This is a genomic window from Halovulum dunhuangense, from assembly GCF_013093415.1.
Classification (GTDB): domain Bacteria; phylum Pseudomonadota; class Alphaproteobacteria; order Rhodobacterales; family Rhodobacteraceae; genus Halovulum; species Halovulum dunhuangense.
The window spans coordinates 385,857-498,649 of record NZ_JABFBC010000002.1 but is presented as its reverse complement, the minus strand read 5'-3'; the positions used below and the strand labels follow the sequence as shown (position 1 = coordinate 498,649).

At 67.7% G+C, this 112,793-nt stretch carries 99 protein-coding genes and 2 tRNA genes (1 of these 101 only partly in view); 66 read left to right on the top strand and 35 right to left on the bottom strand.

The features are described from left to right. Positions 1 to 427: 427 nt before the first annotated feature. The 7 genes from HMH01_RS13070 to HMH01_RS13040 all read left to right on the top strand — a co-directional run bounded on the left by HMH01_RS13070 (position 428) and on the right by HMH01_RS13040 (position 11,522). Positions 428 to 1,915 (top strand): ABC transporter ATP-binding protein, encoded by a 1,488-nt coding sequence (locus HMH01_RS13070; RefSeq protein ID WP_343035286.1) that lies wholly within the window; start codon positions 428 to 430, stop codon positions 1,913 to 1,915. Positions 1,916 to 1,940: 25 nt separating this feature from the next. Continuing rightward, positions 1,941 to 2,984 carry an ABC transporter permease gene (locus HMH01_RS13065; RefSeq protein ID WP_216366853.1) on the top strand — a complete coding sequence of 348 codons (1,044 nt, stop codon included), beginning with the start codon at positions 1,941 to 1,943 and terminating at the stop codon, positions 2,982 to 2,984. Continuing rightward, positions 2,984 to 3,898: an ABC transporter permease gene (locus HMH01_RS13060; protein WP_171326213.1), complete on the top strand. Its 915-nt coding sequence runs from the start codon at positions 2,984 to 2,986 to the stop codon at positions 3,896 to 3,898. Before HMH01_RS13065 ends, HMH01_RS13060 begins: the two co-directional genes overlap by 1 nt. Before the next feature lie 42 nt (positions 3,899 to 3,940). Then, a complete protein-coding gene (locus HMH01_RS13055) occupies positions 3,941 to 5,038 on the top strand; it encodes a BMP family ABC transporter substrate-binding protein (protein WP_171326212.1) in 1,098 nt (365 codons plus the stop codon). Positions 5,039 to 5,106: 68 nt separating this feature from the next. Beyond that, a complete protein-coding gene (locus HMH01_RS13050; RefSeq protein ID WP_171326211.1) occupies positions 5,107 to 6,333 on the top strand; it encodes an amidohydrolase family protein in 1,227 nt (408 codons plus the stop codon). 2,024 nt (positions 6,334 to 8,357) lie between these two features. After that, positions 8,358 to 9,464: a hypothetical protein gene (locus tag HMH01_RS13045; RefSeq protein ID WP_171326210.1), complete on the top strand. Its 1,107-nt coding sequence runs from the start codon at positions 8,358 to 8,360 to the stop codon at positions 9,462 to 9,464. 21 nt (positions 9,465 to 9,485) lie between these two features. Next, on the top strand, positions 9,486 to 11,522 hold the full coding sequence (locus tag HMH01_RS13040; protein ID WP_171326209.1) for a hypothetical protein: 2,037 nt from the start codon (positions 9,486 to 9,488) through the stop codon (positions 11,520 to 11,522). 385 nt (positions 11,523 to 11,907) lie between these two features. On the opposite strand, the gene HMH01_RS13035 is transcribed toward HMH01_RS13040, so the two are convergent. Then, on the bottom strand, positions 11,908 to 12,240 hold the full coding sequence (locus HMH01_RS13035; protein WP_171326208.1) for a type II toxin-antitoxin system HicB family antitoxin: 333 nt from the start codon (positions 12,238 to 12,240) through the stop codon (positions 11,908 to 11,910). Next, the gene (locus HMH01_RS13030; protein WP_171326207.1) at positions 12,237 to 12,491 is read right to left on the bottom strand and encodes a type II toxin-antitoxin system HicA family toxin; all 255 of its coding nucleotides are present in this window, start codon (positions 12,489 to 12,491) and stop codon (positions 12,237 to 12,239) included. Before HMH01_RS13030 ends, HMH01_RS13035 begins: the two co-directional genes overlap by 4 nt. A 309-nt stretch (positions 12,492 to 12,800) precedes the next feature. Between HMH01_RS13030 and HMH01_RS13025 the strand changes: the two genes are divergently transcribed. Further along, complete coding sequence (locus HMH01_RS13025) at positions 12,801 to 13,394, top strand: hypothetical protein (RefSeq protein WP_171326206.1); 594 nt, start codon at positions 12,801 to 12,803, stop codon at positions 13,392 to 13,394. A gap of 177 nt (positions 13,395 to 13,571) precedes the next feature. Then, positions 13,572 to 14,615: a tyrosine-type recombinase/integrase gene (locus HMH01_RS13020; RefSeq protein WP_343035283.1), complete on the top strand. Its 1,044-nt coding sequence runs from the start codon at positions 13,572 to 13,574 to the stop codon at positions 14,613 to 14,615. A gap of 74 nt (positions 14,616 to 14,689) precedes the next feature. Here the strand turns inward: HMH01_RS13020 and HMH01_RS13015 are convergent. Then, positions 14,690 to 14,763 (bottom strand) — tRNA-Cys (locus tag HMH01_RS13015). Positions 14,764 to 14,892: 129 nt separating this feature from the next. Here HMH01_RS13015 and HMH01_RS13010 point away from each other — a divergent pair. The 4 genes from HMH01_RS13010 to HMH01_RS12995 all read left to right on the top strand — a co-directional run bounded on the left by HMH01_RS13010 (position 14,893) and on the right by HMH01_RS12995 (position 18,039). Then, positions 14,893 to 15,546: a protein-L-isoaspartate O-methyltransferase family protein gene (locus HMH01_RS13010; RefSeq protein WP_171326205.1), complete on the top strand. Its 654-nt coding sequence runs from the start codon at positions 14,893 to 14,895 to the stop codon at positions 15,544 to 15,546. Between the two features lie 66 nt (positions 15,547 to 15,612). Further along, a complete protein-coding gene (locus HMH01_RS13005) occupies positions 15,613 to 17,007 on the top strand; it encodes a TolC family outer membrane protein (RefSeq protein WP_171326204.1) in 1,395 nt (464 codons plus the stop codon). Between the two features lie 33 nt (positions 17,008 to 17,040). After that, a complete protein-coding gene (locus HMH01_RS13000; RefSeq protein ID WP_171326203.1) occupies positions 17,041 to 17,457 on the top strand; it encodes a hypothetical protein in 417 nt (138 codons plus the stop codon). Between the two features lie 15 nt (positions 17,458 to 17,472). Continuing rightward, a complete protein-coding gene (locus HMH01_RS12995; protein ID WP_171326202.1) occupies positions 17,473 to 18,039 on the top strand; it encodes a cobalamin biosynthesis protein CobQ in 567 nt (188 codons plus the stop codon). On the opposite strand, the gene HMH01_RS17965 is transcribed toward HMH01_RS12995, so the two are convergent. The 3 genes from HMH01_RS17965 to HMH01_RS12980 form a co-directional block, all read right to left on the bottom strand. Beyond that, complete coding sequence (locus HMH01_RS17965) at positions 18,036 to 18,500, bottom strand: GNAT family N-acetyltransferase (protein ID WP_171326201.1); 465 nt, start codon at positions 18,498 to 18,500, stop codon at positions 18,036 to 18,038. The genes HMH01_RS12995 and HMH01_RS17965 overlap by 4 nt on opposite strands. Further along, a complete protein-coding gene (locus tag HMH01_RS12985; protein ID WP_171326200.1) occupies positions 18,497 to 20,797 on the bottom strand; it encodes a xanthine dehydrogenase family protein molybdopterin-binding subunit in 2,301 nt (766 codons plus the stop codon). Before HMH01_RS12985 ends, HMH01_RS17965 begins: the two co-directional genes overlap by 4 nt. Before the next feature lie 78 nt (positions 20,798 to 20,875). Next, positions 20,876 to 21,631, bottom strand: coding sequence for a DUF3592 domain-containing protein (locus tag HMH01_RS12980; protein WP_171326199.1), 756 nt, complete (start codon positions 21,629 to 21,631; stop codon positions 20,876 to 20,878). A gap of 98 nt (positions 21,632 to 21,729) precedes the next feature. On the opposite strand from HMH01_RS12980, the gene HMH01_RS12975 reads away from it, so the two are divergent. Continuing rightward, a complete protein-coding gene (locus tag HMH01_RS12975; protein ID WP_171326198.1) occupies positions 21,730 to 24,519 on the top strand; it encodes a valine--tRNA ligase in 2,790 nt (929 codons plus the stop codon). A gap of 25 nt (positions 24,520 to 24,544) precedes the next feature. Continuing rightward, positions 24,545 to 25,645, top strand: coding sequence for a pyridoxal phosphate-dependent aminotransferase (locus HMH01_RS12970; protein ID WP_171326197.1), 1,101 nt, complete (start codon positions 24,545 to 24,547; stop codon positions 25,643 to 25,645). On the opposite strand, the gene HMH01_RS12965 is transcribed toward HMH01_RS12970, so the two are convergent. Then, the gene (locus HMH01_RS12965; RefSeq protein WP_171326196.1) at positions 25,637 to 26,845 is read right to left on the bottom strand and encodes a pyridoxal-phosphate-dependent aminotransferase family protein; all 1,209 of its coding nucleotides are present in this window, start codon (positions 26,843 to 26,845) and stop codon (positions 25,637 to 25,639) included. The two genes, HMH01_RS12970 and HMH01_RS12965, sit on opposite strands and share 9 nt — an antisense overlap. A 132-nt stretch (positions 26,846 to 26,977) precedes the next feature. Between HMH01_RS12965 and ygfZ the strand changes: the two genes are divergently transcribed. Continuing rightward, the gene (ygfZ, locus tag HMH01_RS12960; protein ID WP_171326195.1) at positions 26,978 to 27,772 is read left to right on the top strand and encodes a CAF17-like 4Fe-4S cluster assembly/insertion protein YgfZ; all 795 of its coding nucleotides are present in this window, start codon (positions 26,978 to 26,980) and stop codon (positions 27,770 to 27,772) included. On the opposite strand, the gene HMH01_RS12955 is transcribed toward ygfZ, so the two are convergent. Further along, the gene (locus HMH01_RS12955; protein WP_171326194.1) at positions 27,769 to 28,560 is read right to left on the bottom strand and encodes an inositol monophosphatase family protein; all 792 of its coding nucleotides are present in this window, start codon (positions 28,558 to 28,560) and stop codon (positions 27,769 to 27,771) included. The genes ygfZ and HMH01_RS12955 overlap by 4 nt on opposite strands. Before the next feature lie 94 nt (positions 28,561 to 28,654). Here HMH01_RS12955 and HMH01_RS12950 point away from each other — a divergent pair, with 94 nt between their 5' ends. From HMH01_RS12950 to HMH01_RS12940, 3 genes are all read left to right on the top strand, one after another. After that, complete coding sequence (locus tag HMH01_RS12950; RefSeq protein WP_171326193.1) at positions 28,655 to 30,532, top strand: bifunctional 2',3'-cyclic-nucleotide 2'-phosphodiesterase/3'-nucleotidase; 1,878 nt, start codon at positions 28,655 to 28,657, stop codon at positions 30,530 to 30,532. Between the two features lie 167 nt (positions 30,533 to 30,699). Continuing rightward, positions 30,700 to 32,673, top strand: coding sequence for a bifunctional 2',3'-cyclic-nucleotide 2'-phosphodiesterase/3'-nucleotidase (locus tag HMH01_RS12945; protein WP_171326192.1), 1,974 nt, complete (start codon positions 30,700 to 30,702; stop codon positions 32,671 to 32,673). Between the two features lie 69 nt (positions 32,674 to 32,742). Next, positions 32,743 to 33,825, top strand: coding sequence for a WD40/YVTN/BNR-like repeat-containing protein (locus HMH01_RS12940; protein WP_171326191.1), 1,083 nt, complete (start codon positions 32,743 to 32,745; stop codon positions 33,823 to 33,825). A gap of 53 nt (positions 33,826 to 33,878) precedes the next feature. Here HMH01_RS12940 and efp read toward each other — a convergent pair whose 3' ends face one another. The 3 genes from efp to HMH01_RS12925 are packed head-to-tail and all read right to left on the bottom strand — an operon-like array spanning position 33,879 to position 36,992. Continuing rightward, a complete protein-coding gene (gene efp, locus HMH01_RS12935; protein ID WP_171326190.1) occupies positions 33,879 to 34,442 on the bottom strand; it encodes an elongation factor P in 564 nt (187 codons plus the stop codon). Beyond that, positions 34,420 to 35,712, bottom strand: a complete 1,293-nt coding sequence (locus tag HMH01_RS12930) for an O-antigen ligase family protein (protein WP_171326189.1) — start codon at positions 35,710 to 35,712, stop codon at positions 34,420 to 34,422. The genes efp and HMH01_RS12930 overlap by 23 nt, the downstream gene beginning before the upstream one ends. Further along, entirely contained in the window at positions 35,709 to 36,992 is a 1,284-nt protein-coding gene (locus HMH01_RS12925; RefSeq protein WP_171326188.1) for an O-antigen ligase family protein, read from the bottom strand. The genes HMH01_RS12930 and HMH01_RS12925 overlap by 4 nt, the downstream gene beginning before the upstream one ends. A gap of 640 nt (positions 36,993 to 37,632) precedes the next feature. Here HMH01_RS12925 and HMH01_RS12920 point away from each other — a divergent pair. Beyond that, a complete protein-coding gene (locus tag HMH01_RS12920) occupies positions 37,633 to 38,025 on the top strand; it encodes a hypothetical protein (RefSeq protein ID WP_171326187.1) in 393 nt (130 codons plus the stop codon). 19 nt (positions 38,026 to 38,044) lie between these two features. Here HMH01_RS12920 and HMH01_RS12915 read toward each other — a convergent pair. Continuing rightward, a tRNA-His gene (locus tag HMH01_RS12915) sits at positions 38,045 to 38,121 on the bottom strand. 121 nt (positions 38,122 to 38,242) lie between these two features. Between HMH01_RS12915 and HMH01_RS12910 the strand changes: the two genes are divergently transcribed. Further along, positions 38,243 to 38,443, top strand: a complete 201-nt coding sequence (locus tag HMH01_RS12910; protein ID WP_171326186.1) for a DUF6324 family protein — start codon at positions 38,243 to 38,245, stop codon at positions 38,441 to 38,443. Here HMH01_RS12910 and HMH01_RS12905 read toward each other — a convergent pair. Then, entirely contained in the window at positions 38,421 to 38,870 is a 450-nt protein-coding gene (locus HMH01_RS12905) for an MmcB family DNA repair protein (protein WP_171326185.1), read from the bottom strand. The two genes, HMH01_RS12910 and HMH01_RS12905, sit on opposite strands and share 23 nt — an antisense overlap. A gap of 32 nt (positions 38,871 to 38,902) precedes the next feature. Further along, positions 38,903 to 41,179 (bottom strand): glycosyltransferase, encoded by a 2,277-nt coding sequence (locus HMH01_RS12900; RefSeq protein ID WP_171326184.1) that lies wholly within the window; start codon positions 41,177 to 41,179, stop codon positions 38,903 to 38,905. Between the two features lie 366 nt (positions 41,180 to 41,545). On the opposite strand from HMH01_RS12900, the gene HMH01_RS12895 reads away from it, so the two are divergent. From HMH01_RS12895 to HMH01_RS12885, 3 genes are all read left to right on the top strand, one after another. Further along, positions 41,546 to 42,364: a TIGR00282 family metallophosphoesterase gene (locus HMH01_RS12895; RefSeq protein WP_171326183.1), complete on the top strand. Its 819-nt coding sequence runs from the start codon at positions 41,546 to 41,548 to the stop codon at positions 42,362 to 42,364. A 5-nt stretch (positions 42,365 to 42,369) separates the two neighbouring features. Further along, complete coding sequence (locus HMH01_RS12890; RefSeq protein ID WP_171326182.1) at positions 42,370 to 43,263, top strand: DMT family transporter; 894 nt, start codon at positions 42,370 to 42,372, stop codon at positions 43,261 to 43,263. 68 nt (positions 43,264 to 43,331) lie between these two features. Then, positions 43,332 to 44,072, top strand: a complete 741-nt coding sequence (locus HMH01_RS12885) for a YebC/PmpR family DNA-binding transcriptional regulator (RefSeq protein WP_171326180.1) — start codon at positions 43,332 to 43,334, stop codon at positions 44,070 to 44,072. A 155-nt stretch (positions 44,073 to 44,227) separates the two neighbouring features. On the opposite strand, the gene HMH01_RS12880 is transcribed toward HMH01_RS12885, so the two are convergent. Next, entirely contained in the window at positions 44,228 to 44,554 is a 327-nt protein-coding gene (locus tag HMH01_RS12880) for a hypothetical protein (RefSeq protein WP_171326178.1), read from the bottom strand. On the opposite strand from HMH01_RS12880, the gene HMH01_RS12875 reads away from it, so the two are divergent. Together HMH01_RS12875 and HMH01_RS12870 are read left to right on the top strand one after the other, a co-directional pair. Further along, complete coding sequence (locus HMH01_RS12875) at positions 44,553 to 45,356, top strand: DUF4198 domain-containing protein (protein ID WP_171326177.1); 804 nt, start codon at positions 44,553 to 44,555, stop codon at positions 45,354 to 45,356. The genes HMH01_RS12880 and HMH01_RS12875 overlap by 2 nt on opposite strands. Before the next feature lie 47 nt (positions 45,357 to 45,403). Continuing rightward, positions 45,404 to 46,534 carry a carboxylate-amine ligase gene (locus tag HMH01_RS12870; protein ID WP_171326175.1) on the top strand — a complete coding sequence of 377 codons (1,131 nt, stop codon included), beginning with the start codon at positions 45,404 to 45,406 and terminating at the stop codon, positions 46,532 to 46,534. Between the two features lie 4 nt (positions 46,535 to 46,538). Here the strand turns inward: HMH01_RS12870 and HMH01_RS12865 are convergent, their stop codons facing one another. After that, the gene (locus tag HMH01_RS12865; protein ID WP_171326173.1) at positions 46,539 to 47,936 is read right to left on the bottom strand and encodes a helix-turn-helix domain-containing protein; all 1,398 of its coding nucleotides are present in this window, start codon (positions 47,934 to 47,936) and stop codon (positions 46,539 to 46,541) included. 153 nt (positions 47,937 to 48,089) lie between these two features. On the opposite strand from HMH01_RS12865, the gene HMH01_RS12860 reads away from it, so the two are divergent. The 6 genes from HMH01_RS12860 to HMH01_RS12840 all read left to right on the top strand — a co-directional run bounded on the left by HMH01_RS12860 (position 48,090) and on the right by HMH01_RS12840 (position 53,633). After that, entirely contained in the window at positions 48,090 to 49,622 is a 1,533-nt protein-coding gene (locus tag HMH01_RS12860; protein WP_171326171.1) for an acyl-CoA carboxylase subunit beta, read from the top strand. 154 nt (positions 49,623 to 49,776) lie between these two features. Then, the gene (locus HMH01_RS17960) at positions 49,777 to 49,905 is read left to right on the top strand and encodes a hypothetical protein (protein ID WP_281365973.1); all 129 of its coding nucleotides are present in this window, start codon (positions 49,777 to 49,779) and stop codon (positions 49,903 to 49,905) included. A gap of 33 nt (positions 49,906 to 49,938) precedes the next feature. Next, the gene (locus HMH01_RS12855; RefSeq protein WP_171326169.1) at positions 49,939 to 50,280 is read left to right on the top strand and encodes a hypothetical protein; all 342 of its coding nucleotides are present in this window, start codon (positions 49,939 to 49,941) and stop codon (positions 50,278 to 50,280) included. A gap of 151 nt (positions 50,281 to 50,431) precedes the next feature. Further along, positions 50,432 to 50,635 (top strand): hypothetical protein, encoded by a 204-nt coding sequence (locus HMH01_RS12850; RefSeq protein ID WP_171326167.1) that lies wholly within the window; start codon positions 50,432 to 50,434, stop codon positions 50,633 to 50,635. A gap of 129 nt (positions 50,636 to 50,764) precedes the next feature. Continuing rightward, on the top strand, positions 50,765 to 52,711 hold the full coding sequence (locus HMH01_RS12845) for an acetyl-CoA carboxylase biotin carboxylase subunit (RefSeq protein WP_171326165.1): 1,947 nt from the start codon (positions 50,765 to 50,767) through the stop codon (positions 52,709 to 52,711). Positions 52,712 to 52,715: 4 nt separating this feature from the next. After that, positions 52,716 to 53,633 carry a hypothetical protein gene (locus tag HMH01_RS12840; protein WP_171326163.1) on the top strand — a complete coding sequence of 306 codons (918 nt, stop codon included), beginning with the start codon at positions 52,716 to 52,718 and terminating at the stop codon, positions 53,631 to 53,633. A 27-nt stretch (positions 53,634 to 53,660) separates the two neighbouring features. Here HMH01_RS12840 and HMH01_RS12835 read toward each other — a convergent pair whose 3' ends face one another. Continuing rightward, on the bottom strand, positions 53,661 to 54,077 hold the full coding sequence (locus HMH01_RS12835) for a DUF4174 domain-containing protein (protein WP_171326161.1): 417 nt from the start codon (positions 54,075 to 54,077) through the stop codon (positions 53,661 to 53,663). Positions 54,078 to 54,155: 78 nt separating this feature from the next. Between HMH01_RS12835 and HMH01_RS12830 the strand changes: the two genes are divergently transcribed. From HMH01_RS12830 to upp, 12 genes are all read left to right on the top strand, one after another. After that, complete coding sequence (locus HMH01_RS12830; protein ID WP_171326159.1) at positions 54,156 to 55,718, top strand: hypothetical protein; 1,563 nt, start codon at positions 54,156 to 54,158, stop codon at positions 55,716 to 55,718. Continuing rightward, entirely contained in the window at positions 55,711 to 57,855 is a 2,145-nt protein-coding gene (scpA, locus tag HMH01_RS12825; RefSeq protein WP_171326157.1) for a methylmalonyl-CoA mutase, read from the top strand. Before HMH01_RS12830 ends, scpA begins: the two co-directional genes overlap by 8 nt. 165 nt (positions 57,856 to 58,020) lie before the next feature. Next, on the top strand, positions 58,021 to 60,300 hold the full coding sequence (locus HMH01_RS12820; protein WP_171326155.1) for an NADP-dependent malic enzyme: 2,280 nt from the start codon (positions 58,021 to 58,023) through the stop codon (positions 60,298 to 60,300). A gap of 7 nt (positions 60,301 to 60,307) precedes the next feature. Next, the gene (locus tag HMH01_RS12815) at positions 60,308 to 61,114 is read left to right on the top strand and encodes a hypothetical protein (RefSeq protein ID WP_171326153.1); all 807 of its coding nucleotides are present in this window, start codon (positions 60,308 to 60,310) and stop codon (positions 61,112 to 61,114) included. Positions 61,115 to 61,197: 83 nt separating this feature from the next. Next, positions 61,198 to 63,084 (top strand): propionyl-CoA synthetase, encoded by a 1,887-nt coding sequence (locus tag HMH01_RS12810; protein WP_171326151.1) that lies wholly within the window; start codon positions 61,198 to 61,200, stop codon positions 63,082 to 63,084. Positions 63,085 to 63,146: 62 nt separating this feature from the next. Next, positions 63,147 to 64,793: an alpha-glucosidase gene (locus HMH01_RS12805; RefSeq protein WP_171326149.1), complete on the top strand. Its 1,647-nt coding sequence runs from the start codon at positions 63,147 to 63,149 to the stop codon at positions 64,791 to 64,793. Between the two features lie 86 nt (positions 64,794 to 64,879). Beyond that, positions 64,880 to 65,266, top strand: coding sequence for a cytidine deaminase (locus HMH01_RS12800; protein WP_171326147.1), 387 nt, complete (start codon positions 64,880 to 64,882; stop codon positions 65,264 to 65,266). Next, a complete protein-coding gene (gene deoC, locus HMH01_RS12795; protein ID WP_171326145.1) occupies positions 65,263 to 66,039 on the top strand; it encodes a deoxyribose-phosphate aldolase in 777 nt (258 codons plus the stop codon). Before HMH01_RS12800 ends, deoC begins: the two co-directional genes overlap by 4 nt. Next, positions 66,039 to 67,346, top strand: coding sequence for a thymidine phosphorylase (gene deoA, locus HMH01_RS12790; protein ID WP_171326143.1), 1,308 nt, complete (start codon positions 66,039 to 66,041; stop codon positions 67,344 to 67,346). Before deoC ends, deoA begins: the two co-directional genes overlap by 1 nt. Next, on the top strand, positions 67,346 to 68,551 hold the full coding sequence (locus HMH01_RS12785; RefSeq protein ID WP_171326141.1) for a phosphopentomutase: 1,206 nt from the start codon (positions 67,346 to 67,348) through the stop codon (positions 68,549 to 68,551). The genes deoA and HMH01_RS12785 overlap by 1 nt, the downstream gene beginning before the upstream one ends. After that, entirely contained in the window at positions 68,548 to 69,549 is a 1,002-nt protein-coding gene (locus HMH01_RS12780; RefSeq protein WP_171326140.1) for an adenosine deaminase, read from the top strand. The genes HMH01_RS12785 and HMH01_RS12780 overlap by 4 nt, the downstream gene beginning before the upstream one ends. Continuing rightward, on the top strand, positions 69,546 to 70,178 hold the full coding sequence (gene upp / locus HMH01_RS12775; RefSeq protein ID WP_171326138.1) for a uracil phosphoribosyltransferase: 633 nt from the start codon (positions 69,546 to 69,548) through the stop codon (positions 70,176 to 70,178). Before HMH01_RS12780 ends, upp begins: the two co-directional genes overlap by 4 nt. A gap of 28 nt (positions 70,179 to 70,206) precedes the next feature. Here upp and HMH01_RS12770 read toward each other — a convergent pair whose 3' ends face one another. Continuing rightward, positions 70,207 to 70,320: an entericidin A/B family lipoprotein gene (locus HMH01_RS12770; protein WP_171326136.1), complete on the bottom strand. Its 114-nt coding sequence runs from the start codon at positions 70,318 to 70,320 to the stop codon at positions 70,207 to 70,209. Positions 70,321 to 70,444: 124 nt separating this feature from the next. Between HMH01_RS12770 and HMH01_RS12765 the strand changes: the two genes are divergently transcribed. Both HMH01_RS12765 and HMH01_RS12760 read left to right on the top strand, forming a co-directional pair. After that, on the top strand, positions 70,445 to 71,650 hold the full coding sequence (locus HMH01_RS12765; RefSeq protein WP_171326134.1) for a TCR/Tet family MFS transporter: 1,206 nt from the start codon (positions 70,445 to 70,447) through the stop codon (positions 71,648 to 71,650). An 80-nt stretch (positions 71,651 to 71,730) separates the two neighbouring features. Next, positions 71,731 to 72,228, top strand: a complete 498-nt coding sequence (locus HMH01_RS12760; protein WP_246237402.1) for a helix-hairpin-helix domain-containing protein — start codon at positions 71,731 to 71,733, stop codon at positions 72,226 to 72,228. Between the two features lie 4 nt (positions 72,229 to 72,232). On the opposite strand, the gene HMH01_RS12755 is transcribed toward HMH01_RS12760, so the two are convergent. From HMH01_RS12755 to xdhA, 9 genes are all read right to left on the bottom strand, one after another. Next, the gene (locus tag HMH01_RS12755; RefSeq protein WP_171326132.1) at positions 72,233 to 73,093 is read right to left on the bottom strand and encodes a DUF2189 domain-containing protein; all 861 of its coding nucleotides are present in this window, start codon (positions 73,091 to 73,093) and stop codon (positions 72,233 to 72,235) included. Positions 73,094 to 73,300: 207 nt separating this feature from the next. Next, complete coding sequence (locus tag HMH01_RS12750) at positions 73,301 to 74,380, bottom strand: BMP family ABC transporter substrate-binding protein (RefSeq protein ID WP_171326130.1); 1,080 nt, start codon at positions 74,378 to 74,380, stop codon at positions 73,301 to 73,303. Further along, positions 74,377 to 75,102, bottom strand: a complete 726-nt coding sequence (locus tag HMH01_RS12745; protein WP_171326128.1) for an ion transporter — start codon at positions 75,100 to 75,102, stop codon at positions 74,377 to 74,379. The genes HMH01_RS12750 and HMH01_RS12745 overlap by 4 nt, the downstream gene beginning before the upstream one ends. Positions 75,103 to 75,117: 15 nt before the next feature. Further along, a complete protein-coding gene (locus HMH01_RS12740; RefSeq protein ID WP_171326126.1) occupies positions 75,118 to 76,254 on the bottom strand; it encodes an ABC transporter permease in 1,137 nt (378 codons plus the stop codon). Then, positions 76,254 to 77,318: an ABC transporter permease gene (locus tag HMH01_RS12735; RefSeq protein ID WP_171326124.1), complete on the bottom strand. Its 1,065-nt coding sequence runs from the start codon at positions 77,316 to 77,318 to the stop codon at positions 76,254 to 76,256. The genes HMH01_RS12740 and HMH01_RS12735 overlap by 1 nt, the downstream gene beginning before the upstream one ends. Next, positions 77,305 to 78,840 (bottom strand): ATP-binding cassette domain-containing protein, encoded by a 1,536-nt coding sequence (locus HMH01_RS12730; protein ID WP_171326122.1) that lies wholly within the window; start codon positions 78,838 to 78,840, stop codon positions 77,305 to 77,307. The genes HMH01_RS12735 and HMH01_RS12730 overlap by 14 nt, the downstream gene beginning before the upstream one ends. After that, positions 78,837 to 79,805, bottom strand: a complete 969-nt coding sequence (gene xdhC / locus HMH01_RS12725; RefSeq protein WP_171326120.1) for a xanthine dehydrogenase accessory protein XdhC — start codon at positions 79,803 to 79,805, stop codon at positions 78,837 to 78,839. The genes HMH01_RS12730 and xdhC overlap by 4 nt, the downstream gene beginning before the upstream one ends. Then, complete coding sequence (gene xdhB / locus HMH01_RS12720; RefSeq protein ID WP_171326118.1) at positions 79,802 to 82,144, bottom strand: xanthine dehydrogenase molybdopterin binding subunit; 2,343 nt, start codon at positions 82,142 to 82,144, stop codon at positions 79,802 to 79,804. The genes xdhC and xdhB overlap by 4 nt, the downstream gene beginning before the upstream one ends. Then, positions 82,141 to 83,544: a xanthine dehydrogenase small subunit gene (gene xdhA, locus HMH01_RS12715; protein WP_171326117.1), complete on the bottom strand. Its 1,404-nt coding sequence runs from the start codon at positions 83,542 to 83,544 to the stop codon at positions 82,141 to 82,143. The genes xdhB and xdhA overlap by 4 nt, the downstream gene beginning before the upstream one ends. Positions 83,545 to 83,800: 256 nt before the next feature. On the opposite strand from xdhA, the gene dnaE reads away from it, so the two are divergent. Both dnaE and arfB read left to right on the top strand, forming a co-directional pair. After that, a complete protein-coding gene (gene dnaE / locus HMH01_RS12710) occupies positions 83,801 to 87,253 on the top strand; it encodes a DNA polymerase III subunit alpha (protein WP_171326115.1) in 3,453 nt (1,150 codons plus the stop codon). A gap of 26 nt (positions 87,254 to 87,279) precedes the next feature. Further along, a complete protein-coding gene (gene arfB, locus HMH01_RS12705) occupies positions 87,280 to 87,699 on the top strand; it encodes an alternative ribosome rescue aminoacyl-tRNA hydrolase ArfB (protein WP_171326113.1) in 420 nt (139 codons plus the stop codon). Between the two features lie 56 nt (positions 87,700 to 87,755). On the opposite strand, the gene HMH01_RS12700 is transcribed toward arfB, so the two are convergent. Further along, positions 87,756 to 88,259, bottom strand: coding sequence for an EF-hand domain-containing protein (locus HMH01_RS12700; RefSeq protein WP_171326111.1), 504 nt, complete (start codon positions 88,257 to 88,259; stop codon positions 87,756 to 87,758). Between the two features lie 142 nt (positions 88,260 to 88,401). Here HMH01_RS12700 and HMH01_RS12695 point away from each other — a divergent pair, with 142 nt between their 5' ends. From HMH01_RS12695 to HMH01_RS12670, 6 genes are all read left to right on the top strand, one after another. After that, positions 88,402 to 89,514 (top strand): S-(hydroxymethyl)glutathione dehydrogenase/class III alcohol dehydrogenase, encoded by a 1,113-nt coding sequence (locus HMH01_RS12695; protein WP_171326110.1) that lies wholly within the window; start codon positions 88,402 to 88,404, stop codon positions 89,512 to 89,514. A gap of 261 nt (positions 89,515 to 89,775) precedes the next feature. Beyond that, positions 89,776 to 90,504 (top strand): NYN domain-containing protein, encoded by a 729-nt coding sequence (locus tag HMH01_RS12690; RefSeq protein WP_171326108.1) that lies wholly within the window; start codon positions 89,776 to 89,778, stop codon positions 90,502 to 90,504. Continuing rightward, entirely contained in the window at positions 90,501 to 90,986 is a 486-nt protein-coding gene (locus HMH01_RS12685) for a GNAT family N-acetyltransferase (RefSeq protein WP_171326107.1), read from the top strand. Before HMH01_RS12690 ends, HMH01_RS12685 begins: the two co-directional genes overlap by 4 nt. Positions 90,987 to 90,993: 7 nt before the next feature. Further along, positions 90,994 to 91,917 (top strand): AEC family transporter, encoded by a 924-nt coding sequence (locus HMH01_RS12680; RefSeq protein ID WP_171326105.1) that lies wholly within the window; start codon positions 90,994 to 90,996, stop codon positions 91,915 to 91,917. 11 nt (positions 91,918 to 91,928) lie between these two features. Continuing rightward, entirely contained in the window at positions 91,929 to 92,759 is an 831-nt protein-coding gene (fghA, locus tag HMH01_RS12675; RefSeq protein WP_171326103.1) for an S-formylglutathione hydrolase, read from the top strand. Then, on the top strand, positions 92,756 to 93,202 hold the full coding sequence (locus HMH01_RS12670; protein WP_171326102.1) for a YaiI/YqxD family protein: 447 nt from the start codon (positions 92,756 to 92,758) through the stop codon (positions 93,200 to 93,202). The genes fghA and HMH01_RS12670 overlap by 4 nt, the downstream gene beginning before the upstream one ends. On the opposite strand, the gene HMH01_RS12665 is transcribed toward HMH01_RS12670, so the two are convergent. Further along, the gene (locus tag HMH01_RS12665; RefSeq protein ID WP_171326100.1) at positions 93,199 to 93,633 is read right to left on the bottom strand and encodes an NUDIX domain-containing protein; all 435 of its coding nucleotides are present in this window, start codon (positions 93,631 to 93,633) and stop codon (positions 93,199 to 93,201) included. The genes HMH01_RS12670 and HMH01_RS12665 overlap by 4 nt on opposite strands. 45 nt (positions 93,634 to 93,678) lie before the next feature. Then, positions 93,679 to 93,888, bottom strand: a complete 210-nt coding sequence (locus HMH01_RS12660) for a SlyX family protein (protein ID WP_171326098.1) — start codon at positions 93,886 to 93,888, stop codon at positions 93,679 to 93,681. A 143-nt stretch (positions 93,889 to 94,031) separates the two neighbouring features. Between HMH01_RS12660 and HMH01_RS12655 the strand changes: the two genes are divergently transcribed. Then, positions 94,032 to 94,514, top strand: coding sequence for a flavin reductase family protein (locus tag HMH01_RS12655; RefSeq protein WP_171326097.1), 483 nt, complete (start codon positions 94,032 to 94,034; stop codon positions 94,512 to 94,514). Here the strand turns inward: HMH01_RS12655 and HMH01_RS12650 are convergent. Continuing rightward, entirely contained in the window at positions 94,505 to 95,014 is a 510-nt protein-coding gene (locus tag HMH01_RS12650; protein WP_171326095.1) for a cell wall hydrolase, read from the bottom strand. The two genes, HMH01_RS12655 and HMH01_RS12650, sit on opposite strands and share 10 nt — an antisense overlap. 179 nt (positions 95,015 to 95,193) lie before the next feature. Here HMH01_RS12650 and hisS point away from each other — a divergent pair, with 179 nt between their 5' ends. Genes hisS through hisG form a run of 3 tightly spaced genes read left to right on the top strand, consistent with a single transcriptional unit; the run spans position 95,194 to position 98,529 of the window. Beyond that, positions 95,194 to 96,699: a histidine--tRNA ligase gene (hisS, locus tag HMH01_RS12645; RefSeq protein WP_171326093.1), complete on the top strand. Its 1,506-nt coding sequence runs from the start codon at positions 95,194 to 95,196 to the stop codon at positions 96,697 to 96,699. 1 nt (position 96,700) lies between these two features. After that, positions 96,701 to 97,822, top strand: coding sequence for an ATP phosphoribosyltransferase regulatory subunit (locus HMH01_RS12640; RefSeq protein WP_171326092.1), 1,122 nt, complete (start codon positions 96,701 to 96,703; stop codon positions 97,820 to 97,822). Next, a complete protein-coding gene (hisG, locus tag HMH01_RS12635; protein WP_171326090.1) occupies positions 97,819 to 98,529 on the top strand; it encodes an ATP phosphoribosyltransferase in 711 nt (236 codons plus the stop codon). The genes HMH01_RS12640 and hisG overlap by 4 nt, the downstream gene beginning before the upstream one ends. A 33-nt stretch (positions 98,530 to 98,562) precedes the next feature. Here hisG and yghX read toward each other — a convergent pair whose 3' ends face one another. Further along, positions 98,563 to 99,465, bottom strand: a complete 903-nt coding sequence (yghX, locus tag HMH01_RS12630; RefSeq protein ID WP_171326089.1) for a YghX family hydrolase — start codon at positions 99,463 to 99,465, stop codon at positions 98,563 to 98,565. Between the two features lie 46 nt (positions 99,466 to 99,511). Continuing rightward, entirely contained in the window at positions 99,512 to 99,955 is a 444-nt protein-coding gene (locus HMH01_RS12625; RefSeq protein WP_171326087.1) for a DUF1489 family protein, read from the bottom strand. A gap of 144 nt (positions 99,956 to 100,099) precedes the next feature. Here HMH01_RS12625 and HMH01_RS12620 point away from each other — a divergent pair, with 144 nt between their 5' ends. Then, entirely contained in the window at positions 100,100 to 102,349 is a 2,250-nt protein-coding gene (locus tag HMH01_RS12620) for an adenosylcobalamin-dependent ribonucleoside-diphosphate reductase (RefSeq protein WP_171326085.1), read from the top strand. 13 nt (positions 102,350 to 102,362) lie between these two features. On the opposite strand, the gene HMH01_RS12615 is transcribed toward HMH01_RS12620, so the two are convergent. Next, positions 102,363 to 103,274: a LysR substrate-binding domain-containing protein gene (locus HMH01_RS12615; RefSeq protein WP_171326084.1), complete on the bottom strand. Its 912-nt coding sequence runs from the start codon at positions 103,272 to 103,274 to the stop codon at positions 102,363 to 102,365. 163 nt (positions 103,275 to 103,437) lie between these two features. Here HMH01_RS12615 and katG point away from each other — a divergent pair, with 163 nt between their 5' ends. Continuing rightward, complete coding sequence (gene katG, locus HMH01_RS12610) at positions 103,438 to 105,606, top strand: catalase/peroxidase HPI (RefSeq protein WP_171326082.1); 2,169 nt, start codon at positions 103,438 to 103,440, stop codon at positions 105,604 to 105,606. 130 nt (positions 105,607 to 105,736) lie between these two features. Here katG and HMH01_RS12605 read toward each other — a convergent pair whose 3' ends face one another. Further along, complete coding sequence (locus tag HMH01_RS12605; RefSeq protein ID WP_171326080.1) at positions 105,737 to 107,950, bottom strand: NADP-dependent isocitrate dehydrogenase; 2,214 nt, start codon at positions 107,948 to 107,950, stop codon at positions 105,737 to 105,739. A gap of 224 nt (positions 107,951 to 108,174) precedes the next feature. Here HMH01_RS12605 and HMH01_RS12600 point away from each other — a divergent pair, with 224 nt between their 5' ends. The 6 genes from HMH01_RS12600 to HMH01_RS12575 all read left to right on the top strand — a co-directional run. After that, positions 108,175 to 109,056: a lipid A-modifier LpxR family protein gene (locus tag HMH01_RS12600; protein ID WP_171326079.1), complete on the top strand. Its 882-nt coding sequence runs from the start codon at positions 108,175 to 108,177 to the stop codon at positions 109,054 to 109,056. A gap of 168 nt (positions 109,057 to 109,224) precedes the next feature. Next, a complete protein-coding gene (gene rpsD / locus HMH01_RS12595; RefSeq protein WP_171326077.1) occupies positions 109,225 to 109,845 on the top strand; it encodes a 30S ribosomal protein S4 in 621 nt (206 codons plus the stop codon). A gap of 130 nt (positions 109,846 to 109,975) precedes the next feature. Further along, positions 109,976 to 111,223, top strand: a complete 1,248-nt coding sequence (locus HMH01_RS12590) for an MFS transporter (RefSeq protein ID WP_246237401.1) — start codon at positions 109,976 to 109,978, stop codon at positions 111,221 to 111,223. Positions 111,224 to 111,289: 66 nt separating this feature from the next. Then, complete coding sequence (gene msrA / locus HMH01_RS12585; RefSeq protein WP_171326076.1) at positions 111,290 to 111,940, top strand: peptide-methionine (S)-S-oxide reductase MsrA; 651 nt, start codon at positions 111,290 to 111,292, stop codon at positions 111,938 to 111,940. A gap of 2 nt (positions 111,941 to 111,942) precedes the next feature. Then, positions 111,943 to 112,539, top strand: a complete 597-nt coding sequence (locus HMH01_RS12580; protein ID WP_171326074.1) for a P-loop NTPase family protein — start codon at positions 111,943 to 111,945, stop codon at positions 112,537 to 112,539. 31 nt (positions 112,540 to 112,570) lie between these two features. Beyond that, a protein-coding gene (locus HMH01_RS12575; protein ID WP_171326072.1) for a 50S ribosomal protein L11 methyltransferase crosses the window boundary here: on the top strand, positions 112,571 to 112,793 show its 5' end (the start). The gene runs 647 nt beyond the window's last position; 223 of the gene's 870 nt are visible here — the first part of the coding sequence; its start codon is at positions 112,571 to 112,573; the stop codon falls past the right edge of the window.

The following is a 112,793-nucleotide window of genomic DNA, read 5'->3' as shown; positions in this document are numbered from 1 at the left end:
CTATAGGCCGCATAGCTGGAGTTTCCCTGCTCTTCAGTCACTATCCGGATGACAGGCTGGGAGGACTTTCCTGGCTGCGATCCGCGGTCGGCAATTATTGGGCGCGATCCTGATCTTGCCAAAGAACATGAACATTGCCTCGCGTTCGTAGGCCGCCTCAGTTCTGCACATCTCGGTGGTTCTTTGGTGAACCCGGTTAACGGAATGTCGAAATAACGGTCAATCAAAGGGGTGGTGTTCAAGAAACGCTCATTTCAGGAGATTCAGCCAGCGATCAAACGTCATCCTCGAGACAAGCCGCCACTCTGCATGCCTAATTCACCAAGCACTGAATTACGTGAAGCAGGGGATGCGAGTCGAAATGGGTACACCTGCAGGGCCCCGCTGGCGACTGGAACTCATCGGAGTTTCAAAATCTTACCCTCTCGTGAAAGCAAATGAAGCCGTAGACCTGAGGGTCGCGCCCGGAGAGATCCACGCGATCGTCGGGGAGAACGGTGCCGGCAAATCAACACTGATGAAGATCATCTACGGCTTGGTTCAGCCAGACAGCGGCGCGATCGTCTGGGAGGGGCGCGAGGTCGAAATCCGCAGCCCGAATGAGGCGCAGAAGCTGGGCATAGGCATGGTGTTTCAGCATTTTGCGCTCTTCGACACGCTGACCGTCGCCGAGAACATCGCGCTGGCACTACCGTCAAGGCCTTCGCTCGAGGCGTTGTCGTTGGAAATCCGAAAGGTCGCGGTGCGCTACGGATTACCTGTCGATCCGAACCGACATATATACACGATGTCTGTTGGAGAACGGCAGCGCGTCGAGATTATCCGCGCATTGCTGCAGTCGCCAGGTCTCCTCATCCTGGATGAGCCGACGTCCGTTCTTACGCCACAGGCGGTCAAGAAGCTCTTCGTAACCCTTCGTCAACTGGCCGACGAGGGATGTTCCATCCTCTACATAAGTCACAAACTGGACGAGGTTCGCACCCTTTGCTCGGGTGCGACCATCATGCGTGGTGGGAAGGTCGTCGGGAAATGTGACCCCCGACGGGAGTCGGCTTCCAGCATCGCGCGAATGATGATCGGCGGAGACCTTCACAGCTTGCGCCCGGCTGCAAAGCCCTGCGGCGAGGGCCCGAATGTGTTAGCGTTGCGCGACATTTCCGTGGTCTCGAAGGATCCGTTCGGTACCGATCTGAACAATATTTCTCTCGATCTCAAGGCAGGCGAGATCGTTGGGATCGCCGGTGTTTCGGGAAATGGCCAGAAGGAACTGATGGAGATCCTCTCGGGGGAAAAATCTGCCCCCAAGGGATGCCTCTTCCTGCACGGACAGGACATAAGCATGATCGGCCCGCGCGAGAGGCGCCGGATAGGTTTGTGTTCCGTCCCCGAAGACAGGCTTGGACGGGGCGCCGTGCCCTCCTTGTCACTTGCGGAAAACGCACTCCTGACAGCCACCGCCGACGTGGTCGGATGGGGCGGTCTGGTCAGGTCCGAAGCGGTGCACGAATTTGCCCGGCGCATAATCGGCGACTTTGGCGTCAAGACGTCCGGAGTGAATGATACGGCCGGCGCCTTATCGGGTGGAAACCTGCAAAAATTCATCATCGGGCGCGAGATCCTAAACAAGCCAAAGGTTCTCGTGGTCGCGCAGCCGACCTGGGGCGTGGATGTTGCCGCTGCAATCACCATCAGAAAGGCGCTTCTGAATCTTCGCGACCAGGGAGTAGGCCTGCTCATCATATCGGAAGAGATAGACGAGCTTCTGGAGATTTCTGATCGGATTGCCGTCATCTCAAACGGCAGTATGACCCCGGCCCGGCCGCGCAGGGAGTTCTCGCGAGAGGCGATCGGGATGGCGATGACGAGCGCGCCTCTGGAAATGCAGGTGAGGGACGCTGATGTCGCTACGGCTTGAACGGCGGGCCGCACCCGCATCCCACATGGTCTGGCTATCGCCAGTCATTGCAACCGTGCTTACCTGCTTGGTCGCAGTCATCGTGTTTCTCGTTTCAGGTGTTGATCCGATCACGGCGCTCAAGACCTTGTTCGTCGCACCTGTTGCAGACCTTTACGGGGTAGGGGAGCTTCTCATCAAGGCGGCGCCGCTTGTTCTGATCGGTATCGGACTTTCGGTCGGCTTTCGTGCGGGGGTCTGGAATATTGGCGGCGAAGGCCAGTTGATCCTCGGCGTGATATTTGGCGGCTGGCTGGCGCTCAATTTCGGCAGCGTTGGCGGGTACTGGCTCATGCCCCTGATGATGATTGCCGGTGCACTGGGCGGTGCATTCTGGGCGGCCATTCCGGCCCTGCTTCGCACAAGGTTCAACGCCAACGAGATCCTTGTCAGCCTGATGTTGAACTACGTCGCAGCACTCTGGCTCAGCTATCTTGTCTTCGGACCCTGGCGCGACCCGGCCGGTTTCAATTTTCCGCAATCCGAACCTCTGGCACAAGCGGCCTTGCTGCCGATCATCATCGAAGGCACGCGGGCCCACGCTGGCATATTCATCGCGCTCGTGGCCGTGCTCCTGGGCCTCTTCGTGCTCGAGCGCGGCTTTGCAGGCTTCCAGCTCCGCGTCACGGGGCTTTCGGCCAATTCCGCGCGTTACGCTGGCTTTCCGGTCAACAAGGCCGTCTGGATCGGTCTTCTTGCCGGCGGAACGGCAGCCGGAATTGCCGGAGTTGGCGAGATTTCCGGGCCTTTGGGCCAGATATTTCCAACCGCATCGCCGGGCTATGGCTATGCAGCCATCGTGGCGGCTTTTCTCGGGCGGCTGCATCCGGTCGGCATATTGTTCGCAGGGCTCCTGATGGCGCTGCTCTACCTGGGCGGAGACTACGCCCAGATTCTGGGGCTGCCGTCCTCGATCGGCGGGCTGTTCCAGGGGCTTCTGCTCTTCTTCCTGCTCACCGTCGATGTCCTGATCAAGTTCCGACTTCGTATCGAGGGGCCGCGCGTCCCCGTCGCCGGGGAGGCTTCCTGATGCCTGATCTGATGGCTGTCCTGCTGGCAACATTGGTCGCCGGAACGCCACTTGTTTACGCGGCCCTCGGTGAGCTTGTCACCGAACGCGCCGGTGTTCTGAACCTCGGCGTCGAAGGGATGATGGTCGTAGGCGCGGTCATCGGGTTCATCGTGATGCTGAATACCAACAGTCTCATGCTGGCGATGGGCGCCGCCGCCGCCTCCGGGGCAGTTCTGGGTTTCGGCTTTTCGGTGCTGGCGGTCAGCTTGATGGCCAACCAGATTGCCGTTGGACTGGCACTGACGATCTTTGCGACCAGCCTGGGGTCCTATCTCGGCCGGCCATATGTCGGCATGGCTCTGGTATTGGAGCCGTCTGCCATTATGCAGCTTGCAGGGGAAATTCCCCTGCTCGGGCTTGTTCTTGGCGGCCTGCACCCCCTGGTCTGGCTCTCCTGGGTCCTGTTCGGGGGGGTATGGTTCTTTCTTTACCGCACCCGGGCGGGGCTGATCCTGCGCGCCATTGGCGAGGCGCCGGAGTCGGCCCACGCCATCGGCTATCCCGTCATCCGCATCCGCTATCTTGCAACGATGTTCGGCGCCGCGATGGCCGGGATCGCAGGTGCCTTTGTCTCCGTCATCTACACATCCCTCTGGACGGAGGGGCTGATTGCCGGGCGCGGCTGGATCGCTGTGGCTCTCGTCGTCTTTGCCACCTGGCGACCGGGCAGGTGCGTTGCAGGCGCATACCTGTTCGGTGGCGTGACGATCGCCCAGCTTTTCGCACAGGGTGCCTGGGCCGCCGTGCCGTCAGAGCTGATGTCGGCCCTGCCTTACCTCGCCACGATCGTCGTTCTGGTGCTCATCTCGCGCGATGCCGCGCGGATGCGCCTCAGCGTTCCGGCGTCCTTGGGGAAACCCTTCTCCACGTGAATTTCACTGCCCAGCAACCACAAACCTCTGAAAGGATACGAGATGACCAAGATCAGCCGTCGAACCTTCGTCCAGGGCACCGCCGCCGGTTCCATTCTTGCCGCGACAGGCATGCCCGTTCTCGCCGCAACCGAGAAGCTCAAGGTGGGCGTCATTCACATGGGTGCAATCTCAGACACCGGATGGGAATACTTCCAGGCCGAGGCGTGGCGCGCGCTCCAGAACGAGTTTCCCGACAGGGTCGAGGTCACCGTGCTCGAAAACATTACCCAGATCCAGGATAGCGAACGCCTGTTCCGCCAGCTGTCCACCCAAGGCCACCAGCTTCTGTTCGGGACCACGTTCTCGCACTACGCGTCGCTCCGCAAGATCGCGCCGACGCTGCCGAATTCGCACTTCGAGTGTTGCGCCGGGATCGAAGCCGGGCCGAACCTTGGCGTGTTCGAGGCCAAGCATTACGAGGGCACCTATCTGACGGGCATCGCGGCCGGGCGGATGACCAAGTCGAACGTGCTGGGCTGGGTCGGAGCCTTCCCGGTGCCGCAGGTCATCTATTCGCTGAACGCCTTCATGCTGGGCGCAAGGAGAGTGAACCCGGACGTGCAGCTCAAGATCGTCTGGGTGAACGACTGGGTAAACCCCGGCAAGGAAAAGGACGCCGTGGCGGCGCTGGTCGCGCAGGGCGCCGATGTCATCTCGGGCAGCCCGAACACGCCTGTGCAGGGGCTTGCAGCCGAAGAGAAGGGCGTCTGGTCGATCGGTTCGACCGGCGATTTCTCGGCCTACGTGAAGAACGCACAGCTGGTGTCCTTCGAACTGGACTGGAGTGCTGCCCATATCGAGGCGGCAAGAAACGTGATGGCCGGAACCTGGGAGCCGACTGCCCGCTGGCGCGGTCTTGGACCTGACGGCTTCGTCAAGATGACGAGTTCTAGCCCCGACCTGCCTTCGGAAGTCGCTGCAGAGATCGCCGCGGCAGAAGCCGCCATCGTCGATGGATCGCTGGAGATTTTCGCAGGCCCGCTCACGGACAACACCGGGGTGGAGCGGGTTGCTGCCGGGCAGGTGATGGCAGAGGACGAGGTGAAGGGTATGTCCTGGCTGGTCGAGGGTGTCCAGGGCACGCTCCCGAGTTCCTGATCGGTGCAAATCCTATGGGGAACGGGGCTCGCGCTCCGTTCCTTTTTGACTTGGCGGAGATACAACGAATGACTGACATCCTTTTCAACAATGCCCTTCTCGATACCGGGGAGACGGTATCGATCGCCACAAGCTCGGGACGGATCACCGCGATTGGCCCCGGTATCGTTGCTGGGGTAGCGGAAACGGTGGATCTGGGCGGCGCGCTCGTGGTGCCCGGCTTCGTCGAGGGCCATATCCATCTCGATACCAGTTTTTACGGGGACAGTTGGAAGCCTCACAAACCCTGCCTCAATGGCTTTGATGTCCATGAACGCGTGCGTTTTCAGAACGAGAACCTTGCCGAGGCTGGACCCATCGTCGAGCGTGCACGAAATCAGCTCGAACTCTGCATCGCGAACGGCGCGACTGCCATGCGCAGCCACGCCATGATCGACAACGTGGTTGGGCTCACACATGTCGAGGCGCTGTTGCAGGTTCGGTCCGAATATTCGGACCTGATCGATCTGCAGCTCGTGGCCTTCCCGCAGAGCGGTATCATTACGAACCCTGGCACAGCCGAGCTGATGGATGAGGCGATCGCCATGGGATGCGACCTTGTTGGCGGCCTGGACCCGGCAACCTTTGACCGGACTGTGGATGGACATCTCGACGTGGTGTTCGACATTGCCGAGCGGCGGGGTGTCGATATGGACATCCATCTGCATGATTTCGGCACCGTCGGAGCCTTCGAGATCGAGGTCATCTGCGCTCGGACCGAGGCGCTCGGAATGCAGGGTCATGTCGCGGTCAGCCATGCCTATGGTCTGGGTGACCTGGACGAACCCGCTCAGCGCAAGATTGCCGATCTCATCGCGAAAAGCGGTGTGTCCATCATGACCAATGCGCCTGGTCACCACAGTTTTCCCCCTGTCAGGATACTCGCGGAAGCTGGTGCCAACGTCTTTTCCGGCAGCGACAATATTCAGGACAGCTGGTGGCCCTATGGCGACGGCGACATGCTGACCCGCGCGATGCTGATCGGCTACCGCTGTGGCTTCTTCACGGACGAGCTTCTGCGCCTCGCCTTCGATGTCACGACGAGGAACGGAGCCAAGGCGATGCGTCTGGACGGCTACGGCCTCGAAGTGGGTGATAAGGCCGACCTCGTAGCCCTCGCAGCGCGCCATGTGCCGGAAGCTGTGGCGTCGGTCCCAAAGCCGCGCAAGGTTTTCAAGGGCGGCAAACTGATCGCCGAAAATGGCGTGCTGCTCGCCAGCCGATCGGCGACCTCACCGGTTCGTCCCGCTGCCTGAAGTTCCTTGAGAAGCACCTGGCGCATTGACCTGCCACTGAACTTTCATCCAGCCGCGACCGGAGCCCGGTTGGTATTTACGCCGATCGGCTCAGGTTGAGCAATCGCCCTACGCGCGGAGCTATCATCTCGCGCATCGGTGTGACGATGATCTACGCCAGCGTTAGAGGATGACACAGGCTGGATGGAGATCCGGGTCCATTTTGATTGGGTGCCAGGTAAACCCTCTCTTCAGATGCCATCAGCAGAACGGTCGGTTCGGGGCAGCGCATTTAGGCGTTGCCGGGAACCAGGAAGGGAACATCTGGCCCGCCTCCCCCTCGACTGGCCATCCCGGTTTCCGGGGCCACAAGTGACGCGGCGCAGCCGCGGAGCGCAGTGAGTCCCGGAAAGCGGGATGTATCCGGAAAGTCCAGATCATCAGGTTCTTTCCCTGGTTCCGACCACTCGTGGCGGATGTGCGGGGTTCGGCACCTGCGTCAGCGGATGACCGGGTTCCTGATGCCCAAAGTTGCGCAGCGGTTCCCGAGCCGCTCGGCGGTTGTCCGCTGGGAATGTCCGATAGGTTTATACATCCTGTTCCAGATAAAGCGCGTCTCAGAAGGTCTGGAACCAGAGGGTAACAGATTTTGCGCGGCCTCTGGTTACCTGCGGACTGACTCTGCGAGCCGGTAATGATGTTCAGCGGTGCGGTACCCGGTTGAACCGTGACATTCCGGAACTTACCGCAGCTGGAGTTGCGCGATGTGCCGGTACTGCGCCGTTGTACCGAACTCTAGCATCTCTCTAATGAACTCTATCGGCTGTTAGCCCCGTTAGAGGCGTCAGAAGGCGCTAGTGCTGGTCCTCTGCGCATCAAACCAGGGTTTGGTTGCGGGATTGCTTGGCGGGCTAGGAGAAGGGACCGGATCAGGAACTCATCAGGGCCTTTTACCCACATCTCGACCCCCGAAAGATCATGAACCAGGGGCGGAAGACAGGGTCGCGCGCGTGATACTGTAGGAGTCTAGGTTACCTATTATTCTATATAATAATTATACCCCTCTCCAGGCTGCGCGGCAGCGCAGCCTGGAGAGGGGTATATATTGTTACTTTATATATGGAGTATAATGTTTTTAGATAACCACAAGATATATGTCAATCATCATAATAAATACCCCACTCCAACAGGAGCCTCATTCAGAAACGCTACGCGTTTCCTCATGGCTCCTGTTGGAGTGGGGGTACCTAATATTATGGATATGAGTCCTCTCTCCACGCGCGCGCGAGGCATTTTCCAAGGCTTGCAGGTGAGCTTGTCCGTTCCTGGTTCCGGGGGTCCCGAGAGGTGTTCCGGCAGCAAAGCACAGCCTGAGCCATGGTCGTCGATTGTGACCCCGGGATCCTCGGCCGTCATCTCTCGTCCCGGTCGATGGCGGCCCCGAATTGATCAACAGGCGAGGGAGGTGGTGGTCAGCGTCCGGGAAGCCTGTCGGATCAGGGCTTGGATCAGCGCGGTTCGTTCGATGAGCCATCGAGGGTAACAAGGACGCGCATGGAATGGGCCCCCTGGTTCTCGGTAAGGGGCGTTCGATGCCAAGGCGCCGGTCGATCTGTATTCGCCATCGGAGGACCATGCCGATCCAGGAAGCCCATCCCGCAGCCAGCCGCTGAGAGCGCAGTGGACGGGCGATACTGATTTTGGCTACGCGACTGTCTCCATGGACCGGAAGGCCGCTCAGCGGGCCGCTCCGAGTCTCTGAGCTGCGTCATGGGCCGAGGTCTGGGCCTTGGGCCGGAGATGCAGTCGTTCTAGGCCCCACGGCATGGACAGTTCTCGACCGGCCTGCTTGGTGGGCAACACATCGACTGAACAGCTCGGCAGGTCCGTGCTTTTGAATAGGCGCGCTGGTCGGTACCGCCTACGAGCACAGACACTTTCTATCCCTAAAACATGGGAGTAGCGCGAGAGTGAAACGCGGTGCGCACTCCCAGCACAAGGCCCTGATACGGGTCAGGGTTTAGGGGAGACACTTCTCGGGGAAAATGTTCCGGAGTTTTAGGCGGGGCAAGAACCCGAGCCTGGACATGGGGGACATCACCTGGATCCAGAAGCGCCTGGAGGAGCTGGGGGACCAGGCCGAGGCCCGGAAGATCGCCATGGCGAAGATGGCGACGCAGACCGACCACATGGCCAGCGCCGAGGCACCCTATGCCCATGGCGAGGAGACGACCGAGAGCAACGATCCCCTGGCCTACCAGGAGATTGCCGACCGGCTGAACGCTCTCGCGCGGGAAGCCTACCTCGAGATCCGGAAGGGCAAGGAGGCGAAGGCAGCTCAGCCGGCAGTGCAGAAGCCCACCAAGGCGCTGGAGGCGTTCATCTCGAAGCGCGGTGAAGACGTGGAAGGGCATCCGGGAGTGAAGAAGCTCCAGGGCACGGCGCTCCTGAACCATCTGCGCAACGACCCCGATGCGAGCAAGGATCAGATCTCCCTGGTTCGCCGTCTGGTGGACCGGCAGATCCTCGATGGGGCGACCTACTATTTCGGGACCGAGGAAGCCATGGCGGGACTGCGCCGGGAGCTGACGCCGGGGACTGCCAGCCAGCCCCTGGGCCTGGGCGCCTACTCGACCAATGCCGGGGGCGTGGTCTTCATCGCCAACACCGCGCCCGAGACCGTGCTGCACGAGATGCTGCACTCCCACACCTGGCGGATCCTGCGGGACTTCTACGACGATCCTCGCACGGTGGAGCCCTATGCCCGGGATGCGATCCGGCGGCTCGAGAGCCTGATGGAGAAGACCCGGGGCCTGAACATCGCGGGCAGCGATGCGCTGCGCACGATCCAGGGAGAGCTGACCAGGCTCGAGGACAAGCCCGCCCAGCAGATGAGCGAGTTCCTCAGCTGGATGCTTGCGAACCAGGAGCTGATCGAGATCGGGCGGAAGAAGCGGGCCTACCTGCCGCTGACTGATCTGATCCGCAAGGGCCTCGAGGCGCTCAAGCAGCTCCTGGGGATCAAGCGGGGACCGGGCGACAGCCTGTTCACCAACATCCGGTTCAACACCGAGATCCTGCTCGCCACACCACAGCGAAGCGAAGCATCCCGGCAGAATGCCCAGACCGAGACGCTGCTCCAGCAGGTCTAACCGCATGACCAGAGGCTCGAGGTGATCGAGAAGAAGTTCGGGGCCCGGATCATCGCGCATCTGAACGCGCTTCGGATCGAGGGCAGCAGGGCCAATGAGCGCAAGGCCGACATGGTCGTGAAGCTGCGCGAGAACGCCCGTCGTTCCGTGGAGCTGGCCAAGGCTGCGGGCTACAAGCTCGATGCCCGTCAGGCCGCAGCCTTCGAGGCGGTCCATGTGGCGATGATGTCGGGCATGAAGCTCGATGCAGCGCTGATGCGGCGTGCGAACGATGTCTACGGCCAGGTGGTGCGGGATCTGCGGGCGGAGAACTTCCTGCCCGAGAACCACGGACCGAACGCCTATGACGAGGCGGTGGAGAAGGTCCGCTTCCTGTTCGACGCCGACGGGTTCCGCAAGGATGCAGATCGCTCGGATCTGCTGGCGACCTTCGTGGCGCTGGCCCAGACCGAGGACAGCCTGCGCGATGTGCTGACCGACATGCCCGCCCCCGAGGTGGTGAGCCTCGAGCGGGAGAACGTCGACGGGGTGGTCCGCAGCCTGCTCAACTCCCTGGTTCAGCTGATCACGCATTTCTCGTTCAGCCCCAAGCGCCGTGCGGCAAGTGCGCGCCAGGAGCTGGATGCGCTCTCGGATGCACTCTCCGAGATCCAGGGCGAGCGGCGCTTCATCGCGTCCACCAAGATCCTGGCAGGCGTGGAGCAGGCCAACGAGTTCCTGGCCGACCAGCTCAAGTCGGGATCCGAGAAGCTGGCCGGGAAGGCGTCCCAGCGGCGCGAGAGGGCCCAGAGAGCCGGCAGGCGGCGGCAGGAGGGTGCATGGGGCATCGCGCAGATGGTGGCAGGCCTGGGATCCAGGGAGGCCACTGAGGGCGCCGGAGACTGGCTCACGACGGGGCTGAACAAGCAGGAGGGCTGGAACAGCCTGATGGCAGCCGTGCGGGATCTGCGGGGCATGACGGCCTCGAACAGGGATCTGCTGCGGATGATCAACCCGGTGAAGGCCCAGATCGACGCCATGCGGCAGCGGTTCCGTGAGGATGTACCGGCCGAGCTGGCCAAGCGGTTCAGCCGGGAGCTCTCTTCGGAGGAGTGGAGCGAGATGTACCAGGCGATTGCCAAGGCCGATCTGCTGGCCATTGGCCGGCGCCGGGCGATGGACCTGATGAAGGATCCTTCGAAGCTCGACCAGGAGATCTCGACGGCCGAGGAGAAGGTCTCGAAGCTGGGAGGCAAGTTCGCCAACCGCTACCAGGAGAAGGCCAAGGCTCTCGCGCGCTTCATGGTGCAGGGCGAGATCATCTCCGAGAACCTGCTACGCAACGCCCATGCCATCGCCCATCTCTATGGCGAGGAGAAAGGATTGAAGCCGGACCAGGCCACGATCAAGGCGATCGACGAGCTGACCAGCCTTTATGCCTACGAGCTGCTCGAGGAGGGCACCCGCTCGATGATGAGCGAGCTGGCGAGCCAGGAAGAGGCAGGCATGGCAGCCGTGGCCGGGATGGTGTTCGAGACCCGGGCATCCGAGACCAAGCGCCGGGACCGGCACGGTATGGTCAACGAGGTCGCCCAGAACAACGGCTGGAAGGGTTACATCCCGTCGGTGGTGACCGAGGGCGCCGAGGTGATCGTGGCCGATGACCGGGATTACGACGACCTGGTGCGTCGTGGATACGAGCGGATCGGGGACTTCAAGGGCGACCGGAACGAGGGCTACCGCGGCAAGCGGGGCTACTACCAGACCAGCGTGGGCGGGAAGAACGCCTTCCGCCAGGGGATTGCCCAGACGGTGCATGAGACCTGGCAGGGGGTGGATGCCCGGACGGGACAGAGCCAGACCCGGAACACCGGGGGCATGATCGAGCAGGCCCAGGCGGAAGCCGTTGCCGATGCGGTGCGGAAGGCAGGATCCAGGATCAAGAACGCCCTGCCGCCGGCCGGAAATGGGGATCGATTGGTCGTTGATGGGGGGCAGTTTGCGCTACCACGCAGGCGTCTGATCACCTCTGGCATCGCATGTATGGATCTGAGATTTCGGGGGCTGACCGGCCTTTAGGCTGTCTCAGGTGCGTTTCGGGGTCTGAACATCACCATCGCCTTTAGGGATAGAAAATGCGCATCCCACTCCGATGCTGTCCCCAGCGGACCAATCCACCCCGTTTGGGGATAGTTGAGGCGTCCCTCAGCGCCAAAGAACTCCCTAAAAGGTCGGGAGTGAGAGAGTAGCGAACTCGTAGTGAACTCTGTTCGCACTCAGGTCTGGTTTTTGTCAGCACGTTTCCAGCCAAGGTTAGCTTCTCATGGGGATCCATGCCGAGACGGCCGCGACAAGGCACGGCGTGACAGTGGCCAGAAATGGGACCGTATACTTCACACCCGGAACCGGGGGCGCCCTTCCCGGAAAGACGGGTAAAATCCAAGCGCCCCGAGGTTTCTGCGGGTTAGCTTGCAGCCCGGTCAAGCACTTCTTCTGCCCACTGGTTCAGGCTCTTGCCCGAGAGCTCGGCGGCCAGCGCGGCCTTGCGGTGAACCTCGGGGCTGACCCGGAACATGACTTGCCCCGAATAGGTCTTCTGCGGTTCCTTGCCGATCCTGACGCAGGTGTCGATATAGTCATCGACAGCCTCATGGAAGGCTTCGCGCAGCCCTTCCACGGTATCGGCATGAAAGCCCACCCCGTCACGGATACCGGCAATCCGGCCAGTGAAAATCCCGTCTTCGTCGTCATACTCGATGCGGGCAGCATAGCCCTTGTAGGTCATGGTGTTGGTCATGGTCTAACCTCGATCCGTTCCAGAAATTCGCGGGCATCGCGCACCTGGTATCGCTTCGCTTCCTTCGCGGGGTGCGGGCGGTGGAACGTCGCTACCTCGCCATCCTTTTCGAACCGCACCCGTGACCCCCGCCCTTCGATCAGCCGTGCACCGGCCGCCAGCAGCAGGCTCTCGACTGCCGCCCATTCGATGGTGCCTGACACTGGGTCGGTGAAAACGGCGGCAAGGGTCTTGCGGTGCTTGCTATTCATCTGGGCAGGGTAGGGTTTGATAGCGAAAATTGCAAGCATTACGGCGGGTGCTCGCACATGAGCGCCAGGCAATTTCAGGTCACCCCAGGCTCCGCGCATGCTGGGCAACGGTTATCGTGCCGAAATTGATATGCTCGGTGAGACAACTTGGTGGTGGGGGGCTGGCGACATCGGTGTGCGCACGAGACCTGAAGTCCGGAGATGACCGATCCCCCTCAAGTAAATGATTTGGGGCAAAACGTTTTCATCCCATTGACTTCGGATAAATTATATTCATGCTAAGGTGACTTTGAAGAAAGAGTGGATCAGATGACCCCGACGGAATTTGTTGCTGGCCTCGCTGAAGTCATGGGTGTCGAGAAGACCGAGCTCGCGACGGTCGATCGTGCGCTCGCGAAGCGGGGCTTCCGGACACTTGCGAGAGGCCGGTCCCGTCCTGACATCACCTTGCAGGAGGGTTTGCAGATTGCATTTGCATGGGCCGGAGCGAAGCACGTCACCACGGCCGCTGATGAAGTGGAAAGATTGCAGCGCTTTTTCCTCGTGACTGTCGTGCAGGGCGGGCTCTTTGAAGGTGGGGAAGAAACCGTAAAAGCTGACAAGTATTTTCGAGAAGTTTTCGGAGCCGATCCGCGTGATCTGAACGGCATGGGGTTCCTCGATGTGCTTGCCATTGCTGCGCGTAGCCTAGGGACCGGAAAAGTTCCGGAGAAGAGCATGCAGGTTATCATCACGAAAGGCGGGATGGTCGGACTGTCGTACCAGCGGGATCAGAAACGTCCGCAGCTGAGATTTGCCGAGGGGGGTAAATTCGAGTTCCGGCAGCAGCCGAATGTCCGGGTGACCTTTGAGATCTCGGGCGCTGTTCTGAAGTGGATCTTCGATGTCACGGAAGGTGCTTGATGCCACGCCCGTCATTGCCCAAGGCGACTGAAATCGCCGAGATCGCAAAGGTTCTGCGCGCAGAGGGTTTCACCTCCATATGCATCGAGACGGCCACTGACGGTCGTGTCTCGATCACTGCGGGAGAGACCGACCTCGGATCAGAGATGACGCCGCTTGAGACCTGGCAGGCAAAGCGTGGCCCTGCCTAAAGGCGTTCACCGCGTCAGGCGGCGTCTCGCCAGCGGAAAGAGCCGGTTCCACTTCTATGCCTGGCGCGGAGGGCCGAAGTTCTGGGTCGACGACTTCAAGACACCAAGGGATCCGGATTTTCATCTTGCTTTCGCGGACGCGATCAAGCGCCCGAAGCCCAAGGCGCTCATGACGCCAGCGCTCGTGGACCTGTTCCTCTCAAGCGCTGCCCGCGCAAAGGCTGCGCGTTCCTTCGAGGATCAGCAGAAATGGCTTCTCCGTTTTGCCGCTCACTTCAAGGACGCTCCCGCCGTCATCTTTGAGGAGCGCGGCTCGCGCAGCGAAGTGAACCAGTGGAGAGCGCAATGGAAGCATTCGCCCAAGCAGCATGACATGGCCGGCACCCACGCAGCGCGGGTTCTGAACTGGGCTGTAGAGGAGGGGCACCTGTCGGAGCACCACTGCCACAGGTTGCCAAAGCTCTACGGCGTCGATCGTTCCGAGGTCGTCTGGACACCTTCGGATCGGGAGGCGATCGATGCGATTGCTCCTGATTGGATCAAGCGGCTGCTCTGCGTGGCTTGCGAGACCGGCCTGCGCCCGGGTGATCTGGTCAAGCTGACGATGGCCTCGGTCGAGCGGACCCCTCAAGGCCGACGGCTCAGGGTCCGAACCAGCAAGCGTGGCCGGATCGCACATATCCCGATCACACCGGCCCTTGCCGAAGTGATCGACGCCACGCCCTCGGGGCGACTGCTGATCCTGACGAATGCGAGCGGCGGGCAGCTTACCGAACACCGCGCCTCCGAAGGTTTGCGGCAATGGCGAGACAAGGCGGGGCTGAGCCAGGAGTTGCGGTTGCAGGATTGTCGAGGGACGGCAGCAACACGCCTGCTGAATGCCGGGCTGAGCCTGTCAGAAATCGCCAGTCACATGGGCTGGTCGCTACGGCATGCCGCCAACGTCATCGAGCATTACGCGCGCGTCTCGCCCGGTGAATCGGACGCTGTCCTGGTCAAGCTCGCACAGGCAAAAGGGGCCGGAACGTGAACAGGGTTGTAAACGCACCTGTAAACGGCGCGGTTTCGCGCAACCCTGATCTTTCGCAAGTGCTTGAAAGGAAATGGAGGCGACGACCGGAATCGAACCGGTGTACACGGATTTGCAATCCGCTGCGTAACCACTCCGCCACGTCGCCTTCGGGCAAGCGTTTATGCCCAAGGCGGACGCAGGTCAATGCGAAAGCAGGGCCGCCGCGGCCCGGCGTTGCCCAGCCCGGCCGAATGTGGCAAGACGACGCCGACCCAAGCCGTGCAGGAAATGCCCGATGACCGATTTCGCCAAAGCCCGCACCATGATGGTGGACTGCCAGGTTCGTCCCTCCGACGTCACGCGCTACCCCATCATCGACGCCATGCTGCATGTCCGGCGTGAAGAGTTCGTGCCCCCCGCGCTCCGGCCCGTCGCCTATGCGGGCGAGCATGTGCCGCTGGCGCCGGGGCGGGTTCTGCTGGATGCGCGCGTCTTCGCCAAGATGCTGGACGCGCTGGAGGTGGGGCCCTCTGACCTGGTGCTCGACGTGGGCTGCGGCCTGGGCTACTCGGCCGCGGTGCTGGCGCATATGGCCGAGGCGGTGATCGCCATCGAATCCGACCCCGCCATGGCGGCAGAGGCGGCAGAGATCCTTGCCCGTGAGGGCGCCGACAACGCCGTCGTAACCGAGGCGCCGCTTGCCGGCGGCGACGCCCCGCACGGGCCGTTCGATGTCATCATCATCGAGGGTGGCGTGGAACAGCTGCCCGAAACCCTGACCGCCCAGTTGAAGGAGGGCGGCCGGATCGCCGCGATCTTCGTGTCGGGCACGGCCGGCCAGGTGCGCATCGGCGTGAAATCCGCCACCGGCATTGCGTGGCGTCATGCTTTCGATGCAACAGCGCCGGTATTAGAGGGGTTCGAGAAGGCACCGAGCTTCCAGTTCTGAGCCTCCGTTGTTGATCCGCCGGGGCGAGACACCTACGATCGCGGCGGGCAGGAGAGGTTTGCAAAAATGAATACGATCCGCGATTTCAGAGTGCTGGCCTCCGGCGCGGCCCTCTGGCTGCTGGCCGGCCTTGCCGGGCCTGTCGCCGCCCAGAGCCTGACAGAGACGCTGGTGACCACCTACCAGTCGAGCCCGGTGCTCGAAAGCCAGCGCGCCGCGCTGCGCGGCACCGACGAAGGCGTCGCCCAGGCGCGGGCCCTCAGGCGGCCGTCGATCGACCTCGAGGCTTCCGTCGGCCTCGACGCTTCGCGCGACAACGACTGGGATCTGGCCGACAGCTATACCGCCGGGCTGTCCGCGTCGCTCAGGCTTTACGATCACGGCCAGAGCGCTGCCGCGATCGAATCGGCAAAGGCGAATGTCGCCTCGACCCGGGCCGTCTTGCGCAACGTCGAACAGCAGGTGCTTCTGGCCGCGGTCGCGGCCTTCATGGATATCCGCCGCGACCAGCAGCAGGTGACGACCGCACGCAACAACGTGAGCGTGCTTGAAAGCCAGGTGCAGGCGACGCGCGACCGTTTCGACCTGGGCGAGGTGACGCGCACCGACGTAAGCCTGGCCGAGGCGCGCCTCGCCCTCGCGCAGGCAAATCTTGCCGCCGTGCAGGGCAACCTGCAATCCGCGCTCGAGCGATATCAGGCCGTGGTGGGCAGCCCTGCCACCAGCCTGCAATCCCCGCCGCCGCTGCCCAGCCTGCCGGCCAGCCTGGCCGAGGCGGAGTCCATCGCGATGCGCTCGCACCCATCGCTCGAAGCCGCGCGCTTCGCACAGACCGCGGCCGAGTTCGACCTGGTGCGCGCGCGCGCGTCCCGGGGGCCCAGCGTGAACCTGACTGGCGGGCTTGGGATTTCAAACACCGACAATCAGCTTGGCCAGAACGAGGACATCGATCTGCGCCTCGGGCTTGGCGCCAACGTGCCGCTCTATCGCGGCGGACAGCTCAGCTCGGTGGTGCGGCAGGCCGAGGCGGCGGTGGACCGCGCCAAGTTCGACGTGCAGGACACCGCGCGCACGATCCGCCAGAACGCCGCCATCGCCTGGTCGAACATTGCTGTCGCCCGCGCCACCATCGTTGCCAACCGCGAGGAAGTGCGCGCCGCGCGGATCGCCTTCGAGGGGGTCAGCGAAGAGGCCAGCCTCGGCGCGCGCACCACGCTCGACGTGCTCGACCTCGAACAGGATCTTCGCAACGCCGAGTTCCGGCTCGCGGCCAGCCAGCGTGACGAGTATGTGGCCGTGTATCAGCTTCTGTCCGCCATGGGGCTTCTGAGTGTCGATTACCTGAACCTGGGTATTCCGACCTATGAGCCGGACATCAATTACAACCGCGTCCAGAACGCGCCCTACAGCACTGTGGAAGGCTCTATCCTGGACAAGCTGCGCGACCGCTACGGCCGCTGAGGCGCCGTCGTCGCGCCCTCGCGAGGCAACTGGATGAACGACACTCCCAACGCGCCCGACACGGACGACGATGAACTGCTGAACACCATCCGCATGATGGTGCAGGAGGAAGCTGCGCGCGAGCCGCCGGTCCGGCCCGCCTATTTCCCGGCCCAGGAGGCAGCGTCCGAGACGCCTGCGCCCCCTCCTCAGACGGCGCAGCCGCAGGGTTCGGGCCCGCTTGTGCTGGGCGCGATGGCCCGCGTCGACGGCCCGACCAGGGCAGCGGAACCGCCGCGTGGTCCCGCCGCCCCCATCTATGACGAAGAGGCGCTGCGCCGGATCGTGTCCGAGCTGGTCCGCGACGAGTTCGACCAGATCATGGGAGAGGCGCTCGATCATCGCATCCGCCAACTGGCCCGGCGGGAACTGTCCACGCTGCTTGCCCGCGCGCGCGGCGAGAACGGCTGAGTCCCGCGACAAAGGATGAACACGCCCGCGCATCTGATCTTCGGCGCGGCGCTGTTCGCGCGCCCCGGCCAGCCGCGGGTGAACATCGCGGCGCTGGCGGGGTCATTGACGCCGGACCTGTCGCTCTACCTGCTCGTCGCCTGGGAGATGCTGAAGCGAACGCCCACGCAGGTCATCTTCGGGCAACTCTACTTCTCGCCGGAATGGCAGGCGATCTTTGCCGTGGACAATTCCTTCTTCGTCTGGGGCGGGTTTCTGATCCTCGGCGCGCTTTTGCGCTCGCCGGCGGCCATCGCCTTCGCGGGTGCGGGGCTGCTGCATCTGGCCTTCGACTTCCCGCTGCACCATGACGACGGGCGGCCGCATTTCTGGCCGCTGACCATGTGGGTGTTCGAAAGCCCGCTCAGCTACTGGGACAGCCGCGCCCATGGCGACATCGTCGGCGCCATCGAGATCCTGGCCTGCCTTGCCCTTCTGGTGCTGCTCTGGCGCCGGTTCCAGGCCTGGCCCGCAAGGCTCGCCATCGCCGGGACGGGGACAGGGCTTGCCGGCCCGACGGTGCTGTTCGGGATGATGTTCTAGGAAAGCGTCCGGGTCATGTAGGCGCTGTTCGGATCCTCGGGGTAGTCGCCGAAGCGCGCGCAGGGCACGAACCCTTCCGAGGCGTAGAGCGCGCGGGCAGGGGCATACGCCGCCATCGATCCCGTTTCCAGCCAGAGCCGCGCGATCCCCATGGCCCGCGCCTCGGCCACCAGATGCCGCAGCATGACCCGCGCAAGCCCGCGCCCGCGGGCGGTTTCCGTCACATGCATCGACTTCACTTCCGCCTCGCGCCCACCGATACGGCGCAACGCACCCATGCCGAGAATATGGCCGCCGTCTTCGATCACGAAGAAATCGACCTCCGGTGCCGACAGGCCGCCCGCATCCAGCGCGAACACGCTGTCGGTCGGCGTATGCGCATGGGCATGGGCGTGGTGCGCCGCGATCAGCGCGGCGGCGCCCGGCTCGTCCGGGCGCCCGCGCCTGACCCCCGGGCTCACTCGGCGGCCATCTTCGGGGCCGCGTCCTGCAACCAGCCCCACATCCGCAGCGGCGTCAGCGGCATGTCCACCCGGTGCACGCCTTCCGCCCATACCGCGTCCAGCGCGGCATTGGTCACTGCGGCCATGGCGCCGACGGTCCCGGCCTCCCCGCAGCCCTTCATGCCGATCTCGTTGGTGGTGGTGGGGATCAACTCGGTATGAAAGGCGATGCCGGGCATGTCATAGGCGCGCGGCATGGCATAATCCATGAAGGTGCCGGTCAGCAGCTGGCCGCTTTCGTCATAGACGACATGCTCGCACATCGCCTGGCCCAGCCCCTGCGCCACGCCGCCATGCACCTGGCCCTCGACGATCATCGGGTTCATCAGCACCCCGAAATCGTCGACCACGGTATATTTCACGCATTGCGTGATGCCGGTGTCGGGGTCCACCTCCACTTCCGCGAAATGCGCGCCGTAGGGAAAGGCGCCCGCTCGGATCCGATGCTCGTGATCGGTCACCAGCAGGTCGGTCTTGCCCTTGGCCCGCGCGATGTCCGCCAGATCCATCAGCCCGATCGAACGGTCGGTCCCCGCGACCGAGAACACGCCGTCCTCGAACACGATGTCGGGGCTTGCCACCTCCAGCTCTTCCTCGGCCAGCGCCTTGAACTTGCGGATCATCAGGTCCGAGGTGGCGTTGATCGAATTGCCCTGCGTCGTGCCCGAGCGCGAGCCGCCGGTCCCGCCGCCATGCGCGATCAGGTCGCTGTCGCCCTGGATATAGCGGATCTTCTCGAAGGGGATGCCGGCGCGTTCATGCAGCATCTGCGCGAACACCGTCTCGTGGCCCTGGCCGTTCGACTGGGTGCCAGCGTAAAGGTTCACCATCCCGTCCTCGGCGAATTCGATCTTGGTGGACTCGTTCTTCGCGCCAAGGATCGACTCGATGTAGAAGGACAGGCCCAGCCCACGCAGCTTGCCGCGCCTGGCGGACTCGGCGCGCCGCGCGGCAAAGCCCGCCACGTCGGCCTCCTGGATCGCGCGGTCCAGCACCCGGTTGAAATCGCCCACGTCATAGGTCTCGCCCGAGAAGCTGCGATAGGGGAACTGCTCGCGCTTCACGAAGTTCAGGCGCCGCAGCTCGATCGGATCGACACCCAGCTCGCGGGCCGAGGTGTCCATCAGCCGCTCGATCACATAGATCGCCTCGGGCCGGCCGGCGCCGCGATAGGCGTCGATCTGGGTGGTGTTGGTATAGACCCCCTTCACGCCGAAGAAGCCCACCTGCACGTCGTAGACGCCCGTCACCACCTTCAGCGCCAGCTTGGACTGGATCGACTGCCCCTCGGCCGAGTTGTAGGCGCCCAGGTTCGACACCGACTGGATCCGCACCGCCTGCAACCTGTGATCCGCGTCGAAGGCGGCCTCGGCCACGGTCACCACGTCGCGCCCGCCATTGTCCGTCAGCATCGACTCGCCGCGTTCGGCCATCCAGCGGACCGGGCGGTCCAGCTCGCGCGCGGCGAAACTGACGACGAACTGCTCGGGGTAGTCCATCCCCTTCATGCCGAACCCGCCGCCCACATCGGGCGTCGTCACGCGCACATCCGCGGGGTCCATGCCCAGCTTTCCGGCCAGCGCGTCGCGGGTGCCCCAGACACCCTGGCCGTTCACCGCATGGTGCAGGCGGCCATCGACCATCTCCGAAAAGCAGCCCCGCGGTTCCATCGCGTTGCAGATGATGCGGTTGTCCACCAGCTCCAGCCGAACGGTGCGGGCAGCGGCGGCAAAGGCCGCATCGGTCGCCTCGGCATCGCCGTAATGCCAATCATAGGCCAGGTTGTCGGGCGCCTCGGGGTGGATGGTCGGGCCACCCACCGCCGTTTCCAGGTGCACCGGCAGGCTGTCGAACTCGGCCAGGATCGCCTCGACCCCGTCAAGCGCCGCGGCCCGCGTCTCGGCCACCACGGCCGCGATCGCCTCGCCGGCGAAGCGCACCCGGTCCTCGGCCAGCATCGGCCGCCGGGGCGCCGCCCCGCGCCCGCCGCCGGGCAGGGCCAGCGTGCCGAAATCCATCGCGTTCTCGAGCTTCCCCTCCAGGTCGGCGGCGGTATAGACCGCCACCACCCCCGGCACAGCCCGCGCGCCCGACACGTCGAGCGCGGTGATCACCCCATGCGCCACGGGCGCGCGGAAGAACGCCATGTGCAGCGCGCCTTCGGGTGCGATGTCGTCGATGTAGCGCCCGGCGCCGGTCAGGAACCGGACATCTTCCCTGCGCTTCGCCGGCTGGTGGATTCCGAACTGTTTCATCATCGTGTCCCCAAAACGCGTTGCCTCGCCCGGGACCATAGACCCCGCCGCCCGAAGGTAAAGCCCCGGCCGACCGCCTCAGCCGGCGCGGGGGCCGACATCGCCCTCCCAGACCGGGGCAAGACGGCCCGCGGGATCGGCATAGACATGGACCTGCGTGCCCGGCGGGAACTGCACGATCCGCGCCTCTGCCATCGGCAGCGACTTGCCGGTGTCGTGCTTCTCGTCGCGCCAGACCAGCCGGTGATAGCGCACCCGGTTCTTCTTCATCCGCGCATCCTCGTGTGCGAACACCTCGGCCGTCCGCCGCTCGCCGGTCTCGCGCACCCGGATCGCGGCGCGGGCGCGGCGCCAGACCCGCTCGAACCAGAGCCCGCCGCCGACAAGACCGATTACCGACAGGATCTTGCCGATCAGCACCGCCTGCGCCGTCGATCCGGGCTCAAGCTCGTTCACCGTGGGGTCCACGCTCCAGACCCTCAGCGGCAGGGTGTCGCCGGCATTGACCGCGTTGTAGAAGCCGATGCTCACCGCCTCCGAGCCGCTGTAGCTGCGCGTCTCGTGGCCGAAGTCGAAATCGACGTGGTAGCTGTAGCGCCGGTCGCCGTCGGAATCGCGCGTCTCCTCGATCCGCTTGCCGGTCACGACGGCGGTGGTGTCCGCCCCCTCGCGTTCCAGCCGCTCGATCTTGCGGCCCTCGAACATGGCGATGGCCCCGAAGATGATGGCGGGCACGATGGCGATCAGCGTCAGCAGAACGCCGAACTTCCGCAGCATGCGCCACAGCGACACCGGCGCGCGCTCTATCAGCGGGTCGCGGGAAGTCTGGTCCATCGGCGTCTCCGTCGGTGAAGGTATCCCCACCCTTTTCCTAGCCGGGCCCTTTCGTTATGGGAAGTGCAACGCTTACAGCCCGATCGAGGATTGCCACGATGGCCATGGAAAAGACTTTCGACGCCGGTGCCTCCGAGGCCGCCATCGCAGCCGCCTGGGACAGGGCCGGCGCCTTCCGTGCCGGCGCGAACGCGAAGCCCGGCGCCGAGACGTTCTGCATCATGATCCCGCCGCCCAACGTGACCGGCAGCCTGCACATGGGGCACGCGTTCAACAACACGTTGCAGGACATCCTGACGCGCTGGCACCGCATGCAGGGGCATGACACGCTCTGGCAGCCCGGCACCGACCATGCCGGCATCGCCACCCAGATGGTGGTGGAACGGGAACTGGCCAAGGAAGGCAAGCCCGGCCGCCGCGAGATGGGGCGCGACGCCTTCGTCGCCCGGGTGTGGGAGCAGAAGAAGAAATCCCGCGGCAACATCCGCGGCCAGCTCGAACGCCTCGGCGCGTCGTGCGACTGGAGCCGCGAAGCCTTCACCATGGGCGGCGCGCCGGGCGACCCCGAGGCGGGCTCGGGCGCGCCCAACTTCCATGACGCGGTGCTGAAGGTCTTCGTCGAGCTTTACAACAAGGGCATCATCTATCGCGGCAAGCGGCTGGTGAACTGGGATCCGCATTTCGAGACTGCGATCTCGGACCTGGAGGTCGAGCAGGTCGAGGTGGACGGCAACCTCTGGCGGTTGCGCTACCAGCTGATGGACGGCGCGACCTACCAGCACCCCGTCGAGTGGGACGAGGATGGCAACGTCACCGCCACCGAGACCCGCGATTACCTGGTCGTCGCCACCACCCGGCCCGAGACGATGCTGGGCGATACCGGCGTCGCCGTGCATCCCGATGATGCGCGCTATGCGCATCTGGTGGGCAAGACCGTGCGCCTGCCGCTGACGGGCCGCGTCGTGCCCATCGTAGCCGACGACTACGCCGACCCCGAAAAGGGCACCGGCGCCGTCAAGATGACGCCCGCGCACGATTTCAACGACTGGGCCGTGGGCCAGCGGCAGAACCTGCGTGTCATCAACGTGATGGGCACGCGGGCGCAGATCGACCTCGAGGTGGACCCCGGCTTCCGCGAGGGGATGGACGACGACACCTTCGCCACGCTGAAGGAACGCTTCCACGGGCGCGACCGCTACGAGGTGCGCGATGCCATCATCACCATCGCGGGGCAGGAGGGTTGGCTCGACGGGATCGATCCCGACCGCCACATGGTCCCGCATGGCGACCGCTCCAAGGTGGCGATCGAGCCGCTCCTGACCGACCAGTGGTTCGTGGACACGAAGCAGGTCGTCCAGCCCGCCATCGACGCGGTGCGCGACGGCCGGACCCGGATCCTGCCCGAGCAGCACGAGAAGGTCTATTACCACTGGCTCGAGAACATCGAGCCCTGGTGCATCTCGCGCCAGCTCTGGTGGGGGCACCAGATCCCTGTGTGGTACGACGACCAGGGCACCCCCTATTGCGCCATGTCCGAGGACGAGGCGCGCAGTATGGCCGGCGGCAAGGCGCTCACCCGCGACCCCGACGTTCTCGACACCTGGTTCTCCTCCGGCCTCTGGCCCATCGGCACGCTGGGCTGGCCCGAACAGACCGAGGAGCTGAAGCGCTATTTCCCCACCGACGTCCTTGTGACCGGCTTCGACATCATCTTCTTCTGGGTGGCCCGGATGATGATGATGCAGCTCGAATTGGTGAAGGAAGTGCCCTTTCACACCGTCTATGTACATGCGCTGGTCCGGGACGAGAAGGGCAAGAAGATGTCCAAGTCCCTTGGCAACGTCCTCGATCCCCTTGAACTGATCGACGAATACGGCGCCGACGCCGTTCGCTTCACCCTGACCGCCATGGCCGCGATGGGCCGTGACCTGAAGCTTTCGACCGCCCGGATCCAGGGCTATCGCAACTTCGGCACGAAGCTCTGGAATGCCGCGCGTTTCGCGGAAATGAACGAATGTTCCCCGCAGCCCGATTTCGATCCGAAATCCTGCACCGCGACCGTCAACCGCTGGATCGTCGGCGAGACCGCCCGCGTGCGCGAGTCCGTGGACGAGGCGTTGACCGCCTTCCGTTTCAACGACGCGGCCAACGCGCTTTACGCGCATGTCTGGGGCAAGGTCTGCGACTGGTATGTCGAATTCGCCAAGCCCCTGCTGCAATCGGATGACGCGGCGCTGGTGGCCGAGACGCGGGCGACCATGGCCTGGGCCATCGACCAGTGCCTGATCCTGCTGCACCCGATCATGCCCTTCATCACCGAACAGCTGTGGGGCGATATCGCGCCCCGGGCGAAGATGCTGGTCCATGCCGATTGGCCCACCTACACCGCGTCCCAACTGGCCGACGCCGAGGCGGATGCCGAGATGGGCTGGGTGATCGGCCTTATCGAGGATATCCGCTCGGTCCGGGCCGAGACGCGCGTGCCCGTGGGCGCGAAGGTGCCGCTGATCCAGCTCGACCTGGATGCCGCCGGGCAGGCCGCCCTTGCCCGCAACCGCGCGCTGATCGAACGCCTTGCGCGGGTGTCCGAGTTCCAGACCGCCGCCGCTGCCCCCAAGGGCGCCGTGACCCTGCCGGTTCCCGGCGGCACCTTCTGCCTGCCGCTCGCCGACGTCATCGACCTCGACGAGGAACGCGCGCGGCTGGAAAAGGCGCTGGGCAAGCTGCAAAAGGAAATGGGCGGGCTCAAGGCCAAGCTCTCGAACGAGAAGTTCGTCGCCAACGCCCCCGAGGAGGTGGTGGACGAGGCCCGCGCCCGGCTGGAGGAACTGGAGGCGGACGAGGCCAAGTTGAACGCCGCGGGCGCACGGCTTGCGGCGCTTGCCTGAACCCCGAACCGAAGGAGGGCCCGCCATGAGCCCGCGCTACACCGATGTCGTCGCAGCCCTGCCCGCAACCGTGCCCTTCGTCGGGCCCGAGCAGCAGGAACGCGCGATGGGCCGGCCCTTTGCAGCGCGGCTGGGCGCGAATGAAAGCGTGTTCGGCCCCGCCCCCGAGGCCATCGCCGCTATGGAACGGGCCGCGGCGCAGGTCTGGAAATACGGGGACGCCGAAAGCTTCGAGCTGCGCGCCGAACTTGCCGCCCTGCACGGCGTGGGGATGGAGAACATCGTGATCGGTGCCGGGATCGACGGGCTTCTGGGCACGCTGGTGCGCCTGCTGGTGGCGCCCGGCACGCCGGTCGTGACCTCGCGCGGGGCGTACCCGACCTTCAACTACCATGTCGCGGGCTCGGGCGGCGCGCTTCACGCCGTGCCCTACCGCGACGATGCCGAGGATCCCGACGCGTTGCTCGATGCGGTGCGCCAGACCCGCGCGCCGCTGGTCTATTTCTGCAACCCCGACAACCCGATGGGCAGCTGGCATGGGGCCGCCCGGGTGCAGGCCTTCATCGATGCGCTGCCCGAGGACACGGTCCTCTGCCTCGACGAGGCCTATGCCGATTTCGCGCCCCCGGACACGCTGCCCGCGATGGACGTGTCGCGCCCCAACGTGATCCGGATGCGCACCTTTTCCAAGGCGCATGGCATGGCCGGCGCGCGCATCGGCTATGCCATCGCCCATCAGGATCTGATCGCCGCCCATGCCCGGATCCGCGACCATTTCGGCGTCAACCTGGTTGCGCAGGCTGGCGCGCTGGCCTCGCTCCGCGCGCCCGACTGGCTGGCGCAGGTGGTGGCGCAGGTGGCCGACGCGCGGGCGCGGATGGCGGATATCGCCGCCGGGAACGGCCTGCGCGCGCTGCCATCGGCCACGAATTTCGTGACCATCGACTGCGGCCGCGACGGCGCCCATGCCACGGCGGTGCGCGACGGGCTGGTGGCGCGCGGCATCTTCGTGCGCATGCCCTTCGCCGCGCCGGAGAATCGCTGCATCCGCGTCAGCGCCGGGCGGCCCGAGGATCTTGACGCCTTTGCCGCCGCCCTGCGCGAGACGCTGCGCGACCTAGGCTGACGCCACCCGCGCCATCGTCTCGGATGCCACGCGCAGCGCCCCCCCGCCATGCGGGATGCCCAGCGCCTTCAGCCCGGCATCGATGGTCGCCAGCGTGCCCAGCAGCATCGGCGGGTTCAGATGCCCCATATGCCCGATGCGGAAGATCGAATCGCCCGGCGGCGATTTCGCCCCGCCCATGCCAAGCCCCAGCCCCAGCGTCACGCCGGCCCGATCCTCGCACCAGCGCCTCAGCCGCTCGGCCTCTCCGGGGCCGGTCTGTATGGTCGTTACCGCGACCGATCGGTGCGCGGGGTCCGGCACGTTCAGCCGGATCGACCCCGTCTCGCCCCAGACATCGACCGCCGACCACACCGTCTGCGCCATCGCCTCGTGGCGGGACCAGACATTCTCCAGCCCCTCCTCCTCGAGGATCATCGTCAGCGCCTCGTGCAGGCCATAGACGTGATGCGTGGGCGCCGTGCCGCAGAAGTTCTGGTAGTACATCGCGGGATGAAAGCGTGGCAGCCAGTCGAAATAGGGCGATACCCGCGTCATGGTCTGGCGCCGCGCAAGCGCGCGATCATTGGCAAAGGCAAAGGACATGCCCGGCGGCGTCATCAGCCCCTTCTGGCAGCCGGCCACCATCACGTCCACGCCCCAGGCGTCCATCTCGAAGCGGGCGCAGGCCAGGCTCGCGATGCAGTCCACCATGAACAGCGCGTCATGCCCCGCGGCCCGGATCGCCGCCCCCAGCGCCGCGATGTCGTTGTTCACCGAAGTGGATGTGTCGGTCTGCGTCGTCAGCACCGCCCGGATCCGCCCATCGGTGTCGGCGCGCAGCCGCGCCTCCAGCCGGGCCGGATCGGCGGCGGCTTCCGTGCCGCAATCGAGAAGCTCCACCTCGATGCCGAGCGCGCGCGCCATCTCGGACCAGCCCAGCGCGAAGCGGCCGTTGACCAGCACCAGCGCCAGGTCGCCGGGTTCCAGCACGTTCACCAGCGCCCCCTCCCAGGCGGCGTGGCCGTTGCCGATATACATGGCCACATGCCCGTCGGTGCGGGCGACCCGGCGCAGGTTGCGCGACACCTCGGCCGTCATCTCGATCAGCGGCCCCTCGTAGATGTTGGGCGCGGCGCGATGCATGGCGCGCAGCACGCGGTCGGGAAGGATCGAGGGGCCGGGGATGGCGCGCAGCGGGCGGCCGTGGGCAAGGGTCATGGCAGGGAGACTCCGTTCGTCAACCGGCCGGACAATAGGCCTTTTGTCGGCGCTGCCAATGCCAATATCGGCCGCAGGCCGGGGGGTGACAGCGCCGCCGCGCCCCCCTATGTCGAGGGACGGGAGGCGCACATGATCGAGGCATTTCACGCAACCGACCGGGCCGTGCTCAGGGTGGCGGGTCCGGACCACCGCAAGTTCCTGCAGGACCTGGTCACCAACGACATCCGCCAGCTGTCGCGAGGGGCTGTCTACGCGGCCCTTCTGACGCCGCAGGGCAAGTACCTGGCCGATTTCCTGATCGTCCCCGGGGGCGATGAGTCGGTGCTTCTGGACTGCGACGCAGCCCAGGCGCAGGACCTGGCGCGGCGGCTGTCCATGTACCGGCTGCGCGCAAAGGTCACGATCGAGGAAACCGCGCTCCGGGTCGTTCAGCTCTGGGGCGAGGGGACGCCGCCAGAGGGCGCCATCGCCGATCCGCGCGACGCAAGCCTCGGCTGGCGGCTTTACGGGCCGGACCCGCAGGCGCTGATGGCGGGGCTTGCGCCCGGCGATCCGGTGGCCTGGGACGCGCTGCGCATCGAACGCGGCGTGCCGGCCTCGGGGCGCGACCTGGTCGCCAATGACAGCTACATCCTCGAGTCGGGCTTCGACCGGCTGAACGGGGTGGATTTCCGCAAGGGCTGCTATGTCGGGCAGGAAGTCACCGCCCGGATGCGCCACAAGACGGAACTCCGCAAGGGGCTGGTCCGCGTCCGGGTAGAGGGAGCCGCCCCACCGCCCGGGACCGAGATCCTGCGCGATGGCAAGCGGGTCGGCACGCTCCATTCCACCGCGAACGGCATCGGCCTTGCGCATCTGCGCTTCGACCGCATGGGCGAGGGGATGGCAGCGGGCGACGCCCGCATCCACCCGATCGGGGATTAACGCTCGCGCACCGTTTCGGCGAGACGGTTGAACAGCGGCTCGTTGGCGGCGACCACGCCGCCATCCTCCACCGGATAGGTGTCGGGGGTGAAGCCGTCGATCATGCCGCCCGCCTCGCGCACCAGCAGAACGCCGGCGGCCATGTCCCAGGCCTGGATGCCCATTTCCCAGTAGCCGTCGTAGCGCCCGGCCGCCACATAGGCCAGGTCGAGCGACGCCGCCCCCCAGCGCCGGATACCGGCGCATTGCGGGCTGAGGCGCGCCAGCTGCCTGAGAAAGGTCGGCAGGTTCGGGTTCGCCGCAAAGGGCACGCCGGTCGCGAACACCGCCGCGGTCATGTCGCGGCGGTCCGACACCCGCATCCGGCGGTCGTTCATCCAGGCGCCCGCGCCCTTTTCGGCGGTGAACATCTCGTCCTTGATCGGGTCGTAGACCACGGCGGCGACGATCTGGCCCTTGTGCTCAAGTGCGATGGACACGGCCCAGTGCGGCATGCCGTGCAGGAAGTTGGTGGTCCCGTCCAGCGGATCGACGATCCAGCGCCGGGTCGGGTCGGTCCCGTCGGAGGCGCCCGTCTCCTCGCCCAGCCAGCCGTAATTCGGCCGCGCCTCGGTCAGTTCGGCGCGGATGATCTGTTCCGCCTTGATGTCGGCGCGGCTGACGAAATCGCCCGCGCTTTTCGAAGAGACCTGAAGGTTCTCGACCTCGCCGAAGTCGCGCACGAGCGAGCGTCCCGCCTTGCGCGCGGCCTTGATCATTATGTTGAGATTCGCCGATGCGATTGTCATGGTGGTCCCGCTGTCCGTTTCGCGCCTCTCTTATGCCTTCGGGCGCAAAAGGCCAAGCCGACATGCAGGAGACAATTGACGCAATGCATTTTCAATGACTGACCCAGCCGACGATGGCGCCCCGATCCTGAACCTCCGGCTGTTGTCCACGACCGACCTACACGGCCACATCACCGCCTGGGACTACTTTGCCGACCGCGCGACCGACCGCCACGGGCTGGTCCGGACCGCTTCCCTGCTCGATGCCGCCCGCGCCGGGGCGCCGCAGGGCAACGTGCTGGTGGTGGATTGCGGCGATTTCCTGCAAGGCAACCCGCTGGGCGACCTGGTGGCCGAGGATCCTGCCCGGTTGGACAGCGGCCCGCACCCGGTGATCGCCGCGATGAACGCCGCCGGGATCGAGGTGGCGACGCTCGGCAATCACGATTTCAACTTCGGGCTGGAGTTTCTGGACCGCTGCCTTGCGGGTGCGGATTTCCCGGTGGTGACGGCGAATGTCGTACGGGACCCGCTGGCCGCCGATCCGTTGGCAGACACCCATCTGATCCCGCCTTTCGCGATGCTGGAGAAGGCGTTGACCGATACGGCGGGGGCAGAGCACCTGTTGACCATCGGCGTGCTGGGGCTGTGCCCGACGCAGATCATGGGCTGGGATCACCGGCTGCTTGCGGGTCGGGTCGACGCGCGCGACATGCGCGAGACGCTTGCCGCCTGGGCGCCTGAACTGCGGGCACGAGGGGCGGACCTGGTCGTGGTGCTGGCCCATTGCGGCATCAACCCCGAGCCCTATCGCCCGGGGATGGAGCAGGCGGCGCTGCATCTGGCGTCCGTGCCGGGGGTGGACGTGATCATTTGCGGCCACCAGCACCAGGTCTTTCCGGGGCCGGACTTCGCGGATGTGCCCGGTGCCGATCCGGAGGCCGGAACGCTGAACGGCACGCCGGCCGTGATGGCGGGGGCCTTCGGCTCGCATCTGGGGGTGCTGGACCTGCGCCTGGAACGGGGCCCGCAGGGGTGGCGTATCGCGGGGCAGCGGGCCGAGGCGCGGCCGATCTTCATGGACCGCCCGAGGGTCGCAGACGCGCCCGGGATCCGTGCCGTGGTCGCGGACGCGCACCGCCAAACCCTTGATCTGATGTCGGAATCCGTGGGTCACACGCCCGCGCCGGTCACGACCCATTTCGCGATGGTCGCCGATTGCGCGGCGGTGCAGGTGGTGACGCGGGCGCAGGCGGAGTTTGTCCGGAGGGAACTGGCGGGGACGGAGTGGGAGGGGGTGCCGGTGCTGTCGGTCAGCTCTCCGTTCAAGGCGGGGGGCGGGAGCTATACGGCCATACCGGCGGGGCCGGTGGCGCTGCGGGATGTGGCGGACCTGTATCTTTACCCCAACGCGGCGACGGCGCTGCTGATGACCGGGGAACAGGTGTCGGAATGGCTGGAACGGGCGGCGGCGATCTTCCGGCAGGTGGCGCCGGGGGCGCGCGATGCGGCGCTGATCGACCCCGCGCATCACACCTACAATTTCGACGTGATCGACGGCGTGACCTATGCGATCGACCTGAGCCAGCCCGCCCGCTATGACGCCGAGGGGCGTAGAAACGCAAATGAAAACAGGCGCATAAAAGATCTCTGCCATGATGGCCGGCCGGTCGCGCCGGGCGATCGCTTCGTGCTGGCAACCAACAGCTACCGGGCCGGGGGCGGGGGGAATTTCCCCGGCGCCGGGGTCGCGCCGCGGGTGATGGAGGCCTCGGTTTCCAACCGCGACATCCTGCTGGCCCATGTGCGCAGGACGGGCGGGATCGACCCGGCGACACGGCCGAACTGGCGCTTCCACCCCCTGCCCGGGACCAGCGTGAGCTTCGTTTCGAGCCCCGCGGCGGTGGCGGAACTGCCGCTTGCGGGCGGGCCCGAGATCGAGCCGGTCGGCCCCGATGCGGGGGGCGGAATGGTGTTCCGGCTGCGGCTTTAGGCGGTCTGGAAAACGTATGGCAAGCGTATGGCAGGCGTATGGCATCCGGCGATTTCCGGCGTTTCCGCCGGACCTGTCGAAAAAGCGATACACTTCGCCGACAGATTGGCGAACATGACGGAGAGCGCGCCCCGAGACGCGCGAAACAGGACCAGAGGGACCGACCCATGACCAGACTTCCCGCCCCCAGCCGCAGAGCGTTCCTTGCCAGTGCCGGCGCAGCCGGATCGCTGATCGCGCTGCACCCCTTCGCCGCCCGCGCGCAGGCGCGGCAGGCGCATCTGCGGATCATGGCCACCACCGACCTGCATGTGCATGTCTATCCCTACGACTACTACGGCGACCGGCCCAACGACACGATGGGACTGGCGCGCACCGCATCCATCATCGAGGCGATCCGGGCCGAGGCCGGCAACGCGATGCTGGTGGACAATGGCGACTTCCTTCAGGGCAACCCGATGGGCGACTACATCGCCTATGAGCGCGGCATGCGCGAGGGCGACATCCACCCGATCATCGCGGCGATGAACGTCCTGGGATACGAGGCCTCGACGCTGGGCAACCACGAGTTCAACTACGGGCTCGACTTCCTGTCCAAGGTGATCGCGGGGGCGAATTTCCCGGTCGTGTCGGCCAACGTGGTGCGCGGCGCGCTGGGCGCCACGGCGCGCGAGGACCAGACGCTGGTGCCGCCCTATGTGATCGTCGACCGCGAGATCGTGGACGGGGCGGGCAACGCGCACACGGTGCGGGTCGGGCTGATCGGTTTCTGCCCGCCGCAGATCATGACCTGGGACGCGCGCCACCTGGAGGGCAATGTCAGCGCCCGCGACATCCTGCTGGCGGCCCAGGGCTGGGTGCCGCAGATGCGCGAGGAGGGCGCCGACATCGTGGTGGCGCTGAGCCATTCGGGCATTTCCGCCGACCGGGTGCATGAGGGGATGGAGAACGCATCGCTCTACCTGGCCGGGATCGACGGGATCGATGCCATCGTCACCGGGCATCACCACCGGGTGTTCCCCGGCGACGGCTACGAGACCGGCGGCGGCATCGATACCGAGCGCGGCACGCTTCTGGGCAAGCCCGCGACGATGCCGGGTTTCTGGGGCTCGCACCTGGGGCTGATCGACCTGATGCTGGAACAGGATGGCGACGGCTGGCGGGTGATCGGGCACGAGGCCTCGGCCCGGCCGATCTATGAGCGGGTGGAGCGCGAGACGCGCCCGCTGGTCGAGGACGCGGCCCCGGTGCTGGCGGCGGTGGCCGCCACCCACCAGGAGACGCTGGATTATGTGCGCCGCGCGGTGGGCGAGACGGCCGCCCATCTGCACAGCTATTTCGCGCTGGTGGCCGACGATCCCTCGGTCCAGATCGTGAGCCAGGCGCAGACCTGGTACATCGAGCAGATGATGAGGGGCACCGAGTGGGAGGGCCTGCCGATCCTGTCCGCCGCCGCCCCCTTCAAGGCGGGTGGCCGGGGCGGGCCGGATTACTACACCGACGTGCCCCCGGGGCCGGTGGCGATCAAGAACGTGGCGGACCTGTACCTGTATCCCAACACGGTGATGGCGGTGGCGATCGACGGGGCGACCGTGCGCGAATGGCTGGAGCGCAGCGCCGGCATGTTCAACCAGGTGGATCCCGGCGCGCAGGACGCGGCGCTGCTGAACCCCGATTTCCCGTCCTACAATTTCGACGTGATCGACGGGGTCAGCTACCGCATCGACCTGAGCCAGCCCGCCCGCTACGACAACGAGGGCACTGTCGTGAACCCGGACGCGCACCGGATCGTGGACCTGAGCTGGAACGGCGCGCCGATCGATGATGCCCAGATGTTCGTGGTGGCGACCAACAACTACCGCGCGGGCGGCGGCGGCAGTTTTCCGGGCGCGGATGGATCCACCATCATCTTCGAGGGGCCGGACACCAACCGCGACGTGATCGTGCGCTACATCGTGGAGCAGGGCACCATCGACCCGGCGGCGGATGGCAACTGGAGCTTTGCGCCGATGCCCGGCACCACCGTGCTGTTCCAGACCGGACCGGCGGCGGCGGCCCATGCGGGCGCGGTCAGAAGCGTCGCGATCGAACCCGCGGGCGAGGGCGAAGGCGGCTTCGCGCTTTACCGCATGACGCTCTGACGCGCCGCTCGCGGCGACTCGGGCGCGCGTGATAGACTGGCCGCGTTTCCTTGCCGGGGAGGCGCGGCCATGTCCGGGCGAATACACCTGCTGATCGGAACCACCAAGGGCGCCTTCGTGCTGGACGGGGACGCGGGCCGCCGCGACTGGGCGATCCGCGGCCCGTTCTGCGACGGCTGGCCCATCAACCATGTGATCGGCGACCCGGAAACGGGGGTGATCCATGCGGCGGGCGGCTCTCCGTGGCATGGGATCGGCGTCTGGCGCAGCGACGACCTGGGCGGCAGCTGGCGCTGGTCGGGCGAGGGGATCCATGCCGAGGAACGCGCGGCCCCCATCGACAGCGTCTGGTCGCTGGGCCGCGCGCCGGGGCGGCTATATGCGGGCACGCGGCCGGCGGAGCTGTTCGAAAGCCGCGATGGCGGCGAGACCTGGGCGCGGCTGGACGCGCTGACCGCGCATCCGAGCCGGGCGCACTGGCATCCGGGCGGCGCGGGGCTGACGCTGCATCACATCGTGACCGATCCCGGCAATCCGGGCCGGATCTGGGTCGGCATCTCGTCCGCGGGGGTGTTCGCCAGCGAGGATGGCGGCGCCAGCTGGGAGCCGCGCAACATGGGCGTGCGCAACGACTACGCCGAGACCGAGGCCGAGCGCTGCGGCGCGCCTTACGGCCAATGCGTGCACGGGCTGGCGCTGGGCCCCGGCGGCGTGATGTACCAGCAGAACCATTGCGGGATGTATCGGAGCCTTGACGCCGGGCGCAGCTGGCAGAGCATCGAGGCGGGGCTGCCGTCGAGCTTCGGCTTTCCGGTGGGGGTGCATCCGCGCGATCCGGGCGTGGTGTGGCTGGTGCCGATGAACGGCGACGTGGCCGGGCGCTACATGCCGGGGGCGGCGGCGGCGGTCTGGCGCAGCATGGACGGGGGTGCGACCTGGGCTGCGCAGCGGCGCGGACTGCCGCAGGAGCATTGCTATTTCACCGTGCTCAGGCAGGCGCTGGCGGTCGATGACGGGGAACCCGCGGGGGTCTATTTCGGGACCAATGCGGGCAGCATCCATGCCAGCGCCGACGAGGGGGAAAGCTGGGTGGAGGTAGCGCGCAACCTGCCCACGGTGCTGTCGGTGGAGGTGATGCGGCTGGGGGGCTGAAATGCGAACGGGGCCCGCGCGGGGCCCCGTCGGCAGGGTCGTCCGGGCGGGCGTCAGGCGCGCTCGGAATATTCCATGGTCTCGGTGTTGATGATCACCGCCTCGCCCTGGCCCACGAAGGGGGGGACCATGATGCGCACGCCATTGTCCAGAACGGCGGGCTTGAAGCTGTTGGCGGCGGTCTGGCCCTTCACCGCGGGCTCTGTCTCGGCGATGGTGCAGGTGACTTTCTCGGGCAGCGACATGGAAAGCGCCTCGTCGTCGTAGTATTCGACGGTGACGGTCATGCCGTCCTGCAGGAAGGGCCGACGCTCGCCCAGGATGTCGGAGGGCAGTTCGATCTGCTCGAAGGTCTCCGAGTCCATGAAGACGAGCATGCCGTCATTCTCGAACAGGAACTGCTGGTCCTTCTGCTCGAGGCGGACGCGTTCCACCTTGTCTGCGGAGCGGAAGCGCTCGTTCAGCTTGGAGCCGTTGCGCAGGTTCTTCATCTCGACCTGCGCGAAGGCGCCGCCCTTGCCGGGTTTCACATGGGCGACCTTGACCGCGACCCAGAGGCCGCCGTCATGTTCCAGGATGTTGCCCGGACGAATTTCATTGCCGTTGATCTTGGGCATCGGAACCTCTGGGGGTGTGCGGTTTGCTGGCGTCTCCCCTAGCGGCATTCGGGTCGGCTGGCAAGGCGCGGCCCATGAGGATTCCGCCTGCGACGGCCCAGGGGATCAGGCCCTCCATGTGGATGTAGTTTCCCGAGACGAGCGACAGGGCGTACATCGCGGTCAGCACCAGAAAGGCGGGCAGGGTGTCGGGGTGGCGGCGGGCGATGGCCGCGCCGCGGATCCAGGCCCAGCCGGCAAGCGCAAGAAGCGCGAGGGCAAGCGGGATGCCCACCGCGAGCGCCAGTTCCAGCGGCGCGTTGTGGAGGTGGCGGTGGCGCACGTCGTTCGGCCAGTCGAGGATCCAGCCGGCCTGGAAGAAGCCGTGGCCGAAGATCGGCTTTTCGAGGATCAGGTCGATCCCGCGGCGCCAGATCTCGAGCCGGGCAGAGGAGATGTCGGCGCCCTGGGCCATGCTTTCGGCATCCTGCGCGATGCGGCCGAAGATCTGGAGCCCGGCGCTTTCGGCGGGCAGCGGCAGCGACAGGAGCGCGCCAAGCACGAGCGCGGCCGTGATCGGCGGCAGGGCGCGGCGCAAGTCGCGGGAAAGCGTGGCGCCGAGCGCAAGGGTGCCGATGATCGCGGCCAGCCCGCCGCGGCCACCCGACCAGCAGAGTGCCGCTGCGAGCAGGGTCACGGCCGCAAGGGCCAGGATGCGGCGTCGCGGCGAGGGGCCGGCCATTGCCGCCAGCCCGATCGCGGCTGCCAGGGTGGCCGTCATCAGGTCCCCGAAGGGGCGGATCCAGCTCAGGCCCGGCAGGCGGTTGGCCAGCCCGTCCACAGGCGCCTCGATCAGGGGCCAGGCCAGCAGCGTCGCGGGCAGGGCGAAAAGGCCGAGCGCGGCGATGAACAAGGACAGGTCGCGCGTCTCGGTCACCGGGTCGCGGGTGACGAGAAAGGCCGTGAAGAAAAGGACATGGCCCGCGACGAAGACATGGATCAGCGGCAGCGGGCCGTCCGATTTGTCGACGCTGACGGCGTAGGCCACGGCATAGGCCGCCACCCACGCGATGTTGAAGGCGGCGAAGGCGCGGGGGGCGACCGGGGTGAAGTGCCTGAGGGCGTAGCCCAGCAGCAGCGCGCAGAGAAAGATCTTGGACCAGCCGTTGATGTGCTCGATCTCGGCGAAGGCGCCAGTGCGCAGGAACCAGCCGAGGTCGAACAGCCCCATGGCCAGCAGAAACACCGGCAGCGTGAGAAGCGCCCACCTGTAGGGCCGGGTGCGGATCATGCGCGCGCCCCGGGGGCTGCGGGGCGGCCGAGCGTGAGGCCGAAGCACAGCGCCACGACCAAGAGCGTCGCCTCGTAATAGAGGACGCCCTCGACCAGGGACATCGCCGCAAGTGCTGTCAGGGCCAGATGGGCTGCGATCCGCGCCGGTTCCGGATGGCGTAGCGTCAGGCGCAGGGCCCGAATCCAGAGCGCGAGCAGGAGAACGATCAGGGCGGTTCCACCGACAAAGCCGAAGTCGAACAGGAATTGTAGGACCGCGTTGTGGGGATGCCAGAAGATAGGGATGTCCGGTGCGCGGGCGTTTTCGTGGAAAAAGGCGAACTGCTCGAAGCCGTTGCCAACAAGGGGGGCCTTCAGGATCTGCTCCCATGTCATGACCCACAGGGTGAGCCGGCCGCTCAACACGGCATCGGGCGACAGTGCCGCCATCTCGGCTGCGGGCATCTCGGCTGCGGGCATGAAGTTCTCGACAAAGCCCAGGTTGGGGTCGGGGATCGGCACTGGAAGCGACAGGAGGATGCCGAGCAAAAGGCCTGCGGCGAAAGCCGGTAGCGCCCCGAGACCCTTTCTCCCCGTGAGCAGGGGAAGGAGAAGTATCGCTGCAACAAGCCCGAGCAGTCCTACGCGGGAGCCGGACCAGAACAGGGCCGCCGACAGCACCGCCGTCACCGCGAAGCCGACGGCTTGGCGCGACGGAGGGCGGCAGGCCATGAGGCCGAGCGTTGCCGCAAGAGCAGCGGCAAGGACCACGCCCCAGAGCCTAACGTGGAAATAGGGAATGTTGATGACGAGCAGCGGGCCGTAGCCGAGCCGGTCCTCGAACAGCGCCGCCGCGAGAACCAGCGGTATATGCAGAAGGGGGCCTGCGATGAGGGCCAGGACGAAAGCGTGGCGGGTTCCATCCCGTCGCGCCGCGAGCCATGCAACGGCCGGAGCAAGCGCGATGTAAGACACGACGATCTGCAGACGCCTGAGTGCCGAGCCTCTGTATACGCCGTCGGACAGGATCCCCGCCACAAATGCCGTGACCACGATGGCCGCCAGCGCAAGCCAGGGCCAGGCAACTGTCGCAGGGACCGGACGCATCCCGAGCGCGAGGCTGTAAAGCAGGACCGTAATGCAGAGATATTGCGCGAGCGGTATCGCAAGCGCCGTCTCGGTGAGGCCGCCGATCATCAGGCCCAGCGATACGAGTGTCGTGGCCGCGGCCACCATGGCAAGCGCGGCAGGCGGCCATCCCGCATCGGTTGCGGGGCTGCGGGTCGTGTCGCTGGGCATGGGGGTCATCAGGGGTGCCGTCTCGCCGTCATGTGGCGCTGACGCTACCCAATACGCTCTCACCGCGGCAGGGCCCAGAGACGAGTTTCGGGCGGGCGTGGCCGTGCTGCACCGGTCTGGTCGTCCGGGGCCGGGTGCGGTCGCCGGTGTCGGCGACGATCGTTCCCGGCTTTCCGCGGCGCTCGGTCGGGGCCGCCGGGTCACGCGCCACAGCGCGTCGCGGGATCGGGGTGGCCTGCCTGCCGCTGCGCCGGATCGCGGGCAGTTCGGCCGCGAGCCGCCCGAAATGGACTTGCTGCGCCGCGTGATTGACGAGACCGGGATGCTTGCCTACGATTTGAAGTTGTAGAGCGGTTACCGAGATAACGAGTAATTTCGGCAGACATCGGAATCCCAAGGGATCTTACGATCAAACGCTCGGCTACAGCATCACCAGCAGTGGCACCCGGCATAATCGTCAAGAGATGTCTTCATTTTCATGACGCTATCGTAGTGCGATCATGCGATAGCCAGCGGGGCTACGGATGGTCATTTCACTATACGGCAATGGGGCGTGCTCGTGCGCTGCGATTCCCAACGAGATCTTGCCCGACCTTGAGAGCCTGTCGGGACTCGGGTGCGCCGGCGGGATGGTGCGTTGATGTTCGACATCATCTCGCTGACCGTCGTCCTTGGGCTGACCGAGCACATAGACCATTGCAGGAAATGCAACGAGTTTCACCCGGCGATCTATGCCACGTTCGAGGGTCCGGGTCCGGACTGGCTTGGCTACAGGATAGGCGCGTATCTGAACAGCCAGGATCGCATTGCCCTTGCGGCCGGGGTCAACATCGACGGGCCCGGATTGACATTCGTCCAGGCGGGGGTGGTGACCGGCTACCGGTTCGCTCCGGTGGTGCCGATGGCGCGCGTGGGGCTGGAGTACGAGCATGCGTCAGGATTTGGCGGCAGGATATTCGCATTCCCGTCGGCATCCGATGACGAGCTGGAACTGGGTATCGGCGTCGAGGCGAATTACACCTGGAGGTGGTGACGCCGGTTGACTGATTTCATGGTACCGACTCCCCGGCTCGAACGGGGGACCTCTTGATCCACAATCAAGCGCTCTAACCTACTGAGCTAAGTCGGCACCGTGCGCGATGCCCTAGCGCCTTGTGCCGGGGAATGCAAGACCCGGCTGAGGGGGGGCGCGCTTGAAATCCGCGGGGGGCGGGCGTAAGGCGGGGCGGCACGCGGATGGGGGCAGGATCATGGGCATCAACAGCGAAAGCGACATCGAGGCAGGGTTGCAGATCGGGCCGACCGACCAGGGAATGGTGCGGATCTACATTTCCGGCGACGGGGTCGACCTGCCGATGGACTTCGATCCGGAAGAGGCCGAGGAGATCGCCGAAGAGCTGCGCATGGCGGCCGAGCAGGCGCGCGGGATCAAGCCGAAGCGGCAGCGCTGAGGGCGGCCTCGCTCAGGCGGCGCAGGCGGTCGGCGCCGGTGCGCGCGATCTTCAGCAGCATCGCCTTGCGCCGGGCGGCGGCGAGCGGCGTCTCGGGGCCGAGGCGCAGGATCTGCGCGTCCCAGGGATCGGCGAGGATGAGGCCGGTCCCCTCGGGCAGCAGGTCCAGCGGGAAGTCCGCGTCCACCGCCCAGAAGAAGCGGTCGCACCAGTCCAGATAGCCGTGCCATTTCGCATCCGCCCGGAAATCGGCGCGGCAGGACTTGCATTCCACCACCCAGAGTTCCCCCCTGGGCCCCACCGCCATCACGTCCACGCGCAGGCCGCGGCTGGGGACGAATTCGAACAGGCTGGAAAAGCCGAGGCTTTCCAGGTGTCGCCCGACGCCGCGGGCGAGAAGCTGGCCGGGTTGGGGACGATCCTGCATGACCGGGAATTGAACATTTCGCGAACATGGCGTCAAGCCTGCTGCCGGGCGGCCCCTGTCCGGACGGGTGCGGGGGCGGTCAGGCCAAGCTGCGCAAGCCGTTCGGCGTAGCGCGCGGCCTGCGCGTCGAGGCTGTAGTCGGTTTCCATCACCATCCGGCCGCGCCGCGCCTGGTTGCGGGCGGCGTCGGGGGCGTCGGCCATGCGGATCAGGGCCGCGGCAAGCGCATCGGTGTCGATCTCGGCCCAGCGGGCGCCGGGGCAGCGCAGGATGGCATGGCCCTCGGGCACCGGGACGAGGCGGGCGGGCACGCACTCGGCGGTCAGCGGCGTGCAGAAGTCGCGCGGGCCGGAATGGTCGGTGACGGCCACGGGCGTTTCCAGCGCCAGCGCCCAGGCGGGAAAATAGCCGAAGCCCTCGGCCCGGTGGGGCGAGATCAGGCCGTCGGCGCCGGCGATCAGGGCGAGCAGGTCGGGCAGGGGCAGGTCGGCCTCGATCAGGTGCAGGCGCGGGTCGGTGGCGGCAAGGGCGCGGATGCGGCCCATCTGCCCCTCGGGGTCGGTCCAGGGCCGGTCGCGGTCGCGCGGCGTGGTGGTCTTGATGACCAGTTCCACGTCCCGGCGTCGGGGAAAGGCGGTCTGGAAGGCACGGACGGCGGCGAGGGGGTTCTTGCGCGCGACCGAGGAGCGGCGATCGAAGCAGGTCACGAAGCGGCGCGTGCCGGGGGCGCGCGGCGGCGGGGCAGAGGGCGCGGGCAGCTGGATGCCCTTGCGCATCAGGACCACCGGACCCCTGAAATGCGGCTGGTAGAGGCGCTGGAGAAAGAGCGAGGGCACCCAGATCTCGTCCAGCATCTCCATCGCGAGGCGGTGGGCGGGGGGGATGCGGTCCAGTTCCCACAGGAGAAAGCCGATATGGAAGGCGTCGCGCCTTGCATGGCGGGACAGGATTTCCTGCGGGATCCGGTCCGCGTTCAGGTGGTGGAGGACCACGTCGCGCAGGACGGGGCGGGCGGGGCCCGCGGGGGGCGGCAGGTGGAGCGTGCCGGGCGTTGCGTCCACCGGGTCGAGAACGGGGGCGAGGCCCGCGCGGGAAAGGGCCTGGGCGCTCATCCAGAAGTTCTGCGACAGGCCGGTGCCGTTGGCGGCAATGCCGGTCAGGCGCAGCGCGGGGGATGCGGGCCGGGCCGGCAGGGCTGGCGGGCAGAGGGCGGCAAGCGTGCCGCGCAAGGCTGGGCAGGCCCAGGGGGCGGCAAGGGTCTCGATACGCTCGACCGGCAGGCGCAGGGCGAAGGCGAGCATCCATTCGCGGCGGCTGAGGGCGGGGTCGCCGGGCAGAAGCGGCTGGTCGAGGGCGGCAAGATGCGGTGCGTCGGCGGGGCGGGGGCAGCCTGCGAGATGGCGCAGCAGCGCGCCGGCATGGCCGTCGCCGGTGGGCGGGGCGGTATCCTCGGCGGTGCGCCAGAGGCGCGGGCGCTTGCCCAGCGCGGCCAGGTGTTCGGCCATCCGGGTCAGGCGCGGGTTGCGCGGCGAGGGGGCGAGCGCGGTCGCCACGGCGCGCGGGCGGGGCCCGGCCGGCCGGTCGCGGCCCATGGCGAGCGCGGCCTCGGCGTCGCGGGGGCGGATCGCGCGGCCCTGGCGGGCGAGCGCCAGCAGCCTGGCGCGGGTTTCGGGGGCAAGCGCGGCGGCGTCCGACCCGGCGAGGGCGCGGGCCAGGTGCTGGTCGGTCAGGCGCAGCGGGTGGGCGGCGCGGGGCTGGACCAGGGCAAAGAGGGCGGCCTCGGCGGTGCCGGGGTCGGGGGGCGCGCAGGGCAGGCCGAGCCGGCCGGCGACAAGGTCGCCCGCCGTGTCGGTGGTCGATGCGGCGCCAAGGCGGCGGCGGGCGGCGGCAGAGAGGCGGGCGCGCAGGATCAGCGCCAGCGCCTTGTCGGCATGGCGGCCCGGCTCGTGCAGCAGGAGGACCGGGCCGCCCTTCTCGATGAGGTGGCAGAGGGCCGTGAGGCGCGCCCACCAGTCGCCGAGCGCGCGGCGCCGGGGCGTGCCGGCGAGCCGCGCGAGGCTGCGAAGGCTGACGATGCCGGGCGCGCCCAGGGCGTCCGGCGGGACGGCGGCGATGTCGCTTTCGGCGAAGGCGCCGGGATGCAGCGAGAGCGTCACCACGCGGGCGCCGCCAAGGGCAGCGCCCGCGGCGCATTCGGCCAGCCTGCGCGCGGCGCCGCCCCCGGTCATGGCGAAGCCGCCGAGGATCCAGAGCGCGGGCCGGGCATCCTGCGGGGCGGTCGGGCTGGCGGGGGGAAGCGCCTGGGTCATGGCGCCATCCTCGGGCTGCGTGGTTAACGGCGGATTAAGCGTGCGGCAGCGCCTGCGCCCTCTTCTCTTTTGGCCGGCATCGCATATGTTGTGGGGTGGCGGGTGCTGCTCTTCCCGTGCAGGGGCCTTTATCCTAGTGGCCTTAAATGTTCTTGAGGGAGCTGGCTCTGTGCTCGACCCTGGTCCTGCACATCTGGCGCCCACCTGGTTAGCCAGGCTCTCAAGGATCCAGTGCCTCCACGGTCGCTGCGGGCCCGCCACCCTTTTCCCGATCCCCGCCGTGATCCCCGGCCGCCCTGCGGGCGGGCCAGAGCGCGCGCGAAGGGTGCTTGCCTTCCTGTCCGGACCGGCCTACGTCCCCGTGCCATGAGACTCCTGTTCCTGGGCGATGTTGTCGGACGGACGGGCCGCGCGGCTGTGCTGGAGCGGATCGCGAAGCTGCGCGCCGACTGGAAGCTCGATTTCATCGTGGTCAACGGCGAGAACGCGTCGGCGGGCATGGGCCTGTCGGGGCTGAACGCGCGGGAATTCCTGGATGCGGGCGTCGATTGCCTGACGCTGGGGGACCATGCCTTCGACCAGCGCGACATGCTGAGCTTCATCGAGAGCGAGCCGCGCATCCTGCGCCCCGTCAACTTCGCCAAGGTCGCGCCGGGCCATGGCCACCGGCTGTTCACCCTGCCCGGCGGGCGCAAGGTGCTGGTGATCCAGGTCCTGGGGCAGGTCTTCATGAAGCGGCCCTTCGACGATCCCTTCTCGGCGATCGAGGGCGCGCTGAAGGCGGCGCCGCTGGGCGGGGTGGCGCAGGCGGTGATCGTGGACATGCATGCCGAGGCCACCTCCGAGAAGATGGCGATGGGGCATTGGTGCGACGGGCGCGCCTCGCTGGTGGTGGGCACGCATACCCATGTGCCCACGGGCGACGTGCAGATCCTGCCCAAGGGCACCGCCTACATGAGCGATGCGGGCATGTGCGGCGATTACGACAGCGTGATCGGGATGGAAAAGCTGGAGCCGATGACGCGCTTCATCACCGGGATGGGCAAGGGCCGCTTCAAGCCCGCCGAGGGCGAGGCGACGCTGTCGGGCATCGTGGTCGAGACCGACGACCGCACCGGGCTTGCGCGCCAGGCGGCGCCGGTGCGGATCGGCGGGCGGCTGGCGCAGGCCGAGCCGGGGTTCTGAGCCGAATGCCCGCGCTTTACGGCGCGCTTCTCGTGCTGGGGCTGTTCTGGGGCGTGGGCATCCCGCTGACCAAGATCGCCGTCGGCGCGGGATACGCGCCGCTGGGGCTTATCGCGTGGCAGACCATCTACATGACGCTGTTCCTGTCGATCGTGCTGCTGGTGCGCGGCGGCGGGTTCCGGCTGGGTCGCCGGCACTGGCGGCTTTACGCGGTGATCGCGCTGAGCGGCACGCTGATCCCCAACAGCTTCGGCTACCGCGCGGCGGCGGAACTGCCGGCGGGGGTCATGTCCATCATCATCGCGCTGGTGCCGATGTTCGCGCTGCCCGTGGCGCTGGCGCTGGGGCTGGAGCGCTGGCGCTGGGCGCGGCTGGGCGGCGTGGCGCTGGGCGGGGTGGCGGTCGCGCTGATCGCCGGGCCCGAGACGAGCCTGCCCGCGGGCACCGAGGTGGCGTTCGTGGCGCTGGCGCTGGTGGCGCCGCTTTCCTACGCGATCGAGGGGAACTACCTGGCGCTGAAGGGCACCGGGGGCCTCGGCCCGTTCGAGGTGCTGTGGGGCGCGAGCCTGCTGGGGGCGCTGGTCGCGGTGCCGGCGGCGCTGGCTTCGGGCGACTGGATCGACCCGCGCAGGGCCTGGGGCGTTGCGGAATGGGCGATCCTGGGCAACGCGGTCAGCCATGGCATCGCCTATGCCGGCTACGTCTGGCTGGTCGGGCGGGCGGGCGCGGTCTTTGCCGCGCAGGTCGCCTACCTGGTGACGGGCGCGGGGGTCCTGTGGTCGATGGCGCTTCTGGGCGAGCGCTATTCGGGCTGGGTCTGGCTGGCGCTGGTGCTGATGCTGGCCGGCGTGTCGCTGGTGCAGCCGCGCGCGGGCGCGGCGCGGCGCGCGGGTGCTTGAACTTCGGCGCCGTTGCGGCCTATATGCACGCCGACATTTCCTGCAAGTCGTGAAAAGGCGAGGCGCGCATGGCCGGGCATTCCAAATGGGCGAACATCCAGCACCGCAAGGGGCGGCAGGACGCGATCCGGGCGAAGCTGTTTTCCAAGCTCTCGAAGGAGATCACCGTCGCGGCGAAGATGGGCGACCCTGACCCCGACAAGAACCCCCGGCTGCGGCTGGCGGTGAAGGAAGCCAAGGCGCAGTCGGTGCCCAAGGACGTGATCGAGCGGGCGATCAAGAAAAGCCAGGGCGGCGATGCCGACAGCTACGACGAGATCCGCTACGAGGGCTATGGCCCCGAGGGCATCGCGATCATCGTCGAGGCGATGACCGACAACCGCAACCGGACCGCGTCGAACGTGCGCTCTATCTTTGCCAAGGCGGGCGGCAACCTGGCGGAAACCGGTGCGGTCAGCTTCATGTTCGACCGCAAGGGGCTGGTGGTCTATCCCGCGTCGGTGGGCGATGCGGAAAAGGTGCTGGAGGCCGCGATCGAGGCCGGGGCCGAGGACGTGGAGAGCACCGAGGACGGGCACGAGATCTATTGCGAGCCGGGCGATCTGAGCGACGTGTCGAACGCGCTGGAGGCGGTGCTTGGCGAGAGCGAGACCAGCAAGCTGGTGTGGAAGCCGCAGACCACCACGACGCTGGACCTGGAAGGCGCGCAGAAGCTGATGAAGCTGATCGAGGCGCTGGAAGATGATGACGACGTGCAGTCGGTCACCGCGAATTTCGAGATGTCGGACGAGGTGATGGCGCAGCTCTGAGCGGGGCTGCGGTATCCGTCCGCAATGCAAGACGGCGCCCCGCGGGGCGCCGTTCGCGTCAGGTCGCTGTCGGGGTTGCAACTAGGGGGTAGCGCAACCCCGACAGCCTTGCGCCCGGCCCGTGGTGGCGTCGTGCAGGGCGCAATTCCGGGTGATTATTCGTCAGTGCCGAGATTTTCGGCCGTCTTTTCCTTCGATTTGTCGGAGCGGACGAGGCCGGAGATCACGTTGCCGCCCTTGCCGGCGGTCTCGCCGCCGATGGAGGCGTTGCCGCCGCCGTTGATGCCGTTGTTGTGGGCCTTTGCCAGCACCATCGCCGGTGCAGAGAGGGCGAGGGCGAATGCGGCGGTCGCGGCGAGAATGGAACTTCTGTCAGGCATTTCAGTGATCCTTTCTGTTTCACTCTTCAAGCAACGCAGCCACGCGGCGTGGAGTTTCACCGCCGGGAAACTTTTTTGCCGCGGCGTGCGTTGGTCCTGCATGCGCCTGATGACCTGCCTTGCCGTCCTGCCGTTCCAGCCTGCCGCCCTCTGCCTGGCGGTCCTGGGCGCTGTCGTGCCTGCCGCCGCGCACGAGTTCTGGATCGCGCCGGACCGGCACCTGGTCGAGCCGGGGACGGAGATCGCGCTGGAGGTGCTGGTGGGCGAGATGCTGGCGGGGGAGGGCTGGACGCCCGAGCCGTCGCAGCTCACCCGGTATGCGCTTGTGCAGGGCCAGACCGAGGTGCCGGTCGCCGATCCGCGGGTGGCCCCGCCCGATGGGCTGAGCAGCGTGGTGCTGGAGACGACCGGCAGCCTGCTGCGGTTCAGCGTGTGGCAGGACTTCGTGGATTACGTCACCTTCGAGGGGCTGGACGACATTCCCGATCTGCACCGGGAACTGGGCCTGCCGGAGACGGGGTTCACCGAGGCCTATTTCCGCAATGCCCGCGCGCTGATCCAGACCGGGCCGGTGCGCGAGGACGACCGGGACGCGCCCACGGGGATGCCATTCGACATCGTGGCGGATGCGAACCCCCATGGCTTGCAGGCGGGTGACATGCTGCCGGTGCGGCTTTTGTGGATGGGCGATCCGTTGCCCGATCATCCGCTGGCGGTGTTCTCGACCGATGCGGCGGGAGAGGTGCGGCGCCTGCTGCTCAGGTCGGATGCGGACGGCCGGCTGGAGGTGCCCTTGCAGTCGGGGCGGATGCTGCTGAATTCGGTCGAATTGCTGCCGGCCCGCGCGGGCGTGGGGGCCGAGTGGATAAGCGTGTGGTCCTCTCTTTCCTTCGAGGTTCCCTGAACCCCTGACGCTTGCTAGGCTTTCCGCCGACGCGCGGAGGAAAGCCCATGTCCGACCGACCCGGCCTGACCCTCGGGATCGAGGAGGAATACCTGATCGTCGATCGGGAAACGCGGGAGCTGGTGCGTGAACCGGCTGCCGGCTTCATGGCCGCCTGCCGGCGCGAGGCGGGCGAGCGGGTGACGAACGAGTACCTGCAATGCCAGATCGAGGTGGGCACAAGGCCGCACCAGCGGGTCAGCGATGCGGTGGGCGAGCTGGCCCTGTTGCGCGGGGCGGTTGCGGCGGCGGCGGCCGAGCATGGCTATGCGGCGATCGCGGCCTCGACCCATCCGTTCAGCCGCTGGCGCGAGCAGACCCACACGCGCAAGGACCGCTATGACGCGCTGCGCGACGACCTGGGGCTGGCGGTGCGGCGGATGATGATCTGCGGCATGCATATCCATGTCGGCATCGAGGACGAGGACCTGCGCATCGACCTGATGAACCAGGCCGCGTATTTCCTGCCGCATCTGCTGGCGCTGAGCTGTTCCTCGCCCTTCTGGGAGGGGGAGGATACGGGGTTGTCGTCCTACCGGCTGACGGTGTTCGACGCGCTGCCACGCACCGGGCTGCCGGACGAGCTGGCGTCGTTCGCGGCCTGGCGGCGGCTGGTGGATCACCTGGTGCGGGCGGGCTGCATCGAGGATGCGACCAAGATCTGGTGGGACATCCGCCCCTCGGACAGGTTCCCCACGCTGGAGCAGCGGATCACCGACGTGTGCAGCCGGGTCGAGCATGTGGCTGGGATCGCGGCGCTGTACCAGGCGTTGATCGCCTATCTCTACCGGCTGAAGACCCGCAACCAGCGCTGGCGGGTCTATCCCGGCACCATCGTGATGGAGAACCGCTGGCGCGCGCAGCGCTACGGCGCGTCCGGAAAGCTGGTCGATCACGGGCGGTCGCAGCTGGTGCCCTTTGCCGACCTGGTGGAGGAGATGATCGAGCTGTTCGGCGCCGATGCCGAACAGCTGGATTGCCGGCAGGAGTTGCTGTCGCTGCGGCGGCTGGTGCGCGACGGAACATCCGCCGACCGGCAGCGGCAGGTGCATCGCGCGGCGCTTGAGAAAGGCGCCGGCGCGCAGGAAGCGGGCGTCGCGGTGGTGGACCACCTGATCGCCGAGTTCACCGCCGCCTGAGGGCCTAGCGCAGGGCGTAGGGCAGGGTGCCGCGGGCGTTGGGGTCTATGCGGATGCCCCGGTCCATCGGCGGCAGGGCGCGCTGGTGGCAGTCGGGACGCTCGCAGATCCGGCAGGAGATGCCGATGGGCTGATAGGCGCGGTCGTTGCCGAGATCCATGTCGTCGGCATAGACCAGCGCGCCGGCATGGGCGATCTCGCAGCCGAGCCCGATGGCGTAGCGGCGGACGGGGGCATGGAAGGTGCGGCCGGGCTTCGCCACGTCGCGCGACAGGCAGAAATAGCGCACCCCGTCGGGGGTTTCGGCCAGCTGGCGCAGGAAGCGGCCCGGCGTCTCGAAGGCCTGGTGCACGTTCCACAGCGGGCAGGCGCCGCCGAAGCGGGCGAATTGCAGCCGCGTGGCGGAATGGCGCTTGGTGATGGTGCCGGCCTGATCGACGCGCACGAAGAAGAAGGGCACCCCCTTTGCGCCGGGGCGCTGGAGGGTGGACAGCCGGTGCGCCACCTGTTCGATCGAGGCGCCGAAGAGAAGCGCCAGCCGTTCCAGGTCGTGCCGGGTTTCCTGTGCCGCCGCGTGGAAGCGGCCATAGGGCAGTTGCGCCGCGCCGGCGAAGTAGTTGGCAAGGCCGATCTTGCAGATCTCGCGCGCGGTTTCCGTCCGGAAGCGGGCCAGATCCAGCGTCGCCTCGAGCAGGTCGCCATGGGCGATCAGGGCAAGCTGGTGGGCGGCCTGGAAAAGCTGCGTTGCCGCGCCCGCCTCGGCGGCCAGCGTCAGGGTGCGGGTGTCGGGGTCGTAGTGCCGGATCGGCGCGCCCAGCCGGGTCCGGGTGCTGATGCCGTGGCGTTCTTCCAGCAGGCGGGCCATGGCGGCCAGGCGGTCGCCTTCGCCCAGGGCGGTCGCGAAATGTTCGGCCGCGCGGTCCACCGGGTCGATGTAGTTGTCGCAGTAGTGGAAGAAGTCGCGCACCTCTTCCCAGGGCAGGGGCGCAAGGGTGGTGCCCTCGGCCCCCAGCGCATCGGTCAGGCTGGCCAGCTGCTCGGCGCCCTGGCGGTGGGCGCGGTGGAGTTGCAGGAAGGCGCGGGCGAGGCGTGGCGCGTTCGATGCCACGAGTTGCAGTTCGGCCTGAAGCGGGGGGTCGGAAAAGACCGGATCGGCCAGCGCCTCGCGCATGTCGGCTATCAGCCGGGCGCTTTCGCCGGCCGACAGCTCTGTCACGTCGTAGCCGAATTCGCGGGCCAGCGCGAGCACCAGCCCGGCCGAGACGGGGCGGTGGTTGTTTTCCATCTGGTTGAGATAGGAGAGCGACACGCCAAGCCGCGCGGCGAAGTCCTTCTGGCTGAGGCTGCGGGCGGTCCTGAGTTCGCGCAGCTTGGCGCCGGCATAGAGTTTCTGGGTGCTCATGGGGCTTTCCCTGCGGTGCTTTCGCAAATTCGCATTTCGCAAAATATTTGTCACACAGAATTTGCAAATCCACCGAATCGCGCTTTCGCGCAGGCGGTTTCGCCCGCTATGCTGGCGCGCGACAGGGTGAACAGGCCGACGCAGGACAGGCGCATGCAGGAAATACTCGAGGAACTGGAAGCACGGCGCGCCCAGGCCCGGCTGGGCGGCGGGCAGCAGCGGATCGACGCGCAGCACGCCAAGGGCAAGCTGACCGCGCGGGAGCGGCTGGAGGTGCTGCTCGATCCCGGCTCGTTCGAGGAGTTCGACATGTTCGTCGCGCACCGCGCCACGGATTTCGGCATGGGCGAGCAGAAGTATCCCGGCGACGGGGTGGTGACCGGCTGGGGCACGATCAACGGGCGCATGGTCTATGTGTTCAGCCAGGATTTCACCGTGCTGGGCGGGTCGCTGTCGGAAACCCATGCGCAGAAGATCTGCAAGATCATGGACATGGCCGTGAAGAACGGCGCCCCGGTGATCGGGCTGAACGATTCGGGCGGCGCGCGGATCCAGGAAGGCGTGGCCAGCCTTGCCGGCTATGCCGAGGTGTTCCAGCGCAACATCCTGGCCAGCGGCGTGGTTCCGCAGATCAGCGTCATCATGGGGCCGTGTGCGGGCGGGGCAGTCTATTCGCCGGCGATGACCGACTTCATCTTCATGGTGCGCGACAGTTCCTACATGTTCGTGACCGGGCCCGACGTGGTGAAGACGGTGACGAACGAGGTTGTCACCGCCGAGGAACTGGGCGGCGCGCGGACCCATACCACGAAATCGTCGGTCGCCGATGGCGCCTACGAGAACGACATCGAGGCCCTGACAGAGGTGCGGCGGCTGGTGGATTTCCTGCCGCTCAACAACCGCGAGAAGCCGCCGGTGCGCCCTGTCTTCGACCGCCACGACCGGGTGGAGGACAGTCTCGACACGCTGATCCCGGCGAACCCGAACCAGCCCTACGACATGCACGAGCTGATCGCGAAGCTGGCCGACGAGGGCGATTTCTTCGAGATCCAGAAGGATTTCGCGAAGAACATCCTGACCGGCTTCATCCGGCTGGACGGGGCCACCGTGGGCGTGGTGGCGAACCAGCCGATGGTGCTGGCGGGCTGCCTGGATATCGATTCAAGCCGCAAGGCCGCCCGTTTCGTGCGCTTCTGCGACGCGTTCGAGATCCCGATCCTGACGCTGGTCGACGTGCCGGGTTTCCTGCCGGGGACGGGGCAGGAATATGGCGGCGTCATCAAGCACGGCGCGAAGCTGCTCTTTGCCTATGGCGAGGCGACGGTGCCGAAGGTGACGGTCATCACCCGCAAGGCCTATGGCGGGGCCTATGACGTGATGGCGTCGAAGCATCTGCGCGGCGACATCAACTATGCCTGGCCCACGGCCGAGATCGCGGTGATGGGAGCAAAGGGCGCGACGGAGATACTCTACCGCTCGGAACTGGGAGAGCCGGAAAAGATCGCCGCGCGCACGAAGGAATACGAGGCGCGTTTCGCCAACCCGTTCGTCGCGGCCGAGAAGGGTTTCATCGACGAGGTGATCATGCCGCATTCGACCCGACGCCGGGTGGTCCGGGCCTTTGCCAGCCTGCGCGGAAAGCAGCTGAGCAACCCGTGGAAGAAGCACGACAACATCCCGCTATGAGCGCCGTTCCCGCACCGATCACAGAATCGGCAACTTTCCACCGGCACCTTCGAGGCCCCGTGATTTCCAATGTGAATCAGGCTAGATTCGGGTCGCTCGCGCGGTATAGCGCCGCTGCGGGCCCGCAATTCTGCGCACAAGGAAGGAACGAAGAATGCAAATCGTCGCCAAGATCGCCGCTCTCTGCCTGGTTCTGGGCATCGCCGCATGCAGCCAGCCGGAGCCCGCTCCCGCGCCCGCGCCGATGGTCGAGCCCGAGCCGACCTTCACCGGCAAGATGTGATCAGGCGGGCCCCCTCCGCCAAAGGAGGGGGCCATGCTGAAGCATCGCGGATTTCCCGGCCGGCTGACGGGAACGGATTTCCAGTTCACGCTGCGGCGCGCGGCGGACAAGCCGACCGAACTGAAGGCGCGGCAACGCTATGCGGACCGCCGCCCCGCCGACAGGAAGGCGGACGCGGCCTTCATGGCGGCATTGTGGGATCATTTCGGGGATCAGCCCTTCGAGCGGGGCAACCTTGACGCGGGGCGGCTGAGCTGGCTTTTCGGGCGCGAGGTGGTGCCGGCCGAACAGCCCTTCGATCCCTGCAGCTACGAGGCGCTTCTGCGAATCGACGTCGAGGTGGCGCGGCGCAGTTTCCCGGGGGCGTTCGAGTGATGCGCCCCCTGGGGCAGGCTTCGACACGGGGCCGTGATCGGCGACCCGCCGCCCGTTTCGGGTTTGTTGCAGAGCCCGGCGCAATCGTGACGGGAACTCCGTCGAACGAAACGCTATTCTGCGCATCAGACGCATGTGAAGGAGAACCGACATGTCCAAATTCTGCAAGGCCGGCGCGCTGGTCGCGCTTTTCGCCCTGTCCGCCTGTGGCGACACCTTCGAGGAACGTGCCCTCATCGGTGCCGGTGCGGGTGCTGCGACCGCGGTCGCAACCGACGGCAATATCGCGACCGGCGCCCTTCTGGGCGGTGCGGCCAACGTCGCCTTCTGCAGCCAGTACCCCTCGCGCTGCTGATGAACCTGCGGCGCCCCACGCGGGGCGCCGCCATTCCGCCCGCCCCGGTGCGGGTCACGCGCTTTCCCACAGCATTGAACCGAAGCAGCCCGCGGTCGCCCTGACCGGTCGGGCCGATGGATATTGCCCATGTTCGACAAGATCCTGATCGCCAACCGGGGCGAGATCGCCTGCCGCGTCATCAAGACCGCCCGCCGCCTGGGCATCGGCACGGTCGCCGTCTATTCCGACGCGGACCGCGACGCGCTGCATGTGCGCATGGCCGACGAGGCGGTGCATATCGGCCCGCCGCCGGCGGCGCAGAGTTACATCGTGATCGACCGCATTCTCGACGCGATACGCCAGACCGGGGCGCAGGCGGTGCATCCGGGTTATGGTTTCCTGTCCGAGCGGGCCGAGTTCGCGGCCGCGCTGGATGCCGAGGGCGTCGCCTTCATCGGGCCGCCGGTGGGCGCGATCGAGGCGATGGGCGACAAGATCACGTCGAAGAAGCTGGCGGCCGAGGCGGGGGTGTCCACCGTTCCGGGCTTCATGGGGCTGATCGACGGGCCGGACATGGCGGTCAGGATCGCGGGCGAGATCGGCTATCCGGTGATGATCAAGGCCAGCGCCGGGGGCGGTGGCAAGGGCATGCGCATCGCCTGGAACGAGGGCGAGGTGCGCGAGGGTTTCCAGTCCTCGAAGAACGAGGCGAAGGCCAGTTTCGGCGACGACCGCATCTTCATCGAGAAGTTCGTCACCCAACCGCGCCACATCGAGATCCAGGTGCTGGGCGACAAGCACGGCAACTGCATCTACCTGGGCGAGCGGGAATGTTCGATCCAGCGCCGCAACCAGAAGGTCATCGAGGAGGCGCCCTCGCCGTTCCTGGACGCCGCCACCCGCAAGGCGATGGGGGAGCAGGCGGTGGCACTGGCGCAGGCGGTGGACTACTGCTCGGCCGGGACCGTCGAGTTCATCGTGGACGGCGATCGCAACTTCTACTTCCTCGAGATGAACACCCGCCTTCAGGTGGAACATCCCGTCACCGAGCTGATCACCGGGATCGACCTGGTCGAGCAGATGATCCGGGTGGCCGCCGGCCAGAAGCTGGCGCTGAGCCAGGACGACGTGAAGCTGGACGGCTGGGCGATCGAGAGCCGGCTTTACGCGGAAGACCCCTATCGCGGTTTCCTGCCCTCGATCGGGCGGCTCACGCGCTATCGCCCGCCGCAGGAGGCGCCGCGCCGGGTGCGCAACGATACCGGCGTGTTCGAGGGGGGCGAGATCTCGATGTTCTATGATCCCATGATCGCCAAGCTCTGCACCTGGGGGCCGGACCGCACGGCGGCGCTGGAGGAGATGCGATCCGCGCTCGATGCCTTCGAGGTGGAGGGGATCGGCCACAACCTGCCCTTCCTGTCGGCGGTGATGGATCATCCGCGCTTCGTCAGCGGCAACATCACCACCGCCTTCATCGCCGAGGAATATCCCGACGGGTTCGCGGGCGCCGTGCTGGACGCACCCGCGCTGCGCGACCTGGCACGGGTTGCGGCCGGCATGATGCGCACCCGCGCGGAACGCGACGTGCGGATTTCCGGCCGGATGGCGCATGGCGGCGCGCCCGAACCCGCCGAATGGGTGGTGATGATCGGTGGAGAACGGTTCGAGATCCCGGCGGCCGAGGCGCTGGCGCTCGACTGGGTGCCGGGGATGCGGCTGGCGCGCGGGCTGGTGGACGGGCGCGAGATCGTGGTCAAGGTCGAGGCCCGCACCACCGGGTTCCGGCTGCGCTGGCGCGGGGCCGACCTGGATGCCAAGGTCTACACGCCGCGGCAGGCGGAACTGGCCGTGCTGATGCCCGAAAAGGTGGCGGCCGACACATCGAAGCTGCTGCTCTGCCCGATGCCGGGGCTGGTCGTCACGATCGCCGTGGAAGAGGGGCAGGAGGTGCAGGAGGGACAGGCGCTCTGCACCGTCGAGGCGATGAAGATGGAGAACGTGCTGCGCGCCGAGCGCCGTGCCACGGTGACAAGGATCCACGCAGCGCCCGGCCAGTCGCTGGCGGTGGACGAGATCATCATGGAGTTCGAGTGATCCCATGGAAGTCCGGCTGCATATCGGCGCCCACCGCACCGGAACCACCCGGTTGCAACAGGCCCTGCGCCGCCGGGCAAGCTGGTTGCGGGACAAGCGTGGGCTGGGGGTCTACTGGCCCGAACAGGTGCGGCCGGAACGGAACCTGGGCTTCAACCTGAAGGCCAGCCTGCCTGCGCCCCTGGGTCGGCTGGTCCGCTCTGCCGCGGTCGACCGGGTGGCGGCCCTTCGGGCCGAGGCCGAGGCGCAGGGCAAGCGGCGCATGGTGGTCAGCGAGGAGAACTGGGCCGGGCTGATCGACCAGATGATCGCGACCGGCGCGATATACCCCGCGATCCGGCGGCGGATCGGCGCGCTGGCACCGGTCTTCCGGGGCGACCGGGTGACGCTGCTTTTCTCGGTGCGCGAGTATTCGAGCTTTTACGCATCGCTCTACTGCCATCGCACCCGCACCCGTCCGCTGCCGCCCTTCGAGCGCGGCAAGCAGCGCTATCTGGCGCTGCCGCGTCGCTGGCCCGCCGTGCTGGCGGATCTGGGCCGGGCGATGCCCGATGCGGAAATCCTGGTCTGGCCCTTCGAGACGCTGCGCGGGAACGGTGGCGCCGCGTTGTGCGCGATCCTAGGGCAGGACAACATCGTGGGGCTGAACGAGGCGTTGAAGCCGGCCCTGCCCAGCCCGTCGGCCGCGGCGGTGGCCCGGCTGAATGCCATGGTGTCGGGCCCGGACCTGCAACGCGAGGCGCGCATCGCCGTGGTCAAGGCACTGGCTGACGGGCCGCGCTTCGATCCCTGGACCGCCGAGGAGCGCGTGGCGCTTCAGGCGGCATACGAAGCGGATCTTGCGGAACTTTCCGCGGCGCCGCCCGGGAATGTCCGGCTCATCGACCTGCGCGCGCGGCAGGCGGAGGTCGGCCATGGGTAAGCGACGCGAGGGGGTTTGGGCCGGGGATCAGTTCAGCGGGCGGGTCCGCTGGTCCTCGATTTCCTGCCGGCGCAACGGCATCCGGTCGATCAGCCGGATCACCTCGCGCACGGTGACGGGGTCGGGCTTGCGGTATGCGACGCGCCCGTCCTTGCCCAGAACGATCACGTTGAAGTCGCGTGGCCGGAACGCCAGGCGCAGGGGGCCGTTGGCCGCCGGGTCGGTATCGACCAGGATGACCACGTCCCGCGCCTCGAGTTCGGCGGGCTCTGCCTCGAACGCGGCAAGCTGCTGCCTGAGCCGGGGATCGGCGGGGCTGTCAGCGAAGACGATGATCGGTCGGGCGACCCATTTCAGCTCTTCCAGCGTAGGCTGGGCCGGCTCCTGTGCGAAGGCGAGCATCGGCAACAGGGCACAGAACAGGGTCAGGGCACGGGTCTTCATCGGCGGATCCTCCTGTATTGCAGATAGGTGCCCCCGACTCGTTTGCGAGTTTGCCCCGCAGCGATACACGGCGATGTCATGGCAGATGTAGCACAGGCGACACAGATGCGCGGGCGTCTGGCCGAAGCGCGGCTGCCTTTGCTGGGCGCGGTCGCGGCGCTTGGCGTCTTTGCCGCGTTCCAGTTCCTGGGCGTGCTGCGCGCGGGCCGGTTCGACTATCCGCTGGACGACGTCTACATCCACCTGACCATCGCCCGCGAGATCGCGTCGGGCGGCTACGGCATCAATGCGGGCGAGATCACCTCGGCCGCCTCCTCGATCCTGTATCCGTTCCTGCTGGTGCCCTTCGCGGGCACCGGCCTGCATGTCTGGATGCCGCTGGCCTGGAACCTGGGTGCGGTGCTGGCCGCGGGCTGGCTGTGGGGGCTGCTGGTGGCGCGGGCGTTCCACGGCACGGCTCAGGCGCGACGGCTGGGCATCTACCTGACGCTGGTCGGGCCGCTGGCGGTCAACGTGCCGGGGGCGGGCTTTGCCGGGATGGAGCATGCGCTGCACGGGGCGGTGACGCTGGCGGTCCTGGTGGGGCTGGTGGATTTCCTGCGCGGCGGGCGGATCGGCGTGCTTCTTGTGGCGGGCATCCTTCTGGGCCCGCTTCTGCGCTACGAGGGGCTTGCGCCGTCGCTGGCCGCCTGTGGGGTGCTGGCGCTGCGCGGCCGGTTCGGCGCCGGCGTGATGCTGGGCGCGATGGCGGTGCTGCCGGTGCTGGCGTTTTCGGCTTTCCTGATGTCGAACGGGCTGGCGCCGCTGCCGAACTCGGTGCTGGCAAAGCTGAGCGGCGCAGGGCCTTGGGCCGATCTGGTTGAAAAGCTGTCCGCACTGCCGGGGCAGATGCTGTTTCTGGCGACGGTCCTCTGCGGCGTGCTGGCGCTGCGGCGATCGGAGTTGCGGCTGCTGGCGCTGGCAGGGGCGGCGGTCGGTGTGGCGCATCTACTGTTCGGGAAATTCGGGCTGGCCGACCGCTATGAGCATTACGCCATGGTCTTCACGCTGGGCGCGCTGGTCGCTGCCGCGGCGCCGATCCTGTCGGCTTCGCGGCTCGGCCCGGTCCTTGCCTTCGTTCCGCTCGTGGCGCTGACGGTTTTCTATTCTGGTGGGCTTGCTTCTCGCGGGCAGTGGTCGCCCGCGGCGATCCACCTGCAACAGGCGCAGATGGCGCGCTTTGCCCGCGATCACGCCGGGGGCGCTGTCGCGGTGAACGACATAGGTTATGTCGGCTATTCGGGTGGCGTTCCGGTGCTGGACCTGTGGGGGCTTGCCTCGGCCGAGGCGCTGGCCGCGCGGCGCACGGGTGCCGCGCCCGGCTGGGCCGGACCGCTGGCCGAGGCGCGCGGCGTCACCGTCGCCATGGTCTATGCAGAGTTCCTTTCCCCCGCCCTGCCGGCCGGCTGGCCGGCGCTGGGTGCGCTGGTTCTGGACGAGGATATCCCACCGGGCCATGTCAGTGGCCGCGCGGTCACTTTCTACGCAACCGATCCGGCTGATGCCCCCCGCCTGCGGGCAGAGCTTCGATCCTTTGCCGCCGGCTTGCCCGCTGGCGCCACATTCCGTTTCTTCGATCCCGAGGAGTCCGTCGATGGATAAGTCCGATCCCGATCTCGCCGCCTGGCGCCGGCTTGCCGAGAGGGAGTTGAAGCGCGATCCCGAAAGCCTGACCTGGGCCACGCCCGAGGGGATCGCGGTCAAGCCGCTCTATACCGAGGCCGATCTTTCGGGCGTGTCGCACCTGGGCAGCCTGCCGGGGCTTGCGCCCTTCACCCGCGGTCCGCGGGCGACCATGTATGCGGGCCGACCCTGGACGATCCGGCAATATGCGGGCTTTTCCACCGCCGAGGAAAGCAACGCCTTCTACCGCAAGGCGCTGGCCGCCGGGCAGCAGGGCGTCAGCGTCGCCTTCGACCTGGCCACCCATCGCGGCTATGACAGCGACCATCCGCGGGTGGTGGGCGATGTGGGAAAGGCGGGGGTCGCCATCGACTCGGTCGAGGACATGAAGATCCTCTTCGACGGCATCCCGCTCGACCAGGTGTCGGTGTCGATGACCATGAATGGCGCGGTGATCCCGGTGCTGGCCAGCTTCATCGTCGCCGGCGAGGAGCAGGGCGTCGCGCGCGACCAGCTGTCGGGGACGATCCAGAACGACATCCTCAAGGAGTTCATGGTCCGCAACACCTATATCTACCCGCCCGAGCCCTCGATGCGGATCGTGTCGGACATCATCGCCTACACGGCCGGGAACATGCCGCGTTTCAACTCGATCTCGATCTCGGGCTACCACATGCAGGAGGCTGGGGCGACGCTGGTGCAGGAGCTGGCCTACACGCTGGCCGACGGGCGGGAATACGTCCGGGCCGCCATCGCGCGGGGCATGGACGTGGACGCCTTCGCCGGGCGGCTGTCGTTCTTCTTCGCGATCGGCATGAACTTCTTCATGGAGGCGGCCAAGCTGCGCGCGGCGCGGCTCCTGTGGCACCGGATCATGTCGGAGTTTCAGCCGAAGAAGCCGCAGAGCCTGATGCTGCGCACCCATTGCCAGACCAGCGGCGTCAGCCTCGCCGAGCAGGACCCCTACAACAACATCGTGCGCACCGCCTACGAGGCGATGAGCGCCGTGCTGGGCGGCACCCAGTCGTTGCACACCAACAGCTTCGACGAGGCGATCGGCCTGCCGACGGAATTCTCGGCCCGGATCGCGCGCAACACCCAGCTGATCCTGCAGAACGAGACCGGGGTGACAAAGGTCGTCGATCCGCTGGCGGGCAGCTACTATGTCGAGGCGCTGACCGACCAGCTGGCTGCCGAGGCCTGGAAGCTGATCGAGGAGGTGGAGGCGCTGGGCGGCATGACCAAGGCCGTCGCAAGCGGCATGCCCAAGCTTCGGATCGAGGAGGCGGCGGCCCGGCGGCAGGCCGCCATCGACCGCGGCGAGGAGGTGATCGTCGGCGTGAACCGCTTCCGGCTGGACGAGGAGCAGCCGATCGACGTGCTGGACATCGACAACGACAAGGTGCGCGAGGGCCAGGTCGCGCGGCTGGAGCGGATCCGTGCCACCCGCGACCAGGCGGCCTGCGACGGCGCCCTTGCGGCGCTTGAGCAGGCCGCCCGCTCGGGCGGGGGCAACCTGCTGGAACTGGCGGTGGAGGCGGCGCGGGCGCGCGCCAGTGTGGGAGAGATCTCGATGGCGATGGAAAAGGCGTTCGGCCGGCACCGGGCCGAGGTGAAGACGCTCGCGGGCGTCTATGGCGCTGCCTACGAGGGGGACGAGGGCTTTGCCCGCATCCAGAAGGACGTCGAGACCTTTGCCGAGGAAACCGGGCGGCGGCCGCGGATGCTGGTCGTCAAGATGGGCCAGGACGGCCATGACCGGGGCGCCAAGGTGATCGCAACCGCCTTTGCCGATATCGGCTTCGACGTGGATGTGGGGCCGCTGTTCCAGACCCCCGAGGAGGCGGCGCAGGACGCCATCGACAACGACGTGCATGTGGTGGGCATCTCGAGCCAGGCGGCGGGGCACAAGACGCTGGCGCCCAAGCTGATCGAGGCGCTGAAGGCGCAGGGCGCGGGCGATATCCTGGTGATCTGCGGGGGCGTCATTCCGCAGCAGGATTACGGCTTTCTGAGGGATGCGGGCGTGAAGGCCATTTTCGGGCCCGGCACCAACATCCCGCAGGCCGCGCGCGAGATCCTCGACATGATCCGGGCGCAGGGGGCGCGGGGCTGATGAGCGGGGCTGCCGGCCGGACGATTTACCGCGATACCGCCGAAAACTGCTTCAACGCGAATGGCTCTCGCGGTGGATTTCCGATTGGTTTAGGGCTGAACCAATCAGAAGGAGCCGCCGTGCGCGCCGCAGGCCGTGCTGCGGAAGGGGAGCCGAGGACACGCCATGACTGACCGCAAGACCGATCCCACCGTTCAGGCCGCGCTGGACTACCACCGCCTGCCGCGGCCCGGCAAGCTTGAGGTGCGCGCGACCAAGCCGCTGGCCAATGGCCGCGACCTGGCGCGTGCCTATTCGCCGGGCGTGGCCGAGGCCTGCATCGAGATCCGCGAGAACCCCGACACCGCGCGCGACTACACCTCGAGGGGCAACCTGGTGGCGGTCGTCTCGAACGGGACCGCGGTGCTGGGCCTGGGCAATATCGGTGCGCTCGCCTCGAAGCCCGTGATGGAGGGCAAGGCGGTCCTTTTCAAGAAGTTCGCCAATATCGACTGTTTCGATATCGAGGTGAACGAGAGCGACCCCGAGAAGCTGGCCGACATCGTGGCAAGCCTGGAACCCACCTTCGGGGCGATCAACCTGGAGGACATCAAGGCGCCCGACTGCTTCGTGGTCGAGGAGTTGTGCCGCCGGAAGATGAACATTCCCGTCTTTCACGACGACCAGCACGGCACCGCCATCGTGGTGGGCGCGGCCGCGACCAACGCGCTGCTGGTGGCCGGCAAGAAGATCGAGGACATCAAGATCGTTTCCACCGGGGGCGGGGCTGCGGGCATCGCCTGTCTGAACATGCTGCTGACGCTGGGGGCGAAGCGCGAGAACATCTGGCTCTGCGACATCGCGGGCCTTGTCCACGAGGGCCGCAACGAGGACATGACCCCGCAGAAGGCGGCCTTTGCCCAAGTCACCGACCTGCGCACGCTGGACGAGGCGATCGAGGGCGCGGACCTGTTCCTGGGTCTGTCCGGTCCCCGGGTGCTGACGCCTGAGATGGTGGGCAAGATGAGCCGCCAGCCGATCATCTTCGCGCTTGCGAACCCCACGCCCGAGATCATGCCCGACGAGGCGCGCGCGGTGGCGCCCGACGCGATCATCGCCACGGGCCGGTCGGACTATCCGAACCAGGTCAACAACGTGCTGTGCTTTCCGTTCATCTTCCGGGGCGCGCTGGATGTCGGCGCGACGGAGATCAACGAGGACATGAAGGTCGCCTGCGTCGAGGGGATCGCCGCGCTTGCGCGCGCCTCCTCCTCGGCCGAGGCGGCGGCGGCCTACCAGGGCGAGAAGATGGTGTTCGGGGCGGACTACCTGATCCCCAAGCCCTTCGATCCGCGGCTTCTGGCGATCGTCGCCTCGGCGGTGGCCGAGGCCGCGATGACATCGGGTGTCGCGACCCGGCCGCTGGCGGATATCGAGGCCTATCGCCGCGATCTGGACAGCTCGGTCTTCCGGTCCGCCTTCCTGATGCGGCGGGTGTTCGAGGCGGCGCGCAACGTGGAACGGCGCATCGTCTTTGCCGAGGGCGAGGACGAGCGGGTGCTGCGCGCCGCCTTCGCCATGCGCGAGGAAACCCGCGACATGCCCATCCTGATCGGCCGCCCCGAGGTGGTCGAGACGCGGCTGGAGCGCACCGGCCTGCCGATCCGGCCGGGCAAGGATTTCGAGCTGGTGAACCCCGAAAGCGATCCGCGCTACCGCGACTACTGGGAAACCTATCACCAGATCATGGAGCGGCGCGGCGTCACCCCCGATCTTGCCCGCGCGATCATCCGCACCAACACCACCGCGATCGGCGCGGTGATGGTCCACCGCAACGAGGCGGACAGTCTGATCTGCGGCACCTTCGGCCAGTATCTGTGGCACCTGAAATACGTCAACGAGGTGCTGGGCACCGGCGGGCTTCACCCGGTGGGGGCGCTGTCGCTGATGATCCTTGAAAAGGGCCCGCTCTTCATCGCCGACACGCAGGTCCATTCCACGCCCACGGCCGAGCAGCTGGCCGAGGTTGCGATCGGTGCGGCGCGCCATGTACGCCGCTTCGGGCTGGAGCCGAAGATCGCGCTGTGTTCCCATTCGCAGTTCGGCAACCTCGACACCGAGGGCGCGCGGCGGATGCGCGATGCGCTGGCCATCCTCGATGCCGAGCCGCGCAACTTCATCTACGAGGGCGAGATGCATTCCGACAGCGCGCTCGATCCCGAGTTGCGCGCGCGGATATTCCCGCATTCGCGGCTGCAGGGGGCGGCCAACGTGCTGGTGTTCGCCAACACCGATGCGGCCTCGGCCGCGCGCAACATCCTGAAGGTGGCGGCGAACGGGCTGGAGGTCGGGCCGATCCTGATGGGCATGGGCAACCGCGCCCATATCGTGACGCCCTCGATCACGGCGCGCGGGCTTCTCAACATCGCGGCGCTGGCGGGTACGCCGGTCGCGCAATACGGGTGAGGCCGCGTTGACGACAGGAAACCCGCAGCTTCCGGTTTTCGTCTGCCTGAAATGGGGCGCGGGCTATCCCGCGCTCTATACCAACATCCTGTACCGGGCGTTGATGCGCGAGATGTCGGTCCCGTTCCGCTTCGTCTGCCTGACCGATGACGCCACCGGGCTGGACGACGGCATAGAGGCGCTGCCGATCCCGGAATTCGCCCTGCCGCGGGAATTCTGGCACCGCGGCATGTGGCCGAAGCTGTCGGTGTTCAAGACCGGGCTGTTCGCGCCCGGCACCGTGGTGATGATGGTCGATGTCGACGTGGTGATCCTGCGCGACCTTGCCCCCATGGTGGCAAGGGTGCGCGAGAAGGGCGGGCTTCACATCATCCGCGACTGGCCCGACCTGCTGGATCGGTGGTTCCGGAAATCCCGGCGGGAAATGCGGATGTCCAACTCTTCCGTGGTGGGCTTCATCGCGGGCGAGCAGGACCACATTTTCGAGAAGTTCCGCGGTGCGGGGCGGCAGGAGTTGCTGAACGACTGGAACGACCAGAACTTCATCCACCGGCATGCGATCGACCGGCGGGACTGGCCCGAAGGCTGGGTGCTCAGCTTCAAGAAAAGCCTTGCCTGGCATTTCCCGCTGAGCGTGGTGCTGCCCGTACCCCGGCCGAAGGACGCCTTCATCGTGGCCTTTCACGGCAAGCCCGATCCCGAGGACCTGGCAGGCCCGCCGTTCCGGCGCTGGGGGCCGCTGGAACAGGCGGGGTTCTTCCCGGTGAAATGGGTGAAATCGTACTGGGACGGGCTGAAGGACAGGCCGGCCTGAACGGATGACATGACCCCCTTGCCCGAGGCAAGCCGCCGCAAGAGCGGCACCCGGGCCGGGGATGCGCACAACAGGAGGAATTGATGGGTTACGCAGAGACCTATGCGGCCTGGCAGGCCGACCCGGAAGGCTGGTGGACAGAGGCGGCCCGCGCACTGGACTGGGACCGATTTCCGACGCGGGCGCTGGATGACGCCAACCCGCCCATCTATCGCTGGTTCGCCGATGGCGAGATGAACACCTGCCATAACGCGCTCGACCGGCATGTTGCCGCCGGGCGGGGCGATCAGGCCGCGATCATCCATGACAGCCCGGTCACGGGCACGAAGCGGACGCTGACCTATGCCGAGATGCGCGACGCCACCGCGCGGCTGGCCGGGGCGCTGCGGGCGCGTGGCGTGGAAAAGGGCGACAGCGTCATCATCTACATGCCGATGGTGCCCGAGGCGGTGATCGCGATGCTGGCCTGCGCCCGGATCGGCGCGGTGCATTCGGTGGTCTTCGGCGGCTTTGCCGCGCATGAGCTTGCCGTGCGGATCGACGATGCCCAGCCCAGGGCGATCATCGCCGGATCCTGCGGGATCGAGCCGGGGCGCGTGGTGGAATACAAGCCCCTTCTCGACAGCGCGATCGAGCAGAGCGTGCACGATCCCGATTTCTGCGTGATCCTCCAGCGCCCCGAGCATGCCGCCCGGCTAGGCCCCCGCGACGTGGAGTGGGAGGAATTCCAGAAGGACGTGACGCCGGCCGACTGCGTGCCGGTGGGTGGGGCGGATCCGCTCTATATCCTCTATACTTCCGGCACGACCGGGCAGCCGAAGGGCGTGGTCCGTCCCAATGCCGGGCACGCGGTGGCGCTGCACTGGACCATGAAGAACATCTACGGCATCGACCCCGGCGAGGTGTTCTGGGCCGCTTCCGACGTGGGCTGGGTCGTGGGCCATTCCTACATCTGCTACGCGCCGCTGCTGGTGGGCGCCACCTCGATCCTGTTCGAGGGCAAGCCGGTGGGCACGCCAGATGCCGGCACCTACTGGCGGGTGATCGCCGAACATGGCGTGCGGTCGCTCTTTACCGCGCCGACCGCGTTCCGCGCGATCAAGCGGGTGGATCCCGAAGGCGCGTTCATCGGCAAGTACGACATCTCGTGCCTGCGCACGCTCTATCTTGCCGGCGAGCGCGCCGATCCCGACACGGTGATCTGGGCGCAGAACCGGCTGAAGGTGCCGGTTGTGGACCACTGGTGGCAGACCGAAACCGGCTGGCCCATCGTCGCCAACCCCCTGGGGCTGGAGCCGTTGCCGATCAAGGTAGGCTCTCCGTCGGTGCCGATGCCGGGATGGGATGTGCGGGTGCTGGACGAGGCCGGGCACGAGTTGCCGCGCGGCACGCTGGGCGCCATCGCCGTGAAGCTGCCGCTGCCGCCCGGCACGCTGTCGGGGCTGTGGAATGCCGAGGAGCGTTTCCGCAAGGCCTATCTCACCACCTTTCCCGGCTATTACGAGACGGGCGATGCCGGGCTGATCGACGAGGAGGGCTATGTCTACATCATGGCCCGCACCGATGACGTGATCAACGTGGCGGGACACCGGCTGTCGACCGGCGCGATGGAAGAGGTGCTGGCAGACCTGCCGGAAGTGGCCGAATGCGCCGTGATCGGCGTCAAGGACGATCTGAAGGGGCAGCTGCCGATGGGCTTCCTGTGCCTGACCGCCGGGGTCAACAAGCCGCACGAGCAGGTTGTGAAGGACGCGGTCGCCCGCGTGCGGGACCAGATCGGCCCGGTCGCCGCCTTCAAGCTGGCGGTGGTGGTGGACCGGCTGCCCAAGACCCGCTCGGGCAAGATCCTGCGCGCGACTATGGCCAGGATCGCGGATGGCGAGGCGTTCAAGATCCCCGCGACCATCGACGACCCGGCAATCCTGGACGAGATCCGCGAGGCGATCCGACCCCTGGGTTACGGGGGGTAAGCCGTTGAGCCTGCGGGGCCGATGTGCTGGCATCGGCCCCGCAAACCGGTTCGAGGCGCAGAATGACCCATGATCCCCCGCCATGGTGGCAGCGTGCCACCGGCTACCAGATCTATCCGCGCAGCTTCTGCGATTCGAACGGCGACGGGATCGGCGACATTCCCGGCATCCTGTCGCGGCTGGATCACCTGGCGGAGCTGGGGATCGGGTTTGTCTGGCTCTCGCCGGTCTATCGCTCGCCGATGGCCGACAATGGCTACGACATCTCGGACTACCGCGACGTGGCGCCGGAATTCGGTACGCTTGCCGATCTCGACCGGCTGATCGCCGCGGCGCGAGAGCGGGACATCGGGATCGTCATGGACCTGGTGGTCAACCATACCTCGGACCGGCACGCCTGGTTCGAGGCCGCCCGATCCGCGCGCGATCATCGGCTGCGCGACTTCTACATCTGGCGCGACCCCGCCCCCGACGGTGGGCCGCCCGATACGCGACAGTCCTATTTCGGCGGCCCGGCCTGGGAATGGGACGCGGGCAGCGGGCAGTATTATTTCCACCTGTTCGCGAAGGAGCAGCCGGACCTGAACTGGCGCAACCCCGAACTGCGGGCCGCGATACATGACATGATGCGCTGGTGGCTCGATCGTGGGATCGCGGGCTTCCGCATGGACGTGATCGACCTGATCGGAAAGGACGTGGATGCCGGCCTGATCGAGGAGGGGCCGTTCCTGCACCACTACCTTCAGGAGATGCACCGCGCGGTGCTGGCGGGGCGCGACGTGCTGAGCGTGGGTGAAAGCTGGAACGCCACGACCGACACCGCGCTGCTTTATTCGGGGCGCACGCGGGGCGAGCTTTCGATGATCTTCCAGTTCGAGCAGGTGACCCGCTTCTGGGATCCCGCGCTGGGCAAGTGGAAGCCGCGCCGGATGGATCTGCCGGCGTTGAAGGAGGTGTTCTTCCGCTGGCAGGCGGCGCTGGCCCAGGATGGATGGAACGCGCTTTTCTGGGGTAACCACGACCTGCCGCGCGCCGTCTCGCGCCATGGCTGCGACGGGGTGCACCGGGTGGCGTCGGCCAAGACGCTTGCGACCGTGCTGCACACGATGCGCGGCACGCCCTTCGTCTATCAGGGCGACGAGATCGGCATGACCAATGCCCGCTTCACCCGCATCGAACAGTTCCGCGACGTCGAGACGCTGAACCATCATGCGCTGGAAGTGGCGCGCGGCATGGATCCCGCCGCCTTCATCGCCGGGGCGAACGCGAACGGGCGGGACAACGGGCGCACGCCGATGCAGTGGACGGCGGGGAAGAATGCGGGCTTCACTTCCGGCACGCCCTGGATCGGGGTCAACCCGAACCACGCCGAGATCAACGTCGCAGACCAGGCGCGGGACGAGGGATCGGTGCTGGCCCATCACCGCCGCCTGATCGCGCTGCGCAAGTCCCATCCCGTGCTGGTCGAGGGGTCGTTCACCCCGCACCTGGCGGAGCATCCGCAAATCTGGGCGCAGGAGCGGCGGCTTGAAGGGGTGCGTTTGGTCGTGCTGGCGAATTTCGGCTGCACGGACTGCGCGCTCGACCTGCCCCCCACGCTGGCAATCGAGGGGCGCTGCCTGCTGGCGACCCATGGCGCGCGGGCCGCGCTTTCGGGCCGCGTGACGCTGGCGCCCTGGGAATCGGTCGTGATCCTGTCCGGGGCGTGAGCGCGGGGCGGGGACCGGGTCCGGGCCTTGCACTGCCCTCGCTCTGGCGCGATAGTCGGGCCCAAGCATTTGAAACGAGGTGACAGATGACGCTGTTCGAGGCGGCCTGCGCAGTGCGGGAAAACGCCCACGCACCCTATTCCGGGTTCAAGGTCGGCGCCGCGGTGCGCGACGAGCAGGGCCGGATCCATGCCGGCTGCAACGTGGAAAACGCCGCCTATCCCGAAGGCACCTGCGCCGAGGCCGGGGCCATCGCCGCGATGGTGGCGGCGGGCGGCAAGCGCATCCACGAGGTGCTGGTGGTCGGCGACAGCCCCGAACCCTGCACGCCCTGCGGCGGCTGCCGCCAGAAGATCGCCGAATTCGCCGACCGTGACGTGCCGGTGGTGATGGCGGGCCTTGAGGGGCCGCGCCTGACGATGACCGTCGCCCAGCTTCTGCCCGGCGCCTTTGCCAAGGCGCATATCGAATGAACGGCGCGGCGCATGACCTGAAGGCGGTTGCCGCGCGGGCGCTGGCCTGTCTCGACCTGACCAACCTGAACGACGACTGCTCCGAGGCGGACGTGCAGGCGCTCTGCGCGCGGGCGATGACCCCGCATGGCCCGACCGCCGCCGTCTGCATCTGGCCCCGCTTCGTGCCGGTGGCGAAGAAGGCGCTGGCCGGGAACGGCATCCGCATCGCGACCGTGGTGGCCTTTCCCGGCGGCGATGACGAGACGTCCGAAGTGCTGGACATGACCGAGCGGGCGGTCGCGGAAGGCGCCGACGAGATCGACATGGTGATCCCCTACAAGGCGCTGATGGAGGGGCACGCCAACGCGGTGCACTCCGCCGTGGCAAGGGTCAAGGAGGCTGCTGGCCGGGCACGGGTCAAGGCGATCCTGGAAACCGGCGTGCTGGGCGACGCGGCCCTGATCCGCCAGGCCGCCGAGCTTGCCATCGAGGGGGGGGCCGATTTCATCAAGACCTCTACCGGCAAGGTGCCTGTGAACGCCACCCCCGAGGCCGCGCGCATCATGCTCGAGGTGATCCGCGACAGCGGCGAGATGGTCGGCTTCAAGCCCGCGGGCGGCATCCGCACCACGGCCGACGCGGCCATGTACCTGGAGTTGTGCGACGAGATCATGGGCCCCGATTGGGCATCGCCCGCAGTGTTCCGGATTGGCGCGTCGTCGGTGCTTGAGGCGCTGATCGCCACGATCGAGGGTCGGGACGGGGGCGTCGCTTCGGCCGGGGGCTACTGATGCTGGCCCAGGAGATCATCGCGAAGAAGCGCGACGGCAGAAAGCTGAGCGCGGCGGAACTCTCTGCCGCCGTGCGCGGCGTGACCGACGAAAGCTGGTCCGAGGGCCAGGTCGCCGCCTTTGCCATGGCGGTGTTCTTCCGTGGCATGGACCGGGCCGAGCGCGTGGCCTTTACCGAGGCGATGCGCGACAGCGGCACGGTGCTGGCATGGGATCTGCCCGGGCCGGTGCTGGACAAGCACTCCACCGGGGGCGTGGGCGACAACACCTCGCTGATGCTGGCCCCGGCGCTTGCCGCTTGCGGGGCCTATGTGCCGATGATCTCGGGCCGTGGCCTGGGGCATACGGGCGGCACGCTCGACAAGTTCGACTCGATCCCCGGCTACCGCACGCAGCCCGACCTGGACACGCTGCGCCGGGTCACGCGCGAGGTGGGCTGCGCCATCATCGGCCAGACCCCCGACATCGCGCCCGCGGACCGCAGGCTCTATGCCGTGCGCGACGTGACGGCGACGGTGGAAAGCATCGACCTGATCACCGCCTCGATCCTGTCGAAGAAGCTGGCCGCCGGGCTTCAGGCGCTGGTGCTGGACGTCAAGACCGGGACGGGCGCCTTCATGGCCGCCGAGAAGGACGCGCAGGCGCTGGCGCGCGCGCTGGTCGACGTGGCCAACGGTGCCGGCTGCCGGACGACCGCGCTGATCACCGACATGAACGAACCGCTGGCGTCTGTCGCCGGCAACGCGCTTGAAGTCGCCTGCGCCATCGAGTTCCTCAAGGGCGACGAGGTGGACAGCCGTCTCTGGGATGTGACCGTCGCGCTAGGGGCCGAGGTGCTGGCCAGCAGCGGGCTTGCGGCTTCGGTCGAGGAGGGCGCGCGCAAGATGGGCGACGTCTTTCAGTCGGGCCGTGCGGCAGAGGTGTTCGGGCGCATGGTCCATGCGCTGGGCGGGCCGCCCGACATCCTGGACGACTACCAGACCCATCTGCCGAAGGCCGCCATCGTCGAGGAGGTCTGCCCCGAGACGACCGGTTTCGTCAGCGCAATCGACACGAGGGCCCTGGGATGGGCCGTGGTGGAACTGGGCGGCGGACGGCGGCACGCGACGGACAGGATCAATCCGTCGGTGGGGCTCGACTGGCTGGCGGGGCTGGGCCGGCGCGTCGATCCCGAGACGCCCATCGCCCGCATCCACGCCACCAGCGCCGCCGAACTGGCAGCGGCCCGCAAGCGCGTGCTGGGCGCGTATTCCATATCCGACAAGCCGCCCGCCGAGGGCGCGCTGATCCGCGAACGGGTGGCCTGATGGCGCGCGCGGTCCTTTGCGTGCTGGACAGCGTCGGCTGCGGCGGCGCGCCCGATGCCGCCGCGTTCGGCGATCAGGGCGCGAACACGCTGGGCCATATCGCCGAGGAATGTGCCATGGGCCGCGCGGAGGAGGGCCGCAGCGGCCCCCTGCGGCTGCCCAATCTCGACGCGCTGGGCCTGGGGGCTGCGATCGCGCTTGCCTCGGGGGTCAAGGCGCCGGGCCTGGGTGCGGGAACGCCGCGCGGGCGCTGGGCCGCCGCGACCGAGGTCTCGCAGGGCAAGGACACGCCGTCGGGGCACTGGGAACTGGCTGGCGTGCCGGTCCCCTTCGCGTGGCACTACTTCCCCGTCACCGAACCCGCCTTTCCGGCTGCGCTGACCGATGCGCTGATCGCCCGCGCGGGCCTGCCGGGCATCCTGGGGAACAGGCATTCCTCGGGCATGCCGATCATCCGCGAACTTGGGCCCGAGCATATCCGGACCGGCAAGCCGATCTGCTACACCTCTGCCGACAGCGTGTTCCAGATCGCCGCGCACGAGGGGCATTTCGGGCTCGACCGGCTGATGGAGGTCTGCCGGATCGCGGCCGAGCTGGTCCACCCGATGAAGGTCGGCCGCGTGATCGCCCGCCCCTTTGTCGGAGAGACGCCCGATGAATTCCGCCGCACCGCGAACCGCCGCGACTTCGCGCTGCCCCCGCCCGAGCCCACCATCTGCGACCGGGTGGAGGCCGTGGGCGGCGAGGTCTGGGCCGTGGGCAAGGTCAAGGACATCTTCGCAGGCCACGGGATCACCACCGTCCTGAAGGCGCCCGACGACATGGGCCTGTTCGACCGCACGCTGGAGGCGGTGGACCGCGCCCCGGATGGCGCGCTGGTCTTTGCCAATTTCGTCGATTTCGACACGCTCTACGGCCATCCGCGCGACGTGTCCGGCTATGCCCGCGCGCTGGAGGCGTTCGATGCGCGGGTGCCGGAGTTGCTGGCGCGGCTGCGCCCCGACGACCTGCTGATATTTACCGCCGATCACGGCAACGATCCGACCTGGGTCGGCAACGACCACACGCGAGAGCGGGTGCCGGTGCTGATGACCGGTGCCGCCACGCCCGGCGCGATCGGGCATTGCGGCTTTGCCGATGTCGCCGAAAGCATCGCCGCCCATCTGGGGCTGGCGCCCGGCCGCCATGGAAGGAGCCTGTTGTGAGCCATACCGATCCCGGCCTGCTGCCCAAGGTGGAATTGCACCTGCATCTGGAAGGGGCCGCCCCTCCCGACTTCATCCGTGCCCTGGCGGCAGAACAGGGCATGGCGCTCGAGGGCGTGTTCGACGCCGGGGGGCAGTATGCCTGGACGGATTTCGCGCAGTTCCTCAAGACCTACCACCGTGCCTGCGAGGTGCTTCGCGGCCCCGAGGAGTTCCGCCGCCTGGTCGAGGCCGTGCTGGCGCAGTCGGCCGCGGACGGGGTGGTCTATACCGAGATCTTCATCGCGCCCGACATCTGCGGCGGTGGCGACCCCGTGGCCTGGGCCGAGTATGTGGCAGCCATCGTCGAAGGTGCGCAGAGTGCCCGCGCCGCGCACGGGATCGAGGCGCGATTCATCTCGACCGCAGTGCGAAATTTCGGCCCCGACGCGGCCGAGCGTGCGGCACGTCTGAGCGCCGAGGTGGCGGGCGACCGGATCACCGGCTTCGGCATGGGCGGCGAGGAACGCCATCTGCGCGCCGCCGATTTCGCCCGCGCCTTCGCCATCGCGCGCGAGGCGGGCCTGGGCATCACCAGCCATGCGGGCGAGGTCTGCGGCCCCGAAAGCGTGGCCGAGACACTGGATCACCTGCGCCCCAGCCGCATCGGCCACGGGGTGCGCGCGATCGAAAGTCCGGACCTGGTGCAAAGGCTGGTCGACGAGGGCATCGTGCTGGAGGTGAACCCCGGCTCGAACGTCGCGCTCTCGGTATACCCTGGCTGGGACAGCCATCCGATCGACAGGCTGCGCAAGGCGGGCGTCCAGGTCACCGTATCGACCGACGATCCGCCTTACTTTCACACCGACATGAAGCACGAGTACCGCATGCTGGCCCACCATTTCGGCTGGGCGGCAGAGGATTTCGCCGACATCAACCGCATCGCCATGCAGGCCGCCTTCTGCGATCCGCAGACCCGGAGCGCCGTGCTGGCCAGACTTGAAGGGGCCCGCCCATGAAGAAGCACCTGACCATCGTCGATCACCCGCTGGTGCAGCACAAGCTGACCCTGATGCGCGAAAAGAGCACATCGACCGCGTCGTTCCGCCAGCTTCTGCGGGAAATCAGCCTGCTTCTGGCCTATGAGGTGACGCGCGATCTGCCGATCACCATGACCACGGTGGAAACCCCGCTGATGGAAATGGAGGCGCCGGTCCTGAAGGGGAAGAAGCTGGCGCTGATCTCGATCCTGCGGGCGGGCAACGGGCTTCTCGACGGGGTGCTGGAACTCATCCCCTCGGCGCGGGTCGGCTATATCGGCCTATACCGCGATGAAGAGACGCTTCAGCCGGTGCAGTACTACTTCAAGGTGCCGAAGGAACTGGAAAACCGCACCGTGATCGTGGTCGATCCGATGCTGGCCACGGGCAATTCCTCGGCCGCGGCGATAAGCCTGCTGAAGCAGGCCGGCGCCAACGACATCCGCTTCCTGTGCCTGCTTGCCGCCCCCGAGGGGGTGCGTCGCATGGAAGAGGCGCATCCGGACGTGCGGATCGTGACGGCGGCGCTGGACGAGCGGCTGAACGAGAAGGGCTACATCCTGCCCGGCCTTGGCGATGCCGGGGACAGGATGTTCGGCACGAAATAACGCCCGGTGTCGCTCGGCCCGGTGTCCCTCAGAACGTGTTGTCGAGCGCCTGGCCCGCGTTCGACACATCCCGGCCCACGCCCTTGACGGTTTCGCAGGCGGCAAGCGAGGCGATCAGTGCAAGCAGGACGAAAATGCGCATCCGGCGATCCTTTCAAGGCTGCGTTCGCCAAGTTTCTAGCGCGCCGGTCGGGCTCAGGCAACGCCTTGCGATCCATGCGCAAACCGGCGGTGGCCTGCCGCCGCCCGCGCGATAGGACGTGGCCATGACGTCCCGCGCGCCCTTCGTGTTCATCATCCTGACGGTGGCCATCGACGCCATCGGCATCGGGCTGATACTGCCGGTGATGCCCGAGCTGATCCGCGAGTTGCGCGGCGCCTCGATTTCCGACGCGGCCTTCTGGGGGGGCTGGCTCGCCTTCACCTATGCCGTGATGCAGTTTCTCTGCGGGCCGCTGCTGGGGGGGCTGTCGGACCGTTTCGGGCGGCGTCCCGTGCTGATCCTGTCGCTGGTCCTGCTGGGCATCGACTACCTGCTGATGGCGGTGGCGCCTGCCCTGTGGATGCTGTTCCTGGCCCGGTTCCTGGCCGGGGCCGCGGGGGCGACCCATGCCACGGCGGCGGCCTATCTGGCCGACATCTCGGACAAGGGAAAACGCTCGGCGAATTTCGGACTGATCGGGGCGGCCTTCGGGATCGGCTTCACGCTGGGCCCGGCGATCGGCGGCCTGCTGGGGGAACTGGGCCCGCGCGCGCCGTTTTACGCGGCGGCGGCGCTTGCCCTGGGCAACGCCGCCTTCGGCTGGCGCGTCCTGCCCGAATCCCTGCCGCCCGAACGGCGCGCCCGGTTCGAGCTGGCCCGCGCCAACCCGTTCCGCGCGCTGCTCGATGCCTCGCGCCTGCCCATGGTCGGCGGGCTGTTGCTTGTGCACTTCCTCTATGTCGTCTCGAACTACGTCTACCCCGCGATCTGGAGCTTCTTCACCATCGAGCGTTTCGGCTGGTCCACCGGCATGGTCGGGCTGAGCCTTGCCGCGTTCGGCGTGTCGTCGGCCTTCGTGCAGGGCTGGCTGATCCGGCGCCTGTTGCCGCGGCTGGGCGAGTTCCGCACCGCCATGTTCGGCCTTGCCATGCATGTGCTGGCGCTGGTGATCCTTGCGGTGATCGAGGATGGCATCTGGATCTTCGTCTTCATGCCGATCACCGCGCTGGGCGTGGTGGTGGGCCCAGCCTTGCAGGGCATGATGGCCGACCGGGTGCCCGACGACGCGCAGGGGCGCCTGCAGGGGGTGCTTGCTTCCGTCGCCGCCGTCGCGGTGATCCTGAGCCCGGTCGTGATGACGGGGATCTTTCGCCTGGCGACGCTGCCCGATGGCCCGGTCTATCTGCCGGGCGCGCCTTTCCTTGCGGCGGCGGCACTTGCCGCGGTCTGCGCGCTGCTGCTGATGCGGGGCCGCAAGGCCGCGGCATGACGCTGATATTGCGCTGCGGCAAAATTCATCTTGCGCCGCAGCAATTCAATCTCCACACTCTGGCCCGAAACGTCCGAAGTGTGGAGGACAAGATGTTCGTGATGGCGCAATTCGACCTGAACCAGTGGATGCCCCGGCGCGACGAGGGGCTGCTGGAATACTGGGTTTCGCTCAGCCCGATGGCGCCGATGTTCGGCGTGGAGTGGCGCTTCGGCGGCATGCAGATCCAGCCACCCGCAAAGCGCCGGCCCGAGCGCAAGAGCCCGATCAAGGCCGACGCCGCCGAGGCAGAGGTGGTGATGGATACGCCTCAGCCCGCGCCCGCGGCAGCGGCCGCCGTCGATCCGACGCCGCAGCCGGCCGCGACCGGGGCGGCCCAGCCGGACGACCTGAGCGCGATCAAGGGCATCGGGCCGAAAATGGCGGAAAAGCTGGTCGCCCATGGCATCACCCGATTTGCCCAGATCGCGGCCTGGACCGAGGCGGATGTCGCCCGCATGGACGCGCTTCTGGGGGGCATCCCCGGCGCGATCAGCCGCGCGGACTGGGTGGGTCAGGCGCGCGCGCTGGCGGCCTGAGCCGTCAGCCCCGCGCCACCGCCCGGCGGTAGAGGTGCCAGCTGGCATGGCCCAGCACCGGCATCACCACCGCAAGCCCAAGGAACGCGGGCAGCGCCCCCAGCACCAGACTTGTCGCCACGATCAGCCCCCAGACGGCCACCGTCCGGGGGTTTTCGCGCGCGACCCGGACCGAGGTGACGACGGCAACGGGAAGCCCCGGATCGCGGTCCAGGAGCATCGGGAACGACACCACGCTGATCGACAGCACCAGCGCGGCAAAGACGAAGCCCGTCGCCGTGCCGATCACGATCATCGCCCAGCCAGCGCCGGTCGTGAGCGTCTCGGTCAGAAAGGCGCCAAGGCTTGCCGGGGGCTCCGGCCCCAGCGTCGCGGCGTAAATGTATTGCGCCGCCAGCATCCAGATCAGGAACAGGCCCAGCAGCGCGATGCCCAGCGTCACGATCGCGCCCAGCGCGGGTGCGCGCAGGACCGACAGCGCCGCATCCCAGCCCGCGGGCTGGCCCGCTTCGCGTCGGCGGCTCATCTCGTAAAGACCCACGGCCGCGAGTGGCCCGAGAAGGGCGAAGCCCGATACCAGCGGGAACACCAGCGGCAGGAGCCGGGCATCGAGGGCGGCCCAGACAAGTGCCAGGCCGATGACCGGGTAAAGCAGGCAGACCATCAGCGCGTCCGAGCGCAGTGCCAGGAAATCGTCGAGCCCCAGCCGCAGCGCCGCGCCCAGGTCCGCGGTCCCGATCTGCCGGACCTGCGGCGGGGTTGCGTCGCGGCTGCCCATGTGCGCAGCGCTCTCGGCGATGCCGTGGCCGGCAAGTCCCAGGCGGCGCACGCCCCAGCTGAGGGGATTTCCGATCGTCTTGACCATTTCAGTCCCTCCCGATTTCGGAATGTTCCGGGCGGATCGGAGGGCCGCAAGTCTTGCGTCATTCGCGGCCGGGTTAATCCGCCACGACCGAAGGCTAACACGGATCCCCGTCCGGTGGAGTGCAGATTTCCGTGAAGGCAGGGGGCGGCACGAAAAAGCCCCCGCGCAGGTCTGCGCGGGGGCCGGGAAAGGGGGCAGTGCCCGGGGTTACTGCGGAAGTTCGCCCTCGATGCCCTCGACATAGAAGTTCATGCCCAGCAGCGTGCCGTCGTCGGCCGTCTCGCCCTCGGCCAGCCAGGCGCTGCCGTCCTGCCGGTTGATCGGCCCGGTGAACGGGTGATACGCGCCCGAAGAGATCGAGTCCGCGATCGCCTGCGCCTCGGCCGCCACATCGTCGGGCATGTTCCGGAATTCGCCGATTTCGGTCATGCCCGATGCGATCCCGCCCCAGGTGTCGGTCGACGTCCAGGTGCCGTCCAGTACCGCCTGCGTCCGCTCGATATAGTAGGGCGCCCAATTGTCGATGATCGAGGAAAGCCGCGCGTTGGGGCCGAACTGCATCATGTCCGAAGCCTGGCCGAAGGCATAGATGCCCTGTTCCTCGGCGATGGTCATGGCGGCGGGGCTGTCGGTGTGCTGCATGATCACGTCGGCGCCCTGCTGGATCAGCGCGTTGGCGGCGTCCGCCTCTTTCGCCGGGTCGAACCAGGTGTTCGCCCAGACGATCTTGAACTGGACATCCGGGTTCGCCTTGCGCGCGGCGATGAAGGCCGCGTTGATGCCGCGCACCACTTCGGGGATCGGGAAGGAGCCGATATAGCCGATTATGTTCGACTTGGTCATGCGGCCCGCGATATGGCCGATCACGGCGCGTCCCTCGTAGAAGCGGCCCGAATAGGTCGCGACGTTGTCGGCGCGCTGGTAGCCGGTCGCATGTTCGAACTTCACTTCGGGGAACTGCTCGGCCACGCGCATCGTGGGGTTCATGAAGCCGAAGGAGGTGGTGAAGATCAGCCCGTGGCCCGACTGGGCAAGCTGGCGGATCGCACGCTCGGCGTCGGGGCCCTCGGGGATCGACTCGAGATAGGTGGTCTGCACCCGGTCGCCGAAATGGGCCTCGATCGCCTGCCGGCCCTGGTCGTGCTCGTAGGACCAGCCGTAGTCGCCCACGGGGCCGACATAGATGAAGCCAACCTTGAGCGGCTCGTGCCCGGCGGCGAGGCCGAGGCCGGGCGCCATCCCGGCGGCAGCGGCCGTGGCAAGCAGGGTTCTGCGGTTCAGTCTCATCCTTTGGTCTCCTTTTTGAGGGGGGATTTATGCGTCTTCGATACGAGTGCGGCCGAGATCAGGGCCGTGGGCACGGCGATCACGCCAAGACCGATCAGCAGGACCAGGCCGGTGAAGATCCGCCCGCCCGCCGTCACGGGATAGATGTCGCCATAGCCCACCGTGGACAGCGTGGCCACAGCCCACCACATGGCGTGGGGCACGGATCTGAACAGCTCCGGCTGGGCCTGATGTTCGAAATGATAGATGCCGATGGAGGCGAGGATCAGCAGGAACAGCGTCATCACGAGGAACACGACAAGCTGTTCGCGGATCTCGGTCAGCACCTCGACCAGGTTGTCCACGGCGTGGGCCACGCGCATCAGCTTGAGGATGCGCGCAAGCTGGATCAGGCGCAGGATGCGCGCCGCGACCATCTCGGCCCCGGGCAGCAGAAGCGCCGGCAGGAACGCCAGCAGATCGACGATGCCCCAGAAGCTGAACACATAGCCCAGCCGGCGCGGTGCCGCGTAAAGCCTGAGGGCGTAGTCGGCGGCGAAGATGCCCACGACCGTCAATTCGAAACGGTAGAGCGCCGTGCCCGTCGCAGGTGGCAGGTCGGGCAGGGTGGAGATGACATAGCTCGCCACTGCAAGCACGATCAGCGCATGCATGGACAGGGTGTAGCGCCGGCCCCATTCCGGGTCGATGCCGTCGAGGATGCGGTGCAGTCGCTCGCGCATCGGCCCGCACCCCCATCAGGCCGTGCGCACGAAGACGCGCCCCAGCGAGGCCGGGGCGTTCAGGTTCGCACGCAGCCGGTCGGCCGACATGACGACGAGCACGAGGATGGTGCACAGATAGGGCGCCATCGACAGGTACTGGGTCTGGATCGAGACCGGGTAAACCAGCGCGAGCGCCCCCATCGCCAGCGTCCCGAGCCAGAGCGGGGCCATGGCACGGCGCTGCGCCTTCATGGTGACATGCACCGAGAGCAGCAGCAGCGCGAGGACCAGCAGCCAGAGCGGCGTGATGCCCGCCGCCTGAAGGTTGAGTTGCAGGATGGTGACGCCGCCGAACAGATAGGCGCCCAGCGCCACGCGCCCCGGCCGCCACATCCCGAAAACGACGATCGCCAGCGCGATCCAGCCGGCGCCCGCGGTCATGCCCTCGGTCCATTGCGGCACGCGGATCAGGCTGAGCCCGGCGCCCCCCAGCCCCGCGCAGGCGCCGCCGAAGGCGATGGCGGCCAGCCGGATCCGGATCACGTCATAGCCCAGCGCGTGCGCCGCGTCATGGCCCTCGCCGCAGGCCCTGAGCACGAGGCCCGCCCGGCTGCGATAGAGAAACCACCAGATCCCCCCCAGCACCGCCAGCGCCAGGTAGGTGAGCAAATCGTGCGAGAACAGGATCGGGCCGATCACCGGGATGTCCGAGATCAGCGGGATGTCCAGCCGCGGAAAGGCCGGCGGCTTGATGCCCGAATAGGGCTGGCCGATCAGGGCGGCAAGCCCCAGCCCGAACAGCGTCAGCGCAAGCCCGGTCGCCACCTGGTTCGACAGCAGAAGCTGCGTCAGCACGCCGAAGATCAGCGAAAGCGCCGCCCCGGCCGCGGCGGCGGCGACAAGGCCCAGCAGCGGCGATCCGGTCTCGACCGCGATGGCGAAGCCGGCGATGGCGCCGATGATCGTCATGCCCTCGACGCCCAGGTTCAGCACGCCCGACTTCTCGACCACCATCTCGCCCAGCGACGCCAGCATCAGCGGCGTCGCCGCGGCGATGATCGACACGCTGAGCGATACCGGGTTCAGCCCGCCCGCGACGGCGAACACGATCAGGCCCAGGATCGCCGTCAGCGTCACGGCATGGGGTTTCAGGGGGATGAGGCGGTCCATCAATGCGCCCTCCGCACAAGCCTGAGCCGGTAGCGCGCCAGCACATCCAGCCCCAGCAGGAAGAACAGCAGCATCCCCTGGAACACCGATATGGCGGCCGCCGGGATCTGAAGCGTGAACTGCGCGGTCTCGCCGCCGATATAGGTCAGCGCCATCACGAGGCTTGCCAGCAGGATCCCCAGCGGATCGAGCCGCCCGAGAAAGGCCACGATGATCGCGGTAAAGCCGTAGCCGACCGGCAGGGACGGCACCAGCTGCCCCACCGGGCCCGCCGCCTCGAACAGGCCCGCCATGCCGGCCAGCGCCCCCGACAGGCCAAGACAGCCGGCGACCATCAGGCTGGTGTTGACGCCGGCAAAGCGCGCGGCCCTTGGCGCCGTGCCCATCAGCTTGACCTGGTAGCCGAAATTATGCGCATGCAGCAGCGCGTAGGCGGCGATGCCGATGCCCAGCGCCACCAGGATCCCGATATGGGCGCGGCTGCGTTCGATCAGGATGGGCAGCGTCGCGCTGTCGTGGAAGCGGCGGCTTTCGGGAAAGTTGAAGCCCGCCGGATCCCTGAGCGGCCCCGAGACCAGGGCCGACAGGAACAGATCGGCCACATAGACCAGCATCAGCGAGACGAGGATCTCGTTCGCGCCGAACCGGATGCGCAGGATCGCCGGGATCATCGCCCAGACGAAACCGCCCAGCGCGCCCGCCAGCGTCATCAGGGGCAGAAGCCAGATCCCCGGCGTGCCCCAGAACGCAAGCGCCACCGCGCCACCGGAGATGGCGCCGACGATGAACTGCCCCTCGGCGCCGATGTTCCATACCCCCGCGCGAAAGCCGAAGGACAGGCCGATCGCGATCATCGCGAGCGGTGCCGCCTTCACCAGCAGTTCGGTCCGGGAAAAGGGATCGAGGAAGGGATCGACGAAGATGATGCGGATCGCCTCGACCGGGTTCTTGCCGAGGGCCGCGAACAGAAGCCCGCCGGCGATCATCGTGGCGATCACCGCAAGGATCGGCGTGCCGACCTGCAGCAGGCGCGGCGTGCGGCTGCGCGGCTCAAGCGCCAGCATGGGCCACCTCCTGCGCGTCATCCGCCCCCATCCCGGCGCCGCCCATCATCAGGCCGATTTCCTCCAGCGTCAGCGATCCGGTGCGCTGCGGCGCCGACAGCCGGCCATGGAACAGCACGGCGAAGCTGTCCGAGATCTCCAGCAACTCGTCCAAGTCCTGGCTGATCACCAGTACCCCGGTGCCATTCGCGGCCAGGTCGCGCAGCGCGGTTCGGATGGTGGCCGCGGCATGGGCATCGACCCCCCAGGTCGGCTGGTTGACCACCAGCACCCGTGGCCGTTGCAGGATTTCGCGCCCGATCACGAACTTCTGCAGGTTTCCACCCGAGAGCGCACGCGCCTTGGTGGCGATGCCCGGTGTGCGCACGTCGAATTTCGACACGATGGCGCGGGCGAAATTGTCGGTGGACCCGCGCTTTATGAAACCGCGATAGTCCAGCAGCTGCCGCCGCCGCCCGGTAAGGTAGGCGTTTTCCGACAGGCTCAATTCGCCCGCCGCGGCATGGCCCAGCCGTTCCTCCGGGGCCGACAGAAGCCCCAGCTTCCGCCGACGGTTCGGCCCCGCGCGCCCGATATCCTCGCCCTCCAGGAACAGCGTTCCGGCAGGCACGCGTGTCTCTCCGTCAAGGACGCGCATCAGCTCTTCCTGGCCGTTGCCCGCGACCCCGGCGATGCCCAGCACTTCGCCTTCGCGCAGGCTGATGCTCAGGTTCTTCAGGCTGGTGCCGAAGGGATGCGCGGTCGGCACCGACAGGCCGCGCAGCTCCAGCAGGGTCGGGCCCGGCGTGAACAGGCGGGGCAGGGGCCGCACGAGTTCCAGCCCGATCATCATCTCTGCCAGCTGGCGCGCCGATTTCTCGGCGGGGCGGCATTCGCCCACCACCCGCCCCGAGCGCAGGATCGTCGCCCTGTCGCACAGCGCGCGGATCTCCTCCAGCTTGTGCGAGATGTAGAGGATCGCGACCCCCTCGGTGGCCAGCTTGCGCAGCGTGGCGAACAGCGTCGTCGCCTCCTGCGGGGTCAGAACGGATGTCGGCTCGTCCATGATCAGGATGCGCGGGTTCTGCAGCAGGCAGCGCACGATCTCGACGCGCTGCCGCTCGCCCACCGACAGGTCCCCCACCAGGCGCTCGGGGTCGAGCGGCAGGCCATAGGCATTGGCCACGTCGCGGATCTTGCGCACAAGCTCTGCCCGCCGCGGCGGGTCCGCCATGCCGAGTGCCACGTTCTCGGCCACGCTCAGCGCCTCGAACAGGGAGAAGTGCTGGAAGACCATCGACACGCCCGCGGCGCGCGCCGCCTGCGGGCCGCGCGGCTCGTAGAGGGTGCCGTCGATATACATCTCTCCCCGGTCCGGCGTGACCAGCCCGTAGATCGCCTTGACCAGCGTGGACTTGCCTGCGCCGTTCTCGCCCAGAAGCGCATGGATCTCGCCGCGGGCGACCTCGAAGGAGATGTCGGAATTGGCCAGCACGCCCGGATAGGCCTTGGTCAGACCGCGGATCGAGAGAAGCGCGCTCACGTCCCATGCCCCCTGTCGGTGATGCCGCTCTCACCGGCGGCGCTGCGCTCCCTCAGTAGCGCATGGATCACGCCGATCGCAATGGCCTGCGGCTCCTTGCCGAGGCCGGGATCACCGATCGGGCAGACAAGCTGCGCCAGCCGCTCCGGCGGATGGCCCAGCTCGCCCAGCCGCTTCAGGAACCGCGCCTTCTTGGTCTCCGACCCGATCAGCCCCAGCGACCCGAAGGGCCGCGACAGGATCCTGTGGCAGATCTCCAGGTCGAGCGCGTGGGAATAGGTCAGCACCAGGTGCCGCGCATCCCCGGGCGCAAGCGCCGCCGCATCCGGCATCCGCGCCGCCACCAGCATGTCGGCATGGGGCGGGACCGTGTCGGGAAACCGCGCGCGTGCCTCGTCCACCCAGGTCACCGCCAAGGGCAGCCCGTCCGTCGCGCCGACCAGGGCCCGCCCGACATGGCCGGCGCCCCAGATCCAGACCGGGGTCCGCGGCGCGCCCGCGGTTTCAAGGAACCAGTCGCCCACCAGCGCAGGCCGCGCCCCCAGCCCGGCGCGCGCCGCGCGCAGCATGCGGGCCACGGCAAGCGGCGGCTCTGCCGCGGGACCGGGCGCGACGGGCCGCGCGAACACGCCCTCGGCCGGGATTGCCGCCAGTTCCTCCGGACCGATACGCTCGATCAGCAGGCTCACCGCGCCGCCGCAGCATTGTCCCAGCGCCGGGCCCAGCGGATAGCGCTGCAACCTGCGGGCAAAGGGCGCGCCCGCGGCCAGAAGTCCGCGCGCGCGCAGGATGGCATCATGTTCCAGCGCGCCGCCCCCGATCGTGCCCGCGATGCCGTCGGGCCAGACCAGCATCGACGCTCCCGTCTCGCGCGGGGCCGATCCGGCGTGCTCGGCCACCACGACCCGCGCGAGCGTGCCATGGCGCGCGACCGCATCCGCAAGTTCCCGCCGGTCGAGGCTCATTCCCAGGCCCGCCCGCGCTGGGCATCCACCGCGCGCAGGATCCGCTCCGGCGTGGCAGGGGCGTCGAGCGACGGATAGAGACTGCCGTCGCCGCATTGCGCCACCGCATGCGACAGCGCCATCAGCGCCGAGATCCCCAGCATGAAGGGCGGCTCGCCCACCGCCTTGGATCGGTAGATCGTCTGCTCCCGGTTCTCGCCGTCCCAAAGCTCCACGTTGAAGACGCGCGGACGATCGCCGCAGGCCGGGATCTTGTAGGTCGACGGCGCGTGCGTCCTGAGCCGCCCCTTGTCGTCCCAGACCAGTTCCTCGGTGGTCAGCCAGCCCGCGCCCTGCACATAGCCGCCCTCGATCTGGCCGATGTCGATGGCCGGGTTCAGCGACTTTCCACAGTCATGCAGGATGTCGGCGCGGTCGATGCGGTACTCGCCGGTCAGCGTGTCGATGGTCACCTCGGTCACCGCCGCGCCGTAGGCGAAGTAGTAGAACGGGCGTCCACGCCCGGCGCGGCGGTCCCAGACGATGTCGGGCGTCGCGTAGAAACCGGTCGAGGACAGCGACACCCGGTTCGCATAAGCCGCCGCCACCACCTCCTCGAAGGGCAGCACGCGGCTGCCCAGGTCCACCCCCTCGGGGACGAAGCGGATCTCGGCCCGCTCCGCCTGCCAGTGGCGCGCCGCGAAATCGGCCAGCCGGTCGCGGATCGTCTCGCAGGCGGCCTTGCAGGCCATGCCGTTCAGATCCGACCCCGAAGAGGCGGCGGTGGCCGATGTGTTGGGCACCTTCGTCGTGTCGGTCGCGGTGATCTTCACGCTGCCAAGCGGCCGGGCAAACACCTCGGCCGCGACCTGCGCGACCTTGGTGTTCAGCCCCTGGCCCATCTCTGTCCCGCCATGGTTCAGGTGGATCGAGCCGTCGGAATAGACATGCACCAGCGCGCCCGCCTGGTTCAGATGCGTCAGCGTGAAGGATATCCCGAACTTGACCGGGCTCAGCGCGATGCCGCGCTTGAGCACCGGGCTCGCGCGGTTCCACGCCTCGATTGCCGCGCGCCGCGCCGCGTAGTCGGAACGCTCCGCCAGCCGGTCCACCAGCGCGTTCACGATGCAGTCGGTCACGGGCATGTGGTAGGGGGTCAGCTGCCCCGCCTTCCACTTTCCCGAAATATCCCCGCCGGAGGCATCCGGCGCCGCCACCGGCGCATCCGCATAGAAATTGACGCGCCGCACCTCCAGCGGATCGCGGCCCAGCGCATGGGCGATGTGGTCCATCACCCGCTCGATCCCCAGCATCCCCTGCGGCCCGCCAAAGCCGCGAAAGGCGGTCGCGCTCTGGGTGTTGGTGATCAGGCGGTGCGACACGATCCGCACCTTGGGCAGCCAGTAGGCGTTGTCGGCATGCAGCATCGCCCGGTCGGCCACCGGCAGGGTCAGGTCCTGCGACCAGCCGCCCCGGCAATACTGGCGGAACTCGATCCCGAGGATGCGGCCCTCGTCGTCCACCCCCGCGCGATAGTCGATGCGGAAATCGTGGCGCTTGCCGGTGATGATGAAATCGTCGTCGCGGTCGTAGCGCATCCGGGCCGGCCGTTTGAGCCTGTGCGCGACCACGGCGCAGGCCACCGCCAGCGCGTTGCCCTGGCTTTCCTTGCCGCCAAAGCCGCCGCCCATGCGCCGCACCTCGGACCGGACCGCGGCGTAAGGCACGCCCAGCGCATGGGCCACCTTGTGCTGGATTTCCGTGGGGTGCTGGGTCGAACTTACGACATGGATCTCGCCGCCCTCGCCGGGCAGGGCGAGCGCCGCCTGCCCCTCGAGGTAGAAATGCTCCTGCCCGCCCATCGCGATCGTCCCCTCGATCCGGTGCGGGGCGGTGGCGATGGCGGGGTCCGGGTCGCCGCGCTCATGGGTGACCGGCGGTTCGAATTCGCGGCTTGCTGCCAGCGCGTCCTCGATGGTCAGGACCGGGGTGTCCGCGTCGATCTCGAACCGGGCGAGGCGCGCGGCCTTGCGCGCCGCAAGATGGCTTTCCGCCACCACCAGGAACACCGGCTGGCCCAGGTAATGCACCCGGTCCGTCGCCAGCAGCGGCTCGGGCCAGGGCGAGGGCGAGACGTCGTTCTCGTGCGGCAGGTCCGCGGCCGTCAGCACGTCGATCACGCCGGGCGCGGTGCGGACCGCCGACAGGTCCATGCCGCGCAGCGTTCCGTTGGCCTGCGGCGAGGTGCCGAAGGCCAGGTGGACGGTATCGACCGGCACCGGCAGGTCGTCGGTGTAGCGCGCGGCCCCCGTGACATGGAGCGTGGCGCTGTCGTGCGCCGTGGGGCGATGGACGCTCATGCCGCCCCCCGCCCGACCAGCCGGGTCCGCGTGCCACGATCCTCATGATACGCGCGCAAAAGCATGTTCTGCGCGGCCCTCAGCCTGTAGCCCGCCGAGGCGCGCATGTCGGACAAGGGCGTGAAATCGAGCGCGAAGGCGCCCTGCGCGGAACGCACCGTCGCTTCCTCCCAGGGGTGTCCGACAAGCGCCGCCTCGACATGGGCCGCCCGTTTCGGGATGCCCGCCATGCCGCCGAAGGCGATGCGCGCCGCGTTCACATGGCCGTCCTCGATCGTGATGCTGAAGCAGCCGCACACGGCCGAGATGTCCTGGTCGAAGCGCTTGGACAGCTTGTAGCAGCGCAGCCGGTCGGGCTGGGCCGGGATGTGGATGCTTTCGACGAACTCGCCCGGCCGCCGGTCCTGTTTCCCGTAGTCGAGGAAGAAATCCTCCAGCGGAAGCGTCCGCCGTTCGGCGCCGCGCCGCAGCGTCAGGCTTGCGCCCTGCGCGATCAGCGCCGGTGGGCCGTCCCCGATGGGCGAGCCGTTCGCGATGTTGCCGCCGATGGTGGCGGCGTTCCTGACCTGCACCGATCCGTAGCGGCGGATCAGCTCGGCGAAATCCGGGTGTCGCGCGGCCATGACGCCGCGCAGCCGCGACAGGGTGACGCCCGCGCCGATCGTGATGCCCGCGGCATCCGTCTCGATCCGCTGCAGCGCTTCCAGCCGGTGGAGGAAGGCGACAGGCGCGAGGGTGCGCAGCTGCTTGGTGACCCACAGCCCGACATCGGTCGCCCCCGCGACGAGCGTCGCCTCGGGGTGCGCTTCGTACCAGGCGGCAAAGGCGTCGAGATCGTCGGGCAGATACGCCTGCCCGCCCTGGAGATCGCCACGTTGGCCGAGCGCCGCGAGTGCCGCGGTCTCGTCCTTCTCCCAGGCCGGCCGCGGCGCTTCTGCCGCGGCGTCGGCCGCGCGGATGATCGGGGCATAGCCCGTGCAGCGGCACAGGTTGCCGGCCAGCACGTCGTCGAAATCCCGCCGCCCGTCGCGATGCGCGGTATAGAGCGACATCACCACCCCCGGCGTGCAGAAGCCGCATTGCGAACCGTGATGTTCTACCATCGCCTGCTGGACCGGGTGCAGCGCCCCGTCGGGTGCGGCGATGCCCTCGACCGTGCGCACCGCCTTGCCGTGCAACTGGGGCAGGAACAGGATGCAGGCGTTCAGCGCCCGGTGGACGAGCTGGCCGTTCTCCAGCGCCGAGACGGTGACCGTGCAGGCGCCGCAGTCGCCTTCGTTGCAACCTTCCTTCGTGCCGGACAGGCGGCGCGTCTCGCGCAGCCAGTCGAGCAGGGTGCGCGTGGGGTCCATGACCCTTTCGCGCACGGTTTCTCCGTTCAGAAGAAACGCGATTTCCATTCGGACAACCCGCCGCCTTCTCTGCCGTTCCGCCTGTCTGCGTGCGCGGCCCGATGCGGCGTAAAGCCGGGCACACGGCGGTTTTGACCAATTGGTAGAAAAGCGTGGATCGGGCCGTTTGGCAAGCCTTCCCTGAACCGCCCGGGGGCTGTCCGCATGGCCAGCGCCGGATGCCTCCGGCGGGGATATTTGAAGAAAGTGGAAGGCCTGGGGGGCGGGCTTGACTTGGGGGGCGCGGCGGCGTCTGGATCGGGGCATGTCCGAACCACGATTCATCCATCTTCGCGTTCATTCCGCCTATTCGCTTCTGGAAGGGGCGATCCAGGTCAAGGCGCTGCCGGCCTTGGCGGCGAAGGCGCAGATGCCCGCCGTCGCGGTGACCGACAGCGGCAACCTGTTCGCGGCGCTGGAGTTTTCCGAGGCGGCGGCCAAGGCGGGCATACAGCCGATCATCGGCTGCCAGATGCCGGTCCTGAGCGAGACGGCCGGGCCCGCCGCACGCCCCAACGAGTTCCCCAAACCCCGCCCTGTCGTCCTGCTGGCGCAGGACGAGGCGGGCTACATGAACCTGATGAAGCTGACCAGCCGCTACTACCTGGGCAGCGGAGACCTGCCGCCGCATGTGACGCTGGAGGACCTGGCGGCCAATGCCGAGGGGCTGATCTGCCTCACGGGCGGCGCCGAGGGGCCGCTCGGCACCCCGATCGCAGCCGGCCAGGGGCCTGCCGCGCGCGCCCTGCTGGAGCGGTTGGCCGGGATCTACGGCGACCGGCTCTATGTCGAGATCCAGCGCCATCCCGAGGGTGGCGCGCGGCGCACGCCGCTGGAGACCGCGACCGAGCCGGGCATGGTGGAGCTGGCCTACGCGCTCGACCTGCCGCTGGTCGCCACCAACGACGTGCATTTCGCCGAGCCTTCGATGTACGAGGCCCATGATGCGCTGATCTGCATTGCCGAGGGGGCCTATGTCGACCAGACCGCGCCGCGCCGGAAGCTGACCGACCAGCACCATTTCAAGTCGCAGGACGAGATGGTGAAGCTGTTCGACGACCTGCCCGAGGCCGTCGCGAACACCGTCGAGATCGCCCGGCGCTGCGCCTATCGCGCCCGGACGCGCGATCCGATCCTGCCGCGCTTTGCCGAGAACGAGGTGGACGAGTTGCGCCGGCAGGCGGTCGAGGGGCTGAAGGCGCGGCTTGCGGTCATCCCCCACGCGGCGCCCGTCGAGGAGTACGAGAAGCGGCTCGAGTTCGAGCTGGGCATCATCGAGGGGATGGGCTTTCCCGGCTATTTCCTGATCGTCGCCGATTTCATCAAGTGGGCGAAGGAGCACGACATCCCGGTCGGGCCGGGCCGCGGGTCGGGGGCGGGCAGCCTTGTCGCCTATGCGCTGACCATCACCGACCTGGACCCGCTGCGCTATTCGCTGCTGTTCGAGCGCTTCCTGAACCCCGAGCGCATCTCGATGCCGGATTTCGACATCGACTTCTGCATGGACCGCCGCGAGGAGGTCATCCATTACGTCCAGGAGAAATACGGCCGCGACCGGGTGGCGCAGATCATCACCTTCGGCGCGCTGCTGTCCAAGGCCGCGGTGCGCGACGTGGGCCGCGTGCTGCAGATGCCCTATGGCCAGGTGGACCGGCTCTCGAAGCTGATCCCGGTCGAGGGGGTGAAGCCCGTCTCGATCGGCAAGGCGCTGACCGACGAGCCGCGCCTGCGCGAGGAGGCCCGCCGCGAGGAGGTGGTGGGCCGGATGCTCGACTATGCCGAAAAGGTCGAGGGGCTGCTCAGGAACGCCTCGACCCATGCCGCGGGCGTGGTGATCGGCGACCGGCCGCTGGTGGAGCTTGTGCCGCTCTACAAGGATCCGCGCTCGGACATGCCGGCCACCCAGTTCAACATGAAATGGGTTGAGCAGGCGGGGCTTGTGAAGTTCGACTTCCTCGGCCTCAAGACGCTGACGGTGATCCAGAACGCGCTGGACCTGCTGAAGCCGCGCGGCATAGAGGTGGATATCGGGGCGATCCCGCTGGACGACGCGAAGACCTACGAGGTCTATGCGCGGGCCGAGACGGTCGCGGTGTTCCAGGTGGAAAGCTCGGGCATGAAGGATGCCCTGCGGCAGATGAAGCCCGACTGCATCGAGGACATCATCGCGCTGGTGGCCCTTTATCGCCCCGGCCCGATGGAGAACATCCCCAAGTTCTGCCGCGTGAAGAACGGGCTGGAGGAGCGCGAGTCGATCCATCCGCTGATCGACGGCATCCTCGACGAGACGCAGGGCATCATCGTCTACCAGGAGCAGGTGATGGAGATCGCCCGCAAGATGGCGGGCTACTCCCTTGGCGGCGCCGACATGCTGCGGCGCGCGATGGGCAAGAAGATCCAGGAGGCGATGGACGCCGAGCGCCCCAAGTTCCTGGACGGCGCGAAGGCGAACGGCGTCGACGAGGCCAAGGCGCTGGAGGTCTGGAACCTTCTCGACAAGTTCGCCAATTACGGTTTCAACAAGTCCCACGCCGCCGCCTATGCGGTGGTCAGCTACCAGACGGCCTGGCTGAAGGCGAATTACCCGGTCGAGTTCATGGCCGCGGTGATGAACTGCGATATCCACCTGACCGACAAGCTGAACGTCTACAAGCAGGAGGTGGACCGGCTCGGCATCGAGATGATCCCGCCCTGCGTGAACCGGTCCGAGGCGACATTCTCGGTCAGCGAGGGGCGGATCGTCTATGCGCTGGGCGCGCTGAAGAACGTGGGCGTCGAGGCGATGCGCCTGATCACCGCCGCGCGCCAGGAGGGTGGGCGGTTCCGCGACATCTTCGACTTTGCCCGGCGGGTGGATCTGAAGCGCGTGGGCAAGCGCCCGCTCGAGATGCTGGCGCGGGCCGGCGCCTTCGACGGGCTCGACGCGAACCGCCGCAAGATGTTCGAGAACCTCGACCGGCTGGTGGCCTTCTCGGCCGCGGCGCACGAGGACCGCGCCTCGGCGCAGATCTCGATGTTCGGGGACGGCGGCTCGGAATTGCCGGTGCCGCGTCTTTCCGAGCCGGAGGACTGGCTGCCCACCGAGCGCCTGGGCCAGGAGCACCAGGCGGTGGGGTTCTACCTGTCTGGCCATCCGCTGGACGACTACCTCGGGCCGCTCAAGCGGCAGCGCGTGCTGACCCTGGCCGAGTTGTCGGAAAAGGTGAAATCCGGCCCGCAGGCCGCCAAGATCGCCGGCGCCGTCGCCGCCCGGCAGGAGCGCAAGTCGGCCCGCGGCAACCGCTTCGCCTTTGTCCAGCTGTCGGACCCGACCGGGCTTTACGAGGTCACGGTGTTCTCGGACACGCTGGAGGCCGCGCGCGACCTGCTGGAGCCGGGCACCAACGTGGTGCTGACGGTCGAGGCGACGCTGGAGAGCGACCAGATGAAGCTGCTCGCACGCGGGGTGCAGTCGGTCGATGACGCGGTCGCGGGCGCGGCGCCAGCAGGGCTGCGCATCTTTCTCAACGATGCTGCCGCCATTCCTTCGGTTGCGACGCGGCTGATGGAGGCGGCGGCGGCGCGCGCGCGGGGCGCGGGGCCGGTGAACCTGGTGCTGATGTCGCCCGACCTGCCCGGCGAGGTGGAGGTGACGCTGCCCGACCGCTACCCGGTCACGCCGCAGATCCGCGGCGCCATCAAGCATGTGCCAGGCGTTGCCCATGTCGAGGAATTCTGATCCCCGGCCCGGGCGCGGGGCCTGAAATGCTGCGCGTCTCCGAAAGCGTCACGATCGCGGACTGGGAACTGACGGAAAGCTTCGTGCGGGCCTCGGGCCCCGGTGGGCAGAACGTCAACAAGGTCGCGACCGCGGTGGAGTTGCGCTTCGAGGCGGCGCGTTCCCCGCACCTGGCGCCCGCGGTCAAGGCACGGCTGAAGCGCCTTGCGGGAAGCCGCTGGACGAAGGAGGGCGCCATCCTGATCCAGGTGGACACCCATCGCAGCCAGGCCCGCAACCGCGAGGAGGCGCGCGAAAGGCTGGCGGCGCTGATCGCCAAGGCGCTGGTCGCGCCGAAAAAGCGGGTGCCGACGCGGCCCACGCTCGGCTCGAAGCGCCGCCGGCTGGAGGCCAAGACCCGGCGCGGGGCCGTCAAGCGCCTGCGTGGCACCGTCGAGGAGGAGTGAGCCGGGCCCCGCACCGGCGGCGGCCCGGCCCATCACGTTCGTGCGACCTGCGGCGATCAGTTGCCGCCGCGCGGGCCCAACCGTTCGCCCCGCGGGGCGCGATCCTCGGCATTCAGCACGCCGTCGCCGTTGCGGTCGAAGCGGGCCACCAGGCCCGAGGTATCCGCGCCGAATTCCGCGACCGTGACGCTTCCGTCGCCATCGTCGTCATGGGCCTGGAACCGGTCCACCATCCGCTCGCGCATCGCATCGAGCCATAGCGCCTCGTATTCGGCGAGGTCGAGCACCCCATTCCCGTCGGTATCGAACCGGGCAAGGCGATCCGCTCGCGCGGTGTCGATCTCTTCCTGGCTGACGCTTCCGTCGCCGTTCCCGTCATGGGCCTCGATCAGCCGCTGTCCGGCGCGGCCCGCGCCGCGTGGTCCGTCATGGTGGCCCATGGCGTGACCGCCGCCATGCCCCCCGCGCCATCCGTCGCGGTCCTGCGCGACCGCGATCCCGACCATCGCCAGCGTCAGGGCGGTTGCGCCGAGAAGGGCGCCGATCCGATGTTTTCGCATGTGTTTCATCCTCTGATGGGCCGCCGCGGCCCGGTTGACGGAAGTGAAACGCAGGCGCTGCGAGGTTCCGTCGCGCGGCTTGCCAATTTTCCGCCTGCGGGGCAGTGTGCGGCTCCATCGCAAGCCACGGGAGAGCCCTGCCATGAAGACACGTGCCGCCATTGCAACCCGGGCCGGAGCCCCCCTCGAAATCGCCGAAGTCGAACTCGATGGACCCCGCGCCGGCGAGGTGCTGGTCGAGATCAAGGCCACGGGCATCTGCCACACCGACGAGTTCACGCTGTCGGGCGCGGACCCCGAAGGCATCTTCCCGGCGATCCTCGGTCACGAGGGGGCCGGCGTCGTGGTCGAGGTGGGCGAGGGCGTGAAATCGCTCAAGCCCGGCGATCACGTGATCCCGCTCTACACCCCCGAATGCCGGGAATGCGAATACTGCCTCAACCCCAAGACCAACCTCTGCCAGTCGATCCGCTCGACGCAAGGGCAGGGCCTGATGCCCGATGGCAGCTCGCGGTTCCGCACGCTCGATGGCGACCCGATCTTTCACTACATGGGCACGTCCACCTTCTCGAACTTCACCGTGGTGCCCGAGATCGCGCTGGCCAGGATCCGCGAGGACGCGCCCTTCGACAAGGTCTGCTACATCGGCTGCGGCGTGACCACCGGCATCGGCGCGGTGATCAACACCGCCAAGGCCGAGATCGGCTGCCGGGCCATCGTCTTCGGCCTTGGCGGCATCGGGCTCAACGTGATCCAGGGTCTGCGGCTTGCGGGCGCGGACCAGATCGTCGGCGTGGATCTGAACCCCGCCAAGAAGGCGATGGCCGAACGCTTCGGCATGACCCATTTCGTGAACCCGGCGGAAGTCGAGGGCGACCTCGTGCCGTACCTGGTGAACCTGACCAGGGGCGGCGCGGACTACACCTTCGATGCCACGGGCAACGTCAAGGTGATGCGCACCGCGCTCGAATGCGCCCACAAGGGCTGGGGCGAGAGCATCATCATCGGCGTGGCACCCGCCGGGGCCGAGATTTCCACCCGGCCCTTCCAGCTGGTCACGGGGCGGTCGTGGCGCGGCACCGCCTTCGGCGGCGCGCGCGGGCGCACGGACGTGCCGAAGATCGTCGACTGGTACATGGAGGGCAAGATCGAGATCGATCCGATGATCACCCACACCATGCCGCTCGAGGACATCAACAAGGGCTTCGACCTGATGCATGCGGGCGAAAGCATCCGGTCGGTGGTGCTCTATTGACCTGCGCGGCACGGGATGCGGCGGTGGCCTCCGGCGGGGATGTTTTCAGGAAAGTGGAAGCCCGCAGGGGGCCGACGCCCCGGGGCGCTTCGGCCCGGGGCGCCTTCCACTTTCACGGTCATCGGCGTCCCCGCCTGTACAGTGCCGCCAGCAAGGCCCGCGTTTACTTAACGGCGCGTTACCGCCTTCCACTTTCTTCAAATATCCCCGCCGGAGGCAGTGCACCGCTTGCCACCGGCGCAACTTCCGGAGTGGCTTGCAATGGCTGATGCGGCAACACCGCTGCTTGCGGTACTGATCGATGCGGACAACACCTCTCACAAGCATGCCGGCGCCATCTTCGAGGAGATCGCGACGCTGGGCGAGGCGAGCGTGCGCCGTATCTACGGTGATTTTTCGTCTCCTGCGATGAAGGGGTGGTCCGGCGCCCAGGCGGGACTGGGCATCGTTCCGCACCACCAGCCTGCCAACACCGTCGGCAAGAACGCGTCCGACATCGCGCTGGTGATCGACGCGATGGACCTGCTGCATTCGGGCCGCTTCGACGGCTTCGTGCTGGTCAGTTCCGACAGCGATTTCACCCGGCTGGCCCAGCGCATCCGCGAGCAGGGAAAGGACGTCTACGGTATCGGGCAGAAGAAGACGCCCGAGGCCTTCCGGATGGCCTGCAAGCGCTTCATCTACATCGAGAACCTTGGCGTGACCGAAGAGGCCCCGGCGGCCGAGGCGCAGGCCCGCAAGGAACCGCTCGCGCGTGGCGAGCAACTGGTGCGCAACGCGCTTTCCGACGTCGAGGACAGCGAGGGCTGGGCGGAACTGGGGCGGGTCGGCATGCAGCTTTCGCAGCGCTACCCTGATTTCGATCCGCGCAGCTACGGGCACCGCAAGCTTTCTGACCTGATCGGTGCCACCGCGCGCTTCGAGATACGGTCCGAGGGCAATGCGCATTACATCCGGCTTCTGCCGAAGAAGGGGAAAGCGACGCGATGAGCCTGCGCATTCGGCCTGCGTCGCCAGGCGACGACGACATTCTCTGGCAGATGCTGGAGCCGGTGTTCCGCAAGGGCGAGTCCTTTTGCCGTGCGACCGACGTGGACCGCGCCGGCGGGCTCGACTACTGGCAGCGCGGGCATGACGTGTTCATCGCCGAGGAGGATGGCCGCGTCGTCGGTTCCTACTATATCGGGCCGAACCAGCAGGGCGGCGGGGCGCATGTCTGCAATTGCGGGTACCTGACGGCGCAGGACGCGCAGGGACGGGGCATCGCGCGGCGTCTGCTCGAGGCATCGCTGGAAGAGGCGCGGTCGCGCGGCTACCGCGCCATGCAGTTCAACTTCGTGATCGCGACCAACACCCGCGCCGTGGCGACGTGGTCGGCGTATGGCTTCGAGACGGTGGGCCGGCTGCCCGGCGCCTATCGCCGCCCGGGCGGGGAGTTCGTGGACGCGCTGGTCATGTACAAGACGCTCTGAGCGCGCGATGACCGACGTCTTCCTGCAAACGACCCCGTTCTTCCTGCTGATCGCCTGCGGATACGGCGCGGCGCGGGTTGGCCTGTTCCGGGGCGAGGCGGTGGTCAGCCTGACGAAGTTCGTCTTCTACTTCGCGCTGTCGGCGATGCTGTTCAACTTCGCCTCGCGGCTGGACGTGGCCGAGGTGTTCAACATCGATCTCGCGGCTGCCTATTTCATCCCGACCCTGGTGCTGTACCTGGTCGTCGCCTTTGCCGCGCTCAGGCGCGGCACCGGTCTGGCCGAGGCGGCTATCGAGGCGCAGTGCGGCGTGATCGGCAATGTAGGCTTCCTGGGCCTGCCGATGCTGGCGCTGTTGCTGGGCGACCGGGCGGCGGGGCCGATGCTGGTCATGCTGTCGATCGACATGATCTTCTTCGGCTCGCTGGTGGTCATGCTGATCGTGGGCTCGCGGCAGGGGGGGGCGAACCTCGCGCTGGTGGGCGCGCTGGTCATGGGGCTTCTGAAGAACCCGATGATCGTCTCGATCAGTGCCGGTCTTGCGTGGTCGGCCTGGAACCTGCCGATGCCGGGGCCGGGGCGGGAGTTCCTGGTGATGCTGGGGGCCGCCGCCACGCCCTGCGCGCTGTTCGCGATCGGGGCGTCGCTGGCCGACAAGTCGGCCGAACGGGTGTCCGTCGCGCTGTGGCTGAGCTTCGTGAAGCTGGTGGCCCATCCGCTGGCCGTGGGGCTGGTGGCATGGTACGGCTTCGGCCTGCCCTGGCAGGTGGTCGGCGTGATGATCGCCGCCTCGGCGATGCCTACGGCGGGAAACGTGTATATCGTGGCGCAACATTACCGGGTCGCGCCGATGCGGGCCTCCTCGACGATCCTCGTCTCGACGCTGATCGGCGTGGCGACCCTGACTGCGGTGATCGATTTCGTGAACTGAAGGAGTGGCCGATGAAGACCGTGAGCGAGACCCGTTGCTTCGAGGGTGTGCAGGGCGTCTATTCCCACGCCTCGGACGCCTGCGGTTGCGACATGACCTTCGCGCTCTACCAGCCGCCCCAGGCGCGCACGCATCCCGTGCCTGTGCTGTGGTACCTGTCGGGGCTGACCTGCACCCATGAGAACGCCATGACCAAGGCGGGTGCGCAGGCCTGGGCGGCGCAGCACGGGGTCGCGGTGGTCTTCCCCGACACTTCCCCCCGTGGCGAGGGGGTGGCGGATGACGCGGCCTATGACCTTGGCCAGGGCGCGGGGTTCTATGTCGATGCGACGGAAGCCCCCTGGGCGCCGCATTTCCGGATGTGGAGCTATATCACCGACGAGTTGCCGCGGATCCTGTTCCGCAACTTCGACCTGGAAGAGGGATGCCAGGCGATCACCGGGCATTCCATGGGCGGGCACGGTGCGCTGACCATCGCCGCGCATTTCCCCGAGCGGTTCCGTTCCGTCTCGGCCTTTGCGCCGATCGCCAATCCCACCGGATCGGACTGGGGGCGCAAGCAGCTTTCGGCCTATCTTGGCGCGGACGAGGCGCGCTGGGCCGCGCATGATGCAAGCCTGCTGATCCGCGAGCGGGGCCTGCCGATGCCGCTGCTGGTCGATCAGGGCACGGCCGACGATTTCATCGACCTTCTGAAGCCCGAGGCGCTGGCCGCGTCCATCGCCGAGCGGCGCCAGCCGGCGGTACTGCGGATGCAGGACGGCTATGACCACAGCTATTTCTTCGTGGCGAGCTTCATGGCCGATCACATGGCCTTTCACGCCGAGGCGCTGTTCGCGTGACCGTCTATGTCGATGCCGATGCCTGCCCGGTGAAGGCCGAGGCGCAGCGTGTCGCGGCGCGCCACCGCGTTCCGCTTGTGCTGGTCTGCAATGGCGGCATCCGCCCCGTGCCCGATCCGTTGGTCCGCGTGGTCGTGGTCCCCGACGGGCCGGACGAGGCGGACAAGTGGATCGCAGCACAATCGGGGCCGGGCGATGTCTGCGTGACTGCCGACCTGCCGCTGGCCGCGCGCTGCATAGAGCGGGGTGCGCAGGTCGTCACCCATGACGGCGAGGTGCTTGACGGCCGCAACATCGGGCCCAGGCTGGCGACCCGCGACCTGATGTCGGATCTGCGGGCGTCCGACCCCTTTCTCCAGGGGCGCGGGCGCCCCTTTTCCAAGGCGGACCGAGCGCGGTTCCTTGAAAGTCTCGACCGGGCGCTGCGGCGGGCAACAGCCTAGCGCAGCGCGTGGGCGGCGAAATACGCGTCGCCTTCGCTGGCCAGCAGGCTGACCGCGCGCGCCCCTTCCATCCACAGCGCCCGGTGCCCCGGTTCGCTGGGCGGGCCGAGTTCGAGGCCGGGGCGGCACAGGAAGACGTGGCAGATCTTGCGCGCCCAGAGATCGTATTCCGGCATGTAGGTGAAGCGCTGGTAGACGCCCATCCGGCGCACCACCCGCAGCCGCCAGCCGGTTTCCTCCAGGCTTTCGCGGTGCAGCGCCTCGAGCGGGGTTTCGCCCGGGTCGATGCCGCCGCCGGGAAGCTGTATCTCGGGCCGTGGGGCCGACTGTTCCGTCACCAGAAGCCGGTCGCCCTGCCGGATCACCGCATAGGCGCCGGGGCGTTCGATGTAGCGGATGCCGGGGCGGGGCGGGGTGCCGAAACGTCTCATGCGCCTCTCATGCGCCAGCCGGGCGGGCGGTGCAAGCGGGTGCGCCTACCAGTGCGGCGGCTTCTGGTCGGCCAGCGGAACGGTCCCGCCGGCATCGTGTTCGGCTTCGGCGGCGCGCATCATCAGCAGGGTGACGCGCCGGGTCAGGCGGTCGATCTCGTCGCCCTGGCGACGGACCAGTTCGGACAGGTCCTCGATGGTGGCGGCCTGGTGGGCGAGCGCCTCCTCGATGGCGGTCAGACGGGGGTCGGACATGGGGCACCTCCTGCGCGGGTTCCGTCGGTCCTGCTTTCCACGGCCGGGCCGTCGGGGCAAGGGTCGGGCGATTCGCGATTGACAGACCCGGCCCCGGCCTGTTTCGTCCGGCGCGCCCGTTCGGGGCAGGACGGGGGGAGAGGATGAGCCTGGATCAGCGCGCGCTTCGGGATGCCCTCGGTTGCTTTGCGACCGGCGTGACCGTGGTCACCACCATGACCCCGGAGGGGCCGCTGGGGATCACTGCGAACAGCTTCGCGTCGGTTTCGCTCGATCCGCCGCTGGTGCTGTGGTCGCCCGCGCGTCGTTCATCGCGCTTTCCGGCCTTCGAGGCGGCGACCCATTTCGCGATCCATGTCCTGGCCGAGGACCAGCTTGCGCTGGCCCAGCGTTTCGCCAGGGCGGGCCGGGATTTCGCGGGACTTGCCCTGGCCGCGGGGCTTGGCGATGCGCCGCTGCTGGACGGATGCGCCGCGCGGTTCGAATGCGCCCATGCGGCCGGACACGATGCCGGCGATCACCTGATCGTCGTGGGAGAGGTGCTGCGCCTGATCCGATCCGACCGGCGCCCCCTGCTGTTTCACGAGGGGCGCTACAGCAAAATCGGCACCGCCGTTCAGCGGTAGAAGATGTTGCCGCCCAGCGCCACGGTGCGGCGAAGGCTTGCGAACCAACCGGGCTTCATCCAGCCGGCATGGAAGAAGAGCGCGCCGTTGGTGACATCCTCTTCGGGGTTGGCCAGCACCACCGTGGTCGCCTGGGTCGCGGTCTGAAGCTTCACCTTGTCGGCAAAGACCTCGGGCCGGCCGTCGCAGCGGTAGGAGAACTGGCAGCGGCCCTGCGCCTGCCCATCGGCGACGACGCCACACACGGAATTGGGGAAGCGCGGATCCTCGGCACGGTTCAGGATCACGTTGGCCACGGCCCGCTGCCCGTCGATGCTGTCGGCCGCGGCTTCGTGGTAGATGGCTTCCAGCAGGCACTGGAAGTCCTGGTCGGAATAGGTGGAACTGGTGGAAAGGCGGGTCACTTCGGCATCGGAACCGTCGCCGGGGGCCATCGTGGTGCAGGCGGAAACTGCCAGGATGGCTGCCAGCGCAGCAAGGCGCGTTGTGATCTGTCGCATCCGGAAACCGTGATTCTGTTGCTCTCAGCCGCGACTTATCGGGGGCGGCCGGCGCATGCGGCAACCTTCGAAATCCGCGCCCGGCCCGATCGGCGCGATCCCGCCGCACCGCCCCGGCGCTTGCCCCGGCGGGGGCGCTGCGATAGGACACGCGCGATTACCAGCACCAAGGGGCTTTCATGGGCCAGAAGAACGCCAAGCCGCAGCGCCCGAAGGCGATCCAGCCGCGCGGCTTCCGGGACTATTTCGGCGCCGAGGTGGCCGAGCGGAACGCCATGCTGGGCGAGATCTGCAAGGTCTATGAAAGCTACGGCTTCGACCCCCTTGAGACGAGCGCCATCGAGACGCTGGACGCGCTGGGCAAGTATCTGCCCGACGTGGACCGGCCCAACGCCGGCGTCTTTGCCTGGACCGACGAGGACGAGGACTGGCTTGCGCTGCGCTACGACCTGACCGCGCCGCTGGCCCGTGTCTATGCCCAGTATCGCAACGACCTGCCCAGCCCCTATCGCCGCTACGCGGTCGGCCCCGTCTGGCGCAACGAGAAGCCGGGGCCGGGGCGGTTCCGGCAGTTCTACCAGTGCGACGCCGACACGGTGGGCGCGCCGACCGTCGCGGCGGACGCCGAGATCGCGGTGATGCTGACCGACACGCTCGAGGCGGTGGGCATCCCGCGCGGCGACTATGTGGTTCGGATCAACAACCGCAAGGTGCTGAACGGCGTGATGGAGGCGGCGGGCGTGCTGGACCCGTCGGACCCCGACCGCCACGAGCATGAGCGCGGCATCGTGCTGCGCGCGATCGACAAGCTGGACCGGCTGGGCACGGACGGCGTGCGCGCGCTTCTGGGCAAGGGGCGCAAGGACGCCTCGGGGGATTTCACCGAAGGTGCGGGGCTGTCGGACGATCAGGCCGCGGTCATCATGGCCTTCATGGATGCGCGTCGCGAGGATGGCGCGGCGACGCTGCGCGCGCTGGCCGACCTGGTGGGTGTGTCGGAGGTCGGGCGCGAGGGCGTGGCCGAGCTTGAGACCATCGCCGCATTGGTTGCTGCGCGCGGCGTGGGCGAGGACCGCGTGATGCTCGACCCGTCCGTGGTGCGCGGCCTTGGCTATTACACCGGGCCGGTGTTCGAGGCGGAGCTGACCTTCGACATCTTCGACGAGAAGGGCCGCAAGCGGCAGTTCGGCAGCGTTTCGGGCGGCGGGCGTTATGACGGGCTGGTCAAGCGTTTCACGGGGCAGGCGGTGCCGGCGACCGGCATCTCGATCGGCGTGGACCGGCTTCTTGCCGCGCTGCGCGAGAAGGGGCGCGCGGGCGGTGCGCTGCCGGGGCCGGTGGTGGTCACGGTGATGGACCGCGACCGGATGGCCGATTACCAGGCGATGGCGGCGGAGCTGCGGGCGGCGGGCATCCGCGCCGAGGTGTTCCTCGGCAACCCGGGCAATTTCGGCAAGCAGCTCAAATATGCGGACGCCCGGCAAAGCCCGGTCGCGGTGATCGAGGGTCCGGACGAAAAGGCGCGGGGTGTCGTGCAGATCAAGGATCTGGCGCTGGGCGCGCGGCTGGCCGCCAACATCGAGACCCATGACGACTGGAAGGCGCAACCGGCGCAGATGGAGATTGCCCGCGCCGACCTGGTGGACCAGGTGCGCGGGATGATCGCCCGGGCACAGGCCGGCTGAGATGATCGAACGCGCCTATCTCGATGACGCGCGCACGGGCGCGGGGCTTGCCCGGCTCGAGGCCGAGGTGGCGCGACTTATGGCGCTGTTCGCCGAGGCGGGTGCGGTCCGCGTCGATCCGGCCGCGCTGCTGCCCGCCGATACCCTGCTCGATCTCTACGGAGAGGATATCCGCGCCCGCGCCTTTGCCACCCAGGACGGCGAGGGCGAGTTGGTGCTGCGCCCGGATTTCACCGTGCCCATCGTGCAACGGCACATGGAGCAGGGGGCGGAACCTGCGCGCTACGCCTATGCCGGGCCGGTATGGCGGCGCCAGGGGGCGGGATCGAGCCGGGCGCGCGAATATCTCCAGGTGGGGTTCGAACTGTTCGACGGTGCGAACCCGGCGGCCGCCGATGCCGAGGTCTTTGCCCTGATCGCCACCGCCCTGGAGGGGTGCGGCCTGCGCGCGGCGACGGGCGACCTGGGCCTTCTGATGGCCGCGATCGAGGGGCTGACGACCAGCCCGGCGCGGCGGGCGGCGCTCAGGCGGCACCTGTGGCGGCCGGCGCGGTTCCATCGGCTGCTGGACCGCTTCGCCGCGCCCGACGCGCTGCGCCCCGCGCTCGACATTCCCGTGACGCAGATCGAGGCCGCGGTGCGCGCGGGCGGCAAGCCGCTTGGCAAGCGCGCCGTGGCCGAGGTCGTGGCGCGGATCCACAGGCTTCAGGAAGAGGCGGCGTCGGCCCCGCTTCATGCGGGCGAGGTGGCGGTGATCGAGGCGCTGCTCGACCTGCGCGCCCCGGCGCCCGAGGCGCTGTCGCGGTTGCGCGATCTTGCCGCCGAAACCGCGTCGCTGCGCCCGGCGGTGGATCGTTTCGCCAGGCGGCTGGACGCGCTGGCCGGGCGGGGCGTATCGGTGGATGCCCTGCCCTTCGAGGGTGCCTTCGGCCGCACGACGCTGGAGTATTACGACGGCTTCGTCTTCGGCTTTTATGCCGAGGACCGCGAGGATCTGCCCGTCATCGCCAGCGGCGGGCGCTACGACGCGCTGACCCGCGTGCTGGGCGCGGGGCAGGGCGTGCCGGCGGTGGGCGGCATGATCCGCCCCGAGGCGCTGCTGGCGCTGGAGGCGGGACGATGAGCGTGAAGCTGGGCGTGCCCTCCAAGGGGCGGTTGCAGGACCAGACCTTCGAGTGGTTCGCCGAACGCGGGATCACCCTGGAGCGCAGCGGCTCCGGGCGGGAATATGCGGGCCGGGTGCGCGGGCTCGACGGGGTGGAGCTTGTGCTGCTTTCCGCCGGAGAGATCCCGCGCGAACTGGCCGCGGGCCGCATCCATCTGGGTGTGACCGGGCAGGACCTGGTGGCGGAAAAGCTGGCGCCCGACGCGGTGATGGAACTGGCAGAGCTGGGCTTCGGCCATGCCGATCTGATCGTGGCGGTGCCGGCCTTCTGGATCGACGTAGAGACGATGGACGATCTGGACGCCGCCGCCGCCGCCTTCCGTGCGCGGCACGGCCACCGGCTGCGGGTCGCGACCAAGTATCACAACCTTGTCCGGGGGTTCTTCCAGCGCCACGGCGTCGCGGATTACCAGCTGGTGGACAGCCAGGGCGCGACCGAAGGCACCGTCAAGCACCAGACCGCCGAGGCGGTGGCCGACATCACCTCGACCGGAGAGACGCTCCGCGCGAACCACCTGCGGATCCTGTCCGATGGGCTGATCCTGCGCTCGCAGGCGACGCTGTTCGCGGCGCGGCGCGCGGCTTGGGGCGATGCGGAACGCGACGCCTACGCGGCGCTGGCGACGCGGATCGGGCTGGGCGCGGCGCCGCTGCCCTGGGCGTGAAGGGCAGGGCCATGCGGCCCCGCCCCCAGGCGTTCAGACAAGATAGCGGTTGAACCACTCGAGGGTGCGGCTCCAGGACAGTTCGGCCGCGGCCTGGTCGTAGCGCGGCGTCGTGTCGTTGTGGAAGCCGTGGTTCACGCCCGGATAGATATGCGCCTCATAGGTCTTGCCGGCTGCCTTCAAGGCCTCTTCATAGGCGGGCCACCCCTCGTTGATGCGGGTGTCAAGCTCGGCATAGTGCAGCAGCAGCGGCGCCTGGATCTGTGCGGCATCCTCGGCGTTGGCCTGCCGGCCGTAATAGGGCACCGAGCAGGCCATGCCGGGATAGGCCACGGCCAGCGCGTTGCACACGCCGCCGCCGTAGCAGAAGCCCACGGCGCCGACCTTGCCGTTGCCGCCCTCGATGGTGGTCAGGTGCTCGTAGCCGGCGAAGAAATCCGCCATCAGCTTCGCAGAATCGAGTTGGCCCTGCATCTCGCGGCCCTGGTCGTCATTGCCGGGATACCCGCCCAGCGGTGACAGCCCGTCGGGGCCAAGGGCGATGAAGCCGGCCTTGGCCACGCGGCGCACCACATCCTCGATGTAGGGATTGAGGCCGCGGTTCTCGTGGATCACCAGCACCGCGCCGATCGGATCGGTCGCAGCCGCCGGGCGCGCCAGCAGGCCCGAGATCTCGCCATGCCCATCGGGCGAGGCGTAGGTGATCCGCTCCGTCACGATGTCGGGGTCATCGGGGCTGACCTGCTGGGCCAGGGCGTAATCGGGCTGAAGGCTTTCCACGAGGGCGGCAACGGTCACGCCGCCGACGGCGAACTTGGCGGCCGCGTCCATGAAGGCGCGCTTGCTCATCTTGCCGTGCACATATCCGTCATAGAGTTCCAGCAGGCGCTGGTCGAAATCGCCTGCCTTTTTGCGGGGGGTCTGGGCTTCGGTCATCTGGTCTTTTCCTCCGATGGACTGTCCGGCGACCACGCGGGCCACTCTACAGGACACCTAGCGCCGCAAGCTCCTCTGCCAATTCACGCGGGAGTGTTTCCTCGCCCGGGACATAGGCCCCCAGATCGGCCGGCGCGTCGGTGGGCTTCAGGTAGCGCCAGCCCTGGAAGGGGCGGCGCGGCTGGGGGCTGGTGCGCACCAGCCCCGGTTCCAGCACGATCGCGCAGCGGCGGATGCCGTCGCCGCCGATGCGTTCCTCGAGGCCCAGGACCTTCTGCCGACACAGGACGGCGCCCCGGATCACCCAGTAGATCGATCCGCCCGCAAGGATCTCGGCCTCGCGGCGGGGCCACATGCGGGTAGTATGGGTGACCACAGCGCCAAGCCCGGCGGCGCGGTTGCGCTCGACCACGCTGTCCTGCCAGGCGGCCAGATCCTCGACCGACTCGGTTCCGACCGACAGTTTCAGAAGATGGACCGGTCCGGCCATGCGCTCGCCCCCTCGATTCCCCGTGTCCCAACAGTAGCACCGGGCGCGGCGGCGGCAACCGCACGCCACCACAAGTTGTTGCCGCACGGGGACGCCGGCGCTACATTCCGTGGTCCCTTTCCATGACAGCACCGGATCGCCCGCATGACCCGTTTTGCCGCCCCCATCTCGGAAGCCATCTGGGACATGAAGTACCGCTTCAAGACCCCCGAGGGCGCACCGATCGACCTGAGCGTCGAGGACAGCTGGCGCCGGGTCGCCCGCGCGCTGGCCGTGGTGGAGAAGAACCCCGGCGCCTGGGAACAGCGGTTCTACGCGGCGCTCGAGGATTTCCGCTTCCTTCCCGCGGGCCGGATCATGGCGGGCGCGGGCACCGGGCGGTCGGTCACGCTTTTCAACTGCTTCGTCATGGGCACGATCCCCGACAGCATGGCCGGCATCTTCGAGATGCTGAAGGAAGCCGCGCTGACCATGCAGCAGGGCGGCGGCATCGGCTACGACTTCTCGACCATCCGCCCACGCGGGGCTGCGGTGCACGGCGTGGGCGCCGACGCCTCGGGCCCGCTGTCCTTCATGGACGTGTGGGATTCGATGTGCCGCACGATCATGTCGGCCGGCTCGCGCCGGGGGGCGATGATGGCGACGATGCGTTGCGACCATCCCGACATCGCCGAGTTCATCGACGCCAAGCGCGACCCGGCGCGGTTGCGCATGTTCAACCTGTCGGTGCTGGTGACCGACGCCTTCATGGCGGCGGTGAAGGAGGATGGCGACTGGGACCTGGTCTTCGAGCGGCGGATCTTTGCCACGGTCCGGGCGCGCGACCTGTGGAACCGGATCATGCGCGCGACCTATGATTATGCGGAACCCGGGGTCATCTTCATCGACCGCATCAACCAGCGCAACAACCTGAACTACGCAGAGACCATCGCCGCCACCAACCCCTGCGGCGAGCAGCCGCTGCCGCCTTACGGCGCCTGCCTGCTGGGCTCGATCAACCTGGCGCGGCTGGTGCGCGATCCCTTCGGACCCGATGCGGCGCTGGACGAGGCGGCGCTGGACGAGCTGGTCGCGGTCGCGGTGCGGATGATGGACAACGTGGTGGATGCCAGCCGCTTTCCGCTGCCCCAGCAGGCGGCGGAAGCGCAGGCGAAGCGCCGCATCGGGCTGGGCGTCACGGGGCTTGCCGATGCGCTGATGATGCTGGACCTGCGCTACGGATCCGAGGAAGCCGCGCGTCTGACCGGGCGCTGGTTGCAGCGGATCGCGCGCGCGGCCTATCTCGCCTCGGCGCATCTGGCCGAGGAGAAGGGGGCGTTTCCGCTGTTCGACCGGGACCGGTTCATCGCCTCGGACATGATGGAGCGCATGGACCCTGACGTGCGCGAGGCCGTCGCCCGGCACGGGATCCGCAACGCGCTGGTGACATCGATCGCGCCCACCGGCACGATCAGCCTGCTTGCGGGGAATGTCAGCTCCGGCATCGAGCCGGTCTTTGCCCACAGCTACACCCGCAAGGTTCTGCAACCCGACGGCAGCCGCACCGAGGAGGAGGTGGTGGACTACGCCGTGCAGCAGTGGCGGGCGCGGATGGGGGACGCGCTGTTCCCCGACAGCTTCGTGACCGCCCAGACGCTGGATCCGCTGGAACATGTGCGGATGCAGGCGGCGGCGCAGGAATGGGTCGATTCGAGCATCTCCAAGACGATCAACTGCCCGGCCGACATTCCCTTCGAGGATTTCAAGGACGTCTATCTCGCGGCCTGGGACCAGGGCTGCAAGGGCTGCACCACCTACCGGCCGAACGCGGTGACGGGCAGCGTGCTGAGTGTCGGAGAGGCGGATCCCGCGCAGGTCGAGGGCGGCGAGGCGCTGCATCATGCCGACAAGCTCGACCGGCCCGAGACGCTTGAAGGCAACACCTACAAGATCAAGTGGCCCGAGTCCGAACACGCCATCTACATCACCATCAACGACATCGTCCTGGGCGGCCAGCGCCGTCCCTTCGAGGTGTTCATCAACTCGAAGAACATGGAGCATTTCGCCTGGACCGTGGCGCTGACGCGGATGATCTCGGCGGTGTTCCGGCGCGGCGGCGATGTCAGCTTCGTGGTCGAGGAGATGAAGGCCGTGTTCGACCCGCGTGGCGGCGCCTGGATGGAGGGGCGCTACATCCCCTCGATCCTGGCCGCGATCGGCGGGGTGATCGAGCGGCACATGATCGAGATCGGCTTTCTCGACGGCGAGGGCATGGGCGCGAAATCAGACCCCCACCTGGCCGGCTACGGGAACGGCAACCGCGGCCCGGCCTGTCCGAATTGCGGCCAATACGCCATGCGCATGATCGAGGGCTGCATGACCTGCGCCGAATGCGGCCACTCGAAATGCGCATGAGGCACGGCCGGCGCTAGGTCGCCGGCCCGGAACGGAGCGTCTGCGCCGAGGCGCGGACGACCTCGGCGATCTGGGTCAGTTCGCGGGCGAGCGGGCTGGTCCGGCGCCAGATCATCCCGATGGTGCGCATGGGCTTCGGCTCGCGGAAGCGCGCGATGGAGACCTGGGCCGAGCGTGTCTCGACCGCGACTGCCATCTCGGGGATCAGCGTCACGCCGATGCCCGCGCCGACCATCTGCACCAGGGTCGAGAGCGAGCTTCCCTCCAGCACCTCGCGGGGGGCGGCGGACTGGATGTTGCAGAAGGACAGCGCCTGGTCGCGGAAGCAGTGCCCCTCTTCCAGCAGGAGAAGCCGCATCTCGCGCAACGTCTCGCGGTTGGGAACCGGCTTGCCCGCGTCCGCGCCGGGGCGGACCAGCACGAATTCCTCGGTGAAAAGGGCGGTCTCTGTCAGCGACGGCTCGGACACCGGAAGCGCCACGATGGCCGTGTCGAGCCGGCCGTCGGCCAGTTCCTCGATCAGCCGGGGCGTCACCGTCTCGCGCAGCTGGAGGTCGAGCCCGGCATTGGCGCGCGTCAGGTTGCCGATGATTGCGGGCAGCAGGTAGGGCGCGACCGTGGGGATCACCCCGATCCTGAGCCGGCCCACAAGCCTGTCGCGCGAGGCGCGGGCCAGGTCCTCCAGCTCGTCCACCGACCGCAGGATGTCGCGTGCGCGGGCCGCGAACTCCGCGCCGAAGCCGGTCAGCCGGACCTGCCGGGCGCTGCGCTCGAACAACTCGGTGCCAAGCGTATCCTCGAGCTGCCGGATCTGCATGGACAACGCCGGCTGCGAGATGGCGCAGGCATCGGCCGCGCGCCCGAAATGGCCGTGCCGGGCCAATGCCTCAAGGTATCGCAACTGCTTCAGGGTCAGGTTTGACATAAGCCAGACTTATACGCGCAATCAGAAAATACAACTTAATCTAATCGCCTCGCTCTGTTAGAGCGGTGCAGGCGTGCCAGGGACTGGCCGGACTCTGCCTTTGGGGAGTGGCCCGGACCCTGACAGATGATTTTCAGCAATGCAGCCATGATCGGAGCGACACATGGACGGAGATGACAAGGCCTTGGGCAAATGCCCGGTGATGCACGGTGCGATCACGACCAACAGCTCGGACGTGATGGACTGGTGGCCGAACACGCTGAACCTCGACATCCTGCATCAGCATGATGCGAAGTCCAATCCGTTGAAGGGCTTCGACTACCGCGAGGCCGTGAAGGAACTGGACTTCGAGGCCGTGAAGGCCGACGTCAAGGCGCTGATGACCGACAGCCAGGACTGGTGGCCGGCCGACTGGGGCCATTACGGCGGCCTGATGATCCGCCTCGCCTGGCACTCGGCGGGCTCCTACCGACTGGCCGACGGCCGCGGCGGCGGTGGCGCGGGCAACATCCGCTTCGCGCCCCTGAACAGCTGGCCGGACAACGGCAACCTCGACAAGGCGCGGCGCCTGCTGTGGCCGGTCAAGAAGAAGTACGGCAACAGGCTGAGCTGGGCCGACCTGATCCTGCTGGCAGGCAACATGGCCTACGAGTCGATGGGGCTGAAGACCTTCGGCTTCTCCTTCGGGCGCGAGGACATCTGGCACCCCGAGAAGGACGTCTACTGGGGCTCGGAAAAGGAGTGGCTCGCGCCGTCCGACGAGCGCTACGAGAGCCTCGAGAACCCGGCGACGATGGAAAACCCGCTGGCCGCCGTGCAGATGGGCCTGATCTACGTCAATCCCGAAGGCGTGAACGGCCAGCCCGATCCGCTGAAGACCGCCGCCCAGGTGCGCGAGACCTTTGCCCGCATGGCCATGAACGACGAGGAAACCGCGGCGCTGACCGCCGGTGGCCACACCGTCGGCAAGGCGCATGGCAACGGCGACGCGGCGACCCTGGGCGCCGAGCCCGAAGCCTCGGAGATCGAGAACCAGGGTTTTGGCTGGGTCAATCCGAACCTGAACGGCAAGGCCACCAACGCCATCACCTCGGGCATCGAGGGCGCCTGGACGACCAATCCCACCAAGTGGGACATGGGCTATTTCAAGCTGCTCTTCGGCTACGAGTGGGAACTGACGAAGTCGCCCGCCGGCGCCTGGCAGTGGCGTCCCATCGACATCAAGGAAGAGGACATGCCGGTCGACGCGACGGATCCGTCCAAGCGCGTGATGCCGATGATGACCGATGCCGACATGGCGATGAAGATGGACCCGAGCTATCGCGCGATCTGCGAGAAGTTCATGGCCGACGAGGCGTATTTCTCGGACACCTTCGCCCGCGCCTGGTTCAAGCTGACCCACCGCGACCTGGGCCCGCGCGAGCGTTACATCGGCCCGGACGCGCCGCAGGAAGAGCTGATCTGGCAGGATCCGGTGCCCGCAGGCAAGCGCGACTACGACGTGGCCGCGGTCAAGGCGAAGATCGCCGCGGCCGGGCTGTCGGTGGCCGACATGGTCGCCACCGCCTGGGACAGCGCGCGCACCTTCCGCCAGTCCGACCTGCGCGGCGGTGCCAACGGCGCCCGCATCCGCCTTGCCCCGCAGAAGGACTGGGAGGGCAACGAGCCCGAGCGCCTGGCGCGGGTGCTGGCGGTGCTCGAGCCCATCGCGGCCGAGACCGGCGCGTCCGTCGCCGACGTGATCGTGCTGGCCGGCAACCTGGGCGTCGAGCAGGCGGCCAAGGCCGCGGGCTTCGACATCGAGGTGCCCTTCGCGGCCGGTCGCGGCGACGCGACCGACGAGACGACCGACGCCGCCTCGTTCTCGGTTCTCGAGCCGCTGGCCGATGGCTTCCGCAACTGGCTGAAGAAGGACTACGTCGTTTCGGCCGAGGAGCTGATGCTCGACCGTGCCCAGCTGATGGGGCTCACGGGGCCCGAGATGACCTGCCTGATCGGCGGCATGCGGGCCATGGGCGCCAATCACGGCGGTGCGAAGCACGGCGTCTTCACCGACCGGGAAGGCGCGCTGACCACGGACTTCTTCGTCAACCTGACGGACATGAAGTGGAAGTGGGTGCCGAAGGCCAACAATCTCTACGAGATCGTGGACCGCAAGACCGGCGACGTGAAGTGGACCGCGACCCGCGTGGACCTGGTGTTCGGATCGAACTCGATCCTGCGCGCCTATGCCGAGGTCTATGCCCAGGACGACGGTCACGAAACCTTTGTAAAGGATTTCGTGGCGGCCTGGACCAAGGTGATGAACGCGGATCGCTTCGACCTGAACTGATCCCGAGTTGCGCGGCCGGCGATCCCGGCCGCGTCCCCCCGGAAAGAGAAAGGCGGCGCCCCCGGACTGGTGGCGCCGCCTGTTCGTTTCCGGATGGCCCCGCCCGATCGCGCGGGGCCGCTGGCCGGTATCAGCCGATGATCCCGTTCAGCGTTGCCGAGGGGCGCATCACCGCGCCGGTCTTGACCGGGTCGGTGTGGTAGTAGCCGCCCAGATCGGCGGGCTTGCCCTGTGCGGCCGACAACTCTGCCAGGATCTTGCCCTCGTTATCGGCCAGCGCCTTGGCGACCGGGGCAAAGGCTGCCGCAAGGGCCGCGTCCTCGGTCTGTGCGGCCAGCGCCTCGGCCCAGTAGCGGGCGAACCAGTAGTGGCTGTGGCGGTTGTCCGGCTGGCCCGCCTTGCGGCCCGGGGAACGGTCATGATCGAGGATCCCCTGCGTCGCCGCGTCCACCGCGTCGCCCAGGATCCGCGCCTTGGCGTTGCCCTTGCTGGTGCCCAGGAACTTCAGGCTTTCGCCCAGCGCGCAGAACTCGCCCAGGGAGTCCCAGCGCAGGTGGTTCTCCTCCATCAGCTGCTGGACGTGCTTGGGCGCCGAGCCGCCGGCCCCGGTCTCGAACATGCAGCCGCCCTGCATCAGCTTCACGATCGACAGCATCTTGGCCGAGGTGCCCAGCTCCAGGATCGGGAACAGGTCGGTCAGGTAGTCGCGCAGCACGTTGCCGGTGACCGCGATCGAGTTCTCGCCATTGCGGATCGTCTCGAAGGACAGGCGCGTCGCTTCGCGCGGGGCAAGGATAAGGAACTTGTCGGTGGCGCCCGCCGCCGCCAGCAGCGGCTTGACATAGGCGATCAGCTGCGCGTCGTGGGCGCGGGTCTCGTCCAGCCAGAAGATGGCCTGGCAGCCCTCGGCCTTCTGCCGCTCGATGGCAAGCTTCACCCAGTCCTCGATCGGTGCCTTGCGCGTCGCGGCCGAGCGCCAGATGTCGCCGGCTTCCACCTCGTGCGTGGTCAGCACGTCGCCATTGGCGGCGATCAGGCGCACGGTGCCGTCCTTCGGGATCTCGAAGGTGGTCGGGTGCGAGCCGTATTCCTCGGCCTTCTGCGCCATCAGGCCGACATTCTGCACCGTCCCGGCGGTCGACGGATCCAGCGCGCCGGTTTCCTTGAAATAGGCGATCGCCTCGTCATAGACCGCCGCGTAAGAGCTGTCGGGGATCACGCAGTTGGCGTCGGCTTCCTTGCCGTCCGGGCCCCAGCCCTTGCCACCGGCGCGGATCAGCGCCGGGATCGAGGCGTCGATGATCACGTCCGAGGGGACGTGCAGGTTGGTGATGCCGCGGTCCGAATTGACCATGTAGAGCGGCGGGCGATCCGCCATCACCGCCTGGATGTCGGCCTCGATCTCGGCCATGCCGGACACGCGGTCGAGCATCTCGCCCAGGCCGGAATTCGGGTTCACACCGGCCGATTTCAGCGCGTCGCCATGCTTGTCGAAGACGGGCTTGAGGAATTCGCGCACCGCGTGGCCGAAGATGATCGGATCGGACACCTTCATCATGGTGGCCTTCAGGTGCAGCGAGAAGAGGATGCCCTCTTTCTTCGTTGCCTCGATCTCGCGGGCGAGGAAGGCGTCGAGCGCCTTCGCCGACAGGAAGGTCGCGTCCACCACGGTGCCGGCGTGATACTGCACGCCCTCTTTCAGGACCGTCACGCTGCCGTCCCTGGCGATCAACTCGATCCGCGCGGGGCCGGCCTGTGCCTCGGTCAGGGTCACGGACTTCTCGTTCGAGCGGAAGTCGTTCGCGCCCATGGTCGAGACGCGGGTCTTGCTGTCGGCCGACCACTTGCCCATCGAATGGGGGTTCGCCTTGGCGTAGTTCTTCACGGCCCTGGCGGCACGGCGGTCCGAGTTGCCCTCGCGCAGGACGGGGTTCACGGCCGAGCCCCGGATCGCGTCATAGCGGCGGCGGGCGTCCTTTTCCGCGTCGGTCGCGGGTTCGTCCACATAATCGGGCAGGTCGTAGCCCTGGCCCTGAAGTTCCTTGATGGCCGCGACCAGCTGCGGCGCCGAGGCCGAGATGTTGGGCAGCTTGATGACGTTCGCCTCGGGCGTCTTCACCAGGTCGCCCAGGATGGCAAGATCGTCGGACTGGCGCTGCGCCTCTGTCAGGCGTTCGGGAAAGGCCGCGATGATCCGGCCCGCCAGCGAAATGTCCCGCAGGCCGACGGTGACCCCGGCCTCGGCCGCGAAGCGGCGGATGATCGGCAGGAACGATGCCGATGCCAGGTCCGGCGCTTCGTCCACCTTGGTGTAGATGATGTCGGGTGTCTTGTTGTCTGCCATGTGTTCCGAGCCTTTCTTGCGCGTCTTGAGGCTTTCAGTCCTTCAGCCGCTGCGAGGCTTAATGGATCGCGGCGTGAACGTCTACTGATGCAAGCGGCCTTGCCAGCAGAGGCGCGCGCCTTCTAGGCTTTGCAGGCCGGGCGCCGCAGGGGCGCGGCTGCCATCCGAAACAAGAGGTCGCACCCATGCCGAAGGCCCGGATCGTTCGAGGAGCCTTGATTGCGATGCTTGCCCTTGCGGCAGGGCATGCGGCGGCAGAGCCCTACCGCCTGGAGCGGGTGACGGCAGTTCATGTCAACGACAGCGTCTTCCAGGGACTGGATCGCTGGCGGACCGGGTCGGCCATGCTGAGCGTCGCGCTTGCCCGGCAGGGCGATGCGGAAGCCATGCCGGAGTTCGGCGACCTTCTGGAACTGCGCCTGTCGGCCGAGTTCGTGACGCCCGAATTCTTTCTTGCCGACGGGGCAGGGGACCGGCGCTATGCGGGCATCCTGTCCGTCGGCGCGCATACCCATTTCCGCACGCGGGGGCTTGAGGCGACGCTTGGTGCGGACCTGCATGTGATCGGCCCGCAGAACCGGCTGCACGAGGTGCAGGACATCATCCATGTCGTGAGCGGCGGCGCTTCAGCCCCGCCCGAGGATCAGATGGTTCCCGACAGCGTCTGGCCGACCCTTGCGGGCGAGTTGGCGCGGCCCGTCGCCCTGGATGAGGGGCAGTTGGTGTTGCAGCCGTTTCTGGGCCTTCAGGCGGGGCACGAGACGCTGGCCCGCGTGGGGGGCGATCTGTACCTGGGACAGGCCGTCGACGCAGGTACCTTTGGACGGGAGCCCGTGACAGGGCTGCCCTTCCGGTTGAGCGGCGCGGGCGGGCCGGGCGTCTGGGGCTCCCTCGGCGTGGACATTGCCGCGGTGGGGTCCAGCGCGCTGCTCGGTCACGGGACCGGCGACGAACCGCGGGATACGCGCACGCGGGTCCGGGCCGGGCTTGGCTATGATGTCGGGCGTCTGACGGCGCTTGCGGGTGTCGCGTGGCTCGGTCCCGAGTTCGAGGCGCAGCGCAGTGGCCAATGGACGGCGGCCTTCGCGCTGGGCCTGTCCTTCTGAGGGCGCATTGACAGCCCGGCGCAGATCCGTATAACGCGGCGACCTGCCCCGAGACGGGCGGGCACTTTGGTGTTTGTGGCCCCCGCAAGGGGATGCCTGTCGGCCAAATCCGGTTCCGGAGGCGGCAAAGGAAAGCACCTTTCACATCGATGCTGAAAGGATCCAGCCGTGACCAAACGCACGTCTGCCAAGTACAAGATCGACCGCCGCATGGGCGAGAACATCTGGGGCCGTCCGAAATCCCCGGTGAACAAGCGCGAATACGGCCCCGGCCAGCATGGCCAGCGCCGCAAGGGCAAGCTGTCGGACTTCGGTCTGCAGCTGCGCGCCAAGCAGAAGCTGAAGGGCTATTACGGCGACCTGACCGAAAAGCAGTTCCGCCGCATCTATGCCGAGGCCGAGCGTCAGCGCGGCGACACCGGCGAGCTGCTTGTGGGCCTGCTGGAGCGCCGTCTCGACGCCGTCGTCTACCGCGCGAAATTCGTGCCGACCATCTTCGCCGCCCGCCAGTTCGTGAACCACGGCCATGTGCTCGTGAACGGCAAGCGCGTGAACATCCCCTCCTTCCGCGTCTCCGAGGGCGACGTGATCGAGGTGCGGGACAAGTCCAAGCAGCTGGCCGTCGTGCTGGAGGCCGTGGGCCTGGCCGAGCGTGACGTGCCCGACTACATCCAGGTCGATCATTCCAAGATGACCGCCCAGTTCACCCGCACCCCGCTGCTGGCCGACGTGCCCTACCCGGTGATGATGGAGCCGAACCTGGTCGTCGAATACTACGCGAAGAACTGATCCTTCGCAGACCGGAATTCCGGAACGCCGTCCCCCCGGGGGCGGCGTTTCCTTTTGGGCGCAAGCCATTTTCCCCGGCATGCGCAAGCGGCGCTCGCCAAGGGTCGAAATTGGGCGTATGTCCGGCGGAATGAGCCTGTTGTCGCGCCGCCGTCCCATGACCCTCGAGGAAGCTGCCAGCTTGCCGCGCTGGCGCCGTCCCGAGGCGCTGCTGGCGTTGATGGCCTTCGGCATGCCGCTGAGCTTCGCGGTCTGGGTCGCGACCCTTCAGAACTTCGTGGTCGAGGTCGCCGCCTTCGACGGCTCGGACTGGGGCTGGCTGCAATCGGTGCGCGAGATCCCCGGCTTCCTGGCGGTGGGCGTGATCGCGGTCATCATGCTTCTGCGCGAGCAGACGCTTGCGCTGCTGTCGCTGGCGATGCTGGGCGGCGCCGTGGCAGTGACGGGGTATTTCCCCTCCTTCACGGGGCTGCTGATCACGACGCTGATCTCGTCGATCGGGTTCCACTACTACGAGACGGTGAACCAGTCGCTGCAACTGCAATGGATCGACAAGCGCCGTGCGCCGCAGATGCTGGGCTGGCTGCTGGCGGTCGGTTCGGGGGCGTCGCTGCTGGCCTACGGGCTGATCGTGGCGACGTGGAAGGCGTTCGACCTGAGCTTTTCCTTCGTCTTCATGACCGGCGGCATCGCCACGCTGGCGATCGCGCTGGCGGCGCGGCTACTGTTCCCGTCGTTCGATGCGCCGAACCCGCAGACCAAGAAGCTGATCCTGCGCCGGCGCTACTGGCTTTACTACGCGCTCCAGTTCATGTCGGGCGCGCGTCGGCAGATCTTCGTCGTCTTCGCCGCCTTCATGATGGTCGAGAAATTCGGCTTCGAGGTGCACGAGGTCACGGCGCTGTTCCTGATCAACTACCTGGCCAACATGTTCGCCGGCCCCCTGATCGGTGCCGCGGTCGGGCGCTGGGGCGAAAAGCGCGCGCTGGCCGTCGAATATGTCGGCCTGATCTGCGTGTTCCTTGCCTATGGCGGGATCTATTATTTCGGCTGGGGGGTGCTGGTGGCGGCGGCGCTGTATGTCATCGACCACCTGTTCTTCGGTCTGGCGCTGGCGCTCAAGACCTATTTCCAGAAGATTTCCGACCCCGCGGACATCGCGCCGACCGCCGCCGTGGCCTTCACCATCAACCATATCGCCGCGGTGTTCCTGCCCGCGCTTCTGGGGTATGTCTGGCTGGTCAGCCCCGGCTCGGTCTTCCTGATGGCTGCCGGCATGGCCGGTGTGTCGCTGGCGCTGGCCATGCTGATCCCGCGCCACCCGGCACCGGGCAACGAGACCATCTTCGTGCGTGCGCTGCCGGCCCCCGCGGAATAGGCGCGCGCCACTGGGAATTTCCGAACGCAGCCCTACATCGGGGCGGAAGTGACAGGAGACGTCGTGATGTTCTTCGGACTGGGCAAGAAACTCGAGATGCCGTCGCCCGACGCGGCCCTTCCCGGCCGCAGCGCGGCCATCCCCACCGCAGACACCCATTTCGTGAGCGGCCGCCCCCTCAAGGGACCGTTCCCCGAGGGGACCGAGCAGGTGCTCTTCGGCATGGGCTGCTTCTGGGGCGTGGAGCGCATGTTCTGGAAGCTGCCGGGTGTCTGGGTGACCGCGGCGGGCTATGCCGCCGGCTACACGCCGAACCCCACCTACCAGGAGGTATGCAGCGGCCAGACCGGCCATAACGAGGTGGTGCTGGTGGTCTATGATCCCTCGCAGATCGGCTTCGATGCACTGGTGCGCACCTTCTGGGAGGGGCACGACCCGACCCAGGGCATGCGGCAGGGCAATGACCGCGGCACGCAGTACCGCTCGGGCATCTACTGGACCACGCCCGAACAGAAGGCGGCGGCAGAGGCGTCGAAGCCGGTCTACCAGCAGCGGCTGGCGGCGGCCGGTTACGGGCCGATCACCACCGAGATCCGGCAGGCCGGGCCGTTCTACTACGCCGAGGACTATCACCAGCAGTACCTGGCGAAGAACCCGGCCGGCTATTGCGGCATAGGCGGCACCGGCGTGACCTGCCCCATCGGCACCGGCGCCTGATCTTGGGCCCCGCGCATCCGCTTCGGATCCATGTGACCGGCGCGGCGGGCGCGGGCAGCACCACGCTTGGCCGCGCGCTGGCCGCACGCCTGGGCCTGACGCATCACGACACCGACGACTATCACTGGCTTCCCACGCCGGTGCCATTTGCCGCCGCGCGCCCGGTGCCCGAGCGGGTGCGGCTGATGGAAGAGGCGTTCCTGACGCAGCCCGGCTGGGTTCTCTCCGGCTCGGTCGCCGAATGGGGCGAGGCACTGTCGGATCGCTTCGATGCCATCGTCTTCCTGCGCGCGCCGCGCGATCTGCGGCTTGAGCGCCTTCGCCTGCGCGAGACCCAGCGCCACGGGGTCGAGGCGCTGGTCGATGGCGGGCCGCATTTCCTGGCGATGGAGGCGTTTCTGGCCGCCGCCGCCCGCTATGACGAGGCGGGGGGCAAGGGGCGCAACCTGTGGACTCACCGCGCCTGGCTGGCCCGGCAGGCCTGTCCGGTGATCGAATCGGATGGTGCCCGCCCTGTCGAGGCGCAGCTCTCCGCGGTGCTGGGGGCGCTGGGCATTGCCACGGCGCCCCTGCTTGACGCCGCCCGGGCGCCCGCCTAAGCGGGTGCCTGCGCCGCGCAGGAGAAAGCCCATGACCACCTGGACCGCCCTTACGAGCCTGCCCGGCGAGGACCGCGCCGCGGCGCTTGCCGATGCCATCGACGAGATGACCCCTTCGCCCACCGGGGTCGGCATCTTCGAGATCGAGGACGGCTCGGGCCTGTGGGAGGTCGGGGGCTATTTCACGCAGAAGCCGGATGTCGCGGCGCTCGACCTGATGGCCGCGATGCACGGCGCGCGGCCCTTCGCGGTCA

What these genes read in the sequence shown, in the direction of transcription:
- HMH01_RS13065 (WP_216366853.1), top strand. Translation starts at nt 1,941, where the DNA reads ATGGTCTGGCTATCGCCAGTCATTGCAACCGTGCTTACCTGCTTGGTC.
- HMH01_RS13060 (WP_171326213.1), top strand. Translation starts at nt 2,984, where the DNA reads ATGCCTGATCTGATGGCTGTCCTGCTGGCAACATTGGTCGCCGGAACG.
- HMH01_RS13055 (WP_171326212.1), top strand. Translation starts at nt 3,941, where the DNA reads ATGACCAAGATCAGCCGTCGAACCTTCGTCCAGGGCACCGCCGCCGGT.
- HMH01_RS13050 (WP_171326211.1), top strand. Translation starts at nt 5,107, where the DNA reads ATGACTGACATCCTTTTCAACAATGCCCTTCTCGATACCGGGGAGACG.
- HMH01_RS13045 (WP_171326210.1), top strand. Translation starts at nt 8,358, where the DNA reads ATGTTCCGGAGTTTTAGGCGGGGCAAGAACCCGAGCCTGGACATGGGG.
- HMH01_RS13035 (WP_171326208.1), bottom strand. Translation starts at nt 12,240, where the DNA reads ATGACCAACACCATGACCTACAAGGGCTATGCTGCCCGCATCGAGTAT.
- HMH01_RS13030 (WP_171326207.1), bottom strand. Translation starts at nt 12,491, where the DNA reads ATGAATAGCAAGCACCGCAAGACCCTTGCCGCCGTTTTCACCGACCCA.
- HMH01_RS13025 (WP_171326206.1), top strand. Translation starts at nt 12,801, where the DNA reads ATGACCCCGACGGAATTTGTTGCTGGCCTCGCTGAAGTCATGGGTGTC.
- HMH01_RS13010 (WP_171326205.1), top strand. Translation starts at nt 14,893, where the DNA reads ATGACCGATTTCGCCAAAGCCCGCACCATGATGGTGGACTGCCAGGTT.
- HMH01_RS13005 (WP_171326204.1), top strand. Translation starts at nt 15,613, where the DNA reads ATGAATACGATCCGCGATTTCAGAGTGCTGGCCTCCGGCGCGGCCCTC.
- HMH01_RS13000 (WP_171326203.1), top strand. Translation starts at nt 17,041, where the DNA reads ATGAACGACACTCCCAACGCGCCCGACACGGACGACGATGAACTGCTG.
- HMH01_RS12995 (WP_171326202.1), top strand. Translation starts at nt 17,473, where the DNA reads ATGAACACGCCCGCGCATCTGATCTTCGGCGCGGCGCTGTTCGCGCGC.
- HMH01_RS12985 (WP_171326200.1), bottom strand. Translation starts at nt 20,797, where the DNA reads ATGAAACAGTTCGGAATCCACCAGCCGGCGAAGCGCAGGGAAGATGTC.
- HMH01_RS12980 (WP_171326199.1), bottom strand. Translation starts at nt 21,631, where the DNA reads ATGGACCAGACTTCCCGCGACCCGCTGATAGAGCGCGCGCCGGTGTCG.
- HMH01_RS12975 (WP_171326198.1), top strand. Translation starts at nt 21,730, where the DNA reads ATGGCCATGGAAAAGACTTTCGACGCCGGTGCCTCCGAGGCCGCCATC.
- HMH01_RS12970 (WP_171326197.1), top strand. Translation starts at nt 24,545, where the DNA reads ATGAGCCCGCGCTACACCGATGTCGTCGCAGCCCTGCCCGCAACCGTG.
- HMH01_RS12965 (WP_171326196.1), bottom strand. Translation starts at nt 26,845, where the DNA reads ATGACCCTTGCCCACGGCCGCCCGCTGCGCGCCATCCCCGGCCCCTCG.
- ygfZ (WP_171326195.1), top strand. Translation starts at nt 26,978, where the DNA reads ATGATCGAGGCATTTCACGCAACCGACCGGGCCGTGCTCAGGGTGGCG.
- HMH01_RS12955 (WP_171326194.1), bottom strand. Translation starts at nt 28,560, where the DNA reads ATGACAATCGCATCGGCGAATCTCAACATAATGATCAAGGCCGCGCGC.
- HMH01_RS12950 (WP_171326193.1), top strand. Translation starts at nt 28,655, where the DNA reads ATGACTGACCCAGCCGACGATGGCGCCCCGATCCTGAACCTCCGGCTG.
- HMH01_RS12945 (WP_171326192.1), top strand. Translation starts at nt 30,700, where the DNA reads ATGACCAGACTTCCCGCCCCCAGCCGCAGAGCGTTCCTTGCCAGTGCC.
- HMH01_RS12940 (WP_171326191.1), top strand. Translation starts at nt 32,743, where the DNA reads ATGTCCGGGCGAATACACCTGCTGATCGGAACCACCAAGGGCGCCTTC.
- efp (WP_171326190.1), bottom strand. Translation starts at nt 34,442, where the DNA reads ATGCCCAAGATCAACGGCAATGAAATTCGTCCGGGCAACATCCTGGAA.
- HMH01_RS12930 (WP_171326189.1), bottom strand. Translation starts at nt 35,712, where the DNA reads ATGATCCGCACCCGGCCCTACAGGTGGGCGCTTCTCACGCTGCCGGTG.
- HMH01_RS12925 (WP_171326188.1), bottom strand. Translation starts at nt 36,992, where the DNA reads ATGCCCAGCGACACGACCCGCAGCCCCGCAACCGATGCGGGATGGCCG.
- HMH01_RS12920 (WP_171326187.1), top strand. Translation starts at nt 37,633, where the DNA reads ATGTTCGACATCATCTCGCTGACCGTCGTCCTTGGGCTGACCGAGCAC.
- HMH01_RS12910 (WP_171326186.1), top strand. Translation starts at nt 38,243, where the DNA reads ATGGGCATCAACAGCGAAAGCGACATCGAGGCAGGGTTGCAGATCGGG.
- HMH01_RS12905 (WP_171326185.1), bottom strand. Translation starts at nt 38,870, where the DNA reads ATGCAGGATCGTCCCCAACCCGGCCAGCTTCTCGCCCGCGGCGTCGGG.
- HMH01_RS12900 (WP_171326184.1), bottom strand. Translation starts at nt 41,179, where the DNA reads ATGACCCAGGCGCTTCCCCCCGCCAGCCCGACCGCCCCGCAGGATGCC.
- HMH01_RS12895 (WP_171326183.1), top strand. Translation starts at nt 41,546, where the DNA reads ATGAGACTCCTGTTCCTGGGCGATGTTGTCGGACGGACGGGCCGCGCG.
- HMH01_RS12890 (WP_171326182.1), top strand. Translation starts at nt 42,370, where the DNA reads ATGCCCGCGCTTTACGGCGCGCTTCTCGTGCTGGGGCTGTTCTGGGGC.
- HMH01_RS12885 (WP_171326180.1), top strand. Translation starts at nt 43,332, where the DNA reads ATGGCCGGGCATTCCAAATGGGCGAACATCCAGCACCGCAAGGGGCGG.
- HMH01_RS12875 (WP_171326177.1), top strand. Translation starts at nt 44,553, where the DNA reads ATGCGCCTGATGACCTGCCTTGCCGTCCTGCCGTTCCAGCCTGCCGCC.
- HMH01_RS12880 (WP_171326178.1), bottom strand. Translation starts at nt 44,554, where the DNA reads ATGCAGGACCAACGCACGCCGCGGCAAAAAAGTTTCCCGGCGGTGAAA.
- HMH01_RS12870 (WP_171326175.1), top strand. Translation starts at nt 45,404, where the DNA reads ATGTCCGACCGACCCGGCCTGACCCTCGGGATCGAGGAGGAATACCTG.
- HMH01_RS12865 (WP_171326173.1), bottom strand. Translation starts at nt 47,936, where the DNA reads ATGAGCACCCAGAAACTCTATGCCGGCGCCAAGCTGCGCGAACTCAGG.
- HMH01_RS12860 (WP_171326171.1), top strand. Translation starts at nt 48,090, where the DNA reads ATGCAGGAAATACTCGAGGAACTGGAAGCACGGCGCGCCCAGGCCCGG.
- HMH01_RS17960 (WP_281365973.1), top strand. Translation starts at nt 49,777, where the DNA reads ATGCAAATCGTCGCCAAGATCGCCGCTCTCTGCCTGGTTCTGGGCATC.
- HMH01_RS12855 (WP_171326169.1), top strand. Translation starts at nt 49,939, where the DNA reads ATGCTGAAGCATCGCGGATTTCCCGGCCGGCTGACGGGAACGGATTTC.
- HMH01_RS12850 (WP_171326167.1), top strand. Translation starts at nt 50,432, where the DNA reads ATGTCCAAATTCTGCAAGGCCGGCGCGCTGGTCGCGCTTTTCGCCCTG.
- HMH01_RS12845 (WP_171326165.1), top strand. Translation starts at nt 50,765, where the DNA reads ATGTTCGACAAGATCCTGATCGCCAACCGGGGCGAGATCGCCTGCCGC.
- HMH01_RS12840 (WP_171326163.1), top strand. Translation starts at nt 52,716, where the DNA reads ATGGAAGTCCGGCTGCATATCGGCGCCCACCGCACCGGAACCACCCGG.
- HMH01_RS12835 (WP_171326161.1), bottom strand. Translation starts at nt 54,077, where the DNA reads ATGAAGACCCGTGCCCTGACCCTGTTCTGTGCCCTGTTGCCGATGCTC.
- HMH01_RS12830 (WP_171326159.1), top strand. Translation starts at nt 54,156, where the DNA reads ATGGCAGATGTAGCACAGGCGACACAGATGCGCGGGCGTCTGGCCGAA.
- scpA (WP_171326157.1), top strand. Translation starts at nt 55,711, where the DNA reads ATGGATAAGTCCGATCCCGATCTCGCCGCCTGGCGCCGGCTTGCCGAG.
- HMH01_RS12820 (WP_171326155.1), top strand. Translation starts at nt 58,021, where the DNA reads ATGACTGACCGCAAGACCGATCCCACCGTTCAGGCCGCGCTGGACTAC.
- HMH01_RS12810 (WP_171326151.1), top strand. Translation starts at nt 61,198, where the DNA reads ATGGGTTACGCAGAGACCTATGCGGCCTGGCAGGCCGACCCGGAAGGC.
- HMH01_RS12805 (WP_171326149.1), top strand. Translation starts at nt 63,147, where the DNA reads ATGACCCATGATCCCCCGCCATGGTGGCAGCGTGCCACCGGCTACCAG.
- HMH01_RS12800 (WP_171326147.1), top strand. Translation starts at nt 64,880, where the DNA reads ATGACGCTGTTCGAGGCGGCCTGCGCAGTGCGGGAAAACGCCCACGCA.
- deoC (WP_171326145.1), top strand. Translation starts at nt 65,263, where the DNA reads ATGAACGGCGCGGCGCATGACCTGAAGGCGGTTGCCGCGCGGGCGCTG.
- deoA (WP_171326143.1), top strand. Translation starts at nt 66,039, where the DNA reads ATGCTGGCCCAGGAGATCATCGCGAAGAAGCGCGACGGCAGAAAGCTG.
- HMH01_RS12785 (WP_171326141.1), top strand. Translation starts at nt 67,346, where the DNA reads ATGGCGCGCGCGGTCCTTTGCGTGCTGGACAGCGTCGGCTGCGGCGGC.
- upp (WP_171326138.1), top strand. Translation starts at nt 69,546, where the DNA reads ATGAAGAAGCACCTGACCATCGTCGATCACCCGCTGGTGCAGCACAAG.
- HMH01_RS12770 (WP_171326136.1), bottom strand. Translation starts at nt 70,320, where the DNA reads ATGCGCATTTTCGTCCTGCTTGCACTGATCGCCTCGCTTGCCGCCTGC.
- HMH01_RS12765 (WP_171326134.1), top strand. Translation starts at nt 70,445, where the DNA reads ATGACGTCCCGCGCGCCCTTCGTGTTCATCATCCTGACGGTGGCCATC.
- HMH01_RS12755 (WP_171326132.1), bottom strand. Translation starts at nt 73,093, where the DNA reads ATGGTCAAGACGATCGGAAATCCCCTCAGCTGGGGCGTGCGCCGCCTG.
- HMH01_RS12750 (WP_171326130.1), bottom strand. Translation starts at nt 74,380, where the DNA reads ATGAGACTGAACCGCAGAACCCTGCTTGCCACGGCCGCTGCCGCCGGG.
- HMH01_RS12745 (WP_171326128.1), bottom strand. Translation starts at nt 75,102, where the DNA reads ATGCGCGAGCGACTGCACCGCATCCTCGACGGCATCGACCCGGAATGG.
- HMH01_RS12740 (WP_171326126.1), bottom strand. Translation starts at nt 76,254, where the DNA reads ATGGACCGCCTCATCCCCCTGAAACCCCATGCCGTGACGCTGACGGCG.
- HMH01_RS12735 (WP_171326124.1), bottom strand. Translation starts at nt 77,318, where the DNA reads ATGCTGGCGCTTGAGCCGCGCAGCCGCACGCCGCGCCTGCTGCAGGTC.
- xdhC (WP_171326120.1), bottom strand. Translation starts at nt 79,805, where the DNA reads ATGAGCCTCGACCGGCGGGAACTTGCGGATGCGGTCGCGCGCCATGGC.
- xdhB (WP_171326118.1), bottom strand. Translation starts at nt 82,144, where the DNA reads ATGAGCGTCCATCGCCCCACGGCGCACGACAGCGCCACGCTCCATGTC.
- xdhA (WP_171326117.1), bottom strand. Translation starts at nt 83,544, where the DNA reads ATGGAAATCGCGTTTCTTCTGAACGGAGAAACCGTGCGCGAAAGGGTC.
- dnaE (WP_171326115.1), top strand. Translation starts at nt 83,801, where the DNA reads ATGTCCGAACCACGATTCATCCATCTTCGCGTTCATTCCGCCTATTCG.
- arfB (WP_171326113.1), top strand. Translation starts at nt 87,280, where the DNA reads ATGCTGCGCGTCTCCGAAAGCGTCACGATCGCGGACTGGGAACTGACG.
- HMH01_RS12700 (WP_171326111.1), bottom strand. Translation starts at nt 88,259, where the DNA reads ATGCGAAAACATCGGATCGGCGCCCTTCTCGGCGCAACCGCCCTGACG.
- HMH01_RS12695 (WP_171326110.1), top strand. Translation starts at nt 88,402, where the DNA reads ATGAAGACACGTGCCGCCATTGCAACCCGGGCCGGAGCCCCCCTCGAA.
- HMH01_RS12690 (WP_171326108.1), top strand. Translation starts at nt 89,776, where the DNA reads ATGGCTGATGCGGCAACACCGCTGCTTGCGGTACTGATCGATGCGGAC.
- HMH01_RS12685 (WP_171326107.1), top strand. Translation starts at nt 90,501, where the DNA reads ATGAGCCTGCGCATTCGGCCTGCGTCGCCAGGCGACGACGACATTCTC.
- HMH01_RS12680 (WP_171326105.1), top strand. Translation starts at nt 90,994, where the DNA reads ATGACCGACGTCTTCCTGCAAACGACCCCGTTCTTCCTGCTGATCGCC.
- fghA (WP_171326103.1), top strand. Translation starts at nt 91,929, where the DNA reads ATGAAGACCGTGAGCGAGACCCGTTGCTTCGAGGGTGTGCAGGGCGTC.
- HMH01_RS12665 (WP_171326100.1), bottom strand. Translation starts at nt 93,633, where the DNA reads ATGAGACGTTTCGGCACCCCGCCCCGCCCCGGCATCCGCTACATCGAA.
- HMH01_RS12660 (WP_171326098.1), bottom strand. Translation starts at nt 93,888, where the DNA reads ATGTCCGACCCCCGTCTGACCGCCATCGAGGAGGCGCTCGCCCACCAG.
- HMH01_RS12655 (WP_171326097.1), top strand. Translation starts at nt 94,032, where the DNA reads ATGAGCCTGGATCAGCGCGCGCTTCGGGATGCCCTCGGTTGCTTTGCG.
- HMH01_RS12650 (WP_171326095.1), bottom strand. Translation starts at nt 95,014, where the DNA reads ATGCGACAGATCACAACGCGCCTTGCTGCGCTGGCAGCCATCCTGGCA.
- hisS (WP_171326093.1), top strand. Translation starts at nt 95,194, where the DNA reads ATGGGCCAGAAGAACGCCAAGCCGCAGCGCCCGAAGGCGATCCAGCCG.
- HMH01_RS12640 (WP_171326092.1), top strand. Translation starts at nt 96,701, where the DNA reads ATGATCGAACGCGCCTATCTCGATGACGCGCGCACGGGCGCGGGGCTT.
- hisG (WP_171326090.1), top strand. Translation starts at nt 97,819, where the DNA reads ATGAGCGTGAAGCTGGGCGTGCCCTCCAAGGGGCGGTTGCAGGACCAG.
- yghX (WP_171326089.1), bottom strand. Translation starts at nt 99,465, where the DNA reads ATGACCGAAGCCCAGACCCCCCGCAAAAAGGCAGGCGATTTCGACCAG.
- HMH01_RS12625 (WP_171326087.1), bottom strand. Translation starts at nt 99,955, where the DNA reads ATGGCCGGACCGGTCCATCTTCTGAAACTGTCGGTCGGAACCGAGTCG.
- HMH01_RS12620 (WP_171326085.1), top strand. Translation starts at nt 100,100, where the DNA reads ATGACCCGTTTTGCCGCCCCCATCTCGGAAGCCATCTGGGACATGAAG.
- HMH01_RS12615 (WP_171326084.1), bottom strand. Translation starts at nt 103,274, where the DNA reads ATGTCAAACCTGACCCTGAAGCAGTTGCGATACCTTGAGGCATTGGCC.
- katG (WP_171326082.1), top strand. Translation starts at nt 103,438, where the DNA reads ATGGACGGAGATGACAAGGCCTTGGGCAAATGCCCGGTGATGCACGGT.
- HMH01_RS12605 (WP_171326080.1), bottom strand. Translation starts at nt 107,950, where the DNA reads ATGGCAGACAACAAGACACCCGACATCATCTACACCAAGGTGGACGAA.
- HMH01_RS12600 (WP_171326079.1), top strand. Translation starts at nt 108,175, where the DNA reads ATGCTTGCCCTTGCGGCAGGGCATGCGGCGGCAGAGCCCTACCGCCTG.
- HMH01_RS12590 (WP_246237401.1), top strand. Translation starts at nt 109,976, where the DNA reads ATGAGCCTGTTGTCGCGCCGCCGTCCCATGACCCTCGAGGAAGCTGCC.
- msrA (WP_171326076.1), top strand. Translation starts at nt 111,290, where the DNA reads ATGTTCTTCGGACTGGGCAAGAAACTCGAGATGCCGTCGCCCGACGCG.